The sequence below is a fragment of the Streptomyces sp. NPDC002788 genome (assembly GCF_053592115.1).
On the sequence record NZ_JBSFVB010000012.1, the window covers coordinates 109,644 to 224,986 of the forward strand.

Here is a 115,343-nt window from a genome sequence, read left to right on the forward strand (position 1 = left end):
CGTAGCGGTCGGCGGCCTCGTCGTTGGTCTCCGTCTCGTCGCGCTCGGCGTGCGCCTGGGCGGCAGCGTCCCATCTCCCGTACCAGAACGCCCAGATGAGGGGATCGAAGTCGGCGGGGTTCGCCAGCCAGGCCTCGAACGCCGCGAAGGCCTTCGGGAACCACGGCTCGTCCCGGCGCTGCCGGGCCGCCGCCAGCCGGTCCTTCGCCGTCGCCGGCAGCCCCAGCGCCCACGGGATGGCCGTGACAAGCGCCAGCCGGCCCAGCCGGTCCGGGTACCGGGCCGCGTACAGCATGGCGAGACTCCCGCCCGCCGAGTGCGCGAGCACGTCCATCCGCTCCAGGCTGAGGTGGAGCCGCAGCGCCTCGACGTCGTTCACCAGCCGGTCGCAGCGGTACGTCGCCGGGTCGGCCGGCACCTCGGACGCCCCCGTGCCGCGCAGGTCGAGGAGGACCAACTGCCGGTGGGCATCCAGCCCTCCCAGGTCCCCGAGGTACGCCGAGGCCCGCATGGGCCCGCCGGGGAGCACGACCAACGGCTCGCCCTCGCCGCGCAGGTGACAGGTGAGCGCGGTCCCGTCCGGGGCATGGAAGATCGGCATGGCCCAGATCCTCTTCCCCGGGACACGGCGGCGCAACAGGGTTCTTCAGGCGGCGTCAGCCGTCGGACGCCGCGAGTCCCGCCCTGCCCCCGAACCGCTCCCTGAGCTCCCGCTTGAGGATCTTCCCACTGGCGTTGCACGGCAGTTCCGGCACGAACACCACCCGCTTCGGTGCCTTGAAGTGGGCGAGCCGCTCCCGGACGTGAGCGACGAGTTCCGCCTCCGAGACCTCGCCGCGCGGGACGACGAAGGCCGTGACCTCCTCGATCCACCGCTCGTCGGGCAGGCCCACGACCGCGGCCTCGGCCACCTGGGGGTGGGCGTAGAGGGCGTCCTCCACCTGGCGTGAAGCCACCAGTACGCCACCGGAGTTGATGACGTCCTTCACCCGGTCGACGATCGTGTAGTAGCCGTGCGCGTCCCGTACCGCGAGGTCGCCGGAGCGGAACCAGCCGTCGCGGAAGGCCTCGGCGGTCTCCTCCGGCTTGTCCCAGTAGCCCTCGCACAGCTGCGGGGAGCGGTAGACGATCTCGCCGTGGGTGCCGTCGGGTACGTCCTCGCCGTCCTCGTCGACCACCCGTGCGTCGACGAACAGCACCGGACGGCCGCAGGAGTCCATGCGCCCTTTGTGTTCCTCGGGGGCCAGGACCGTGGCCAGCGGGCCGATCTCGCTCTGGCCGAAGCAGTTGTAGAAGGCCAGTTCCGGAAGGCGTTCCTTCAGCCGTTCCAGTACGGGGACCGGCATGATCGACGCGCCGTAGTACGCCTTGCGCAGGCCACTCAGGTCGCGGGTGGCGAAGTCGGCGCGGTTGGACAGGGCGATCCAGACGGTGGGCGGGGCGAACAGGCTGTCCACCCGGCCCGCTTCGACCAGGTCGAAGAGACGGTCGCCGTCGGGTGCGTCGAGGATGATGTTCGTCGCGCCGACGGTGAGGTAGGGCAGCAGGAAGACGTGCATCTGCGCCGAGTGGTAGAGGGGCAGTGCGTGCGCGGGGCGGTCGCCCGCACTGAGGTCGAGGGCGGCGATCGCGCTCAGGTACTCGTGCACCAGGGCCCGGTGCGTCATCATCGCGCCCTTGGGCAGGGCGGTCGTCCCGGACGTGTAGAGCAGCTGCACGAGATCCTCGGTGCGCGGCTCGGGGCCGTCGTACACGGGTGCCCCCGCCAGCCGGGCGAGCAGTGAGTCGTCGGCGTCACGCAGTGGCGAAGTCCGCACCCCGTCCGGGAGTTGTGCGGCGAGGTCGGGATCGGTGAGGACCAGGGAGCTGCCCGACTGGCCGACGACGTAGGCCAGGTCGTCACCGGTCAGGTTCTGGTTGACCGGTACGTGCACCAGGCCGGCGCGGGCGCAGGCCAGGAAGGCGATCAGGTAGGCGTCGGAGTTGCGGCCGTAGGCGCCGACCCGGTCGCCCGGGGACAGGCCCTGGTCGAGGAGGACGCTCGCCGCGCGGGAGACGGCGGTGTCGAGTTCGGCGTACGTCCAGGTGCGCTCGCCGTACTCCACCGCGACGCGTGCCGGTGTACGCCGGGCGCTGCGCCGCAGGACCGCGTCGACCGTGCTGCCATGTCCGGGCGTCGTGATCGCGGGCGTCGTCATGACGACGATCCTCGGTTCGGGTGCCGGGGGAGGTCAAGGATCCCGGACGGCGCGACCCCTGGCTCGGCGGCCGGCTCAACCCCGCTGCCTTCGACGGCGTCCGGTGTCATGAACCGACGAGCGTTCGAATCAGGTTCGTACACTCGTCACTCCTCCCCCTCGACGATGCTGGAGGGCATGATGCGCAGTCGGCTGAGACGACTCGTCCTCGGGGCCACGGCCCTGTTCACGGCCGCGTCCGCGTTACCCGCGGCCGCCGCCCCGAGCCAGCGGGCAGAGCAGCATCCTTCCCGCGACGGCCTGTCGGCCGTCATCCGCTACACCGAGTACGGCATTCCGCACATCCTCCGAAGAACTACACCGACCTGGGCTTCGGTACCGGCTGGGCGCAGGCCGCCGACGAGGTCTGCACGCTGGCCGACGGGTTCGTGACGCTGCGGGGCGAGCGGTCCCGGTACTTCGGCGCCGACGCGGCCGCCGGCGGTGACCTCTCCGGGGCCAGGACGAACCTCGCCAGTGACCTGTACTTCCGCGGAGTCCGCGAAACCCGCACGGTGGAGAAGCTGCTCGCCGAGCCCGCGCCCGTGGGCCCGAGCCGTGACGTGCGCGCCATGATGCGCGGCTGGGCGGCCGGGTACAACGCCTGGCTGGAGCAACGCGAGATCTCGGATCCCACCTGTGCGGGCGCGCCCTGGATCAGGCCCGTCACCGAGCTGGATGTGGCGGCCCGCGGTCTCGCCATCGCCTCCATATCCGGTGAGGGGCGCTTCGTGGACACGATCACTGCCGCGCAGCCGCCGGCCGGTGCCACGACGGCCTCCGGGGCCCCGTCAGCCCGCACGCCGGCCGCGAAGGCCGTGACGAAGGCGGCGGACGAGATGTGGGGCGCCCCCGGCATGGGTTCCAACGCGGTGGCCTTCCGCGGCGACACGACCGCGAACGGCCGTGGACTGCTGCTGGGCAACCCGCACTACCCGTGGGAGGGCGGGCGCCGGTTCTGGCAGTCGCAGCAGACGATCCCGGGCGAGCTGGACGTGTCCGGTGGGTCCCTCCTCGGCACTCCGGTGATCTCCATCGGGTTCAACGCACATGTGGCGTGGAGCCACACCGTCTCCACGGACATTCCGGCCAACTTCCACCGGCTGACGCTCGATCCGGCCGATCCCACGACCTACCTCGTGGACGGCGAGGCGGAGCGCATGACGAAGCGGACCGTGACGGTGGCGGTGAAGGACGGCGCGCCGGTGACCCGCACCCAGTGGTGGACCCGCTACGGCCCTGTCGTCACCTCCCTCAGCCCGCAGGTCCCGCTGCCGTGGACCAGCGGGACGGCGTACGCGCTGCACGACCCGAGCGGCGCGATCGAGGACGTGGCGGCGATGGCGGACCGGGGCCGTCTGACCGTACGCGACCTGCAGCGGCAGCAGTTCGCCAACCGGGTGCCCGCGGGTGATCTCGCCGCCGAGGACGTGGCACGGGCGTGCGCCGCGCTGCCCGGCGGCACGGCGACGGGCAGCGACGGCAAGGCCGTCGACGTGTCGGAGGCGTGCGGAGTGCTGAAGGTGTGGGACCGCAGCATGGACACCGGGAGCCGGGGGGCGCTGCTCTTCGACCGGTTCTGGCGGAAGCTGGAACAAGCGGTGCCGCAGGGCCGGTTGTGGAAGGTGCCGTTCTCGGCGGCGGACCCGGTCCGTACCCCGAACACCCTCGACACCGACGCTCCCGGATTCGCCACCGCCCTGGCCGACGCGGTGACGGAGCTTCGGGGCGCGGGCATCGCGCTCGACGCGCCGCTCGGCGCGCACCAGTTCGTCGTCCGCGACGGGAAGCGTCTGCCGGTGCCCGGCGGCGCGGGACGACTCGGCGTGTGGAACGTGATCGAGCCGACGTGGGACCCGGCTCGCGGCGGCTACGCGAAGGTGCCGTTCGGATCCAGCCACCTGCAGGCCGTGGGGTGGGACGGCAGCCGCTGCCCGGTGGCGCGCACGCTGCTGACGTACTCCCAGTCGTCGAACCCCGAGTCACCCCACTTCGCCGATCAGACACGGCTGTTCTCCGGTGAGAACTGGGTGACGTCGCGCTTCTGCGAGAAGGACATCCTGTCCTCGCCGAAGTTGAAGGTCGTGCGGGTGCACGAGCGCCGCTGACCACGGCGCCGTGGGTGCCGCTCCCAAGAGGGGGGCGGCAGCCACGGCGTTTCACCCCTCCCGGCTGGGCCCGCACTGGCTCAGCTCCGTCCGCGTGGGCGCAGGACAGGAAAGTCCCCGGAGGACCGAAGGGTCTCCTGATACTCCGTCAGGTTTCTGGACTCATCGGCTGTGTGGGGAGCCTGCTGCGGCTTGCGACCGCGCCCGCCCACGCTCGCCGCCACGGCCACCGCGGCTTTGCCCTCCGGTTCACGGGTGCGTGCGGCGGACATACTTCCGGGGACACGTGTGACGGTTGAGCCGAAGGGATGCGCGGTGACCGACCGAGCGGCGAGCGGCGAACCGACCCGACGTCAACTGGGCCGGCAGGGCCTGGCGCTGGGCGGTGCCCTCGCCCTCGCCCCGCTGCCCGCCGGACCCGCCGAAGCCGCCCCCGCGGCGAGGGGCCGCCGCCCCACCCTGCGGCACGGCTCCGCCGCACGCGCCGGGCTGCTCGCCGCCCACCTGCGCCGGCTCGTCACCGACGCCGAGGCGTTCCTCGGCCCCTCGCCCGAGCACCCCTGGTACGCGGGCGCCGTCCTGCTCGCCGGACGCGGCGGCACCGTGGCACTGCACCGGCCCATCGGCATGGCGGTGCGCTACCGGGCCTACGACGAGCAGACCGACACCGGCATCGAGTTCCCGCCGGACGAGCAGATCCCCATGGCCGAGGACACCGTCTTCGACCTGGCGTCCGTGTCGAAGCTGTTCACCTCGATCCTCGCCGTGCAGCAGATCGAGCGGGGCAGACTGGGGCTGGAGGCTGATGTCGCCTCGTACCTGCCGGACTTCGGCCGAGCGGGCAAGCAGGGCATCACGATCCGTCAGCTCCTCACGCACACCTCTGGTCTCCGCGCGTGGATCCCGCTGTACGGCGCACCGACCCACGAGGGGAAGCTCCAGCTCATCTGGAACGAGCAGCCGGTCAGCGCGCCCGGCACGGCGTACCTGTACTCGGACCTGAACCTCATCTCGCTCCAGCTCGTGCTGGAGCGGCTCACCGGACGCTCCCTGGACACCCTCCTGCGGGAGGAGGTGAGCGCACCGCTCGGCCTGCGCCGCACCCGCTACAACCCGCCCGCCTCCTGGCGTCCGAAGATCGCGGCCACGGAGGACGCGCGCACACCGTGGTCCGGGCTTGAGCGGGGTCTGGTGTGGGGCGAGGTGCACGACGAGAACGCGTTCAGCCTGGGCGGGGTCGCGGGCCACGCGGGCGTGTTCTCCGACGCGTGGGACCTCGCGGTTCTCGGCCGTACGCTGCTCAACGGCGGGGTCTACGGGCGGGCCCGGATCCTGGCGCCGGAGTCGGTGGGGCTGATGTTCACCGACTTCAACACGGCGTTCCCCGGGGACGAGCACGGCCTCGGCTTCGAGCTGTACCAGCACTGGTACATGGGTGCGATGGCCACGCCGCGCACGGCCGGGCACACCGGCTTCACCGGCACCTCGCTGGTCCTCGACCCGACGACCGACTCCTTCCTCGTGGTGCTCGGGAACTCGGTGCACCCGGTGCGGAGCTGGCGTTCCGGCTCCGCTCCCCGGGTCACCGCCGCGAACACCCTGGCGAGGGCGGTGCCGGTCCGGCCGGCGCGAGGACGCACAGCGTGGTTCTCCGGGATGGCGGTCTCCACGACGGCGACGCTCACCCTGCCGGCGCTCGACACGTCCGCCGGCGGGGCGCGGTTGCGCTGCGCTCTGTGGTGGGACACCGAGCCGAGGGCCGACGTCCTGGTCCTGGAAGCATCCACCGACGGCGGCACGAACTGGGAGCCGGTGCCGTTCACGACGTCCCGTCGGAGCCCTGACCGGCAGGAGCACCCGTCGGGCTCGGCCACGGGCTGGTCGGGCCGCGTGTGGCACCGGCTCACCGCCGCCGTCCCCGCCGCACGCCGGCTCACCCTGCGCTGGCGGTACGCGACGGACCGGCCGTACGTCGGACGCGGGTGCTATGTGGACGGGCTGCGCGTGGAGGCGGCCGACCGGGCCCTGTTCGACGAGACGCGCCCGGCGGACGCGGCGCGCCTCGAAGCGGTGGGCTGGGCGCCGTCGGCCGACTGACCCGGTCGCCGGGGCACTGGTTGAAGACGGCCTGCCGCCTGGTGCGACCGTCCGCACGGGGCGGCCGGCCGGTACGGACGCCGTCGTCCCGTCGAAGTGCCCTCGACCGGCGTGCGATTCAGCCGGTCCCGCTTCCCAGTACGGCCATCGCCGCGTTGTGCCCCGGCACCCCGCTGACCCCGCCTCCGCGCACCGCCCCCGCCCCGCACAACAGCACGTTCGCGTGCCCGGTCTCCACACCCCAGTGGCCCGTGCCGTCCTGGGCGTAGGGCCAGCTCAACTCGCGGTGGAAGATGTTGCCGCCGGGCAGGCCGAGGTCGCGCTCCAGGTCGAGCGGGGTCCTGGCCTCGATGCAGGGCCGCCCCTCCGCGTCGGTGGCCAGGCAGTCGGCGAGGGGTTCGGCCAGGTGGGCGTCAAGCTGGGCGAGTGTCGACTTCAGCAGTTCCTCGCGCACGGCGTCGTTGTCCCTCGCGAACAGCCGGGCCGGGGTGTGCAGACCGAACAGGGTGAGCGTCTGGTAGCCCTGCTCGGCGAGGTCGGGGCCGAGGATGGTCGGGTCGGTGAGCGAGTGGCAGTAGATCTCGGAGGGCGGTGCGGCGGGCAGATCACCGGCGGCGGCCTGGGCGTGGGCGGCGGCCAGTTGCTCGTAGCCCTCCGCGATGTGGAAGGTGCCGGCGAACGCCTCGCGCGGGTCGACGGAGCTGTCGCGCAGCCGTGGCAACCGCTTGAGCAGCATGTTCACCTTGAGCTGGGCGCCCTCGGCGGGGGCCGGGGGCGTGTCACCGGTGAGCTCCGCCAGAGCCCGCGGGGAGGCGTTGACCAGCACGTGCCGGGCGGCGACGGTGCCCTCGCCGTCGGCCGTGCGGTAGGAGACCTCGGCCGTACGGCCGTCCGTGGCGACGCGCAGCGCCTCGTGGCCGGTGGCGAGGACCGCGCCCGCGGCGCGGGCCGCGTCGGCGAGGGCGTCGGTGAGGGCGCCCATGCCGCCGACGGGCACGTCCCAGTCGCCGGTGCCGCCGCCGATCACGTGGTAGAGGAAGCAACGGTTCTGCTTCAGGGAGGGGTCGTGGGCATCGGCGAAGGTGCCGATGAGCGCGTCGGTGAGGACCACCCCGCGCACCAGGTCGTCCGTGAAGTGCTCCTCGACGGCGACGCCGATCGGCTCCTCGAACAGCGTCCGCCACGTCTGCTCGTCGTCCAGGCGGCGGCGGAGTTCCTCGCGGGTGGGCAGCGGCTCGGTGAGGGTGGGGAAGATCCGCTGGGCGGCGCGTCCGGTCATGCCGTAGAACTCCTGCCAGGCCCGGTACTCGCGGTCGGAGCCGGTGAGCCGGGCGAAGGCCTCCCTGGTGCGCCGTTCGCCGCCGCCGACGAGGAGGCCGGTGGGCCTGCCGTCGCGTTCGGCCGGCGTGTAGGAGGAGACGGTCCGGGCGCGGACCCGGAAGTCCAGGCCGAGGTCCCGGACGATCTTCTTCGGCACCAGGCTGACCAGGTACGAGTAGCGGGACAGCCGGGCGTCGACCCCGGCGAACGGCCGGGTGGACACGGCCGCGCCGCCCGTGTGGTCCAACCGCTCCAGGACCAGCACGGAGCGGCCGGCCCGGGCCAGGTAGGCGGCGGCGACCAGGCCGTTGTGGCCACCGCCGACGATGACGGCGTCGTAGGTCCGGTGTGCGCGGGGTCCCTCGGGTGCGGTCATGGTTCTTGGTAACACGGGGTGATCCGGGTCGGCCAGACGGACGGCGGCGCGCTCGCCCCCGGCCGGGAGGACCCCTGACCGGTCAGGCCACCGGGTTCGCCGGGTCAGCGCCCGGCCGACGCCCGCTGTTCGCGCAGAGCCGCCACCCTGCGGTACAACGCGACCGCCTCGGCGCCGCGGCCCAGTTGCTCCAGGCAGTGCGCCTCGTCGTTGCGGCTGGTGAGGGTGTCGGGGTGGTCCGCACCGAGGACGCGTTCGCGGGCGGCGGCCACGCGCCGGTACGCGGTGAGCGCGTCGGCCCAGCGGCCCAGCCAGCCCAGGCCCACGGCGACCTCGCGCTGACTGACCAGGGTGTCCGGATGGTCCGGGCCGAGGACCCGCTCGCGCAGGGCGCTCACGTCCCGGGACTCGGCGAGGGCCTCCTCCCAGCGGCCGAGCCGGCCCAGGTTGACGCAACGGCCGTGCCGGGCGCGCAGCGTCTCGGGGTGGTCGGGACCCTGGACGCGGGTGCGATCCTCGGCCAGGTCGCCGTAGAGGTCCAGGGCCTCCGCGCTGCGGCCGAGGCGGCCCAGGCTGATGCCGATCTCGTGGCGGGCGGCGAGCGTGTCGGGGTGGTCGGGGCCGAGGGCGCGGGCGCGGGCCTCGGCGACGTCGCGGTAGGTCTCCAGGGCTTCCGCCCAGCGGCCCGACTGGCCGAGGGCGTAGGCGACTTCGTACCGGGTGACGAGGGTGTCGGGGTGGTCCGGGCCGAGCACCCGGGCACGGGCGGCGGCCACCTCACGGGCCATCCGGTAGGAGTCTTCGAGCCGGCCGAGGCGGCTGAGGTTGAAGGCGAGGTTGTGGCGGCAGCGCAAGGTGTCGGGGTGGTCGGGTCCCATGACGCGCTCCCGGGCGGTGAGCACCGACGTGTAGACGCGGTGGGCGTCGAGGGGGCGTCCCAGCTGACCGAGCACGTACGCCATCTCCTGGCGGGCGGCCAGGGTGTCGGGGTGGTCGGCGCCCAGCGTGCGGATCCTTACCTCGGTGACGTGCTTGTACTCGCGCAGAGCGTCGGGGGCGCGGCCGGTGCGGCTGAGGGTGAAGGCGACCTCGTAGCGGCTGGCCAGGGTGTCGGGGTGGTCGGGGCCGAGGAGGTGCGCGCGTTCCGCGGCGACCGCCCGGTGCACCTCCCCGGCTTCCGCCCAGCGGCCGAGCCGGCCGAGGCTCAGGCCCGCGTTGTGCCTGCCCGCCAGGGCGGTCAGGGCCGCGGTGGAAGGGGCGGGCCGGTCCTCGGGGACGGGTTCGTCGACGAGGCCGGTGGCGGGCCGGGCGATCCACTCGCCGGACAGTCCGGCCACCGGGTCCGGCGGCGTGCCGCGCAGCCCGGCTCCGGCCGCCTTGTGCCCGGTGGTCATGCCGAGGGTCCAGGACGGCAGCCGGTCCACGAGCGCCGGCGTGCCGGGAGCGGGACGGGACGCCGCGACGGCCGGCACGTAGGACGGAGCGGCCCGGTGCGCGCTGATTCTCCGCGCCAGCTCCCGTGCGTCGTCCGGTCTTTCCGCGGGCTCCTTGGCCAGCAGGTCCAGGATCACCCGCTCCAGGAACCCGGGCAGTTCCGCCCGGAGCTCGCGGGGCGGGCGGGGCGCGGTGTCGCGGTGGCCGACCAGGACCGCCCAGGCGTCGTCGAGGTCGAACGGCGGTACACCGGTGACGAGTTCGTAAAGCACGCACCCGAACGAGTACAGGTCGCTGCGCTGGTCGACCTCGGTGCCGCTGATCTGCTCCGGGGACATGTAGTGCGGGGTGCCCATGGCGACGCCGGTGCCGGTCAACCGGGAGGTGAAGCCGATGTCGTGACCGAGGCGGGCGATGCCGAAGTCGCAGATCTTCACCGTGCCGTCGACGAGCCGCACGATGTTGGCGGGCTTCAGATCGCGGTGCACGATGGACTGTTCGTGGCAGTAGGCGAGGGCGGCGGCGACCTGCTCGGCGATCTCCACGACGTCGGCGACCGGCAGCGGGTGCTGCTTGTTGTCCTCCAGCAGCTGGCTGAGGTTGCGGCCGTCCAGCAGCTCCATCACGAGGTAGAGGACGCCGTCGGCCTCGCCGAAGTCGTGCACGACGGTGATGCCCCGGTGCTGGAGCGCGGCGGCCACCCGGGCCTCCCGGCGGAACCGCTCCCGAAGGACGCGAGTGAAGGTGTGATCGTGGTTCGGGCCCAGTGGTTTCAGGCACTTGACGGCGACGTGCCGGCCCAGGGACTCGTCCCGGGCCCGCCACACCTCGCCCATGCCGCCGCGCCCGATCAGATCGAGCAGCCGGTACCGGCCGTGGATGAACCTGCTGTCCCCCATCGCGCGCGACGCTCCCCCCGGTAGCCGTACGCCGCCCTCCCCCTGGCCCACCCAGTATGGCGGCCTATCGTCCGAGTTTGTACGGGGCCGGGCGCGCGTGCGGGCCGAGCCTCGCCATGGCCCGCAGGATGTGTTTGGGCGGGAGTTGCCACCGCACACGTGCGGGAACGCGGCGCAGCAGGAGACCCGTGAGGCGCAGCCGCCGGGTGACGGTGGCGGGTGCGGGGGCCGGTCTGCCGTACAGCTCGTGGGCGTACGGCGGCAGAGAGGCGTACGCCAGTTGGGCCACGCGCCGCCACAGAACCTCGCGCGCCGGTACGAGGAGCGGGTGCGTCGGCGGGCGGAGCAGGAAGTCGTCCACCTCACGTGCCTCGGGTCCGGCGGCCAGCTCCGGGCGCACCTTGTCGAAGTACTCCGTCATCTCGGCCCGGTTCGTGGGTACGGTACCGGGGTCGAGGCCCACCAGGCGTGCGCTCTCCCGGTGTTCGGCGATGTACCGGTCGGCCTCGGTGTCGGTGAGGCGGAGCCCGGACCTGCGCAGCACGTGCAGATAGGAGTCGATCTCGGCGCAGTGCACCCAGCGGAGCAGTTCGGGTTCGTCGACGCCGTAGCGCTCGCCGGTGGCCGGGTCGGTCGCCGTCAGCATGCTGTGAATCTTGCGGACCCGGGCGCCCGCCCGCTCGGCGGCCTCGGTGGTGCCGTAGGTCGTCGTACCGACGAAATGCGCGGTCCGCATCAGCCGGCCCCAGGCGTCGCGGCGGAAGTCGGAATTCTGGGTGACGCCGCGCACCGCGCGAGGGTGCAGGGCCTGGAGGTAGAGCGCCCGGATGCCGGCGATCCACATCATGGGGTCGCCGTGCAGCTGCCAGGTCACCGAATCGGGAGTGAACAATCCCGGGTCCGCGCCGGTCATGCGCCTCACCTCCACCCGGCCCACGATGGCACAGCGCGAACTGCCGGTCGACAGGGCCGGGTCGACACCCCGCCGTCCAGTCGTTGAGATTTCACCCACCCGGTTGAGGGTTTGGTAAGCCTCCCCTTATATGCTGACGGCGCCGATCAAGCCCGGACCGGGCCGCAACGGCGTGCCCGACCTCCCGCACGACAGGATCCGACATGCGCACCACCTCTCGCGGCCTCATAGCGGCACTCACTCTGACCCCTCTGCTGGCCGGCTGCTTCGCACCCAGCGACAGCGACGCCGGCACGGGCGCCGGAGCGGGATCGGGCGGACGGCTGCGGGTCGCGCTGGCCGTGCCGCCGGCGCAGGCGCTGTCCCCTTACAGCAACGACGCCACCGTGCTGAGCAAGCTGTCCGTCGCCGAGGGCCTCACCGCCCTCGACAGGAACGGCACGGCCAAGCCCGCGCTGGCGAAGTCCTGGAAGCAGACGGGCGACACCACCTGGACCTTCGAGCTGCGCAAGGCCGAGTTCCAGGACGGCACCGAACTCACCGCCCGGTCCGTCGTCAACGCGCTCGACCACGCGAGCGCGGCCAAGCCCAAGCCCCGCGTCCTGAGCGACGTGGCACTTACCGCCAAGGCCGAGGACGCCGACACCGTCACCCTCACCACCAAGTCGCCCGACCCGGTGCTGCCGCTGCGGCTGGCCAGCCCCGCGCTGGCGATCCTGTCGGCGAAGGCGTACGCGAAGGACGGCGCCGTCAGTCCCGTCGGCACCGGAACCGGTCCGTTCGAGATCACCCGCCTCAGCGGCAGGACGAAGGCGGCACTCGACCGCTTCGACGGCTACTGGGGCGGCAAGGCGAAGGCGCCCGGCATCGACGTCAGCTGGATCGCGGACGGGACCGCCCGTGCCAACGCGCTGCGTGGCGACGAGGCCGACATCGCCGAGTGGATCCCGACCGCGCAGGCGAAGCTGCTCGACAAGGAAACCCGGCACGAGGTTCCCTCGGTGCGCACGGACAGCCTGATCCTGAACACCGGAAGCGGCCTGTTCACCGACGCCGGTCTGCGCGCCGCCGCCCGCGAGGCCGTCGACGGCTCCGCGCTGGTCGACTCCGTCTTCGGCGGGTACGCCGACCCCGCGCAGGGCCTGTTCGGGCCCGCCGTACCCTGGGCCGCCGGCAAGCGCGCCGAGGTGACGGGCCGCGCCGAGGCCGCGACCGCCTCCGAGGTGAAGGCCGGGACCAAGGGCAGGACGCTGCGGCTGGCCACCTACACCAACCGGGCCGAGCTGCCCGAGGCGGCGACCGTGCTCCAGCAGCAGCTGGAGAAGGCCGGGTTCACCGTGAAGCAGGACGTGCGCGAGTACACGCAGATGGAGGCCGACCTGCTCGCCGGGAAGTACGACGCCCTCGTCTTCTCCCGGGTGACGCTCCTCGACACCGGTGACGCGGTCGACTATCTCGCCAGCGACTTCACCAGCGAGGGCGTCTACAACATCGCCGGGCTGAAGGACACCGCGGTGGACAAGGCCATCCGGGCCGCCGCCGCGGAGCGGGACACCGAGAGCCGCCAGGAGAAGATCATGCGGGCGGAGGCGGAGATCCTGCGCACCGACGCGGTGGTGCCGCTGGTCCACGAGCAGGCCGTGCAGGGCATCGCGTCCGATGTCGAAGGCGTGATCCTCGACCCGCGCGAGCGGTCCCTGATCGACACCGACACGCACCTGAAGTAGCCCGTATGAGCCTCGCGCACGCCCCCGCCGCCGTCCGCCCGTCACTCTGGCCGACGGCGGCCGGCCGTGTGCTCGCCGGAGCCGTGCTGCTCGGCGCGGTGGCCCTGCTGCCGTGGCTGTCCGGCGCGGACCCGGCCCGCACGGTGCTGCGCGCCCGTTCCGCCGACCAGAACCCCACAGCGGCGGAACTGACCGCCGTACGCGAGCAGTTGGGTCTGGACGAGGGGCCGCTCGCGCATCTCGCGCACTGGCTGGGCGGGCTGCCCCGCGGGGACGCGGGCGTCTCGTGGGTCTCCGGCGAACCGGTCATGCCGCAGGTGGGCACCGCCCTGTCGGTCTCCCTCACGCTGATGCTGGGCGCGTTCACGGTCACGGCCCTGGTGGCCGCACTGGTGTGCGCCCGTACGGTCCTCCTCGGTTCCCGGCGCCGGCTGCGGCGGGACCGGGCGGGCAGCACGGCCGCCGTGCTGGCCGCACTGCCGAAGTTCCTGCTCGCCTCGGTGCTGGCCACGGCGTGCGGGGTGTGGTGGGGCTGGTTCCCGTCCAGCGGGTGGGAGGGGCCGCAGTCGATGGTGCTGCCGTCGCTGGCCCTCGGCATCCCGTCGGGCGCGATGCTCGGCGGGCTGCTCGACCAGGCACTGCCCGCCGCCTTCCACGAACCGTGGGCGCGCACGGCGTACGCCGTCGGGCTGCCGCCCGGCCACATCGCCCGCAGCGCGCTGCGCCGCACTCTGCCCGGCATGCTGCCCCAGTTGCTGCCGACCGTCGTGGCCCTGGCCGGCGGTGCGGTCGCCGTGGAGAAGATCTTCAACATTCCCGGGCTCGGCAGGCTCGCCCTGGAGGCAGCCGTCGCGCAGGACCTGCCGGTGCTGCAGACGGCGACGCTGGCCCTGGTCCTGCTCGGTGTCGCCGCGGGCATGCTGATCCGGGCCCTGCGTCACGCCCTCCTCGGCCGGCCGCTGCGCGAGGGCGCGCTGCCGGCCCTGCGCCGTCCCCCGCTCACGGTGCCGCGCTCCCTGCGCTGGGTCACCGCGGCCTGTGCCCTGACCCTGCTCGCCCTCGTCGCAACCGGCCTCCTGCGCGACCCGCTCCAGGTGGACACGGCGGCCCGCCTGCTGCCCCCGTCCCCCGAACACCCGCTGGGCACGGACCCGCTGGGCCGTGACCTGCTGGCCAGGCTGGGCCACGGGGCGCTGCGCACGGCGGGGGTCGCCCTGGTCGTGACGGTGGTCAGTGCCGTCACCGGATTGCTGCTGGGCATGGCACCGCGGGCGAGCGCGGGCCCGACGGAGGTCGTGTCGACGCTGCCCGCCGTCCTCGCGGGCCTGCTGATCGCGGGCGTGACCGGACCGTCGGTGTGGGGCGCGGCGTTCGCGGTCTGCGTGGTCGGCTGGAGCCCGTACGCCGCCCAGACCGCCGCCCTGCTCGAACAGGAACGCGCGAGCGGCCACATCGCCGCGTCCGTCGCACTCGGCGCGGGACGGCTGCACCTGCTGCGCCGTCACCTGCTGCCCGCGGTCGTCCCGGGCCTCCTGCGCAATGCCCTGCTCCGGCTGCCCACCACCGTCCTGGTCCTGGCCTCCCTCGGCTTCCTCGGCCTGGGCGAACAGCCGCCCACCCCCGAATGGGGCCGCCTGCTGTCGGAGAACCAGCCGTACGCCGAACTGGCCCCCTGGACCGTGCTCGGCCCGGCCGCCGCGTTGGTGGTGCTGTCCGTGCTGGCGGTCACGGGCAGCGTGCCGGGACGCGAGAAGGGCGAGTAGCCGGCGCCCGTCCGCGCGGTCCACGGCCGGAGGGCCTGCTCCTCGCCGTCACAGGAGGCAAGTCTCGTGTGCGGCCCGTATCGCTCCGGCAGGTCACGCCACGAGCGATCGGTACGGATCCTGTGGACCATGCCGTTGACGACCTGCCGGTCCTCCACGCGAGGCCGGCCGGTCGCGGCCCGCGGTACGAGGGGAACGAGCAACTCCCGCTCACGATCAGTGAGTTCATGGCGGCGTCGACCAGGTCCGTCGACTCCCTCCCCACGAGGTTGCCCACCGAGCGCGGCGAGCAGCCGGGGCATACGGGCCTTGACGGTCCGTTCGGCCACCACCGGCGTCGCGGCGCTCTCCGCATTCGAAAGGCCCCGTGCGACCAGCGGCAGAACCTCCCTCTCCCATGGCGTGAGGCCGTTGGGCCGCAGGCGGGTGTTCGGAGCGCGGGAGGGCGGGCGCCGAGCCACGCCCTCGACGAGGCGACGGGTGATGGACGGGGGCGAGCGCGCATCACCTGCGGCGATCACCCGCACCGCCGGTACGAGTTCGGACCGGGGCGTCCTTGAGCATGAAGTCGCCTGCCCCGGCGCGCAAGGCGTAGACGCAGTCGTCGATCTCGAAAGCGGCCGGCATCAGCACCGCGGGGCGGTGGCTGCGGCGGTTTCGCCGTACCACCGCGGTCGGGACGGCGGCCGCCGGGCTCCGCTCTCCCCTCTCGACAGGGACCACCGTCTCGGCCGAACGGGAATCAACAACCGGCCCGCACACGCGGAATCTCGGTTGAACGGCCGACTGAGACACGGAGTTGACAGGAAGGCAGGTGTTCCTCGACCGACGGCCCGTGTCCAACGGTCCGTCACCCAGGGCGCCCTGTCGGCAGTCGGCGACGGCGCGCGGTGCCCCAAGCCGATTGAGACGCACAGGAACCAACGAGAAACGACAGAACCATTGACCCGTAGTTTGCCGCAGCCTACTTTCTGACCGATCTCCGAACGTGGTCCGGCATGTCGGACAGGCATGGCGGTGACCGCGCAGGCGTATGCCGCCAGAGCCCTCTCTCACGACGCCCCGGGCCGGCGTCTTGGCGAGATCACGTTCTTTCCCCCGCCCCTCCCCCTGGAGAGCCGCATGCCCCACACCGCTGCACGACGATGGACAAGACGCATCACCGCCCGGGTCCTCGCCGTCGGGCTCGTCGTCGCCGGTCTTGCGAGCCTCGACCGGCAGGAGCCGTCGGCGCCCCTGGCCGTCGAACCGACCGCCGTCAGCACCAGCCAGATCGATGTCACCCCGCCGCCGATGGGCTGGGCGTCCTGGAACAGCTTCGCCAGCAGCATCGACTCCGACGTCATCAAGCAGCAGGCAGACGCCCTGGTCTCCTCCGGCATGGCCGACGCCGGCTACAAGTACGTCAACCTGGATGACGGCTGGTGGCAGGGCGACCGCGACGCGAACGGCAACATCGTCGTCGACGAGACCCTGTGGCCCGGCGGCATGAAGGCCGTCGCCGACTACATCCACAGCAAGGGACTGAAGGCCGGCATCTACACCGACGCCGGCAAACAGGGCTGCGGCTACTACTACCCCACCACCCGCCCCGCCGCCCCCGACACCGGCATGGAGGGCCACTACCAGCAGGACCTGGAGACCTTCCAGCGCTGGGGCTTCGACTACGTCAAGATCGACTGGTGCGGCGGCCAGAAGGAGGGCCTGGACCCGGAGACGACGTACAAGCAGATCACCGCCGCCAACGAGGCCGCCACCGCCGTCACCGGCCGCAAGCTCGTGCTGTCCTTCTGCGAGTGGGGCACCGGACTGCCGTGGAACTGGGCCACCGGTTACGGCGACCTGTGGCGCACCAGCACCGACGTCATCTTCTGGGGCCAGACCGCCAGCACCGACAAGATGCTCGCCAACTTCGACAAGGGGCTGCACCCCGCGGCCCAGCACACCGGGTACTACAACGACCCCGACATGCTGATGGTCGGAATGAACGGCCTGAGTGCCGCTCAGAACCGGCTGCACATGGGCCTGTGGGCGATCTCCGGCGCCCCGCTGCTGGCCGGCAACAACCTGGCCACGATGAGCACCGCCACCCGCGACATCCTCACCAACTCCGAAGTCATCGCCATCGACCAGGACCCCCGGGGCCTTCAGGGCGTCAAGGTCGCCGAGGACACCCGCAACCGCCAGGTGTACGGCAAGGTCCTCTCAGGCACCGGTAAGCGCGCGGTGCTCCTGCTCAACCGCACCGGCTCCGCCGCGAACATGACCGTCCGCTGGGCCGACCTGGGCCTGACCACCGCCTCCGCGTCCGTCCGCAACGCATGGACGGGCACCAACGCCGGGTCCTACGCGACCAGCTACACCACCAGCGTCCCGGCGAACGACGCCGTGCTGCTGACGGTCTCCGGCACCGAGGCGTCCGGCTCGACGTACGAGGACACCACGACCGCCACCACACCGACCTTCACCGGCGTCACCACCGCCTCCGCCGGCACCAAGCTGGTCGACATCACGTACGCCAACGGCGGCAGCACCGCCCGCAAGGCCACCGTCCAGGTCAACGGGCAGTACAAGTACGTCGTCGCCTTCCCGCCGACCGGCTCGGCGACCACCTACCGGACCGTGTCCGTCCTCGCCCACCTGGGCAAGGGCAACAACACCGTGCGCTTCGCAGCCGTCTCCGGCAGCACCGCCCCCGACGTCGACGCCATCCGGGTCCAGGGCATCCCCGGCACCAACGGCGTCGCCCTCGTCGGCTCCGCCTCGAACCGCTGCGTCGACATCGACAAGAACACCATCACCAACGCCACCCAGGCGCAGATCTGGGACTGCGCCGGTGGGCGCAACCAGACCTTCACCCAGACGTCACGCGGCGAGCTGGTCGTCTACGGCAACAAGTGCCTGGACGCCGACAACAACGGCACCACCGACGGGACCAAGGTCATCATCTGGGACTGCACGGGCGGCACCAACCAGAAGTGGACCGCCAACTCCAACGGGACCATCACCAACAACCTGTCCGGCCTCTGCCTGGACGTGTCGAGCGCGGCGACCGCCAACGGCGGCAAGCTGCTCCTGTGGACCTGCAACGGCCAGAACAACCAGAAGTGGACCCTCGCCTGACCTGACGCCGCCACGGTGTGATGTCACCGTGCCGACCACGAACCCGATCCCGGCACCCGACCCTCCGGTTGCCGGGATCCGTCGTTCCGAAGCCACGGCCGTGGGGAGAACCATCGGTGTTAAATCGTTTCACATTCGCGGTGGGTCCCTTTTCGGCAAAACCATTGACCGGTCCGATGCGGAACCCTAACCTCCGGGCAATCGCATTGAAACCATTCACGAACCGAGGTCGCCCCATGTCCTGGGACCTGTCGCGTCGAAGACTTCTCCAACTCGGTGGCGCCGCGGCCGCCTCGGTCGTGTTGACCGGGCCCCGGGCACTCGCGGCCGAAGGCCCGGGCTTCACCACGCCGCCCGGCAAGCCGCCCGCGCCGACCGGGACGCTGGCCGATCTGCTCCCGCAGGCGCTCGGGACGAGCGCCGGGCAGCACCCCCGGTTCAGCTGGCAGGTGCCCGACTTCGGCGCCGGTACCCTCCAGCGTGCCTACCAGCTGCAACTGGCCACGGCCCCGGACGGTTTCGATGACGAACGGCTCGTCTGGGACTCCGGGAAGCGCAAGTCCGCCGACTCCACCGCCGTGCCGTACGCCGGGCCGCCCCTGCAGCCCCGTACCGCCTACTGGTGGCGGGTCGCCAGCTGGGGCGAGAGACGCTCCGCCTGGTCGGAGCCCGCCCTGCTGGCCACCTCGGTCGAGGACGAGTGGGAGGCCGAGCCCATCTGGGTGCCGGCCGGGCCGGTCATGACCGACGGCACCCTCGCCGCCCGGCTGCGGATCACCGCCGTGGCCGCCGGGCTGTGGTTCCGCGCCGCGAACACCTCCGACAACTACATGTGGCAGCTGCGTGCCGGCACTCCCGGCGTCCTGCGCAAGCACGTCTGCGTGAACGGCACGTACACCGTCCTCGGCGAGGTCCGGCTGCCGTTCGCCGTGGCCACCGGGGAGTGGCTGGACTTCACCGTCACCCTGGCGGGCGCCACCTTCACGACCGCGGTCGACGGCACCACCGTCGACACCACCACCGACAGCCGTTACACCTCCGGCAACATCGGCCTGCGCAACGGCCTCACCGAGTCCCAGGTCTACGACCGGGTCACCTTCACCGCCGCCGACGGGACCGTCCTCCTCGACGACGACTTCGCCTCCGGCAAGGGCACCTTCACCGCCGGCACGGTCTCCGGCGGCACGCTCACCTTGCCCACCGGCGCCTCCTCGCTCTCCTCCTACGGAGCCGACGACACGTGGGCGCTGCTGCGCCATGAGTACGACACGGACGCGGGCAAGGAGACAGCCGCCGCCGTCCTCTACGTCGCGGCCGCCTCGCCCGACACGGCACGGCAGTACGCGGCGAAGGTGTGGAGCAACGGCACGGTGGTCGGGCACGCCTCCGTGCGGTCCGGAACGGGCACGGCGTACCAGGCGTTCGACATCACCTCGACGCTGCGCGACGGCGGCGGCACGAACGCGCTCGCCGCGCTGTGCTGGACCACCTCCGAGCAGAAGTTCCTCGCCCAACTGGAGATCACGTACACCGACGGCAGCCGCACCACCGTCGCCTCGGGGAACCGCTGGAAGGCGCGCCGCCAGGCAGGGCTGCTGCCCGCGAAGGGCAGCGCGGGCAGCAGCTACTTCACCGTTCCGCAGGAGTACTGGGACCTGCGCCGGGAGCCCGTCGCCTGGACCCGGCCCGGCTTCGACGACAGCGGCTGGCACACCCCGGTCGTCCGCACCGCGATCGCCGGACTGGTGCCGGCTGCGATCGAGCCCGTACGGCTCCACGACGTCGTCCCCGCCTCCGTCACCGAGGTCGCCGACGGCCGCTGGCTGGTGGACCTCGGCCGGGAGATCGTCGGCGGGCTGACCCTGGAGGTCACCGGGAGCGCCGGCGACACCGTCGAGGTGCGGCTCGGCGAGGAGCTCAACGGCGACGGCACGGTCAGGTACCAACTGCGCGCAACCAACACCTACCGCGAGGTGTGGACCCTGCGCGACGGCAGCCAGCGCTTCGAGCACTGGGGCTACCGCGGCTTCCGCTGGGCCGAACTGCGCACCGGGCTCGACCTGTCGAAGGCCGTCGTCACCGGGCACGCCTGGCGACTGGACTGGGACGACTCGCACGCCTCCTTCCACAGCTCAGACCCCGCTCTGGGCCGCGTCTGGGAGCTGTGCCGGTACTCCATCGAGGCCACCCGCGGCGACCTCTACACCGACACCCCGACCCGGGAACGCGGCCCCTACGAGGGCGACGCGCTGATCAACCAGCTCTCCGAGTACGGCGTCCAGCGCTCCTACGCCCTGGCCCGCTGGTCGAACGACTACCTGGTCCGCAAGGGCACCTGGCCCACCGAGTACCGGCTGATGTGCGCGCTCTCCGCCTGGGAGGACTACCTCGCCACCGGCGACGACCGGCAGCTCGCCAAGGACTACGACCTGCTCGCCGCGAAGAACCTCACCGCCTACCTGGACTCCCGTGGCCTGGTCCGCAAGCCGCCCGGCAGCAGCAGCCAGGACCTGGGCGACCTCGTCGACTGGCCGGCCGCCAGCCGGGACGGATATGTCTTCACCAACGTCAACACCGTCGTCAACGCCTTCCAGTACGCGGCCTTCGACGCCCTCGCCCACTGCGCCGAGGCGCTCGGCAAGGACGACGACGCGCGAGTCCTGCGCTCACGCGCCGACACACTCGCCAGCGCCATGCGCACCGCCCTGCTCGACAGCGCGGCCGGCCGGTTCCTCGACGGGATCGGCACCACGCACAGCGCCCAGCACGCCACCGCCTTCCCGGTCGCGCTCGGTGTCGCGGACACCCTGGACGACGAGGTGCGGGCCAGGCTCGGGGACACGCTCGCCGCGGGCGGCATGCGGATGAGCGTGTACGGGGCGCAGTTCCTTCTCGACGCCCTCTTCCGCCTCGGCCGCGCCGACGCCGCGCTCGCGCTGCTCACCTCCACGGCCACCAACTCCTGGCTGCACATGCTGGACGCGCTGAAGGCCACCATCGTCACCGAGGCCTGGGATCCCGCGCTGAAGTCCAACATGACGTTCTCCCACGCCTGGGCCTCAGCTCCGGCCAACGCCATCGCCCGGCACGTCCTCGGCGTCCGCGTCACCGCCCCCGGCGCGGCGGAGTTCCTCATCCGCCCCAGGACCGGCGCCCTGACCGACGTGACGGGGAGAGTGCCGTCGGTGCGCGGCCCGGTCGAGGTCGCCGTGCACCACTCGGCCGACGCCCATACGACACGCGTGACGGTGCCACCCAGCTGTCGCGCGGTACTGGAGGTCGAGATCGGCGACGCCGACCCGGCTCAGTACAAGGTGACGGCCACGGCACCCGGCGGACGGCAACGGGTGGAGGTCGGAACGCTCACCGACCTCGCCGGCACGGTGCTGCGGATCGGGCCCGTCGGCTCCGGCACGACGAAGGTCGAACGCGCACGCTCCTGACGACATGGGCCCCGTGAGTCGCGGCCCCGGGGGCCGCCCTTCGCGCGTCCCGCCCGTGCCCGTTCTCATGTCCTGCCATCGAGGTGTCACCTCCGTGTCGGCACCTCGGTGTCGTGACGGGGTGGTGCCGGGTCAGTTCAGCGTGGCGAGGAAGTCCGTGCACGCCCGCGCGCATGCGCGGCAGGCCGCCGCAGAGTCCTCCGCTCCCGCCTGTCCGTCGAAGACCTGGGCGGCCTCGAGACACACGGTCCGGCACCACTCCACCTGTACACGGATCGTGGTCTCGTCCACCTGGTTCTGCTCGGACAGCACACGGCAGGTCGCGTCGCAGACTTCCGCGCACACGATGCCCTTACGTCGTACGAGTTCCTGGTTCTCGGTACCGTCGGGATCCACCAGGCTCGCGCGCAGCGCACACGCCCGCGCGCACTCGGTGCACGCCTGCGCACAGGCGAAGCGGTCCTCCAGGAACCGGAACAGCTCCTGCTGGGATGTCGTCGAAGTCACACCGCGCGGGTAGCCCCGCCGGCTGCCGGTCAAACCGTTGTTCCGTGGGGAGAACCGCTCGAGGACCAGGCTCTGACCGAGGAGGTGAGCCGGGCCCTGACCGAGGAGGCGAGCCGGTTCACGGAGAGGACCAGGGGTACTCGCGTGCCATGAACACCGCATGGATGGAGATGGCCGCGGGCCGTGGCGCCCTCGGTATCGGGCTGGTCGTGGCGGGTGTGGCGGTCGTGGCCCTGCTGCTGGGGGCCTTCGTCCTCGGCTTTCGCAACAAGCGCAGGGAACTGCCCACACCGCGCCCGGAGGAGCAGCCCAGGCTGCCCGAGGGCGGCCCGGTCCGCGAGACGAGCGAGCGCAGGGAGCCCAACGAGATGCCGAGAAGCGAGGAGCGTCTGACGCCGCACGAGCTGAACACGCATGGCAACCAGGGCGACCGGACGAGCGCCTCGCAGGAGCGTCCCCGCTGGAACGAGGGCGGCAGCGGCGGGTTCGGCAGCGGCGGCCCGGGCGCCCGCTGAGCCACAGACCTGGGCGCCGCACCGCGGAACCGCCGGTTCATCCCCCCTCCGGCCGACCGCCCCGGTCCTGGTCACGTCGTACACAAGGAAGTGACCGCACCTGAGAGGGTGCAAGGGCCCGTGCCGGTGCACGGGCCCTCTTTCCTGCCCTGTTCGCCACCGGGCCGGTCCAATCGCGGCCGGACTGCGGGCGGTGCTGCCCTGCTCGGCTCGGGCACGGCATGGCCGGGCCACCCGGGAGCTCCGCACACGGGCCTCGCCGCACGGGCCGGCTACGCCGTCATGCCCCCGCCGGCTCACCGCCGGCCTGCCGTCCCCCGCGGCGGGGCCCTGCCGGCCGACAGCCGCCGCGTCGGTCGCCCCTCTCGCCGTCATCGCCGCGCCGGTCGTTCCCTCGCCGTCACAAGGACGCGCCGCTCGCCCCTTCGCCGTCACAGCCGCGCCGGTCACCCCCTCGCCGTCGTCGCCGCGCTGTCCTGCGCCGCGAGAAACGAGATCCGCCGCCGCTGGCCGCCGCCGCGATCGCCCCGCTGGGCCTGTTCGACTGCCTCGTCCGGGTCGACCACCGCCTGGACGACCTCAGCGGCTGCCCCACACTCCGGAACGGCGCCGACGGGCCCCCAAGCGACTCGGGCGCCCTTCTCCGGCCACGGTGCACGGCACGGCCGCACCGGCCTCCGGCTCGCACGCGAATTACGGACTGTTCGGGTCGGGCGTGCTCCAAACGGCCGCCGGTGGTGAGATGCCTCCGAAACATTCCCTTCACGCAGGAAGTATTTAGGGGTAACGACCACTGCCTACCGTGCCTGCCTTGTCAGTCCCCAAACCCGCAGCAAGGAGGCGTGGCATGAGCACCGAGCCACGACTGGCCGAAGTAGCCGATCCGGAACCCGCGCAGAAGGCAGCACCGGGCACCGACCAGGCAGTCAAGGAGACCCTCGAGGACTACACGCTGCGCTTCGCGCCGCGCAGTTACCGCCGCTGGACCCCGATGGTGGTGGCGACGACCGCGCTCGGCGGCATCGCCTACATGGCCGACTTCTCCATCGGGGCCGGCATCGGTCTGGCCCACGGCACCGGCAACGCGCTGCTGGCGATCGCCGTCGCCGCGGTCGTCATCTTCGTGACCGGTTTCCCGCTCGCCTACTACGGGGCCCGCTACAACATCGACCTGGACCTGATCACCCGCGGTTCCGGCTTCGGCTACTTCGGCTCGGTGCTCACGAGTGTCATCTTCGCCAGCTTCACCTTCATCTTCTTCGCCCTCGAAGGCTCGATCATGGCGCAGGGCCTGAAGCTGGGCCTCGGACTGCCGCTCTGGCTCGGCTACTTGGTGTCCACGCTCATGGTGATCCCGCTGGTCATCTACGGCATGACGGCGCTCAGCAAGCTCCAGGTGTGGACGACGCCGATCTGGCTGCTGCTCATGGTCGGCCCGCTGGTCTATCTGGTCTCCACCGACCCGGGCACCGTCGACCGCTTCCTCGCCTACGCGGGCACCGACGGCGACGGCGGCGTCAACACCGCCTCCGTGCTGCTGGGCGCGGGCGTGTGCCTGTCGCTGATCGCGCAGATCGGGGAGCAGATCGACTACCTGCGCTTCATGCCGCCCAAGACGGAGGCCAACAAGCGCAGTTGGTGGACGGCCGTGGTGATGGCCGGCCCGGGCTGGGTGGTGCTGGGCGCGCTGAAGCAGGCCATCGGCGTGTTCCTCGCGGTGTACATCATCGCCGAGGTAGGAGCCTCCGCCGCGCCCGAGCCGATCCAGCAGTTCAAGGGCGCCTTCGACGCGATGATGCCGTCCTGGCTCGTCGTCCCGCTGGCCGTGGTGCTCGTCGTCATCAGCCAGATCAAAATCAACGTGACGAACGCGTACTCCGGCTCCCTCGCCTGGACCAACTCCTTCACCCGCATCACGAGGCGCTACCCGGGCCGGATGGTCTTCGTCCTGGTCAACCTGGGCTTCGCGCTCGCCCTGATGGAGGCCGACATGTTCAGCTTCCTCAACGGCATCCTGGGCTTCTACTCGAACTGCGCGATCGCCTGGGTGGTCACCGTGGCCACCGACATCGGCATCAACAAGTACGTGCTGAAGCTGTCCCCGCACGCGCCCGAGTTCCGCCGCGGCATGCTCTACGCCGTCAACCCGGTCGGTGTCGTGGCCTTCGTCGCCGCGTCGGGACTGTCCATCGCCATGTACTTCCACGCGCTCGGCGACATGCTCCAGCCGTACTCCCCCGTCGCCGCCGCCGTCATCGCCTTCGTCCTCACCCCGCTGATGGCCGTGGTCACCAAGGGCAGGTACTATCTGCGCCGCACCGACGACGGCATCGTCGAGCCGATGCTGGACGAGGACGGCAACCCCAGCGCCGTCACCTACGAATGCCATGTGTGCCTGCAGCAGTTCGAGCGGCCGGACGTGGCCGCCTGCCGGACGCACGACGCGGTCGTCTGCTCGCTCTGCCTGAGCACCGACAAGGTCGGCGACCACGTCCTGCCGGCCGCGCCGGCCGGCGTCTGACAGCCGGGGGCGGGAGTACGGCGAAGCACTCCCGCCCCGCAGCACCCTCGAACGGCGGCTGCTGAGCACCCCCGGCACCGAAACGGTCTCGAACGCGCTGCGCGGGGACGAGCGCGGGCGCGACTCCGCGGCCGGGCGGCATACTGATCTCTCGCTGCCCAAGTGATCAGGCCGACGGTCGGAGAGGGGATGACGGGACGTGACCACCGAAGGGACGGACGGGCGGGGAACGCCCGACGAGCCGGACGGCGCCCCCTCGCTCCCGGACGAGGTGTGGCTGAGGTTCCTCACGGACAGCGAGTCCGCCATACGCGCCTCCGCCCCGAGGGAGCCCTCCGCCCGGGAGCGGGAGGCGGGACGGCAGCTCCAACCCCCGCACACCGTCGGCGACCTGTGGCATCCGGAGGATCTTTGGGTCCGGGTGGCCTGGCGGGACCTGGACCGCCGTGCCAAGGTCCGGCGCGTGGGACGCGTCGTCGCGACCGCGGCCGCCGTCGCCCTGGCCCTCGGGGCCTGGTCCCAACTGTCCACCGGCGCGGGCACGGGCAGCAGGCCGGGGGAGGGCACGGTGCGGCAGGTGGAGGGCGCGACCGCGCGGCTCTCCACGGCCACTCCCCTCCCGTCCGGCTCCCCCTTCCCGCAGGTACCCCGGTAGCACGCACAGGACGGGTACGGTCCGGCCCGGCCGCCTAGGATGACCTCACAGGCCGGATCTGGGCGCTCGTCCGGGCGGCCCCCGCGGGCGAGTCAACCGAACGCGCACGCCGACCGAAGGGGGACAGCCATGAGTGCGCCGCGCCTCAGCAGTACGCCGTTGCCGGGCATCGGCGTCCGCTACGACCTGACGACGCGGGAGAGCCGCCGGCTGTCGGTGGTCGCCCACCGCGACGGCCACCGCACCATCAGCGCCTACCGCGAGGACGACCCGGACGCCTGCGACCTCTCGGTGCGGCTGACGGCGGACGAGGCGGCCACGCTCATTGATGCGCTGATGCCGGCCCACCACACACCGAACCTGCTGTCCACCACCGACCTGGGACTCGTGGCGGAACGGATCGAACTGCCCGGCTCCTCGCACTGGAACGGGCGGCTGCTGGGCGAGTCCCGGATCCGCACCGACACCGGCGCGTCCGTCGTGGCGGTACTGCGCCGGGCGGACGCGATCCCCTCCCCCACCCCGGACTTCCGGCTGGCCGGCGGCGACACCCTCATCGTCATCGGGACCCGCGAGGGCGTGGAGGCGGCCGCCGCGATTCTCGGGCGGGAGTGACCCGCCATGCACTCCTCCGCTCTCTTCCTGATCGAGTTCGGCTGCCTCATCCTCGGGCTCGGGCTGCTCGGCCGCCTCGCCGGGCGCTTCCGCTTCTCGCCGATCCCGCTCTACCTGCTGGCCGGGCTCGCCTTCGGCGAGGGCGGGCTGTTGCCGCTCGGTGCCAGCGAGGATTTCGTCGCCATCGGCGCCGAGATCGGCGTCATCCTGCTGCTGCTCATGCTGGGCCTGGAGTACACGGCCACCGACCTCGTCTCCAACCTCCGCACCCACTACCCCGCCGGCCTCGTCGACGCCGTCCTCAACGCCCTGCCGGGCGCGGTGCTGGCGCTGCTGCTCGGCTGGGGGCCGGTCGCCGCCGTCGTACTGGCCGGTGTCACCTGGGTGTCGTCCTCCGGCGTCATCGCCAAAGTCCTCGGCGATCTGGGGCGGCTCGGCAACCGCGAGACCCCGGCCATTCTGAGCATCCTGGTCCTCGAAGACCTCTCCATGGCGATCTACCTGCCCATCGTCACGGCCCTGCTGGCCGGCGTGGGTCTGGCCGCGGGGGGCGTCACGCTGGCCATCGCCCTGGGCGTGGCCGGCCTCGTGCTCGTCCTCGCGGTGCGCTTCGGCCGCCACGTCTCCCGCTTCGTCTCCAGCGACGATCCGGAGAAGCTGCTTCTGGTCGTCCTGGGGGTGACGCTCGTCGTCGCCGGGGTGGCCCAGCAGTTGCAGGTGTCCGCGGCGGTGGGTGCCTTCCTGGTGGGCATCGCGCTGTCCGGTGAGGTCGCCGAGGGTGCGACGAGCCTGCTCGCGCCGTTGCGGGACCTGTTCGCCGCGGTGTTCTTCGTCTTCTTCGGCCTGCACACCGACCCGGCCAGCATCCCGCCCGTCCTGCTGCCCGCCCTCGCCCTGGCGGCCGTCACCACCGCGACGAAGATCGCCACGGGCTACTGGGCCGCGCGGCGGGCCGGGGCCGGGCGCAGGGGCCGCTGGCGGGCCGGCGGCACACTGGTCGCCCGCGGCGAGTTCTCCATCGTCATCGCCGGTCTCGCCGTCACGTCCGGTATCGAGCCCGCCCTCGGCCCCCTGGCCACGGCGTACGTTCTCATCATGGTCCTCCTCGGCCCCGTGACCGCCCGCTGGACCGAGCCCCTGGCCATCCGCCTGACCGACCGGCGGGGCCGCGGCCGGCGGACCGGGCGGACGTCAGCCGTCCCGCCCGGGGACCACGAGACGATCGAGGGACAGGACGCGGTGGGGCGGGCGTGATCGCCGGGCCGGCGTGATCGGCGTTCCGGCGGGGACGGGTAGGGACGGCGGCTTGGTGCGCCCGGGCTTCCACGGCGACTCATCGGGGTTGACGCCCGACTCGGACCGGCGCTGACGGCGCCGCCGCCCGGTTCAGCCCGTCTTCCATCCGCGTCGCGTGTCGATGCGCTCCCACTCCGCGTCCCACATCGCCATGCGGCGCCGGTCCAGCGCCAGCCGGGTCAGCCACGCCGTTCCCAGTACCGCGCCGCCCGCGAAGGCCCCTGCCAGTGCGCCGCCCATGGCCGTGTGAAGCCACGCTTCGCCGTTGGACACCGGTGGGGTCGTGATGTCGCCGGTGCGGTCCACCCACAGGGGGATCGTGCTCCCGGCGGGAGCCCGGGGCGGCACGCGTGCCTCTTCCTTGTGGGTCGAGCCGTCCGGCGCGGTCCACCGCACCTTGCCCCACACCCGGTGGTCATTCGCCGCGCGGGCCGGTGAGGGGCCCGGCGCGTCCTCGACGAGCACGGCAGTGACCTGACGGCTCTCCACCCGCTGCCGTTCGACGGCCCGCTCGACCGCGCCGGCCGCCATCAGGCCCACGACCAGCCCGCCCAGCAGGGCGAGCACCCACCCGGCGAGCACGACCCAGGCCTCGACGACGTCGACGCGCCGCTTGAGCGCGTTGTGTCGCCACCGCCACCACCGCACGGTCGTACGTTTCGACGCTTCCATCGGCCGACACCCCCTCGTGAGCACCGGCAGCACCCTTCCAGTGTGCTCCCGACTCCGCCGGACAGCTCTGTCAGGCGACGGGTTTCCGTCCCGCCTGCCCCGCGGGGCGTCACGTGAACCACCGGTGGCTCGCCCGGCCCGCGCAGTCGGTCCGCCATGCCGGCTCCTTTTCCTGCTTCGTGCGGACGCGGTGGCGTCGCGTCCGCGGCGCACCTCTGGGTACCCGCGCGGAATGGGTCCGTATCAGCGGGTGACCGGCATCGGTGTCAGCCGGCGGAGGCGGCGACCCGCACCCGGCGGCTCTCGCCGCCGGAGAGGAGGGACGCCAGGAGACGTCCCTCCTCGGCGACGGCTGCGCGGTCGGCGCGGGAGAGGCGGCGCAGCCGGGTGACCAGGACGGTGTCCGACTCGGCGGTCCAGGTCGCGGCGACCCGGCCGTCGACCAGGACGGCGCGGGCGCCCGCGACGGACAGGTTGCGGTGGTCGTCGTCGATGATGCGGCTGCGGTCGTCGTAGCCGAGGATCGCGTTGTCGAACGCCGCCAGGAACCGCACCGGAGCGGGGGTGCCGGGGTCGGGGCGTGGGGCGTCGGGGAGGTCGAGGAGTTCCCGGCCCCGCTCGTCGCGGAAGGAGATCAGTTCCTCGCGCACGGCGGAGACCGCGGCGGGCAGTCCGGTCAGGCCGCACCAGGCGCGCAGGTCGGCCGAGGCGGCGGGCCCGTACGCGGCCAGGTACCTGCGAACCAGCTCCCGCCCCACGGGGTCGGAGCCGTCCGGGGCCGGCGGTTCGATCTCGCGTCCCAGCCAGGAGGACATCAGCGTGTAGCGTGCGCCCCCCGTCGCCCGCCACAGGCCGCGCGGCGGCAGTTGCACCGTCGGCAGGAGGCCGGCGACCAGCATCTCGCCCAGGGGCCGCGGGCTCGCATCCGGCCAGCGGCCCGCGACGGCTCGCGCCAGCTCGGGCATCGAACGGGGTTCGCCGTCGGCCATGACCTGCCCGCCCGCCGCCGCGAGTTCGCCGAGATCAACGGCGTCGAGTTCGCGGCGGTAGACCCCGAGCACGCGCCGGCGCAGCATGCCGTCGGGGCGGGCCCGCCAGGCCAGGGCGTCGTCGGCGGTGACGAGATGGACGGTACGGCGCATCAGGTGGGTCCGCACCACCCGCCGCCCGGTCAGCAGCTCCGACAGCACCGCCGGGTCGAACCCCCGCAGCCGCGACCAGAGGCCGATGAACGGCTCCTGCGGTTCCTGCGCCTGGAGTCCGCACAGGCGCGTGACGGCGTCGAGCGTCGGCAGGTCGGCCCGTTCGAGGAGCAACTGGCGTGCGAGGGTGGCGCGGTTGAGCGCCCGGGCGTCGAGAACGGTCATCGGAGCACCTCGGCCTTCGAGTCGTGTGCCGACCCGTCGTCCAAGTCTCCGGGCGGCTTGCCCGGAGACCGTGGCACGCGAAGCGGTCAGGTTCTGACCGCATGCGGCGTCAGCGCTGCCACGCAGTGGTCCGACCGCTGTCGCCGCAGGTACGCCGCGGCGGCCTGAGCGGAAGGTCCCCGCTCACGGCATCGTGCTCTGGGCACTGATCAGCTCGGTGACGGCGCGAAGACCGCCGTGCGCGAGCGCGGCGCGTTGCCGGTCCGCGCCGGTTCCGTCCTGCAGGAGACGGTGGATCAAGGACGTGACCTGCCGGGCGTCGCCGGAGGCATCGAGTGCCGGAGCCACGTGCCGCAGGAGCTCGTAGAGCACGTCACCGGCGCGGTGCCGTGTGCCGCCGGGGTCGACCAGGGTGTCGCCGAGACCATGGCGGGCGGCATGCCACATGGCGGCCTGGAGCAGTTCCGGCGCGCAGTCGGGGGCGGGAGTGCCTGCGGCCGTCTCCGCCAGGGCGGTCTCCACCAGAGCCCGGGTGATCGCGGCGAGCATGACCGCCTCGTCCGCGCGCAGCTGGACGTCCGGGCACCGTACTTCGACCGTCGGGTAGTGGGAGGAGAGGCGGGCCTGCCAGTAGAGCTGACCGGTGTCGGAGATCAGACCGGCTTCCAGCAGCCGCTCCACGCGCCGGTCGTAGTCCGCGGCGTCGAGGAAGTGCGGGGGCATCCCGCTGACCGGCCACCGGCTGAAGATCACCGTGCGCCAGCTCGCGAAGCCGGTGTCGTGGCCGTCCCACAGCGGGGAGTTCGCCGCCATGGCCGTGAGCGTCGGCAGCCAGACCCGGATCCGGTTCAGGACCTGCACGCCCGCTTCCCGGTCGGGCACGGCGACGTGCACGTGCGTGCCGTTGACCAGCTGCTCCGCCACCAGTTGCGGCGCCTGCGTGACCATGGCGCGGTAGCGGGCCTGGTCGGTGACGGCGATGGGGCGGCCGTGCCGCACCGGCGGGGTCCCGCACACCGCGATCCGGCATCCGTGCTCCTCGGCGGCCGCTCCGACGGCGTGCCGCAGCCGCAGCAGATGGCCTCCGACCTCCTCCAGGGTGCGGCACACCGGGGTGGCCACCTCGACCTGCGCCTGGAGCAGCTCGTACTGCACCTCCTGGTCGGCCACCAGGCGGCCCACGCCCGCCGCGGCGCGCACCTTGTCCGCCTGAGGCACCGGCAGGCCGGTGACCGGGTCGAGCAGCAGGTATTCCTCTTCCACGCCGATCGTTGTCATCGACCACCCTCTGTTCCGCCCGGCTGCCGGGCCGGATCACCGTGCGCCCGGACCGGCGCACGCACGCACGCAGCGAGGGGCACGCTCGCGGTTATCCGAGTGCCGCGGACCGCTTCGGAACAAACTTTGACACAGAGGGGTAAACCGGTTCCTCAGGAGAAGACCGTGCTGTGACCGGCCGAGGAGATAGACCGCTCCCGCCGTCGCGTCCGCGGCGTGCAGGCGAGGGCCCCGACGCGGACGAGGGCCGTGGCGGCAAGGGGGACGCGACGGACGGACGTCGAGGTGGACATGAGGCCCACCTTCCCACGAACCGGGTCCGGCGGCGGTCGACCCGTCCGGTGTCGCTCGGCTGACGTCCCCGGGTGTACCGCGGTCCGGCCGGCTCTTGCCCCGGGCCTGCCCTACGGAGTTGTCCCCGGGCCCGGGGCGGAGACGGCGGTGAAGGCCGTTGCCAGCCGGTCGGTCAGAGGTGCCGCGGAGGGATGCGGGTCCCGGTGGGGTGTGAGCGCGTAGATGCCGCGGGTCGGGGGGTCGACGAGGGGCACCGTGGTGACGTCGGTCCGCAGCGCGCCCGTGAGGACTCCGGGTGTCAGCGCGATGGCGTGGCCAGCCGCGACCAGGGCGAGTTTGCCGAACAGGTCGGCCGCGGCGAGGTCGATACGGGCGGTGACGCCGGCGCGGGCGGCGTGCTGGCGCAGCAGCGTCGCCGAGCCGTCGTTGTCCTCCACCCAGATCTCGTCGGCCAGCTCCTGAATGCGCACCGGCCCCCGGCCCGCGTGCGGATGGCCGGCGGGCAGCACGACCACCATCTCGTCCAGGCCGAGGAACCGGCGTTCGACGCGTGGGTCACCGGTCAGCCCCGGTGGCGCGTCGGTGACGACTGCCACGTCGAGCGTGCCGGCGATCAGGCGCTCGTGCAGCTCCTGGCTCAGAGCGGGCAGCAGACTCCAGCTCAGGGGGCCCTCCGTCTCCAGCAGGCGGCGGATCGCCACGGGCACGATCCCGGCGGCCAGGGACGGCGTCGCGCCGACGGCCAGGGGCCGGCTGGGCGCCCCGTGGCGGACGTCCCGTACGGCACGGACGGCACGGTCGGCCTCGTTGAGCGTGGCCAGGGCGTGGTGGCGGAACACCTCCCCGGCAGGCGTCGGGCGCACCCCGCGCACATGCCGCTGCACCAGGGGCACCCCCAACTCGCGCTCCAGCCCGGCGATCTGCCGGGAGACGGCCGACTGTGTGTAGCCGAGCTCCGCGGCCGCCGCCGAGAGCGACCCGAGCCGGCACACCGTCACGAACGTCCGCCAAGCAGTCAACGCCATGGCAGGAGTATGCCTGTTCACTCTGCTGATACCGCATGGCTGTTCTGCGAGATCTGCGCTTGTGGCAGATCCGGCGGGGCCGCACGCTGGGACGCATGACACCGCACTCGATCGCCGTTCTCGGCCTGGGCCGCATGGGCTCCGCCCTCGCGGCACGACTCACCGACCACGCCCGGGACGTCATCGGCTGGACACGCTCGGGCCGCTCGGCGGGCGCCATCCGCAGGACCGACGACCCGAACGACGCCGTGGCCAAAGCCGACATCGCCCTCCTGGCGCTGCTCGACGGCCGGGCCTGCCGGGAGGTCATCGACCAGGTCCGCGACTCGCTGCGCCCGGACACGGTCGTGGTCAACACCAGCACCATCGCCCCCGCCGAGGCGGCGGCTCTGGCCCGGCGGCTCGGCATCCGCTACGTCCACGCGCCCGTGCTCGGCTCCGTGCCTGCGGTCGCCGCAGGGGCCCTGCGGATGCTCGTCGCCGCCGACGAGGACGCCTTCGACCGAGTCCGCCCGGTCCTGGACGTGCTCGGCACCGTACGGCGGGTCGACGACGCCCCGACTGCCGCCGCGCTCAAGCTGATCGCCAACAGCAGCCTCGCCGGCGCCGTCCTCACACTGCGCGACGCGCTGCGGCAGGCCGACGCCCTGGGCCTGCCCCGTGCCCAGGTGCTGGATGTCCTCGAACTGGGCCAGCTGGGCGGGCTGGTGGCACGCAAACGGCCCTTCCTCACCGGTGCGCGGAGCCCCGCATCCGCTGCCACGGCCCAGTTCACGATCGGCGCGCTGGCCAAGGACATGGCGCTGCTCGCCGCCGCGTCGGACACCCCCTTGCGCAGTGCGGCCGACCTGGCCGGCACACCCGCCGACCCCGAGGGCGACATCGCCGTCGCCGCCACGACGCCCGCCGTCGATGCCGCCGTCCTCGAACCCCTGCGTGCCTACATGCGCGGACACGCCACCGGCGACCCCGGCCACTTCCGCGACGCCTTCCTGCCCACGGCCCACATCGAGGGGATCCGGGACGGCGACTTCGTCTCGTGGGGCCTGGAGGAGTACTGCGCTCTCTTCCCCGGCCGGCCGGCCCCGGACGAGCCGGCCCGGTCGCGCCGCATCGACACCGTCGACGTCCACGGCACCGTGGCCACCGCGTCCATGACGCTCCGGCACGGCGCGGACGCCTTCACCGACATCTTCCTGCTGGTCCAGGTCGACGCGGGCTGGCGCATCGCCAACAAGGCCTACCACCGGCACTCCTGAGTGCATGATCCCGTACTGGGTCCAGCCTCGCGTCGCGACCCCCATGGACGCAGTCGCCCTCGTTCAGGATGCGGACGTTGACCCCATTCGCCACACGCCGTACCAGCCCTTGCCGTGCCCGTCGGCGGCCGCGCTTTCCCCGCACCGCAGGCAAGCCCGAAAAACCCTGGTTCCTGACACCTGTCAGGGACCAGGGCCTTGAATCAGGCGCGGCGCTCGGCCACTTGGAGGCGGCACAAGAGACGGCCGTCCACGTCCGGTCCGCCGCGCTCGGGGGCGGCCTGCCTCTCCTCCCGTGCGCGCCGGACCCCGACCCGAACCGAACTGCGGATCGTCAGGCTGCACCATGGAGGGAAGCCTCCGTGATGGTCAATCGCACGGACGCCAGACAGGACGGTCGCCGTCCTGGTGAACGGTTCCGAACACGACGTCGGCGAAGTGGATGCCGAATCCGATCGTGCCGGGCTCCTGGAGCTCGGCGACGAGGCGACGGCGGAAGTCGGCGGACTGCGCGGAGTCGTGGTCGGAGGCCGCGGACCACTCGGGGTGGGTCACCTGGATCGGCGAGTGCAGGGCGTCTCCGAACGCGATCAGCCGCCGGCCGCCCGAGGCGATGACATAAGCGACGTGCCCCGGGGTGTGGCCGGGGATCAAGCGGGCACGGCGCGAGCGGCTTGGCCTGGTACCCAGGCTCGGACCTGGCCGGGACGTAGAGCACGTTCGGGTTATGACTGTGCGGCCCATAGCCGCTGGAGGCGTTCACGAGCAGGTACGCGCCTGCGGGAACGTGCCAGTTCCAGAACCAGGCGTCCTGCTGCCGCCCGGTGTCGCACCAGGTCACGACAGCTTTGGAGCCACGGCGGCCGTGCTGGTAGACCCGCGTCACCTGGAGGGGTTGCCCATGCCCGGAGCTTCGGTGCTGCTGAAATGCCTGCCACTGCGCCGCGAGGGCAGCCGTGCGCTTGCGGCGTGAACGGACCGTCAACGCGCTCGTCACGGCGACGATGAGAGCGATGACCATTAAGACGCCGGGGCTGGGGTGCATTGCCGCATCCTGCATCGTTCCATCAACAGGCGGCAATTCTTCCTGGGCATCGAAGACCGGGCCACTTCACCCGCGAAGCAAGAAAGTCCGGCACCCCCCAACTGGGAGGGTGCCGGACTGCGATCGTCGATAGTGGTGCGCGGGACGTTAGATGACCGGCGCGCGCAGGAGGCGCTCCTGGGTGGCCTCGGGCAGTACCCGCCGCAGGACCGGTGCGGTCGAGCTGAGGGAGGCGGCGAAGGCGGCGACGAGATCGTGCGGGACGCTGGCGGCGAACGATGCCGCCCACAGACACGGTGCGCCGAGCGCGGGCTCGGCCCACGCCTGCCATCCGGCCAGTCCCGTCTCGTCGTCCTCGGCGGACAGGGCCCGCGGGTCGGCATCCTGGATGAGGGGCGGGACCTCGCCGAGGCTGATGTGTGAGGTGAACGTCGGGTCCGTCGCCGCCGCCTGGGGTTGGTCGATGTCGCGGAACCATCCGTGGGCGGCGACTGCGTCAAGGACCAGCTCGGATCCGGCGAGCGGCACAGCAGGCTGGTCGCTTGCGTCGAGCGCGACGAGGAAGTCGACCACCGCCTCGCCGGGGACGTCACGGGTGAAGTAGGCCGACCACTGGGCGAGCGGGCTGCTCGCCTCGGCTCGGGCGGAGATCTGCCAGGCGATCGGCAGCTCGCCCAGGTGGAACGGCTCGTCCGCCACGCCCCACTGAGCCCAGCGCAAGGCGTCGGGACTGACGTGCAGGACGGTGCTGCGCAGGACCTGGCGGTCCTCCGGGGTCTCGTCCAGCTCGTGCCTTCCGCGGACGATCGTCAGGCTCGTCCAACCCAGGCCGGCGAGCGCGTCGGCGACGACGTCGTAGAGGCGTCCATCGTCACCGGCCATGTGCCGGGGGCCGACCCAGAACGCGGGCTGGCCGCCGCGCGGGGTGGACGAGTCGGGCGGGAAGTCGGGGTACAGGGGCGCCTCCAAGGGCTCGGTGCGGGTCTAGTTGCCGCCGGCGCGGCGACGGGGGCGGCGCGGGGGCGCCTGGACGGGGCCCTGCCACGTCAGCGCGATGGCGACCTCCGGCGGAAGGTGGCCGAGCTGGGCGTCCGGGTCCGGTCCTTCCGCGAGGTAGACGACGGTCTGGCCGGTCTCGTCGACCGACTGCAGGACCTGCGCCAAGCGGTGCGCCATCGGGGCGAAGGGGTTCATGGCCTGGCGGACCGGAGCACTCCGGTCGCAGCCGGACAACAGGTCGATGAGATCGCCGACGGTCATCTCCGGGGACGTCACGGACAGCCTCCTGGGGTTCGAGGGAGACGGGGGCAGTAGAACGGGCCGGCATTCGGTACGGCCAGCACTCACAGGGCGGGCACTACGTTTCGGTGTCCGCGCTGTCAGAGGCGGCGTGAGGTCTCCAGCACACTCGCTACGGTGGCGGCGACGATGTTGGCCGGCGTCTCGGTATCGAACGACAGGTGGTAGCCGCGGACTTTGGCGGTTCCGGTGACAGCGATCTTCCATCCCTCGCCATCCGTGCCGGGGCGGCCGAGCGGAAACCAGCCGAGGTAGAACCGGCCGTCCTTGGAGCTGACGTGCACGTCCGCGCGATCATCGACGATCAGGTGGAAGTCCTCGGCGGAGAACTGGTCCATGACCAGGGTCGGCTGACCGGGGCCGGGCTGCCACTCCCGCGGTCGCAGGGCTTCGACGGTGGTGGAGAAACCGGGGCCCGCAGGGGCTACGGTCACGGGCAATCACCTCTCTGACCTGGGGTTTCTTGCAAGGTCGTCTACGTTGACATGCCCTCGCGCCCGTTGGCCAGTCTTTCCACGATCTTTCCCGTCTGCCCCCGGCGAACTTGTCCTGTCTCACTTTGTAGGGTCTCAAATTTCGTGTCGGAATCTCACTGTCGATGTCGGATGGAAGTCGGATCCGACACCGAGATGAGATTCGCAGGTCGCTGCATGCACCTCATTCGAGTGGAAGCGTTGCGGGTGTGCTCCCGTCGGCGTCTTGGGCGGGAGCATCGTGCTGCCGGGGGGCAACTCCAACTCGAGAGTGGGGATGGAGTCGGAACTCACCGTCGATGGTGCGCCGACACCGGAGAGGCGCCTGCCGGTGAGACGACCGTAGCCTCGCGCTGACGCCGAGGCTCTGGCCAAGTACTCGATAGATCAGGCGTGACCAGCGGTACCGCGCATCTGTACACCTTCGGTGAGATGGGTCGGCTGCTCACCTATGACGAGGGGATCAACTGCGGACCGGTCATCACTCCTGGGCGGAGGTGGTCAACTCCATCATCGCCTGGGCGTAGGTTGCGCCGTCAATCTCCTCCTCGTCGTACTGGCGCATCAGCTCGTCGATCTTGGCCTTTAGCTCTGTCCGGTCCATCGTCATCTCCCAACATGTCAGTGGGGCAAGGTGGGGACAGTAGCGCGACACGTATCGCACGGACGGCGCTTTCCCCAGACGAGGGCACTCTGGCCCTTCCACTTTCGAGCCGGTCGCGCGCCTGCTGTCCACCTTCGGTGAGACGGACCAGCCTCCGTCCATCTTCAGTGAGACACGGCCCAACTCCGGTCAGACAGGTCACGAATCGTCAACTCTGCTTCCCGGAAAGACCCCGAAAGCGTCGAACCAGTCGACATGTCGAATCGCTCGACATACCGTGAGGGGCATAGACTCCACTGTCGACCCACTCGACACCGAACCGACAGACGTGCGCGGCGCGGCGCTGGCCGCTCTGCGCGGCTGGGCCACCCGCCGCGACCGCCTCGCCGACAACCGCGCCGACTTGATGGCCGCCGCCTGGTGGGCGGGCACCCGCACCGTCGCCGAACTCGCCCGCGCCGCCGACGTCTCCCGCGACACCGTCTACGATGACCTGCGCGCCCGCGGCGTCGAACCCACCGACAAGACAGCCGTAGGCGTCGGCATCCTTCCGCCCTACGCACCGCTCACCGCCGAGCCCGTGCGGGAACTCGCCCAGCACGCATGGTCCCTAGTCCGGCCCGCGATGCTCACCTGCCGGCCCGACTGGGCGACTTGGGCCGCCTGGCACCTGAGCATCGCCCTGGACCGCATCGGCATCCTGCTGGAGGACTCCACCAACTCCGACCGGAAGGTGGACGCGGGCGAGAGCCTTCTCGCGCTACTGGCTGCGGCCCAGGAGGCCGCGCAGAAGCACTGGGCGGAACTGGACACCCCCCGCAAAGAGCATCTGACGGCGTTTCGGACCGCCGTCCCCGTCGGGGGCGAGGGCCAGGCCGTGATCCACGGCGTCGAGCTGACCCTCGGCCTGTCAGGCTCCCGAGAGACCTTCAGCGTCAGGTTCGACCCCGATCCCTTCGAGCCCGCCGGATGGACCGCCGTGAGCAGCGACCACCCGCAGCTGGGCCCCCAGCTCACGGCCGCCGACCGCCTGGCGATCCAGACCGCCGTGCACACGCTCGGCCGCCTCCTCAACCGCCGCCTGTACCCGGACGACACCGACGGCAGTGACTCGGCGATGTCCGAGCCCGGCCCTACTGTTCCTCCCGTGCGGCCCTGGCCCGCTACGGACACCCGCGGGTGACTCGGCGGTCGGACTCGAAGGGGCCTGAGCTGATCCCGATCACAGCTGCCTCCCTCGCCGAGTGGCAGCGGGCCCGCGACGCAGGCCGCCTCGGTGAGTACGACAGCAGGTTCGGCAGCACAGCCGAGCTGCCCGTTTCGGTATGGGAAGGCCACGACCCCGAACAACTCGCCTCCGAGGAGTTCGAGGAAGTCTGGGCTTCTGCCCGTCCGCAGATCGCGTCCCGGCCAATCTGACCTCTCGGCGCCGCGGAGGCTTCTTGGGATCATCTCGGCGGCCCCGACCCTTCCCCGCACCGTCCGAGCCGTCGACACCGCTCAGCTCTGGGACCTGGCCCAGGAGGCCGCCATGCACGGCTTCAGCCAGCGGCTCCCGGTCGACTGGCTTCGAGAGCACCTCGCCGCAGATGCGACGCACTACCTGTTCCCGACACTCGTGCAGTGGCTCACGCACCGGCCCGAGACGCCGCTGCAGTGGAGGTGCCAGCAACTGCTGACCGTCAGCACCGGCGAACAGATCTGGGGTCTCCTCAACGTTCTTCCCGACACCTTCGACAAGATCCCGGAGACCTTGGGACACGGCGTCCAAGAAGGACATCCTCAGCCGCATCGAGCGAGCAGTGAAGGTGCATGAGTGGGTGGAACGGATGGTTGCCGATGCAGGTTCGTGACGCCCTGGAGAGTGGTGGAGGCAGCTGGAGAGCCCGAGGAAATGACACCGCTCTGAGACAGCCGCCTGCCGACATGTCGTGAGACTGAGGGGGGGAACGTCCAGGTCGCAGCGTCGGCACATGACGTCGAAAGTGAGAACCTACACACTTCTGGGATCTCGGATTCCCTAGCCGAATCTCATGACCGATGGCCAAGTGGTGGCCACCCGCGAGACTCGGCACCGGAGTCGTAGCCCGGACACCAAAGGACGAGTGACCCGTCAGTAGGTTCCGAGGTTCGCTTCTCTGCCGTTTCCTGGCGCTGAGGCGCCTCTCATTGCGCGGTAGGCCAGCCTCGCTCACCTATTCTTCGAGCATGTCTGCTGACTCGTACCAGACGGCTGGCCGTAATCGAGGCGGCGGCACGCGCGCCATGGTGCGCCCGCGTGCTGCCTGTTCGTTGGCTGGAGAATTTTTTGCAGAACGTGAGATCAACTCACAGATTGGACTGAATGACACGCCAGAAAGCCTGTGGGAATGGCTCAGGGAAGGAGCAGAAAGTAGTCACACGGCGGGCTGTCCCGTGCTGCCTCACTCGTCGGCCGAGAACATCTTCTATCGGGGGCAGTCCAATGCTGATCACGGTCTCTCCTCTAGCCTCTTCCGAGTCCTTAGCGCCTCAGTGTCAAGAGTCACCGAATACAGGATGGCCAAGGTGGAGGAACACATACTGCAAGTCATGAGACGACAAGGGCTTGGACGGCTGATGACGGACGGACAACTCCTGGGCCTCTTGCAGCATCATGGCATCCCGACCCGGCTCATCGACGTGTCGAAGTCCCCGCTGGAATCCCTTTTCTTCGCCGTGGATCAGGACCATGATCTGGACGGCCGACTGTTTATGATCCAGCTCCACCCAAGCGGAAGCGGTGAGATAGACACCATCGACCTTTCCGACCAACACCAGTTGGAATGGGCAGACGCTGCACGCGGCGAGCAGTACGCCAAATCGAGCTGGACGGGCCGAGTGGCAGTCATTGATCCACAGGACCTCGACCCCCGAATGCGCGCCCAGCGGGGATGCTTCCTCGTAGGCGGCCTCATCGCCAGCTACTCCCGGCGGCAGATGCAGTTTCGTGGCCGTGTATTGGCAGCAGATGACCTGGCCAAGATCACGACTCTCAGTATTCGGTTCCCGCAACGCAACGCACCAGGGAAAGCGTGGCCCGCTACAGCCTGGACGGTCCGCATTCCCGCGCATTGGAAGCGCCCCCTAAGCGATCTACTCAAGAGAGAAAAGGACCCGATCACCAAGGACACCATGTATCCGCCGCTACTGAAGTTGAATGCGTGATGTCGGTGCCCATCGCTGGCGCTGTTGGTGTCAGGCACGGTGGAAGCCGGCGAGGCCAGCGTCGGGTCAGTAGATGATGGACACGATCTGGCACGCGGCTTCGGCGAGCCGACGATCTCCTTGCACATGGGCGCGGGACAAGGCATCCGCAGGATCGATGTTCCGCGTAGACAATCGCCAGACAGTCTCTGTATCCAGCAATACGACTGCGGTTGGTCGGCCGCTCGGCGCTTCGGACAACGACCATCGGTCCGCAGTGGCAGTCGCCGTCCAGCCGCCGCCGGCAGGGCCCTCGGCGATCACCTGGACCTGCGCCCCGATTGGTGCTGACGTGCGGCGGAGCGTGTGGGGCAGGGCCCGCATGAAGGTATCGAGGACCATGGCCAGGGCACGCGGCTCCGGGTCGGTGTCGCGGCCGATGGCGTGGCGGATTTGCTGCCGGTGAGTCCAGTGCTCGGTGAACTCCCGGGCGATGTCCAGCCACGCCGGCGCGGGGTCGACGCCTGCCCACGACACGCCCAGGGCGGGAGCGTCAAGGTTGGCTGTGGCGAATCGCTGGGCGAGCTGGATGCCTGCCGCTGCCAGGGCGTCGATGAGCGAAGCAGGGCTGTCATCGGCGTGCAGCTCGACCCATTCCTGATTCGTGCGGTGGATGAACGCCTCGAGCGTCTCGCCATCGGCGAAGCCGTTCCGGTAGCCGTGGCCGAGGCGGCCGTAGTAGTCACCGAGGAGATGGGCGGCAACATCGTGCACCGTCCAGCGCCCGGCTGCCGTCCTGCTCCAGTCGGAGGGTCTCAGACCACGCAGAGTATCGAGCAGCGACCTGAGCTCCTGACCGAATAGCGCACGCGCGTCTATCGGGTTACCCAGCCAAGAAATGCCAGACACGCCGTTGGACTCGGGACTCATGGCCACAGCCTGTCAGCCAGGAGCCGTGGCCTGCCATCGAATACTCCCGCCTGCGAGCGTCCGGGTGACCCACTGCGTCACCCGTCCGCGATCAGTCCGGTGGCGGCGAGGCAGGCGTCTACCAGATCGGGGCGGTACTGGATCTGCTTGAGCCGGCGCTTGACGGCTCTAGTGATCTGGGCGAGGTCAGCGGCGGCGAGGTTGCCGATCTCACGCTTGACCAGTGCCCAGATACCTTCCTGCGGGTTGATGTCCGGCGCGTAGGCGGGCAACTGGAAGACGGTGAGCCAATGTGCGTTCGCGGCGATGAACTCCCGCATGCCGACAGTCAGGTGCAGGCGTACGTTGTCCCACACCAGCACGATCGGCCCGCCGAGCTGGATGCGGGCGCGCACCAGCAGGTTGCGCAGATCCTTCCAGCCGAAGCCCTTCGGCTCGTCCTTGCGGCCGTGGTACTCGCGCACGGCGTAGATCAGCCTTGAACGCTGGCCGGGTTTGTAGCAGACCATCCCGGCCATCGACACCCGACCGGAGCCCCGGCCGCGCACCCGCACCACCGGTGTGCGGCCGATACGTCCCCAGGTCCTGGCGCGCGGCGGCGTCATCGACTGCCCGGCCTCGTCCTGGAAGACGATCCAGGCGCCGAGTGCCGCCGCGGTGCTCTTACCCGCGACCAGACCTCCTTCTTCCACAGCTCTACCGCTCCATCGTCGCGCTCGATCGCCCGCCGCGCAGGCTGCTGCCACGACCAGCCGTGCCGCTTCAGCAGCCCCCAGGTGCCCTCCACCGTGTAGGAGACGTGGAACAGCCGACCGATCAGCGTCTTCACCCGCGCCAGCGTCCACCGCTGATCCGCCCACCCGTGCACCAACGGGCCGCGCTCCAACTCCCGCTCCAACCGCGCGACCTGGGCATCGCTGAGCTTGGACCGACCAGGCGAGCCCCTGGACAGCACTCCCCTCTCGCCCTGCTCACGCCATCCCCGACGCCACCGCTCGATCGACCGCTCGCTCACCCGCAGCGCGACGGCTATCTCCCGGTTCTTCTCCCCACGCTCAAAGCGTTCCACGGCCTGTAGCCGCACCCGCTCTCGCGCTGCCCTCTCGGCCTCGGTCAACCCGCCGCCCTGCGCGTACCTCACGGACCCCAGAGCTACCGGCACCGCCCGGCCGCCGTCAGGCGAACCGCCCCGACATCACCCAATCAAGTTCAGTAGCTGAGGTGAAACGTCTAGCGATCAGCAAGGCGGACGAGTTGTCCAGGACCACATGGGTGACCAAGAAGCGCCCGCGCTCGCCCTCGTGACAAGCCAGCGTCACCGCTTGAGCCAGGTGGGTTCACATCCGACCACGTGGGGATGCGGTGAGATGCGCAGGTGCAGCTCGGAGGGGTCGCCGGAGAGCGAAGAGGGATCGATCACTGCGGCAGCGTAATGAGGCCCGCGCGCGCTCGAGGATGACAGAGCCCCCGGATTCCAGGCTGGGGAATCCGGGGGCTCGGAGTCGTGGAGAGGTGTGGAGGGCGGGTCAGCTCTCGGTGGAGTCGTCGGTGGGACTGTCCGTGCGGCTGCGGCGTGCCAGAAGGAGAACGCCTCCCCCCGCTGCGATTAGCACGGCCGCGCCGCCGATCAGCCACGGTGTGGCGTCGGCTCCGGTGTGGGCGAGGGAGCCCGTCGGCGCCTTCGGCATGGAGTCCCTGACCGGGGTCGCGGCCACGGGCGAGGAGACGGGATCCGGTGTGTCGCTGCCCGAGGCGGAGGGCGTGGCCCCTCCGGTACCGCTGCTCGGCTTGCCCGGACTGGACGGGGAGTCGCTGGGCTTGTGCGTCGGCTTGTCTGAGGGGTCGGGCTTCGGGTCGGTGGCTGTCTTGGCGTTGGTGACGGTCACGGTCACCGGGGCGCCGGGGCCCGCGGTGAACGTCTTCGTCGGCTTGTAGAGGCCGTAGCCGGCGAGGGCCTTGATTTCCTTGACCAGAACTGAGTCCTGCGGCTCGACACGGGCAGTTCTCCGGAGGCCGTGCCCTTGGCGCCCGTGGTCAGGGTGAGCAGCGTCGACGTGCCGGTGCCGATGTTCACGGTCGCGCCGGGCAGGAGCTTGCCGGTCTTGTCGTCTTTGGCCTGCAGGAGGACCTTGGCGGCCTTGAACGGGTCGGTGATCGTCAGCCGGGTGGCGGTGCCGGGGGTCACGATGACGTCCTGGTCGGCGACGACCTCGTGTAGCGGGCTGCCGGAGGCCGTCTGCTTGAGCCGGTAGACGCCCGGCGCGAGGGCGGGGAAGGTCAGCTTTCCTTGGGCATCGGTCTTCCCGCGTCCGGTTTCCTGGCCGGTGGAGTCGAGCAGTAGGAACACGGCGCCGGGCAGGGGATCTCCGGCCGCATCCTTCGCAGTCATCTCGACGCTGCCCGCGTCCGGGGCCGGTGTCTCGGCAGAGGCGGCCGATGCCGAGGGGGTCGGTTCGGAGGGCTCGGCGCTCGCGGCCCGCGCCCAGGTCAGGGTGCCGGCCGCCATGACGGCGACAGCAGCAGCGGATCGGACCAACCGTGCATGCACGAGAAGGAGGACTCCTTGGGACAGGGGACGGGGAAGGTCATCGGCTGCGGCCAGAGACCGGGGCGGGAGGTGTCGGGGGGACGGGCGTGCTGCCGTGCTGTTGCTTGCCTGTCGGTGTGGCGACGTAGAGGGCGCGGCGGGTCTGGACGGGGACGTCTTGGACGGTGCGCTGCAGCGGTTCGGTGGAGATGAGCGAGGCGGTGAAGGCGGCGACGAGCGTGGTGGGCGTACCGAACGAGAAACGCGCCGTCCAGTGCGGCTCGCTGGGGTACCCACCCCAAGCCCGCCAGGCCAGCTCGCTGGAACCGACGGTGGCGTAGCGGTGGCGTACACCGCCGAGTCCCTCCGGGGTGAGGAAGGTCTGGGTGCCGTCGGTCTTGACGGCGTGGCTCCAGCCGCGGGTGAGTAGCGGCGCGTACGCCTCGTACGGTGCCGTCTCGTCCGGGAGCAGCCGGTCCTGGTCGCTGTGCCTGTCTTCGAGATAGAGGTCGAGCAGCTCGCTGTGGACGTCGTGCAGCATTTCGGCGGGGGTGGTGGCGTCGAAGGTGATCCGCCAGGCCGGCGAGGTGAACGGGGCCCGGTGTGCGTTGATGGTCCACGTGCCCTTGCCGGGCTTGTCGGGCTGGGGGTCGAAGGTGGTCTGCAGGCGTAGGCACGGGCTGAACGCGACGGCCGTGCCTGCTTCGGTCTGGGCGAACGGCCAGCCCTCCTCGAAGGGGAAGGCCCACGCGGCGCGAGGGTCAACGGCGCCGGGGCCAGCGAGGTGACGAGGCAGGACCTGCACGCTCTGGGCCGGGTCGAGGTTCTCAAGGGGGTGGGTGAGCATGGGCAGGGCTCCTGCGGAGAAAGTACGGACTGCCGGGTTGGAAGGGCGCGGCTCAGCGAGCGCGAGCGCCGCCGCGCGCGGTCGGCGGGGCGGGAGCCGTGTGCGTGCTCCTGCTGGCGGCGCGGTTCGGCGCGGACGCCGCCCATGCCCCCGGGAACCAGACAGCGGTGTATTGCTCGATGGCGTCCCGAAGCCCGGTGAACTCGGCTCCCTCCCACGGTGGTTGACCGGCGCGGTGGTACTTGTTGAAGGTGCCGTGAGTGGAATTGTTCAGGGGCCTGTTGCTGGCCACGTCTCGGCGGTGGAAGGTGCCGTGGTCCAGGAAGCTGAGGCTGACCGCATCGATCTCGCCGCGGTCCGGGTGGACGACCGCAAGGCGTAGACCGCCGAAAGTGTCCGCATAGATGGTGCGGGTGAAGTCGATTCGGAACCGAAGGTGCGTGCCTGGAGTCGGCACGGCGAGGTAGGTGTTGCCCACGACGGTGCTGTCGTGAAAGGGGATGCGGAGTTCGGCGAAGAACTCAGGGGCTTGCAGGGACAAGGAGGATCTCCGGTCGGGTCAGGAGCTACCGGCGGCCGGGCAGGGCCGGTCGGCTGGTGGTGCTCCAGCGCGGGACGCTGGCCGCGGGCAGCGCAGCCGGACGGCGGGAGGAGACGGCCCGCTGCACGTCGAGCGGAGTGGGAGCCGGCGGGCCCGGCGGGAGGATCGGGGTGAGCTGGGCCATCCCCTTGATGTAGCTGGAGGTCGCCTCGCGCCACCGGGGCAGGGGAGCCGGATCGGCGATGCACTCGGTGACGGCGGTGAGCAGGGCGACCGGGGTGTCGGTGCTGGCCGTGGCGTACCAGACGGGCCGGTCGACGGACTTGCCCGCCCACAGCTGCCAGCGCGCGTCGCGCGTGGTCAGTTCGGTTTCCGGATCGAGGTCGCCGGTGGTGAACTCCATGCCGGCGAGCCCGTCCGGGGCCCGGACCGCGAAGACGCCCCAGCGCGGTCGGTCGATCTCCCAGCCCTGCTTCAGAAGCGGCACGACCGCGAGGAAAGGATCGTGCTCGTCGATGCCGGAGATCGGCCGGGCCAGGTAAGCATCCGGCCCCTGCTCGTACGCCGTGGCCAGGATGGTGGTGAACGCCTGGACAAACTCTTCTCTGAACTACCGAGGGTGCCCCGTGCTCAGGTGAGGGGACGATCAGTCCTGAGAGGAGGGACCGGAGAGCGGCTGCGAACTGCCAGGGTGTTAGTTTCCTTCCCGTGTTAAGACACCAGGACGAGACCAGGGCGGCCTATGACGGGGTCGTCGACCTGTATGCGTCGATGTTCGCTAATCGGCTGGAGACGCAGCCATTCGCGCGGAACATGATCGGCACCTTCGCCGAGCTCGTTCGTGCCTCGGGGAACCTGCGGGCAGCCGACGTCGGGTGCGGCCCCGGTCATCTGACGGCCATGCTGCACGACTTGGGGCTGGACGTCTTCGGACTCGACCTCTCCCCGGCGATGGTCGCCCACGCCCGGCGAGCCCATCCGGCGCTGCGATTCGACGAAGCGCGAATGGAAGCCCTGCCCTCCGAGGACGGCGCACTCGGCGGAGTGCTGGCCCACTACTCGATGATCCATACCCCACCTGGAGAATTGCCCGCGCTACTCGCCGAACAGGTGCGTGTCCTGGCACCAGGGGGCCTGCTCCTGGTGTCCTTCTTCGGGACCGAGGGACCGGAGCCGGTCCGCTTCGACCACAAGGTGACGCCCGCCTATAGCTGGCCGGCGGACCGGTTCGCCGAGCTGCTCGCCGAGGCCGGACTCGTCACGTTCGCCCGGCTGCTCCACGACCCAGCGTCCGAGCGGGGCTTCCTCGACACCCATTTGCTGGCCCGCCGCCCGTAGGGCGTGGCTCGTGGCCTGGATCGGGGTGGTGTAGATCATTCGCGTGGATGAGGCTCGACTAACTTGAAGGTCCTCTTGCCGTACTGATTCGTGTCGCGATCTGGCTGAAGCGCGGCATGCCGAGATCGATCACTTGGCGTTGACGGACTTGCTCTGCATCGAGCTGGGTGATCTTCTCCTCTGCGCTGGCGAGGCTGACTTGGAGTCCTTCGATCTCACCGAGCCATCCCTCCTGTTCTGCTTCGGTGATTCGGGCGATCAGGTTGTCGCGGATCTCGACGAGGCGGTGTCTCTGAGCTGGATCCGGTCGGAGCATGGAGCATCGAATGCACGCGTGTTCGTGGATGCAGGGAGTTCCGAATGCGCGAGCGCAGATCCCGATGGACAGTTTGCGTCGCTCGAAGTGTCCGAGGAAGGCATCCCATTCTTCGTTGGTTGGGGTTCGGTACTCCTCGCTGGGTCGGAGTGCTCGGCGCCGGGCAATGAACGCGCGATGGGCCTCGATGGCCTCGCTGGGGTAGATGGCGTTGTATCCCATGGTCGTGTTGATGTTGGTGTGCCCGGCGATGACCTGCGCGATGTGCGGGGGAAGGCCGCTGCGGATGGCGTCGGTGATGAAGAGCCAGGTGAAGAGAGTCGATTCCCGGATGATGCTGTTCCAGGTCGCCCCAGAAGTTGCTGGCCAGGTGCCGGGATAAATTGTTCAGGGACGTGTAGTCGAGACCGGGCTGCCGCTCTTTGAGGTAGTCCACCAAGAGATCTCTGATGGGGCGGCAGCGGACGCCGAACCGGTCGATGAGCTGTTCCATCGATACCTGCCCGCTGGTGTTGGCCAGGTAGCGCAGTGAGCTGGGTGCTTCTGCGGGGAGGGTGCCCAACTCCCGCAGCCAGGCGTAGAAGAGGGTGTAGCCGCGGGATTTGTCGTTCGCTGCTTTGAGCGCGGCGAGATACTCCACGGCGTCGCCGACGGTGATGTCGGCCAAGGTGCCGCCCTTGGCGGCAACGATCTTGACCAGCGCGTGCAGGGCAGGGCGCCCGACGTTGGAGGACCATGTGGCAGGTTCGATCATCGCTTCGAGCCGGGCGAATCCTTCCGGGTCACGGGTAGGGATGAGCCCGATCCGCAGGCTGGTCATGTTGGCCGAGGTTCGCGAGAGCAGCCAGGGGAGGGCTGGCCTGATGACGTCTGCACAGATCAGACTCAGTAGTCCGCCGGACAAGGTCTGCCGTTGCGAGGGGCCCGCGGCGGTCCCGATCCAACTGGGTGCCAACCGCGCCCAGTCGTTGCCAGGACGTGTGCTGGCGGGGCTGGCGTTCCACCGCTGCTGCCAGGTGGCCCCCGGGAAGGTGTCCAGCCACTGCAGGATCTGGCGAGCTCCGCGGATCCGGGCTCGGTGGTGCCTCACGTCCGCCGGCCGCAAGGGAGGCTGGTGCAGACGAGCCAGGATGTCGGCCTGCGTGCCTGCCGTGGCCGCCCAGTCGTCCTCGGCAGGTCTGGGCGGGAAGCGCAGGGCGACGGCCCTCAATGCTTCTCCGGCCAGGCTCAGGGACGTGGGAGGTGCGACATGCGTCGCGACGGACATCGTCTCCGCAGGTGTCACCAGGCAGTCCCGAAGAGGTTGTTGAGGGATTCAGCGTTGTAACCGGCCGCCGGTGGCGGTGGAACCCGCTCGGCGGACTTGGCCCGTCGGGCATGGTGTGCCCGAACGTGTTCGATCACCTCGTCCCGGTCGGCCGGAAGATAGAGCTGTGTCGTCGACAGGTGTGCATGGCCGAGCACCCACTGCACGTCGGTCAGCGGCATCTTCGGATCCCTCGCCAGCCGATAGGCGGCGGTGTGTCGAAGATCGTGGAGAGTCCAGTTTGTACCGAGCAAGTTGTTGGCCCGGTTGAACATCGCACGGGCCGCCGGATAGTTCAGGGGACGCCACGGGCGGCGTAACGTCCACCACAGCCCCTCGTTCTGTCCGCGGGGGACCCCAGCCCGCCAGGCGCTCTCCTGATAGAGCCGTAGCCAGACGAAAGCGTCCGCTGAGCAGGGGAGTTGTTGATAGGCCCGGCTCCCCTTGCGGACCACCCCCAGGACCTGTTGGCCGGGCAGCGCGTCGCGTTGCCGACTGGTGAGCAGTTCCTCAGCACGAGCCCCGTTGGAAACCCAGAAGGCCAGCAGAGCTCGATCACGGTCGTGCTTCAGCGCGGCGAAGAGCGCGTTGAACATCGCGTCGGGGATCCGCCGAGGCGCTCGCTTGGGGATGGCCGGCCGGTAGCGGCCCTGTCGTTCGTGGCGAAACCGCTCGTCAGGGTTGTGGTGAGCGTGTGCCCTGCCATGGCGCCGGGAGCGATCCAGTGGAAACGGGTTCAGGATCGGGCCGGTTCCCTCGGAGAGGTGGAAGTCGTAGAAGGCCCGCAGGACGGTCTCGCAGTGCGCTCGCGTTGTCGGCGCGTATCTCGGCCCTGGGGACGACTTTCCTGTGATCGGATTGGGGGCTCCGGGCGGCAGCTGCTCTCGGGCTGGCTTTGGTGTTGTCTCCGTCTGGATGGCCCGTCGGTGGCGCCAGTGCAGCGGTGCGGACTTGTTCGCGATCTGCATCCAGCGGGCGAAGTTCCGAGCGTCCGACCGGGCTGCACGATCCCAGGCAATCCCCCAGCCCCACAGGAAGCGCCACCAACGCAGCAGATCCATTCCGTATGACCGGATCGTGGCTGCTGACTTGTCACAAGCCAGCAGCTCCGCGAAGAAGGCGGCCACGGGTTCGATCTCGACACCGTCCGCGTCCAAGAGGACAAACGGTCTCCATCGATCTCCTGTCTCCGCCAGCTGTCCGGCCTCGGGCAGCACGAAGCTTGCTAACTCCCTCTCGGGTTCACGTCCAAGCATCCACGGAAGCTAGCAGAAAGGCTATCTGACCTGCGAAAATGTTGGAGTTAGTTCAGTCAACGGTTCGGTGGGAACGCGGTCGTTAAAGCAGACGCCCCACGCCGGCGGTCCGAAGGAGTCCTTGTAGGCGTTGATGCGCCAGAGCCCGTCGTCCTCGCCTTCGGGCAGGTAGCCCAGGCGCACGCGCCGGTCGGGGGCGGTCACGTGCACGTTGCCGAGGTCGTCGTGCTGGAAATCCCAGCCGAGGTCGAGCAGCGGGGCGAGGGCGGGGTCGCCGGTTCCGGTGGTGGAGGCGAGGTGGCGCGGGGAGACGTAGACGTCGCCGTCGATCTCGTGGTGCGAATCGGGCTGTGGGTTCATCGGTCTGCCCTCGTGGTGACGGTGATCTCGTCGGCGGCGGTGTCGAGGCGTTCGGTGACCTCGGCGGTGGTGCGGCCGGTGACGATGTAGAACCCGGCCCGGGCGGTGAACAGGTCGCCGTCGGGCGACACGACGAGCTCGTCGCGGATCTCGCGGATCCACTGCACTTGGCGCAGCCAGGGGGTGTGGGCGGCGAAAGGCTGGTTGATGTGCCGGGCGGTCAGGGTGCCGGAGGTATCCGGATAGAGCATGCGGATGCCCGCGGCCCCGCTGCGGGTCGAGGTGAGGTCCGGCGCTCGGCCGCAGGCGAGGTCGGCGGCGGCCCGGGGCAGGTCGATGCCGGTGGCCAGTCGGACAAGGTGGCCGATCATGTCGCCGCCGATCCTGGCATTGACCTCGATCAACCGCGGCCGACCGTCCACCAGGCGCAGCTCGACGTGCTGCACACCGTCGGTGATCCCGAGGGCCTTGACCGCAGCAGCGGCGGCCGGGGCGACCTGGGCCAGGAGCGGGTCGGCGGCATCGACGGTGTGCCCGGCCTCGTCGAAGTACGGCGCGGGGCCCAGGTGCTTGCGGGTCACGGCGACCGCCGTGGTCGCTCCGCGGTGGGTGACGCATTCGACCGAGAATTCCGGCCCGTCGAGGTACTCCTCGACCAGGACGTCGGTGTCCTCGCGACTGCGGCTCGCACCGGCCGAGGCGAACGCGAACGCGGCGGGCAGTTCTTCGGGCCGGTCGACGCGGATCACGCCGATGCTGCCCGCGAAGGCCGCGGGCTTGATGACCGCCGGCAGGCCGAGGGTCATCGTCGCCAGGCCAGCCTCCAGTAGAGTCCGCGCCCTCATCGAGGCGGCCGAGGGCACGCCATGGCGGGCGAACAGAGCCCGGGCGATGGCCTTGTTGCGACAGGCCCGCATCACCTCGATGGACGTCGAGGACAGCCCGAGCGCGCGGGCGAGGCGGGCGGTGGGGACGAGGTGCCACTCGTCCCAGGTGACCACGCCGGCAAGGTCATGGTGCTCGGCCAGCGCCCGGCCTCCGGCGAGCAGCGCTGCGGGGTCGCTCAGATCGACCACGGTGTGGTCGACGATGAACGGCTTCTCCCACGACGGCTCGGTGCCGGTGAGCAGGACGACGTCGTACGCGGCGGCCACCTGCTCCAGGCAGTAGCCACGGTAGGTCTCGTCGCCGGCAGAAACGACGAGCACGAGAGGACGAGCGGACAAGAAGGGGTTCTCCGTATCGGTGGACGGCGGGACGAGGGAAGAGAGGGGTGTCTCAGGCGGCACGGCGGCGGCGCAGCTCGAACGCCGCAGCCCAGTGAGGGTGTTCGCTGATCAGGCGGCGGGCGTAGAGGGCGGTGTAGTTGTTGTTCAGCCCGGCGACCCCATGAGGGAGCTGGCGGCGCAGGTCCTCGAACAGGTCCTTCAAGCTGACCCGGGTTGCGCCGGCGGCCAGGCGGCGAGCGGCCATGCGTTCCAGGGCCCGGTAGACGTGCGGGTTGTGGGCGTCGAAGGCGTGGAACTGCTCGCAGGCTGCCGTATTGCATCGAATGCAACACATCTCGCGCTGCGCCAACTCGCTGAGCTGCAGTTGGTAAGCAGGTTAGCGCCGGGTCGGTGGCTGGTCGGGATGCGCTGACCTGGCACCCGTTACCGACTCAACGATGATGCGTTAGATGCATCGTGAGTGCTGTCGTTGATATGCCTGGAGCCGCGCGCCTGGTCCTCGCCGCCGGAGTCGTGCACCTGGACCCCGAACCCGTCGTCCTAGAAGCGATGTTGGAAGGCTGGGCACTGCAGCAGCGCACGCGCTTCTTGAGGGAGTCGACAATCAACCCCCGGATCGCGCTGGTCCGTCGACTGGCCCGATTTACCAATGAGTACCCGTGGCAATGGGACCCCGCCGAGGTGGAGGCATTCTTCGACGATCTTCGTACCCGGCGGCCTGGCAGGCCGCTGGCGGTGTCGACCGCACGGAACTACCAGAACGACCTTCGGCTGTTCTTCGACTACATCACCGACACCCGCTACGGCTGGCCGTCCACGTGCAACGAACGATTCGGTCGGGCTCCGGTCCAGCTTCTGCACGAGTGGAACACGATCACCCACACCAGCGAGTACGAAGGAGCCGCCGAACGCCGCCCGCTCACATACGACGAAGTCCAGACCCTTTTCGACGCCGCCGACGGCCGTGTTGAAGAGATCCGCGCACGACGACGCAAGGGCTCACTCGCGGCCCTTCGCGACGCCATGGCCTTGAAAACGGTCTATGCCTTCGGCCTGCGGCGCCAGGAAGCCTGCGGCCTGGACCTGTGCGACCTGCGCCGGAATCCCAAGGTCGCCGACTACGGCCGTTTCGGAGCGATCTTCGTCCGTCACGGCAAGGCTTCCAAGGGCGGACCCTCCAAGCGCCGCAGCGTCTTGACCGTCCCGGAGATGGACTGGATCGTCGACGTTCTCGACCAGTACGTCAGCGAGGTCCGCCCCGCTTTCGTGCCGGGCAAGCACCCGGCGTTCTGGATCACCGAGCGCCGCGACCGGATGTCCCTACGGCGGTTAAACGACGCCTTCGAGACAGCACGCCGGGCCGCCGACCTGCCCGCTGAGCTGGACCTGCACTCGCTGCGGCACAGCTACGTGACCCATCTGATCGAGTTCGGTTATCCAGAGAAGTTCGTCCAGGACCAGGTCGGCCACGCCTACGCCAGCACCACGGCCATCTACAGCCACGTCTCAGACGAGTTCCGAAACCGGCTGCTGCGACGCTCACTGCAAGCCCGGCACGGCGATCTATGGGGGCAGGAAACATGATCAGGAAGATGGGCATCGACTGGCAACTACGGATCCGGATGGCGGAGAAGGGCATGTTCCAGACCACGGAACTCGTCCCGCTGCTGGCCGAACGCGGCGTGCATCTGTCACGCGAGCAGGTGTTTCGTCTCGTGACCCAAACACCGCAACGGCTGTCCATGGACACGCTCGCCGCGCTGTGCGACATCCTCGCGTGTGAGCCCAACGACCTGATCCGGGTGGAGGTCGCCAACGCTGAGGTGCGCAAGACCGCCGGCGAGCAGCCGGTACCCCGGCCGCGGGCGCGTCGAACGACGATCCGGCGTCCAGGCCCAGAATGACCGCTCCTCTCCGCCTCGACGAGGCCCACCGACAGGTCGTCGCCCACCTGGCCGCTCGGCTCACGGGGGTGACCGGTGAACAGGCAGCGCAGGCACTGGAGCGAGGGAAGATCACAGCACGTTCCTGCGTCGCCCTTGCCCGCCATTTCCAGGATCACCCAGACGCCCTGACGAATCCGGGCCCGACACCTCCGCAGAATCTGGTGCGGCTCGCCCATGCCCTGGCGGACGCCGGACACGGCCCGGTCACCCTGCCGACCTGCGCCGGCTGCGGAAAGACCTCGCGCCAACTCACACATCGCCTCCCGGCCGGACACTGCTGTTCGGCCTGTGCTCGTCGGGTACGGCCGCCGAAAACCTGCTCAGGCTGCGACCGACAGATGAAGATCAACGCCCGGGGCCCCAACGGGCCGCTCTGCGGCACCTGCTACGGCAAGCACGTTGCCACCACATGCGGGCAGTGCGGGCGCGTACGCCGCGCGACCTACCGCATGCCCGACGGCAGCGTCCGCTGTCAGGGGTGCCACCCACGCCCCGAGCGCACCTGCGTCGGGTGCGGAGATCAAGCCCCAGTCCAAGCGATCTTGGCGGACGGTCCGGTCTGCCGGCGCTGCTACCGACAACCCCGGCGCCCCTGCGGCAGCTGCGGAGAAGTGCGCACGGTCGACCGGCGCGGTGGCGACGGCAGGCCCGATCTGTGCTCCCGCTGCTATCAAGCACCGCCGGTCGCCTGCTCCTCCTGCGGCCGGCTCCGGACCTGCGCGCGCAGGGTGGCGGGCAAGCCGTTCTGCCAGAGCTGCTGTCCCCGCCCTACGGGCCCATGCGCACGCTGTCTCCACGACCGTCCTGTCCATGCCTACTGGCCGATGGGCCCGGTCTGCAAGCACTGCTACGCGGCAGTGCGCGCACGCCCCGGCGCCTGTGCTCAGTGCGAAGAGCGACGTCCGCTGATCGGTTTCACCGATGCGGGGAACGGCATCTGCGGACCCTGCGCCGGAGTCGATCTCACCTATGCGTGCCAGCGCTGCGGCACGAGCGAAAGGATCTTCCGCGAGCAGTTGTGCACCCGTTGCTTCGCCACGAAACAACTGGCCGAAGCTCTCCGTGGACAAGACACAACGGTCCCTGCGCAGCGGCAGAACTTCCACTCGGCTCTCGCCGCCGCAGGACATCCCCGCAGAGTGGCGCATTGGCTGACCCGCGCCGGAGTGCCCGCCCTCCTGTCCCAGCTAGCCGTTTCCGATGAGGAGATCACCCACCAACAGCTCGACGATCTCCCCAACACGCCGACCACTCGCTACATTCGCGACGTCCTCGTCGTCGCCGCGGTGCTGCCGCCGCGGGACGAACGATTGGAGGCCCTGCCCCGCTGGGCGGACGCCCTCTTGGCCCAGGCACCGCTCCCCCAGCGCCAGCTCGTCACCCCCTTCACTCATTGGTATCTGCTCCACCGCATCCGCCGGGTCCACCGGCACCGCCCGCTACGCGCCAGCACACAGCACCAGATGCGATCGCGACTGCGCCGGGCCCTGGAACTGCTCGACTGGCTCGACGAGCACGGCACCACTCTCGGGGAACTCACGCAGCCAGAACTCGAGATGTGGCTGGACGAAGGGGCTGTAGAACGTCGTGAGGTGCGTGCCTTCGTCACCTGGGCGCGAGGTCGGGGCCTTGTCGGCGAGCTCGTAGTTCCCCGGGCACGCATTGCCGCACCCAGCGTCTTCATGACGGACGAGGAGCAGGCCGAGCAGCTGCACCGATGTCTCGGCGACGATTCTCTGCCTCTCGATGTTCGTACGGCTGGTGCCCTGACGCTCCTCTTCGGGCTGCAGCACACCAAACTGCTCGAACTCACCGTGCGCGACGTCATAGACGACAACGAGATGGTGGCGCTCAACCTCGCAGGTCATCGTCTTCCGCTGCCGCCCGAGGTCGCCCGGTTGGTCCGTGCGCAACGCGACCAGTGCCAGGCACGTTGGCAGCTCGATCAGACAGCCAGCACAACACCGTGGCTGTTCCCCGGCCAGGAGCCCGCCCGCCCTCTCGGAGCCACCTACCTCAATTTGAAGCTCCGCCGACACGGCATAGCGCCCCGCGCTGGCCGTAACAACGCTCGTCTCGCGCTCGCCACCGACCTGCCGGCATCTGTCCTCGCCGACTTCACTGGCACCAGCATCAGCAACGCGACCCGTTGGACCGGATACGCCAGACGCGACTGGCTCGACTACATCGCGTCCCGCACACAGATCTGACCACTCCCAGAGCGGCGGGTCATGGCCCAGAGAGACCACCACGAGATGGGGGCGGTCATAGCGCCTCGGCGCATTCGTCGACGAACGCGCAAAGCCGACGAATGAGGCTCAAGAAGAAGGGAGTGGGGTCCGAGTCGCCCTGCATGTGAGGTGCGTCCTGGAGCCACTGCTGCCACAGGCCACCCGGTTCCCGGAAGCGGTCGGCTTGACCACCTCCAAGGTTCAGGTCGATGAACTGGAGAGCGCCCATGACGACGGTTTGGTCGTACGCGAGGTCAGGGCGGCGGAGGTAGCGATCAAGGTAGGCGGCGAGCAGATCAGCGTCGCGCGCCGTTCCGAAACTGGCCAGGGCCACGCTATAGGCCAGCCCAACACAGCAGACCTCGCTGGCCAGCAGGAGTTCCCCGAGGCGCTCACGGAACTCGGTCCGGCGGGAGACAGCTACGAGCCACGCTGCGGTTCTCCGTTCTCGCCAGCCGCCCTCAAGGAGAGTGGCGATCTCATCTGCGGTGATGAGTCCCGCGTCCTCGCAGAGATCTCGCATGAATCGGTCGCACTCAGGACTTTGCATGCGCAGCATGCTGTCGCCGAGCTTCAGGTAGCGCTGCTCGGGCGTAACATAGCGGCGAACCAGGGCCCGCAGCTCGGCATCTTCGTGGGGATGGCGTATCACACGGCCGATGTTGCCGTGCTGGTGCAAAACGAGGCCATACCATTTTGCGCTGCTCGTTCGCCGCCTCACCGGGACCAGCGCGACGGACTGGACGAACTTCATCAAGCGCGACTGGACCGGCTACGTCAGCAGCCGGCGAAGTGATAGCTGCGAAGTCGGTTTCTCTCGTGGGTGATCCCCGGCATCATGGTCGTCGGTAAGTTTGTACGCGAGAGGGACGAGTGCGGCGGGTGCCTGGGGACGAGCAGGCTGATTTGACGGAGCTGTGGCAGCAGCGTTGGCTCAGTTGCCCTCCGGTTGGGTACAGGCTCCGTGACCCGTATCGGGATGTCTGGGTACGTTTTCACAGCCTGCCGGAGTCGAAGCGGTATCCCGAGGACGAGAGCGAGTACACCGTAGTCCTGGAGCGTTACAACACCGTCCTTGATGAGTTGTTCGCTGGTGCGGACGTGTACGTCATCACTCCGCTCTGGACGACCGAAGCTGAGGTTCCGTCAGTGAAACCCGGAACGGGGTATTGGCAGAGCTTGCTGGTGGAGGACGATCCCGACCCTGAGTTCCGCACGTACTGCCACCTCTTTGCCGCCCACCGGCCCTGGCAGCGCGGCTGCGTCGACGACTTGCTCCGAGATACCGCCGACGACAAGGTGGCGGGAATCCTCATCACCGACACCCGCATGCAGCGCATCCACCACCCCTACGACGGTGGCGCCGACGTCTTCCTCACCACATCCGACGAGCGGGACCAGATGCGCGATCGGCATGTCGACTGGCTTTCCAGTCATCCCTCGGGTCTCTGACCGGCTCGGATCGCCGCCCCGCTCAGAACGGTCTTCACCGCAAGTACTGGGTTGAGAGGCTCCACGAGTTCCCTGGTGGCGACGGCCACGAGGCGGGCGGGTGCATCACCCTTCAGCAACCCGCTCACGTACTCGATGGCCTCCGCGGGCGAGAGCACAGGCAGCCTCTGGCGCAATGTCCGCACAGCATGCATGCGTCCGCGTGTAGGCGCGATTTCGCGGAGCACATCGTGTAGATCGTCCACCGCGGTGCGCACCGGGAGCCCACGTATCCGGGCTCGGTAGTCGTCCTCCCATGCCCCGGTCACCGCGGAGACGACGCCCATCTGATGCAGTCCCCCGTCGACACGGTCGACCAGGTACGGCCCGTTGCCTGCGAGCATGAACTCCGGATTCCGAGTGCGCACGAACTCCTCGGACGTCCAGGAGACGATCCACACCAGTTCGTGCTCCTCGACGTCCACCACAGCCATGCGCAGTGCCTCCGCACCCGCAGCCCGCCACCTTTGATAGTCGCGTTCCAGTTGTTCCTCAACGGCCCGAACGGCGGCTTCTCGCTCGATCACGCCTGCAGCATTCCGCACGGGCCCGGGCCCGGCCAGTGATTTCCCGCGGCCTGTAGGGCCACGTAGGGACAGTTGCCTGAGCTCCTTGCCCAGGAATACGGCAGCCGCGGAACAAGTGCTCTGCGCCAGTAGTGATGGTGCAACCAGTCACGCGGTGCGATCCAAGGGCGGCAATGGACATGAAGTTCTCCACAGGCTGGGGACGCAGCAGGGTCAGGTGCGCAGGGCGGGATCGGTTCGCAGGCGGGCGAAGGCGCAGAACAGACCGAGGGCCTGCAGCGCGGCACAGACGGTGATGACGTGGCCCAGCGCGTCGGGCGGAGTGAGCGCGGTGAGCACGCCGGCGACGGGGAAGGGCAGCAGGAGGATGAGGATGGTCGCCGACAGGGTGCTGCCGAACTTCTCCATAGGGATCAGGCGGGAGCGCAGGGTGCGCAGGACGACCGTCATGCCGCCTTCGCCCGCCATGAGGACCGCGACCAGGACCAGGTAGGACCGGTAGTCGGGAGCCTGGGCAGCGGCGAGACAGCCGAGCGAGACGAGGGCGGCGCAGGCGGCGCCGACCGGCCACAGGCCGAGGCGGTCGAGCGCAAACCTGCAGAGCGTGACGCTGAGGAGTGTCGCTGCGGCAGCGGCGGACCAGACGAGGCCGACTGCGGTGGTGGACTGCCCGAAGTGCTTGACAACGATCACGGGACCGGCCGCTTGAAGAAGGCCGGTGGCCAGGTTGGACAGGGTCAGCCCGGTCACGAGCCAGCCGAGCGCGGGAAGCGAGCGGATGGTGCGCCACCCGGTGAGCAGTCCGGCCCCGGACCTCCCCTTCGGCGCACGGGCCGGTGCCACGGGCGAGTGCGGAGTGCGCAGGGCAAGCAGCGCGGCAAGCAAGGAGAGCACGGTGATCACCGCGAGCATCAACGGCGGACCGGCAAGCAGGAGCACCCCGGCGAGCGCCGGACCGGCCAGGGTCGCCGTCTGGTCGATGCCGAGCAGGACGGCCTGGACACGGTGGGCCCGCCGTCCTGCTCGGTGGCCTGCGGCAGCGCCCGCGGTCTCGGCCGCGATATAGCTGAACTCGGTGAGCACGCCGGTCGTTGCCGACAGCACCATCACGGTCGCGCTCGCGACGGTGCCGGATGGGTGGAGGTGGAGCAGGACCGCGCCGGCGGCGAGGGCCAGCGCCCGGCCCAGGGAGGCCAGGTGGAAGACCACCGCAGCACCGCGCCGGTCGACAACCGATCCGGCCCACCCGAACGCAGCCAGCCGCGGGATCCACTCCAGGGCGAAGGCTGCGCCCGTCAGCGCGGCGGAGCGCGTCGTGGCCAGGACGAGCAGCGGGATGCCGTAGGTGGACATCGCGAACGCCAACGCGTCCGTCGTGCGGGGCAGGTAGATGCTGCGCATCAGCCCGCCGGTGTGGCGTGCGTGCCGGGGTGTGACCGCTTCGCTCACGCGACCGGCTCAGGTTCGGACTCCCTGGCCACCTGGAGGTTGTCGGCCAGCCACTGGATCAGGAGCGTGCGGAGACGGGCCAGGCCCGCCTCCGCTGGGTCGGCGCGCTCGGTGATGAGCGATCGTGCCAACAGGGCAAGGACGTGCCGAATGCGGCTGCTGAACTCGCAGACAGGGGCCGGGACGGCGTGACGCCGGGCCCAGCGGGCCATCGCGTCGTACAGGTCGGCCAACTCCATCCCAGCTTCGGTCAGTTCCAGACCGGTGCCGGGCGCGATCCGGATGAGACCGTGGGCGCGGGCCGTGTCGGATGCGCTGCGCAGTTGGTGCGTGGAGAGGTCGGGCAGGGTGCCGGCCAGCCGTCGCGGTGGTATGGCGCCGTTGTCGTCGATCTCGGTGACCAAACGGACCAAGGGCCGCGAGGCAAGCAGTTCGACAGCGCGCTGCGCTTCGGCAGACGTAAAGGGGGTGCTCATCGGCGCGGGCCTCCCGCCGGGACGGCTGCCTTCGGGCGGGCGGTCGCAGCGTGCGAGAAAAGATCCCCGTTGTGCCAGGCCGGAGGGGAGTGGGGTGTCCGAGCGGGTGGGAACGCCGTGGGGGCGAGCCGAGACTGGCTGCTGATCCACGACCTCGGCGCGGGCTTCGCCTGCGGGTGCCCCCAGACTGGGTGCTGGGCCGCCTGGTCGAGGGGCTGCCCGGCGGCCCACGCGGACAGGGTGCCGAGCACGGGGCCCAGGCCATCGCCGGCCGCGGACAGCCGGTAGGGCCGGCCCATGCCGTCGGTGTCAACCAGGCCGTCGGCGACGAGCTGCCGCAGGGGCGGATAGATATTGGTCCAGTCGCTGCTGGGCATCACGATTCGGGCCAGAGCCCGGCCGCTGACTTCCTCACGGGACTTCAGCACCCACAGGATGGCGGCGGCATGGCGCCGGGTGAGCAGGGTGAGGCTGTCCTCGATCTGCTCGATCGCGGCCAGCGGGCGGTCCGCCTTCTCCAGGTGTTCCTCGGCCCAGGTAACAATCATCGGCAGGACCGGCAGCAGGGCAACGCCACGTTCGGTATAGCCGTAGGTCACGTGCCGTGCGGTGTGTTCGGTGCGTTCGACGAGTCCGGCGTCGCACAGCGCCTTGAGTTTGGGGTGGAGCTGGCCGTTCTGCAGCCAGGACACCTTGGCCGCCAGCTCGCTGTAGCGCAGCGGCGGGCCGGAGAGGGCCAAGAGGATCCTCACGCTCCAGCGCGGGGTGATCATGGCGAGGGCCTCGGTGACCCGGGCGATGTCGGCGTCGGTGTCAGGGGGCAGAGCGGTGATGGCCAAGGGAGGAACTCCTGGGTGAATGAAAGGGGGATCGCCTGCGGGTCAGCGGCCGTGCGCCGGACTCGGCGCCGCAAGAGGCGGAACCGGAGCAGGCGGCGAGGGAGCTGGCGGGACAGGCGTCGGAGCCGGGACGCGGGCCAGGCTCTGCAGGACGGCGGCGACCGATTTGGCCTGGACCTCGCGGACGGCGACGGCTTCGACGAGCCGGCGGGTGCCGTCGAGAAGGTGGGAGACCTCGTGCGGGCCGATCTGCCGTTCGGGGTGGATGAGCCGGGCGAGGTGGTCGCGGTGGAAGTCGATGCTGCGCTCGGCGAGGGCAAGGTCGTCATGCATGCCGAGCAGGGCGCAGAGCATGCCGCGCGGCTGGTCCTGGGCGTGGGCTTCGAGGTCGGCGAACGGTGCGCCGTACAGGTCCTCGATCCGTCCAGCTATGTCGGTGGACGTGGGGTGGGGCAATCGGGGGCTTTCACGGTCGGCGGGCCCGGGCCGCCCCGGCACGCTGGGGTGCCGGGGCGGCAGACGGGGGCAGGGTTGCGGTGGCCCTGAGCTGAGCCGTTCGTACGGGCCGGGCCTGCTGTGCGGGCGGGGGCATGGTGCGCAGCAGCTCGCCGAGGGCGGCGCGGTAGGCGTCGCGGGCCTCCAGTGCCGCGTCCAGCCACTGCGCGTCGAAGCGGAGCTTGTCCGCCGACAGTTCGCCTAGGTTGCGGTCCGGATCCATGTCGGCGTGGACGCGGTCGCGGACGCGGGCGACCTGCTCCTCGGTGAGCGCCAGGAAGGACCGCAGTTCCAGGGCCCGGGCGAGCGCGGGCGAGGCATCGTGGTCGGCAGCCGCCTCGTACAGCTCGAGGACCGGCTTACCGAAGACCTTCTGAAGGTCGGCGTCCATGGTGGTGGCCTTGTCCCGGCTCATCGGGCGGCCCTTGCCGACCGCCACGCCGTCGCCGGTGCGGTTGAACCCGCGGGCCGGTTGGGGGCGCTGGTCTGCACCGCAGGCCCGGTGCGGGGCCGAAGGCGGGCGAGGCGCTCTGCGGCGAGGTCCTTCTTCCCCGGGGCGTTCGGGTCGAGGAGCCATCGCACCACCATGGCCCGGCCGTCGCGGGCAGTGACGGCCGCGTTCACCCTGTGGGCGAGGCCCATCGTCGGGTCGTCGACCTCGCTGGGCTGGGTCTGCAGTGCGGCGAGGAGGTCGTCCTCCGCGCGCTCCAGCACGGACTGAGCCTCGACGAGAAGGTTGTGCCACTTGACGACGTCGGTGGCGTCGGGATTCGCGGTCGGCGCGGCGGCGACCGCGGCCTTCAACTGGTCCATGCCCATGCCGAAGCGTGCTTCGATCCGTTCGGTGAGCACGCCCACGGCATCCGCATAATCCTCGGACATGCCGTCGGACAATGGGGACCTCCTGTTCTGGATAGGCCGATGCGTAGGGAATATGGGGGGTCCCGTGCTCGGCGATGAGCCGCTTGCCGGGACGTGCTGAAGTGCGTTTAGTCCAGGCACATGCGGACGTCGCGGTAGACGTACGTGCCGGAGACCCAGCCCTTGACGCCGGTCGTCTTGTCCGTGATGTAGACCCAGTTGCCGCTCTTCTTGTGAACGGTGAACTTGTGGCTCTTGTAGAGCACGCCGAGCGCCGTGGACTTCGAGCTGGCCTTGGACCGGATGGTCACGGCCATGGCGTGCACCGTGTACGGGAGCGGCGGCAGGTTGTGGCAGCTGACGGCGGGGGCGGCGGTTGCTGCGGTGGGTACGGTCGCGGCGCTGGCGGTGGTGGCGGACAGCACCGGCAGCGCGAGTGCGCCGAGCATCGCCGCGGATATGGCAACTCGGGTGGAGCGCATGCGGAAGAAGCCTCCGTGAAGGCGTGGGGAATGTGTGGAAGGGCGCCGCGGGGGTTGTCCCGGCGGCTGCATAAGAGTCCGGAGAATCGCCGGTTTGGCTAACCGGCGATCGTCGGCTATATTGCGCCGCCCGCGTCGGGCTGAGCGCTCAGCGCGAACGGCCTGGCGGGCGCGGGGCAGGGGCCTTCGCCACACCGGACGGGCGGCTGGCGGCGGCTGCCGGGCGGACCGGCGGGAGAGGGCCGGCCACGCCGGTGAGCCGGTCGTCGCACCACTGCAGGGCGTCGTCGACCTTGTCGAAGCCGCCCTCGCGCAGGGTGTGCGTCCAGGTGTAGGAGTAGCCCATGGCGTAGTGGTCGCCGTCGCCGGCGAGGCGTCGCTCCAGTGCTCGCGTGGCCTCGTCAGTCGGCGGCGGGCCCAGCTCGGATCGAGGCCGGTGGCATCGTGCGGGCAGCCGCGGTGGATGAGCCAGGACTGCGCCATCGCGGGCAGCGGTGACCGCTGCTGCAAGCTCCCGCCGCACCAGCGTGCGCTCGTCGGCCTGACATACCTGCGCAAGCACGACACCCTTGCGCAGATCGCCAACGGCTTCGGTATCTCGGTAGGCACCGCCCACGCCTACGCCACTGCGGTGATCAGTCTGCTCGCCAACCGTGCACCGGGACTGCTCAAGGTGCTGCGTGAGACCGATCCTGCGGCCGCGCCTACGATCTGACCGCAGCCCGCGACCACCGCATCATCCGGATCTGCGAACGCCAAGGCGTCCCCGTCCTCGCCGACCGTGCCTACATGGAGCCGGCCCGTGGGTGACGACGCATCTGAGACGTCCACCGGGCGGCGACCGACCCAGCAGACCGTCAACTATCCGCTACCCGCTGCACGCGCACCGGTCGAGCGCGGCGTGGCCGCTGCGGTGACGGCTGGGTCCGTCCGTCGGTACGGGGAAAGAAGTCACGGGCCGGCTGCCGAAATACACCTGCCGTCGCATCCCCGGCGACCGCCAGGGGGAAGGCTCCAGCTTCGCCCGTCCGGGAGACATACATCCCACAACACGACGTATGGACGGGTCTACCACGGGCTCCGTATCATCGTCGGGCGTCGGCAGCGCAAGGAACGGTTGGTGCGGCGGCAAGAGCACGGGGGGGCGATCTTGCAGGGGATACGTGTGTCCCATCCCGGCACCCTGACGGCACTCCGGTCACGGAGTCGTTCGGGCTCACCAAGGGTGCTCCGTACGTGGTTAGCCTGAGGCGCGCGTCCACCCTGACCCTGTGTGTGGGGACGGCCGCTACCGGTTCTGTCCTGGCAGGGCTGGAGAACCACTCCTGGTGGGGCTTGGCGGCGGCGGGCGTCGCCGGCGCGCTCGCCGAATTGTTGGCCGCGCCAGCCGGGGCCGGTCCGTCCGCTTCGTCTGACTCCCCGCCAGGTGCGCCCGTCCCGCATCAGCTCCCGGCCGGCTTACCCGACTTCGTGGGCCGTGCCGACGAGATCGCCCTACTCAGCGCACCGGCCAGGCGGCGTGGCGGGCCCACGGCCGACATACGGGTGATCTGCGGGCCGGGCGGGATCGGCAAGACCTCGCTCATCATCCACGCCGTCGAACAGGTCATCGCAAGGTTCCCGGACGGCCAGCTCTACGTAGATCTCCAGGGCTACGGACCTCACCCCCTCACTGCACGGCACGTTCTCGGCGGCTGGCTGCGTGACCTAGGGATGGACGAACGCCGTATCCCGGCTGGCCTGATGGAACGCAGCCGCGAGTTCCGCTCAATCATGTCCGGCCGGCGTTCCGCGATCATCCTCGACAACGCGAACGGCGAGGAGCAGATCCGGCCCTTGCTGGTGGCCAGCGGACGGTGCGTCACCTTCATCTCCAGCCGCGACCCGCTGGGCGGGCTGGCCGCGAGCCTGCGCCTGCGACTGGACGGGCTGTCCGTGACGGAGTCGCTGGACCTGCTCTCCCGGGTCCTAGGCCGGGAGCGGATCGAGGAGGAGGCCGAGGCCGCCCGCCAGCTCTCCGACGTCGCCGGTGGTCTCCCGCTGGCACTGCGCGTGCTGAGCGGCCGGCTGGTGGACGGCTCCCAGCCCATCACCTCGTTCCTCGGGCGGCTTGCCCGGCAGCGCGCCGAGAACCGGCTGCTGTCCGAGTTGACGTTCGGCGATCTGAGTGTCGAGCAGAGTGTCGCGCTCAGCCGGGAGCATCTGACCGAACCCGCCCGCCATGCCTTCGACCTGCTGGGGCTGCATCCTGCAGACGAGTGGTCCAACTGGTCGGTGGCTGCACTGTGCGGCTGCTCCCTGATGGAGGCGCAGGAGCTGATGGGTGTCCTCAGCCGGGCCCAGCTGGTGCGGACGAGAGGGCTCCAGCCGTCCCGGTTCTATCTGCACGACCTGGTGCGGGAGTTCGCCCGGGAACAGGCCAAGCGGCAGTTGACCCGCAAGGACCGTGACGCAGCCATCGTCCGGCTCGCCTCGGCCTACCTGGCGATGGCGGACCTCGCTGACCGGGCCATTCATCCCTCTGGTGTGCGCCACCAGGGCCGGACCGACGCCCCTCGCCATCCGCTTGACGCGGAGAGCGAGCAGCTCGCGATCACCGACCCCTTCGGCTGGTTCCGGCTGGAGAGCGAGCCGCTGGCTGCGGTCGTCTCCCGATGCCGGGACATCGGGGCGTGGGAGCTGTGCTGGGAGTTGTCCGACGCGTGCAGCGTCGCCCTGGAGAACCTGCGTCTGTGGGACGTCGGCGCGCGCTGCGCGGAGACCGGTCTCGAAGCCGCCGAGCGGCTGGATGCCGACCGGGCGCGCGCCGCGGTGCTGCGCAACCTGGGGGAGATTGACCGTGAACTCGGGGCGAAGGACACCGCCGTCGAGCGGCTGGAACAGTCGGTGGACCTGTTCAAATCGCTGGACGACCCGTTCGGTGTCATCGACGCGAGCAGCAACCTGGGCCTGGTGCAGATGCGTTGGGGGGATCCGCAGGCCGCCCAGGAACGACTGCGGGAGGCACTGGACACGGCCCGGGGCATCGCGGACGCCCGGGGCGTGTCGTGGACGCTGGAGATCCTCGGTGAATGCGCTGCACTGCGCGGCGACACGGACACCGGAGTGCAGTGCCTGCGTGAGGCCACCGCGCTGTTCGAGGCCGCGGGCGAGCAGCGGGGGCAGGCGTTCGCCCTGTCGAACGAGGCGCTGCTCGCGCTGGACGACGCTGGCTGGACCCCCGGACCGTGCGTGGGCCCCGGCAGCGGCCGGACGCGGGACGCGTTGGAGGCGGAGGAGGCGGCCCGGGTAAGGGCGCTCCTAGACCGTGCGGACGGCGTCTTCCGCGAACTCGGTGATGTCCGCAACAGCGCGCTGGTGGCGGTGGCCCGGATCAGGGAGCGGATCGTCGCAGGCCGGGACCGCGAGGCGCGGGCGCTGTCGCGGACGGCCAAGCCGATGGAGGGCTTCGAACTGGACTGGCGGCTGCGCGGGCTCCTGGTGCACTGCGACGCGGTCCTCGACCACCGGCGCGGCGCGCGGATGTCCGCCGTACGCGGGTGTGAGCGCGCCCTCGTGCTGGTACAGCCGTTCGGCGACCGACTGTCGACGGCCGGTATCCGGCTGCACCTGGGCGTACTGGCCCAGGACGGCAGACGTCCCGCGGAGGCGAGCGGGCACTACCGAGCGGCCCGTGAGTTGTACCGCTCCCTGAGGAGGGAGGACGGCCTGCGGGTGTGCGCGCAGCGTCTCGCCCAAGTGGAGCCCTGAACTCTGACCGGACCGAGTCCCGTTCGCGAGTGAGCAGGAGAGTAACCATGCGCAGTTCCCCTTTCACGCCGGTGGCGAGCCGTGACCTGGTCGCCTCCGACACCGTCCGGCGCTACCTCTTCGTCGAACACCGACTGCGGCCGGACGGCGCCCTGACGTCGCGCCCCCCGTTCGCCGGATACCGCACGTTCCTCGTCTTCGCAGGGTCGGTCCGGCTGGTCCAGGGTGGAGGGGACCACGACCGGGTCCTCACCCCGTTGGAGGGCTGGCACGCCCCACCGGGCAGCGTCTTCGCATGCGCCGCAGCGGGCCCCGGGGACGCGCTGCTGCTGGAGGCCGGGTGCCTGCCGGAGAGGGCACGCCCAGTATGGCCGGACGCACCTGAGCCGTGTCACGATCTGAGCGACTACACCGTGACCAAGCCCTGGGGGTCCGAGGTCTGGTACACGCAGAACGCGCCAGACTGTGGCTACGTGGTGAAGCGCATCCGTATGGAGGCGGGGCACCGCTCCTCGCTCCAGTCGCACCGGCGCAAGACGGAGACGAACTACGTGGTGGACGGGGTGGCCGAGGTACTCAACGGGGTCCCTGCACCGGACGGCCCAGGCACCCCGGTCGCCGTACCGTCAGCCGCCTGGACCCGCCACACGGCGGGCACGTTCTGGACGTCACCGCCGGACACACTGCACCGGGTCGTCGCGGAGCAGGCGTACACGTCCGTGGAGGTCTCCACGACCGAACTCGACGACGTCGTGCGTTGGGCCGACGACACTGGACGAGCCGACGGGCGGATCACTGCGGAGCACCCGGGAGGGCGGGCATGACGGCGGACCGGGACATGGCCGCGGCCGTCCGGCTCTACCTGGACGAACAGCGCTGCGTCCTGGATCGGTTCCCGGCGCAGGACGTGGTTCGCACTGCGGAGGAACTGTTCCGCACCTACCGTGCGGGCGGGACGGTCTACGCCCTGGGTAACGGGGGCAACGCTGGCACGCTCGATCACGCGTATGCCGACTTCCGGGTACACCCCTTCGTCTCCGAGGACAAGTCGCGCCCAGTCTCCCCCGGGGTCCCGCGGCTGGACTTCGTGAACCTGTGCGGCTCCGCGGCGGAACTGACCGCGCTGGTGAATGACGTGGGGTCCGACCTCATGTTCGCCTCTCAGCTCGCGGGCCGTGCGGGACTCGACGACTTCGTCATGGCCTATTCCGGCAGCGGGAACTCCCCGAACGTGCTTCGAGCGCTGGAGGTGGCGCGGTCGGCCGGTGCCCAAACCTTCGCTATGACCAAGGGCTCGGGTGGACGCTGCCGGGAGTTGGCGGACATCTGCCTGGTGGTGCCTGGCACCTCGCGCTTCCCTGGGCAGACCGGGGCAAATGACAATAACTTCCACTTCGAGGACGCAATCTTGTCGGTGAACCACATGCTGGTCGGTCTCCTCAAGGAGCGGGTGCAGGAGGCGGCCGGGTGAGCGCCGTGGCCGAGGGCGGGCTGACGCTCCAGCCGACGCCGCTGCCGTTCGACCTCGCCGGCTTCGAGGCACTCATTGGCCCTGAGCGCACGGCGCGGCTGCACACCGCTGCGGCGGCGCTCCGTGAATCCTTGGGCGGCGGAACCCTGTGGCACGTCAACTCCACCGGCGCGGGCGGCGGCGTCGCGGAGATGCTGCACACGCTGCTGCCCCTGTACCGGATGCTGGGGCTGCGGGCACGGTGGGCGGTCGTCGGCGGCGACACCGGTTTCTTCACGCTAACCAAGCGGCTCGGGCTCGCACTGTACGGCAGTACGGGCGACGGCGGTCAGCTGGGACCGGCCGAACGCGATGCCTATCTCGCCGCCCTGGGCGGGCCGGGCGAGAGGCTTGCCAGCCTCGTCCGGCCCGGGGACGTCGTTTTGCTGCACGACCACCAGACGGCGGGACTGGTGCCCCGGCTGACCCGGCGGGGAGTACGGGTGTACTGGCGGTGTCATGTCGGCGTCGACCGGCCGAGCGAGGTGTCCGACCGGGCCTGGAACCTGCTCGCCCCACTCCTGGACGGCGCGCACGGCACCCTCTTCTCGGTGCCGTGGCACATCCCAGACCGGCTGCAGAACGGACGCGCGGCGGTCCTGGCGCCGTTCATCGCGCCGTTCTCCGCTAAGAATCGCCCACTGGACCAGGCCACGGTCCGGCGTGCCCTGGTCCGCTGCGGTCTGCGGCTGGCTGGCGGCACCCCAGCGGGCCCGGACGGCGGCAGCCCGCCCGCCCAGGTGACCGGCGAAGCGCCGCCCGACCCCGAAGAGCCTCTGATCACCCAGGTCTCCCGCTGGGACCGGCTCAAGGACATGCACGGGGTGCTGGCCGCGGTGACAGACCATGTGGCGGACGGCCACCTCGCGTTAGTCGGTCCCGACCCGCTGGGCGTGCCCGACGACACCGAGCAGGCCCTGTGGTTCGAGCGCTGCCGCACCGCGTGGCTGCGGCTTGCACCCGCCCAGCGCAGGAGGGTCACGCTGGTCTGTCTGCCGATGGATGATCTGGTATACAACGCGCTGCTGGTCAACGCAGTCCAGCGGGCTTCCACGGTGGTCCTGCAGAAGAGCCTCGCCGAAGGGTTCGGGCTTACCGTCACGGAGGCGATGTGGAAGGCACGGACGGTCGTGGCCGCGGGTGTCGGCGGCATCCGGGCCCAGGTCACCCACGGACGGACCGGGCTACTCGTAGACGACCCCCACGACCTGCCGGGTTTCGCGGACCTGGTGATCTCGGCTCTGCACGGCGGCATGGACACCGACGCCCTGGGTGAGCGGGCCCGGCAGCGGGTACGCGCGGATTTCCTACCCGACACCGAGATCCACACTATGGCCCGGCTCCTCAAGGGGGGTGCTCACGAGAGGGGGTGACGCACGGCGCCGTTGAACGGCGGCCGCCGCCCTCTGTCGATGCCGTGCCCGGTGGCGGCTTCAAGGCGATGGTCGAGCGGGGAGACCGCACGCCGGGAGGGTGTCGGCGCGGGTTCAGGGGGCATAGGCGACGCTCCGTGCGTTCAACGGGTGGGATAGTGCGCGGGGTTCGGTGCTGGACGGGGCAGACCCGGCGTAGCGGTGGGCTGCGGACCGGGCGGGAGCGCGGGCGCGCGGGCGGCCAGTTGCGGGGAACGGGAGCGTGCCGCGTGGGTGCGGGCGCTCAGCGGCCGGCGAGTCATGCCCAGACGGCGGCCGACCTCGTCGTAGACGTCGTTGCCCGCGCGCGGCCGGATCGCGACGACGTGGATCTCCTTGCGGTGGGCGGACTCCGCGGGCGCCGGCCGGACGGCGTAGACGACGCGCCAGTCCTTGCGGGAGTCCACGAACAGCTTTCGACAGCCCTCCAGGTCACCGTCGAGGCGCAGCCCGAAGCGCTGCGCGTTCACGACTTCCTGCAGGTAGGCAAGGGTGAGGTCGCGTATGTCGCTGGGGGCCTGGAGGAGATCGGTCAGCGCGCGCGGATCGAAGCTCAGTCCGAAGGCGGGCTGTCCCTGTCCCGCGGTCATGACGCAGGCTCGTCCTGGTCAGCGGCTTCCGCCGTGGCCGCCGTCTCCGTCCGTACGGACGGCGGCGGACCGGGCAGGAGACGGTGTGCGGGCCGGTCGGGAGAGGTCATGCAGGCCGACAGCGGGCCGCCGGGTGCGCGGATCGCCGCGACGGCGTGGGTGAGGAAGTCCCGGTGCCACACGAACAGACCGGAGAGCCCGGCTTCGGGGTCCTTGTGCTGCTGGTAGGCGAGCCACAAGGCATGGAGCCAGGCCACGACGTCGTCGTGCTCCTGCCACTGCAGGCACCAGGGCGCCGCGGTGGTGACCTCCGCCCCGTAGACCGGGAGGAAGAAGTCGTCGACCCAGTCGGACAGGGCGTCGAGTTCGTCCTCGCGTTCCTCTCCGTCCAGTTCCAGGATCGGGCGGGGCTCCGGTGGAGCGGCGGCCGGCGGGCCGCCGAGTCCCGACATGCCGAACGCGGCGAACGGTGATCCACTCGGCGACGGGGCGGACGCCAGGTGGTCGAGCTGCTGAGCCTGTTGCGCCGACTGCTCCATGAGCCGCCGCACGCTCGCCTCGATTCCCTCCAGCTGTGGATCCGGAATACGAATCGACTCCAACTCCCCCTCAATGGCAGGTTTTGCGGATTCGGGCATTGAGAAGTTCGGCCTCCTACGAGACGCGGAATGAGGGAAGTGCGGGGGCGCCCTCGCGCGGCGCCGCCAACCGATTGCACGTTCCTCCGGCGGTATTTCGCCAACGGCTGCGGTGGGAGCCGGTCGCCTTGGCGACGGGCAAGGACGCGGCTCAGGCGGTGAGAACCACGTCGTCCTGCGTGAGGGTTGCGCGGATCGTCTCGGTGAGCCGGTCGGCCGCGATCGACGCGTAGTGCTCGGTCTTCTCCACGCCGATGAAGTCCCGGCCTTCCAACAGGGCGGCCACCCCCGTGGAGCCGGAGCCGGCGCAGAAGTCGAGGACCGTGCCGCCCTCGGGGCTGATCTTGACCAGCTCGCGCATCACCTCGACCGGCTTCTGCGTAATGTGCTGGCGCTTCGCGCCAGAGGGCTGCGAAGCCGAGTACATGCCAGGCAGATAGACGGGGTTGCGGGAGCCATCGATCGGCCCCTTGCTGGCCCAGACGATGAACTCGCAGTTCTGGGTGAACCGGCCCTTCTGGGGCCTGGCCTGCGGCTTGTGCCAGGCCAGGACACCGCGCCACAGCCATCCGGCCGCCTGGATCGCGTCCGTCGTCGTCGGGAGCTGGCGCCAGTCGGTGAACAACAGGGCCGTCCCGCCGGTCTTGGTGAGGCGGTGAGCCTCGGTCATGATCTGCGTCAGCCAGAACGAGTAGGACCTCTGGTCCATGTTCTCGCCGGTGAAGTCGGCGAGGTCGTTCTTGGCGTCGGCCGAGGTGTACTTCTGCTTCGCGGAGCGCGTGGTGCGCTCCTTCGCGGTCCGCCCTCCGCTGTTGTACGGCGGGTCGGTGATGACAGAGTCGACGCAGCCGTCCGGAAGGCCGGAGAGAACGGCCAGAGCGTCGCCCTGGTGAAGGGAAAAAGGCAAAGAGGAACCCCGATTCGGGTGCGGAAACGCGGAGGGAAATAGCCCCCTCGCGCAGGAGTCCTCGCGGGCCGGAAGTGGGCATGCAGAAGCCCAGGGCCGCAGACCGAGGAGGGCGAGGGGGAGTCCAAAAACTGTAGATGCGAAACCGCCGACGACCAAGAAGTGCCCTGCCGAGATATCGGTTTCCGGCACCTCACGCCGACTTTTTGGTCAACCGCCGATCCGCGCCTACTGTTTTTGAACCGCCCGGCGCACACCGCCGCTGGCCACTCCCCTGCCACACCTCACGGAGGTACCCCTTGCCCCGGCACACCTAGCTCACGGCCCGGCCACACGGAGCGAGCGGCAACTCGCCCCGCACCGGCCCGTCCCGATCGCCCACCCCGGCTGCCGCGCCCTTCCGAGACGCCTCGCGCACGCAGTACGCCGGACACCTCACCCCCAAGGACACGTTCATGACGTCTCGCTACCCACCCATGCCCGAAACCGCTGACCGGCGAGCGGTCCGCTCGGATTGAAGGGGCTCGCCGCCGGCATCGGCGTCGTCTTCCTCTCCCCGATCCTGATCGCTGGCACCGGCATGATGCTGGCCTCCTCGGCCGACGCCGTGCAGCGCAGCAGCTCCTTCAGCAGCTGCCTGAGCGACATCGACAGCGACAAGGTCGCCGAACAGGTCGCCAAGATCCTCGACGGCGCCTCCGGCAAGGACGTGCACGTCGATGGCCTGGACCTGCCCGCCGAGCAGGTCCCCAACGCCCAGACGATCGTGGCCGCCGGCCTCTCCCTCGACGTCCCCAAGAAGGGACAGATCATCGCGCTCGCCACGGCGATGCAGGAGAGCCGACTGCGCAACCTCGCCTACGGCGACCGCGACTCCCTCGGCCTCTTCCAGCAGCGCCCTTCCCAGGGCTGGGGCAGCGCCGAGCAGATCCGCGACCCCACCTACGCGAGCGAGCAGTTCTACAAGCACTTGCTCAAAGTGAGCGGGTGGCAGCAGATGACCGTCACTCGGGCCGCCCAAGCCGTGCAGAAGTCCGGCCTGCCAGACGCGTACGCGCAGTGGGAAGAGCTCGCCACCGCGCTGCAGGCCGCCATCGCCAAGACCTTCCCCGGCGGCGGTGACGCGGAGGGCAAGGGCACAGACCAGGACAAGAAGCCGTCGACCAGTACGACCGGCTGCGCGCCGAGCGAGGACGGTTCCGGCTTCGGCCGCATCCCCGAGGGGAGCATCCCGAAGGGCTACTCGGTCCCCAAGGACGCCCATCCGAGGGCCCGTAAGGCCATCACGTGGGCGATGCAGCAGCTCGGCACGCTCTACCAGTGGGGCGGCTCCTGTACGAACTCGCACGGCCCCGACCCCATGGGCCGCTGCGACTGCTCCAGCCTGATGCAGCAGGCGTACGCGCATGCCGGCGTCACGCTCACCCGCACCACGTACACGCAGGTCAACGAGGGCAAGGCGGTTTCGCCCTCCCAACTTGAGCCCGGGGACCTGATCTTCAGCCGGGGCACCGCCGCACGGCCCGAGCATGTCGGCATGTACATGGGCGAGGGCCTCGTGATCGAGGCGCCACGCACCACCAAGCCGGTCCGGATCACCCCGATCAAGGACTGGACGATCCTCGCCGTCCGCCGCGTCATCTGATCCCGTCAGCCCGCAGGCCCGTGAGCCGCCGTCACGAGGACCTCCCCGGTGGTCTGCCCGATTAGCTGGGCTCGGTGGCCAGCTTCCCATCTCTCTCGATCGCTTCGCCCGACGGCCGCCCAGCAGGACGAGCCGACGGCCCACTCCCTATCCCCCAACCCCCCGGAGCATCCACGTGACAATCCACTCACGCGTCCGGCGCGCCCTCGCGGCCAGCTCGATCGGCCTCGCAGTTGCGGCCGGCGGCCTAGCCAGCGCCTCCACAGCCCAGGCGTACGACACCGGCCACACGACGGTCTCGTGCAAGGCGGTCAAGGTCCGCAAGGATCCTTCGAAGAACTCCACCGTCGTGGGCATCGCCTATCGGCACGACAAGGTCGCCTATAACCAGTTCGCGTACAAGCGCGCAGAGAAGACCTGGTACACCCGCGGCGCGGTGACCCGGAAGTCCGACGGCAAGAAGATCCGCGGATACATGATCTACAACTGCGCCAACCCGTACGAGTCGAACCCGGCGCCGAAGCGGTCGATCCCGAAGTAGCACGCCCCGACAGCCCTCCCTGGCCCCGAGCCTAAAAAGCGGTCTCGAAGCCGCGCCCCGGCCCGAGGAGTGGCCTCTCCCCGCCTCTGCCCGAGGTCGGTCCGGGCAGGGCACCGCCGGGGCCACTTCTGCGCTCCGAGCGCACCTCCCCCTCCGATTTCCCCCTTCCCGCCGGCCTTCGCCTGGCCCGCGTATGCAAGGAGCCCTGCCACACCTATGTCCGTCCCTCTCGCAGACCGCCTCATCCAGCTTGCCTACGACCCAGGAATCTCACCCAAAGGCGGCGGACTGCCCGGGCTGAGTGTGCTGAAGAACGTCGTCAACAGCATCAACATGTTCGGGATCATCGCCGTCGTCGGTGCCCTCGCTGTCTCGCTCGGCGTATGGGCCTGGGGTCACCACACCGGTGGTCACCAGGCCGAGGCCAACGGTAAGAAGGGCGCGGTCGTGGCCGCCGGCGCTGCCCTCGGGTTGGGCGCCGCGAACGGAATCGTGGCCTTCTTCTCCGGCCTGGGGTCGCAGGTCCATTGATGCGGAAACGATCCCCCTCCCTTTCGCTGTCCTCGTACGGCTCGGGCTGGTCGGCCAACCGGCGCATCGCGATCGTCACCTGCGTAGTCGCAGTCCTGCTCGCCATCGCCGGGATCGTCGCCCTGCTGACCGGCGGTGGGAACAGCCACCAGGCCCCGGACGAGGCCCGGCCTGCCCCGGCTGACAGCCCGTCCTCCACCGAGGCCGCCCCGAAGCCGTCCTCCGGATCCGGGTCAGTTCCCAATCCCCCGCAGATCGCCGAACCGGTCGCCTACGCCAAGGCGGCGGCCCGGATGCTGTGGTCCTACGACACCCGCGACACCAGCCGCGACCAGCAGCTCGCCGGCATGCGCGCCTGGATGACCACCGAGCCCAAGTACGCCGACTGGGCCTCGGTCTCCGGCCAGGTTCCCGATCCAGTGCTGTGGTCGCGGATGGCCGACCAGGACCAGCACGCCACCGCCAGCGTCACCGAGGGCCACTACCCGTCCGCCTTCAAGGCGGCCCTGGCCGACGACCCGTCCGCGATCACCGAGGCGTACATCTACGTCGTCACCGTCAACGGCAAGCAGACGCTCAGCTGGAAGAAGGGCGGCGGAGGGGCCGAGGAACGTGCCGTGACCCTCGCCGTCCAGTGCCGCCCGAACCACGACTGCACCCTGGCCGCCATCGCACCGAGCGTCACGCAGTGACCCGCGCCTGACACAAGAATGGAGGAGTAACTCCCCGTGGGTTTCTGTGATTTCCCCCTGGCAGACAAGCTGTGCGCCGTCGGTGACGCGGTCGACTTCGCCTCGGACCCCGCCAAGGCCATGGGCGACTGGATGGCGAAGTCCGCCGGTGAACTGGCAGCCGCCGCAGCCGACCTGGCGGCCGAGGCAGTCAACACCACGACCAAGGTCGACCTGAACGCCGGGTGGTTCCGGGACAACTACGAGATGTTGCTGCCGCTTGGCCTGGTTCTGCTGGTCGCGACGTTCTGCGCGCAGCTGGTCCGAGCCGCCGTCAGGCGCGACGGACAAGCCCTGACACAAGCGTTCACCGGCACCATGTCGGGCGTCCTGTTCGCCTTCTGCGCCATCGCCCTGACCACGGTCGCCGTCGAAGTGGTCGACGCCCTGTCTGCCGGCCTGTTCAAGACAGCGAACCTGAACATCGAGTCGGCTGTGCGCCGCATCGTGAAGGTCGGCCAGATCCCGGGCCTGTCCGCACTGGGCTGGCTCGTGGCGGCAGTCGCCGGTCTCGGCGCCGCCATCGGCGCGTTCCTCTACTGGTGCGTGATGATGGTCCGCAAGGTCGGCATCCTCGTCATGGTCACCCTGGCCGTCTTCGCCTCCGCCGGCGGTGGCTGGGAGGTCGCGCGCCGCTGGCGCAGGGGCTGGATCGAAGCCACCGCCACCCTCGTAGTCTCCAAGCTGCTGATGACCGTGATCTTCGTGCTCGGTATCGCCGCCATGGGCAAGACCGAGACCAGCGATGGTATCGCCGCTTTGGCCGACGTGATGTCCGGCATCGTGATCATGATTCTGGTGTTGCTGTGCCCGTACGCCGTCTTCAAATTCGTGCACTGGGCAGCCGAAGGCACCGACGGCGAGTCCATCCACCGGGCCGGTGGCGCTGGGGCCCAGATGGCCAAGGCTCACGCCGAGAAGGCCGCCCGTAAGACCGCCGCCGCTGCGGCCACCGCCGGAACCGGTGGCGCTGCCGCCGGAGCAGGCGCCGCAGCGCTGGGCAGTGAGGCTGCTGCCGGAGGCGGTTTCCCTGGCGACATCGCCGCCAACCCGACCGGCGGAGGCGGAGAGGGCAAGGAGGGATCGCAGAGCGGCGGAACGGGTTCCTCGCCCGGCGGCGACGCGGTCAAGTCCGGCTTGGAGAAGGCCGTCCAGCCCGCGCCGACGAGCGTGTCCGACGACACCAGCGGCCAGGTGGGCGGCAGTCCGGGGCCTGGCGGATCCGGCGCGAGCGCCGCGTCTGGGCAAAGCGGCGGATGGCAGTCCACTCCGCCGACCACAACCCCGCCGCCGCAGGGCGCACCCCCGCCCTCCGGCGCGCAGAATGCCCCGTCCAGCGGGGCCAGCGGACCCCCGCCGCCTCCGACCGGCCTCTGATTCCCTGACCAACCCCCGGGGGCGGGATGTGCACGCGCCCTCCCGCCCCCGGGTTCCACCCGCGCCTCCAGGACCCGCCCCTTGACTGATCTCTCCGTCGCCCCGGTCACGGTGAAGTTCCCGCACCGGAGCCGCCGCGGCATCCTCCTCGGCCTCTCCCTGCCCCAACTCGTACTCGTCTCCTGCATGCTGGCCCTGCTGCTGATGACGGTGATCTCCACCGGGCTGCTCGGCGCCGTCGCCCTGGCACCGCTGTGGGCGGCATCCGGGGCACTCGTCGCGATCCGCCGGCACGGCCGCTCCCTGATCGACTGGGCGCCGATCGTCACCCGGTATGCGCACCGTCGCCGCACCGGCCAGACCCTCTGGCTCGCTCGGCCCGTCACCCGGCCCCGGCAGGACGGCGTCCTCCATCTGCCCGGAACCGCCGCCTCCCTCAAGGTGGTCACCCCCGGCGACTCCGCCAACGGTGCCGCAGCCGTCCACGACCCGCACCAGCAGACCCTGACCGCCATCGCCCGCGTCACCAGCCGCGCCTTCGCCCTCCTCGACCCCGCCACCCAGAACCACAACGTGAACAGCTGGGGACGCGCACTCGCGGGCATCGCCCGCACCGGGCACATCGCCACCGTGCAGGTGCTGGAACGCACCGTCCCCGACTCGGGCGACACCCTCACCCGCCACTGGACCCACAACGGGCAGCCCCAGACCCCCGTCGCCGGACAGCTCTACTCCGAGCTGGTCTCCTCTGCCGGCCCCGCCGCCGCCCCGCACGAGACCTACCTCGCCATCTCACTCGACCTCAAGGCCGCCCGGCGCCTGATCAACCAGGCCGGCGGAGGGCTGCCCGGGGCGTTCACCGTCATGGAGCAGACCACCGCGTCCATCGCGCAGGCCGCCCGCAACGCAGGTCTCCAGGTCACCGGCTGGCTGAGCGCACGGGAAATCGCCGCCGTCATTCGCACCGCCTACGACCCCAAGGCCCTCGCCGCGCTCCAGCAATGGTCCGAGACCGGCCGCGCCGAAGCCGACCCCGCAGCCGCCGGTCCCGTCGTCCAGTTCGAGGAGTACGACCGCCTCGCCACCGACAGCGCACGGCACGCGACGTACTGGGTGGAGAACTGGCCGAGGACCGAGATGGGGGCCGGGTTCCTGCACGGGCTGATGTTCACGGCCGGCGTGCGCCGCAGCCTCTCCCTCATATACGTGCCGCAGGGGCTCGAGTCGGCACTGCGGGACGTCCAGCGCAAGAAGGCCGCGATCATCGCCGACGCCAACGAACGCGCCCGCCGCGGGCAGGTCGATTCCGAAGAGGACTCCGTCGAGTACGCCGACGTCAAAACCCGCGAACGCCAGCTCATCGCCGGACACGCGGACGTCGCACTGACCGGCCTGGTCACCGTCACCGCCGAGACCGACGCCCTCCTGGACGCCGCCTGCGCACAGATCGAGACCCACGCCGTCACCTCCGGCGTCGACCTCCGACGGCTCAACTACCAGCAGCCCGACGCCTTCGCCCTCACCGCGCTCCCGCTTGCCCGCACCGCCTTGTGAACCAGCCGCGCCCGTGCGCACCCCGACCCACCGCACTCCGGATCACCCGCGACGGGACGCCCCTCACTGCCCTGCCTACCGGCAGGAAGGACCACCACCTTTGACCTCTCCTACGCCCCCCGACGACGCGCACCCCTACCTCCGCGCCGCGAGCTCCGGCATCCGCCACCACGCACGGACCCTAGCGCCGTCGGACGCGGACCCGCCCAAGCCCGGAAATCGTCTGCACCTTGACGCGCTGCACGCCCACCTCACCGCTCTGCTCCAGCTTCTGGACCGGCTCGCCGACAACACCCGGCCCCCGCACCCAACAGCCGGACGTCACCTGGCCACCGCCCACACCAGGCTCTGGCAGGCCACCAGCGAAGTCCACGCCGCCTTCCACCTGCTGCCCGGCACACCCCAGGCCGACGCCGAGACAAGCACCTGCTATCCAGAACGGCTCCCCGAGGGCCCGCCCGTGCTGACGATCTGCCAACGCCACCTCACCGCCGGACACGTAGTCCGCCGCAAAACCACCCCCACCGACCTCCGCCCGCACACCACGGCCTGCATGCGATGAGCACCACCCGCAGAATCGAGGGCCCCCGATGAGCCACCGGCCCGCCCGTCGCGCCCGCCGCGCGTCCGCCAGCCCGCTGTTCACCCCCCACGGCACCGACCGCGCCAGCCGCAAGGCCGCCCGCCGCCAGCTCGCCGAGTATCGTGCAGCACCTCCTGCACAGCCACGAACTGGCGCTCTTCGACACCGACGCCCGCATGCACTGAAAGCAGGAGCCCATGAGTTCCAACCCACGTCGCGAGCTGATACCCCGCAACGCCACTCTCCACCTGACCGACTCTCTCGACGCCCTGCAGTCCAGACTCCGCTCCGCCGCCGAACAGACACACCTGCTGGACGACGAGGCCGAGTGCCCGCCACGCCGCCCTACGCCGAACTGCTGCAGCACGCCGCCGAGGCACAGGCCCTCTCCCGCGACATCCTCCACCTGACAGCCGACTTCGCCCGCCGCAGCCACAGCACCACCCGCGCCGGCACCGTCGTCCTCGCCCACCTCGCGACGGCCGCCATATCGAGCCACGCCGTACCCGCCTTCGCCGAGACAGCGGAGATCGCCCTCTCCCTGCCCCGCTCCGCAGGCCCGACCGACCGGCAGCACTCGGAGAACCGGATGGTCATCGACCACGCCACAGCACGCGCCTACCTGCGCCGCTCCTCGGACTCACTCCGCCGCGCAGCCAAGAACTCAACGACCACCTCGACATCCACCGCTTCTTCCGCCCATCTCCCCCGCAGCAAAGCCCGACGCCTCCACCACCCGGGCCGAGCGGTCGCCACCGATAGCCCCGAGCCCGATCATGACCGCAAGGAGCCCCCTGAACCGCCCCGCACACTTCAGCGACGCCGACTGGGCCGACTACCAGCAGTGTCAGGCCGATCACGACGACCTCATGGCGCAGACCGTCGACCGCGAAGCCCAGTCGGAACATGACCTGATCGCCGTCTACGACGAGTACGCAGTCGACCTCACTCCGGGTCCGAAGCCGGAAGCCGACCTCGCTCGCCGGGCGCCTCCGCCCCGTCGGACATCAGCGTCCCGCAGGAGAAGCCGTGGCCGCTGACGAAGCGAACACCTCAGATGCCCGCACAGCTCCCCTCGCGCCGATTCCCGACCACCGCAACGTGCCCACACCGTGGTGGCAGGAGCTGTGGCGTCGCCACGCACACGTCATCACGCCGCTGCGGGCACGCGGACTGCAGTGCGACATCGAGTTCGGCCTCAGCACCTACAACGTGCGCGTCTCGCTCCCCGACGGCAGCTACCTGGTCATCAGTCCGCCGCAGGAACCGTCCTCCGAGCGACCGCCCGGAGACCCGGAGGGCTGGATCGCGACTCACGAGCACCCCGACGACCAGACGCTGTTCGAGGTCCTCTACGACTCAGCTCCCTCCGACGACCCCGGTGCTCCCCAGCGGCCCGAAGCCCGCCACGGCGGCAGCGCCCAACCCCTGATCGAGGCGATCGACCACCGCCTCGCCCAGCTCGGGCTGCTACCACACCCCGTCTTGCCCCACGAAAGCCCACACGTGCACCCACCCCAACCGGCACCCCCGCCCGAGCCCCGGGATGTCCCTGGCACACCACACCGCGGCCCCGTCTACGTCTACGGCGACGCGCTGCGCGATCTGACCGACCGGCTCAACGGAGCCGAGTCACATGCGGATGCCGCTGCCCTGCTGCACCAGATCCTGGAACCCTCCGACGGCCTGCTGACGCAGCTCGGCGAGTTCTTCGAAGCAGCCGGGGAGAAGGCCAAGGAAGCCGAGGAGGACGACGGCTTCGACCTGTCCTACGACCTCGCCGACGCCGCCGCCGAGATCCGCAACCTCGCAGAGGTCCTGCATGTGGCCGAGGACCGCATGCGGGCCCTCACTCCGCTCGCGCTGGCACCGCGACTGCCCTCTATCCCGGCCAATGCGTCGTCCCTTCCCCCACGGGCCCTCCCGCCGGCATCGCCGAAAGCCGCCCCAACCGCCAGACGCACGCCCTGATTCCTTCCCCCCTGCGAACCCTTGGAGCCTCCATCCGCACTGCCCGCCGTACCCTGCCGCTGTTCGTCGGCGCCGCCTGCCTCGCCTTGGCCCTCACCGGCTGCTCCGGCGAAGACGGCCCCGCCCAGGCCCGGCAGACGCCCAGCACCAGCACCGCCCCGAAGCCCGTGCCCGCTCTCAGCGCCGCCCAGGCCCGTGACGTCATCACCCGCTATTCCGAGATCAACAACGAGGCCAACGCCGAACGGGACCGGCGCCTGCTCGACACGGTCGAGGACGGGCCGCTGTACGCAATGTCCCTCTCGGACTACACCGAGACCGAAGGGCTTCCCGCCAAGGACCGCAAGCCGTACAAGGCGTGGTCCTACGACATCACCAGCGCCAAGCTGTACATCCCGCGCCTGGCCGACGGGCAGGAAGGCTGGTTCGCTGCCGCGCTCTCCAGCGAGAAGGGCAAGGCCCCCTCGCGACTGGCCGTGTTCGCCGAACGGCCCCAGCACGAGCGCTGGGAGATGGTGTCCGTCGTTGACCTCGACAGCCAGAAGCTGCCCGATGTCGCCCTCGACCGTGAGGGATACGCGACGGCCGTCGCCGCCAACGACAACAAGCACCTAGCCGCCGACGCCGACGTTCTGCGTACTGCCGTGCTGGACAACTTCGCCACCGGAGGCACGAACAGCGGAAGCAAGGTCTTCGCGCCGACCAAGGCCAGCAAGCAGCAGATCAAGGTCCACGACGAGACCGGCACCCGCTTCGGTAACCAGGGCACCACCGTCTTCGACGGAGCCGACAACCGCTACAACGACGCCTACGCCCTCAAGACGGCAGACGGCGGCGCGCTGATCCTTTTCTCCCACACGCACACCCAGACCGACTCCGTCGCGCACTCCGGCCTGCAGATCAACCCCGGCAAGGACGACCGGGCCTGGCTTCACGACGTGCCCCGCACCTCCATCCGCTACACATTCGTGTGCAACGACGCCGCCACCGTCCCCGCGAAGGCCGAGCCCTCCCGCCTGATCGGCTACACCTGCGCGCGTACCGACGCCTCCGGCCCTCCGGTCCCGTCCTGGTCCGACCGCGCGTAGACGCACCCGCGCGCCACCGTGACGGCCGCCGAACCTCCCCCGCACCCCGCTCGCTCCGGAGCATCCCCTGTCCACACGCTCCTTCATCGCCCGCCCCACCCGCGGTACGGGGTACACGGGCATCCACATCCACCTCGACGGCGTACCCAGCCACCACCTCCCCTTGCTCCTGGCCGCCTACCAGTACAAGTTCGGACGCAACATCGAGGCCATGTCACGGCACCTCATCGACGACGTCGCCGTCGGCTGGGACGAACTCGGCACCGATCTCCTCGACGACGCCCCGCCCGCACTCGTGACCGCGCTGACCGGCGGCGAACACAGGCTCAGCCGAACCTCGACCACCTGATCGCCCCGGACGGCTCACCCCCGGTACGCATGTCGGTCACCGACACGACCGCCGACGAGCAGGACATGCAGTGGGGGTACGTCCTGCACAAGGAGGGCGTCGAGGTGATCAGCTTCCTGCGCGAGGACATCGGCCCGATCGTGAGCTGGTCCATCGACCCGCGCACCGCCTTCAACGACCACCCGGCGGCCTGGTCCTCCCTCGACTCCCCGCCCGCCATCCGGGCATCGCGCGGCAGGCAGCCCCAGAGCGCTCCTGCCGCAGCCCTGGCGAAGGCCGGCACCCGGCGCCCCGCCGCCCGACGCTAGTTCCCCCTCGTCTTCCCGGAGCCTTCTCTGCCCCCGTACAACACGCCCCTGATCAGCGTCGTCATCGCAAGCCGCCTGCGCGAAGACCGGCTGGACTACCTGACCGCCATGCACGCCAGCCTCACCCGGCAGTCCGTGCCGTGGGAGGCCGTGACCGCGCTCGACGGTGCTTCGCCCGACCGTCTGCCGGCCCCGCTCGCGCAGGACCCGCGCGTTCGCACGCTGGCGCTGCCCCGTCCAGTCGGCGCCGCCTGCGCCAGGAACCTGGCCCTCGCTCACGTACGCACCCCGTACACCAACTGGGCCGACGACGATGACCTGTTCACCGACGATGCTATGGCCGTACGGCTGAACACCCTGGAGTCGACGAGAGTCGGCTGGTGCGCCGGCTGGAGCGAGGACCAGCACCCGGACGGTTCGACCACTCTGTGGCGCTGCCCCACGCCGCCCGGCCGGCACGAGGCCGGTGACGTGTGGACGTACTGGAAGTCGCCGACGGACACCATCCCCATCGGGCCGACCACCATCCTCGCCCGCACCGACCTCGTGCGCGCCGCGCCGATGGGCGGCCTCGTCCAGGGCGAGGACTACTGCGCGGCCCTCGGCGTCACCGCTCTCGCCCCCGGCATCCTGCTGCCAGTACCCGTGTACAGGTACCGCAAGTGGGACGGGCAGATGACGGCCCAGGTCGGATACGACCGGCTGGAGGCAGCTGCCCGGGAGCACGCCTGGGCGTACGGCCGCAGCCTGCGCGCCGTCCTGCGCGGTGGCGAAAACCTGGTCCGTGGCTGAGGCGCAGATCGTCCTGTTGCACAGCCGGGAGTCCGGGATCGTCACGATCGCCTCGGGCGAGCAGTACTGGTGGGCGCATACGGCCCTTCCGCGCCGGAGCAGGAGCGCCGAGCACGCGCATGGCCAGCCATCGACAAGTGGCTCGCCGACGACGAAACGTTCTTTCGTCAGGCCCGCATCAACGCACCCCATCGTCGCCCGGCCCTGGCCGTCACCGCGCCAGCCCGCCCCCTCACCGCGGCCCGGCCCGCGCACCGCGGCCCCTGACCCTTCCGCCCACGCCCCGAGGAGAACCCCGCCCCCTTGCGACCCGGCACCCACTTCGCCTTCGGCGACCACGAGGAACACGGCTTCGTGGCCTCCTTCACCGCCGCCCTGCCCGCGCACCTCGCCCACTGGTACCTGGAGCGCGAGCAGTTCGAGCCCGTTCCCGGAGAACCGGGCCTGTACCGGCTCATCGAGCCCGAGCGCGACGGAGTCCGCCGCACCCGCCAGGCCGTCCACGACCTGCGCCGCCACGGCTACACCGTGCAGGCCGACATCCGCCTCGAGCCGTCCCTCTCGGCCGACCCGCCGCGCCCCGTCCGGCCCAACGGACTCCAGGAGCGCCGCAGCCGGCTCACCCAGGCCGCCGCCGGCCGGACGACGCAGCGCTCCGCATCGCCCACCACCTCCCCGCCAGCGGCCCGGCCGATCCCGCCGAAGCCCACGTACGCTCCGACCGTCCATTTGACGGCCGCGACCGGCGGGCGGTCACGATGACACCCGCGAGCAGCCCGGCCCCCGACGACCCCTTGCCGACAGCTCCCGAACTGGCAAACCGGGCACGCGACTTCCGCTTGCGAATGGCGGTCATCGACAGCGAGACCGAGGCCGCGCTCGACATGACACGCGACCGCTACGGCCGTACCGTCCACGTGGGCGCCGCCGCAGCCGCACGAGCCCACCGTGACAAGGCGGCGGTGGAGGCGTACGCCACCCACCTCGCCCCGCACGCCGAGGCTCTCCTCGATGCCGCCCGACTCGTGCTCGACGAGCTGCCACCCGCCCGGCACCTGACCGGGTGGCCGTCCTGGACGGCCTGGCTGCCTCCGCCGCCGAACTCCGCCGAGCCCTCGACTGGCCGGCCGCGCCCGGCTCCCCCGCCGAACGCACTCAGCACGCGGCCTTGTGGCCGCACTTCACGGCTTGGGCGGACCACAGCTCTATCGCCAGCAACCTCGCCGACCAGCGCGCTGGCCAGCACCACAAGGCTCCGCTGACCGACGAAGAGCAGCAGATGTGGACCGAGAGGGCCCAGGCCGCGCAGCGGCGCGGCGAGCTGGAGCTGACCGAGTCGTGGTATACCGCCGACGGACAGCCGATCACCCTCGCTTACCTGGTCGAGGACAACAACTCGACGGTGGTCGCGCTGCGCGGCGACCCGGGCGTACCGGGCTGGCAGGTGATCGGGCACTACGCCCACGAGCATGAGGCGGGCAAGTCCCTGCCCGCTCCGGTCCCGCCCGGCATCCTGCGCGCGGACGTCTCCCGGTTCAACCGCCCGGCACCGGCCCCGGATGTGTCCCTGCAGGAACTCATCCGCGACGTCGTCGAAGGCCACAGTGCCGGTGACGCCTCGAATGCTCTCCTCGGAACCGTCCAGCGCGGCTACGCCGCCGGCCCGATGGTCCGCCTGCAGGAACTTCTGGAGACGAGCAGCCAGTTCGCCAGCGCCCTGGAGACCGTGCAGGGCCGCCAGATCGCCGCCCGCCTCTCAGCGTTTGGACGGCAGATCGAGTTCCTCACCCGTGAAGTCGAAGAGGCAGCCGAAGACCTCGGCGCGACCGTCGCCGTCCTGCCCCCGCACCGCACCCCGTGCTACGCGCCTGCCCGCGCCCGGCCGTGGACACCACCCCGCCCACGCCGCCACCCCGCGCCAGCACGACCGCCCGCCACCGCTAGACCCCGAGAAAGCACCCGTTGTCCCCGACCGCACCCCCGGCCCCGGCACCGCGCATCACCTACGGCGCGGTGCTGGGCAGCCCGTACGTCGCCCGCCTCCTCGGCGGCACCCTCACCGGCCGACTCCCCAACGGCATGGCGCCCGCCGCCATCCTCCTGTGGGCCACCACGAGCGGCAGCAGCATCGCCTTCGGCGGACTGCTCAGCGCCCTGTACGGGCTGTCCTCCTCGGTGGTGCAGCCCGTCAAGGGACGCCTCATGGACCGCCACGGCCAGATGGCGGTGCATCTTCCGGCCGCCGTGCTCAACTCGGCTCTCCTGGTGACCCTTCCGCTGACGGGACCGTACGGCGGACCGGGCCTCGCCACGGCCCTCGTCGTCGCCGCCGGCCTGACCACCCCGTCCCTGGAGGCCGGGCTGCGGGCCCTGTGGCCCAGCGTGCTGCCCGACGTCCGCCTTCGACACGCCGCGCTCGCCCTCGACACCGGTACGCAGGGCCTCCTGTACATCGTCGGCCCCCTGCTCGTCGCCGCCCTCGCCTCCGCGTACAACCCCAGCGTCGCGCTCACCGTCACCGCCGTCCTCGGCCTGGTCGGCACCATCGTGGTCGTCCTCGCTCCGCCATCGCGACGCTGGCGATCGACACCGGCAGTCGGCACCCGGCACGGTCCCGTTGGACGGCTGAACAGCCCCGGCCTGCTGCTCCTGCTCGTCTCGCTCACCGGCATCGGGTTCGCGATCGGGGCCATGAACGTGTGGTCGATCGCCATAGCCGAGCACCACGAACAGGACATGCTCTCGGGCATCATCCCCGCCGCGTTCTCCACCGGCAGCTTCCTGGGCGGCCTCGTCTACGGGCGCCGCACCTGGAGTCGGACCACCGCCGACCGGCTGATCATCGCCAGCGCCGCGTTCCTCGCCGGATGGCTCCCTCTCGCGGCCCTGCCTGCGCCCTTCGCGGCCACCGCCGCGGTCGCCGTGCCTGGTGCGTTCCTGACCATCGTGGTCGCCTGCGCCTACGTGACCACCGATGCCCTCGCCCCTGCGGGCCGGACCAGCGAGGCGTATGCGTGGCTGATCCTCTCGATCGGCGTCGGGCAGTCCGCCGGTACCGCCCTGGCCGGACGCCTCGCCGAGCAGACGCTCGCCAGCGCGGCGCTCCCCGCCGCCGGTGCGGCCTTCGCCCTCGCCGTCCTTCTCGCCGCGCGCCGACAGCTCCGCCCCGCCGGGCACCGGCCGCGCGGCCGACACCGCCGCCCACTCCGAGGCCGGCACAAGACGTCCTGATCAGGGCACGCCCCCACCTTTCCAACCCCTTTGAGGAGATCGAATTATGGCCGTGCGTACGCACTGGACCGTGGAGCACGCCTGCTCCCACAGCGTGGATCATGATCTGTCCAATCGTCCTGCCGACAAGCGGGCGGGCTTTGCCCGTTGGCTCGCGTCAAAGGACTGCACCGACTGCTGGAAGGCGGCGCGCGACGCCGACTCCGAGTCCAAGGAGGAATGGCTCGCGACCAAGCGGGCCGAGGAGCAGGAGGCAGCCGTCGCGTGGGCCAAGCAGTTCTACATGCCGCAGTTGGAGGGCCCGGAGAAGGCCCTGGGCTGGGGCGAGCGCTCCCGCCACCAGCTGATGACGGCCGCGCACACCGCGCTCGTCATCGAGGGCACTTGGGACGAGGCGGACTGGGCGGAGCTGGAGGAGAAGGCCCGCTCCGTCACCCGTGCCGGATGGTGGATCGACCAGCGGGACGCCGAAGGCACTGACCTGCACGAACTCCTCGACGCGGCCAGTGAGGCGGACCGCGGGACGGAGAACCCGTTCCGCTGACGGCGGGGCAACATAGCCGGGAAACGCCGGTTAGCCAAACCGGCGTTCCTCCGGACTATTGATGCTCCCACCCCGCCAGCCATCGCGTGGAAGGAACTCATGTCCCAGCCCCCGTCCGTCTCGGCGTTCGCACCGACGCCCGACCCGCTCACCCCCGACCGGGACATCACCTACGCCCATTTCCAGGCCGGTGACACCATCGTCGTCCTGAAGGGGGTGGCCGGCGGAGAACTGTGGGGCGACGCGATGCGCGTCGTGGCCCCTTCCTGGCACACCCCGACCGACGAGGACGGGTGGCGGCTGCGGGATGCGACCGGCGGCGCCCAGTCCTACGTCACCGCCCACCCTCGCTACCTCGTGCACCTCTCACGCCGCTGCCCTGACTGCCTGATCTATCTACGGGCCATGGAGGACTCCCTCCTCGCACGGTTCGCTGACCGCGACGAGCTGATCGACTGCGGCTGGTATACCACCACCGCCCTGGGCCAGCTCGTGCACATCGCCGACATCCGGGGCGGCCGGTGATCCCCCGCCTGCACGAGCGGACCCACCGGCCCCACGACCCGCTCGAAGAGGCGCTGGGGCGGCCGGTCTCACCGAACGAGGGCCTGACGGAGCACACGATCATCGCCCACTGGCCCGGCCGGGATTACTTCACCCTGGACGACGAGCAGAGGATCTGGACGTCCGTCCAGTGGGCCGAGCACCTCGAAGGCCCCTACCTGGAGCATCCGTTCGCCGCCAGCCCCGACGACGACCGGCGGGCGATCCTCCACCTCGACATCCGCCTTCACCCGGATGACCGGGAACTGACAGGACCGGAGTGGGCCGAGGTCGCTCAACGGCTCGCACGAGCCGCCGGCATCGAGATCCCCGGCAAGGAACATGGCTGCCGGTGGATCGCCGTTCAGGCCCAGCCCGGCCGCCTCGACCTGATCGCCAACCTGATCCACCTCGACGGCGCGTGGCACGCTCTTCCCGCGGACAATCTGCGGCGCCTGGCACAGGAGGCGCGTCGCATCGAACAGGACCTCCACCTGGTCCCTGTCCGATCCGACCCCCCTTCGCGGCCTGCTGTCCGCGCGGCGCTCACGGCGTCGGCCCAGCTCGCGACCATCCTCACGCAGCTCGCCGACGAACAGGCCGGCCCGCTGGCCGCGGTACGCGGACTCGTCGAGCACACCTCGCACCGGATCGCCCGCCAGCCGGGAGCAGCCAGCGCCGATACGGCACACCGCCTGGAGCTGATTGCCCGCCGCCTCTACGCCATCCAGCAGGACCTGGACACCACCGCAGACCGCCTGGTCCAGCCCCGCGCCGTCCCGGCCCCGGATGCCGTCCGGCACAACGCCCACCGATCGCCGTAGGAGAAACGTCTCCTTGCCCCGCACCGACCGCTTCCTGGACATCCGCCGCGACCCGCACTCCGACGAACTCCTCGCCCGCGGCGGCGACTCCGAGGCGCACAGCATCCTAATCCGGAGTTAAGAGCGGTCCGGAGGGGACATGAGCCCAGCCGACTGTTCGAGTGGTGGTGGTCGTGCGGGCGCCGGGATGATGCCTACTCACACCCCGTTCCCGCTGAGGACTGCTGTGAGACCGAGCGCGCCCTGGCGCCTCCCCGGCCACCACCACGCTGCCCTTACGGGTGGCGGCGCTCACGGGTGCCGGACGGACACCCAACAGCATCCTGGCCGCGATGCCTCGCTGGAGACTGGTGGCGTCCGGCGCCTCCGTGGCAGCCGTCGCTGGACCGCGCGAGGGCACGGTGGTGGCGGTCCTGTGGGTACCGGACGGATGCCTGCTTCCCGCCGGGCGCTCGACGCCTTCCGTCAGACAGTGCGGCGTCCGGGGCCTTCACGGCCGTCACCACCAGCGGTAATGCAGGTGTTGGCGCCCGTCGGCGCTGGACGGACGCTTGACGTCCCTCCGGGCACGCGATGCCTACCGAAAGATCGGCGGCGTCCAGCGTCGCCGGGCGTCAACACCCCTCGAAAGATCACTCGTTGGTGTTGGTGGTGCGAGCCCGCTCCACGGTGACCTCTTGTGAAGCCCGAGCCGTTCGAGCTCCGGCATAGACCGGGGCCCGTGGGACGAGCTGGCGCCACGAACGGCTACTGAGGTGGCGGACCGGCCATGAGGCTGAGTCCTGGGATTAGGTCGCCGCGTGGTTCCGCACGAGCTCGCGACCAGCAAGAACAGTACGACGGAGGGGAAAGAGTTGATCTACTGCGGCATCGACTGGGCCGAGCGGACGCACGACGTCGCCCTGGTCGACGACAGTGGCCAGTTACTGGCCAAGCGGCACATCATCGACGACGCGGCCGGCTACAAGATCCTGCTGGATCTGCTCGCCGAGTACGGCGACACCGAGGAGAACCCGATCCCCGTCGCGATCGAGACCTCCCGCGGACTGCTGGTCGCGGTGCTGCGGACCGGCAAACGGCAGGTGTTCGCGATCAACCCGATGGCCGCCGCCCGCTACCGGGACCGCCACAGCGTCTCCCGCAAGAAGTCCGACCCTGGCGACGCCCTGGTCCTGGCCAACATTCTGCGCACCGACATGCACGCCCACCGGCCGTTGCCGCAGGACAGCGACCTGGCCCGCGTGGTCGCCGTGCTCGCCCGAGCCCAGCAGGACGCCACCTGGAACCGGCAGCAGATCTCCAACCAGCTGCGCTCGCTGCTGCGGGAGTACTACCCCTCCGCGCTGGCCGCCTTCGAGTCCTGGCGCAACGGTCTGTGCCGGCCGGAGGCCCACGAACTCCTCAGGGCGGCTCCGACACCGACGCGAGCCGCGCAGCTGACGCGCACGCAGCTGCAGGCGGCTCTGAGGCGAGCCGGCCGCCAACGCGGCATTACAGCCGAGGCCGACCGGCTCCGGGCGGTTTTCCGTGCCGACTGGGCACACCAGCCGTCGCTGGTCGAGGACGCGCTCGGCAAGCAGATGCTCGCGCTCCTGGTCCAGCTCCAGGCAGCCTGCACCGCCGCCGACGACCTGGCCAAGGCGGTCGAAGAGGCTTTCCCTCAGCATCCGGACGCTGAAATCATCCTCAGCTTTCCCGGCCTCGGCGTCCAGATCGGTGCCCGGGTGCTCGCCGAGATCGGAGACGACCGCACCCGGTTCGCCGACGCCCGCGGCCTGAAGGCGTACGCCGGTGCCTCACCCATCACCAGGGCTTCAGGCAAGAAGTCGAGCATCACCCGCCGGTGGGTGAAGAACGACCGCCTCAACCACGCCGGTTACTTATGGGCCTTCTCCGCCATCACCGCCTCACCAGGCGCCAAAGCCCACTACCGCAGGCGCCGCGACAACCACGGAGACTGGCACGCTGCCGCGCAGAGGAACCTCTTCAACCGCATGCTCGGACAGCTCTACCACTGTCTCCAGCACGGACAGGTCTTCGACGAGGCCGTCGCCTTCCCCACCGCAACCGAGGCTCTCGCGGCATGAGATCCCTCAGCCACCGATTGCGAGAGACCAGCGCTCTTGGATGACGGCCTGCTTCCGCTCGAGCTCCGTATCCATCATCCGGTTGGTGAAGGTCCCCGGAATCGTGAGCGAGCGGCCATGGACCCGTACGACCCGAAGGTCCCACCAGATTCCGCTCCGTGACACCCGCTGCCGCTTCTCAATGCGGGCGACCTCGCTCCAGGGAACCACTCGCCTGCTGACGAGGGTGCGGAACTCCAACCCCGTCGCGGTCAGGAGGACCCGGCCGTAGATCGAGTTGATCGTGCTGAAGACCGCGACCACGGAGAAGACGCCTACGCCACCGACCCACCACCATTTTCCCGGTTCATGCGTGGTCAAGCTCATCGCCACCATCACACCAGCGAGCGCCAGCATCAGGATGCCGGTCCGCCACCAGTACCTCTGCCGATCACGAGAGTTGAAGCCGATCCACACATCGGGCATGTCCATAACACTACCGACGCACACACGAACAACGACCACCCTGGCTTGACGAGCTACGTGCCTGAGGTGTCTCCAGCGCGCGGGCTTCGTCGCCGTCGTCCGCGTCCATGAGACGTACCACCGCACCCCGACCGGCCTAGCGGAGGACGACGAGTCCCGTCTGGCCACCGACGCCGTGGCCCGCCTGCGGGCGGCCGGATACCACGTCGACTGCGACGCGGACTTCGACACCGACTCGCGTCCGTCCAGCTACCTGCCGCTGGGCTCCTCCGTCGTCCACGTCGCCGAGCGCCTTCGCGAGGCCGCCACTACGGACGAGGCGGCCGATGCGCTGACTGAGCTGACCGCCGCCCACGACGGCGTCCTCGCCGCGCTGGAGGAAGTCCTCACCGCCACCGCCGACTTCCACGACGGGCTCGGCCAGGCGGCCGACCCCTACATCGCGCGGCGGCTGCGCTACCTCGCCGACGAGCACCTTCGCGTCATCCGTACCGACCTCTCCGAGACCCGCAACCAGCTCGCCGACCGGCATGCCCCGCACCCCGGCCGCAGCACCTGCACCGGGGAAGTCCCGCCAACCGAGCAAGAGCGCTCTGCCGTGTGCGCCTGCCCGCCACCGCCGCGCACCCTCCCGGCCCCGCCGCCCCCGATGGCCGCCGGACTGCGCCGCTGACTCCCACCTCGCCCAAGGACACCATGCACGACCACGACACCTCCGAGCGCCTCGCCTCGTACGCCGACGTTCTCGCCGGCGAACTCCCCAACAGTTGGACCAGCTCCCACCTGCCAGCCGACGCCAAGGACGACCTCGCCGAACTCGCCGACCGCATCTGGGACCTGGACCTGGTCGCCGCCTCTCTCGCCGAGCACCCCCTGCAGCAGGCCGCCGTCCTGAGCCGACAGGACGGTGCGCAGCTCGTCCTTCTGGACCGGCACGACGAGCGCGACGGCTTCCTCATCGCCGCCGTCGCCCCGCACGCCCTGCCCGATGAGGCGTTCCGCGGCGTTCCCGAGCCCAACGGCATCGCCCTGGCCGATGACCCGTTCCTGAGCGCCGAGCAGGTCACCGGCGACCTGCTCGCCCGATACGACGCCGCCCTCGCCCACGTCCGCCACAACGCCCTGGGCGGCGGCATCCAGCCCTCCCAGCCGGACCGGGTCGTCCTAACCTGGCAGCCGGACGGCAGCATCGCCACCGCCCCCGCCGACGACCGCGCCACCGCTGTCCTCATGGCCCACGGCTTCGTCCAGGACCCGCATAGTGGCATCTACCGCCTGAGTGGTGACGACACTCAGGCCCAGGCCCGCGCCCTGCGCGAGATCGGCCCGCGCCTCGACGCGCTCGGCATCGGCACCGCTCTGCAGCATCCCGCAGGCCGGACCGCGCCCACCGCCGCCCCCGCTTCCGTGCCGCCGGTCCCTACCAGCACCCATACGCCAGCCACCAGGGCTCGATGAAGCAGTCGGAGCCCGACTTCTGCGTACTGGAGTACGTCACCATCACCAAGGATTCCCGCACCGACCTGGTCGTGGCCATCGGCGGCACCGACAAGGCTGCGGACATCCTCCAGCGAACCGGCGGCTTCCTCTCCGCTCCCGGACCGCGCGGGGACTATCACCGGCTTCCACACGGCCTACCCGTCGAGCAGCAGCGCCGGAAGGCGACCGCAGCCTCGCACGCCCTGCTCGCCGCCGGTCACAGCGTCCGCCTCGACCCCACGCTGAACATGCTGGTCGCACCGGACGGTGAACGTGGGGCCGCCCTGCGCTACCTGGCGGGGCTCGCTGAGCGAGCCGCAGCCGCCACAACCAGCAGCGAGGTAGCCGAGGTCCTGACCGAGGTCGCTGCCCCCGTCCACGGGCTGCTGCCCCTCGCCAGAGAGGTCGTCGTCCGCGCCTGGATCACCGCCAGCGACTTCCAAGGTCCCGCGCCCGCCGGGGAACCCGATCCCATCGCACGGCTCGGAAGCACCGCCACCTCCATGAGTGAGGCCGCGCGCGCCATCCTCCACGCCCGCAACCACGTCGCACACCCTGCGCAGCGGCCGGCCACTACCTCACCACCGCCGGGCCACGCCCAGCCCGCGAAATCCCGCCGCCGCTGACCCCGGAGAGAACCACATGGCCAACCTGGCCGACGAATACGGCACGGACGTCGAGATCTACATCAAGGCCCTGACGACCACCATCCACGCCGACACCCCGACGGGCGCCCCCGCCCAGCTCCACGACCTGCTGGAACACCTCGGCCTGGAACGCCACGAGTACCCCGCCGACACGCCCATCTACATCTGGCACACCGTGCCCGAACACCTCGACGCCGGCGAGCAGAAGCGGCTGGCAACCCGCGCCATCCCCGTCCTGCTCCTGGCCGGGTACGAGGTCAACTGCACGCCCGAAGTCTTCGACGAATCCGCCTACCGGCAGGCCGTGCAGGACCTGCGCACCCGAGCGGGCCGCCCTGCCGTGCGGCAACAGGCACCGATCGGCTCCCCCTCGCCTGCAGCTCCGGCCCGCCGCACCCCGTAAGGCGCCTGGGCGGTCCCGGCACCGCGCCGGGACCGCCCGCCTCACCACCCGAGACCCGGAGATACCCGTAGCAATCCGCACACCCCCACCGATCAGCAACCGGCTCAAGCCCCGACTCGCCACGGCCTTCTTCCGCTGCTATCTGCGCGCCTGTATTCCGACCGGCCCCGACCACGCCTCCCCGCTGGCCGGCGGCCGCCCGGAGGCCGCCCTCGCCGAGACGCAGCGCGTCGGGCATCGCCACCACCACTGACCGTCCACCGCCCGGAGGAGCATGTCCCACCCCACCCCCTACCCGGTGAGACTGGCCGACGAGATCACCCGCCAGCTCGGACAGCTCGCCGACCACCTATCTCACCTGCCCCCGCCCCAGGCCGCTCAGGTCATCGCCCGCGTGCTCGACCCGGACACCGGAGTCCTCGGCGGCGTCACCCACCTCGTCGCCACCGGCAGCGTGTTCGCCAAGGACCAGGCAGAGCGAGGCGCGCTCCTCGCGGAGGTGTGGCTCGCCCTGGGCCGTGCCTCGAACGAACTCGGCGACATCACCCTCGACCTGGACGAACACAAAGACGCTCTTCAGCGCGTCGGCGCCCAGCCCGCCACTACGGCGGCGAAGCCCCCGGCACCCGCACCGCTCGTCGTCCGGCGCCGCCGGTGAAGAAGAAGCAGTGGCAGGGCTGGGGACCTGACGAGCAGGCCGAGCAGCACTACCTCGTCCAGCCGCGCGCCCTGGCCGGCGGCGGCGACGTCCGGCACGTCTCGGAGTTCCTGCGCGCCTCCGGCTGGAGGGACAAGTCCAAGACGGGCGGCCCCCTGCGTATGGAGAGCCCGGACCGCACCGTCCACGTCGCCTACGACCCCTACGTCCTCCCCGGCGGATGGACCATCCACGGCCACGCAGACGGAGCGAACGGTGAGTGGTCTGCCCACCTGGGCCGGCAGACGCCGGCGGAGATCGTCGCCGGCCTGACCGACGCCCTCACCCGCCCCCGCTCCGCCCACGCCCCCAGCGTCTGGGCCCCTCTGCAGGAACAGAACTGGCACACGCGCTTCGAGGACCAGGACTACATGGCGACGAGCCCCGACGGCACCGCGTGGATGCAGTACCGGCAAAGCCCCGACGGGGCGGTGATGTGGTGGACCGGAGCGCAGGACAAGCAGGGCAACGGCTGGACGGCCAACTTCACGCCGAACACCCCGATGCACCTGGTGCAAGCCTTCTCCACCGAACTCGCCAGCCCGGACCCCGTGATGCGCCCGCGCGGACGCGTGCCGCACAGCGCGCAGATCCGTACCTGGTCGGTGTCCGTGAAGCCCTCCCAGCTCAGCGCGTGGCAGCAGGCCCGCATCACGGCCGCCCACGCCGCCACCTGGGCCCGCAACAGCGCCCGTAGCACCAGGCCGCGCACCAGCGCCCGTCCCTACACCCCGGCCGGCGGCGCACGCACCCGCCGCTGACCGCAATAGCCCCGCCCCGAGGAGCCCGATGCCCGCACTCACCCCGGACACCATCCGCACCCTGACCGAAACGCTCGCGGACCTCACCGACTACCTGCGCGAGAACCCCGACTCCGCAGAAGCCCTCGCCCTCGTCGAGCCCCTCCTCGACGAGTACACGGGCCTACCCGTCCAGTTCGCCGACACGCTGCGCGCCCTCGCCCGCGCCGTTCAGGAGAGCCCTGACACGCCGCGCACGGCGCAGGGCGACCTGCTGATCACCGAGCTGCGCACGGCCGCGTGGGAACTGGCCGACCAGCACACCCTCCACTACGTGCTGGACGATCTCCGTGACCTGTACGGCAGTTCGCCGACGAGCGAGCAGGTGTGCTGCTGGTGCCGCTGAGCGAACGGCAGCTCGCCGCCTTCGCCGACAAGCACGCCGTGCAGGTCCCGTACGACACCAGCCCCCGCCACCTCGCCGGCCCCGGAGACGCCCGCCACGTCGCCCACGGCCTGGCCGCCGCCGGATGGAACGCCGTCTCCGACCCCCTGAGCGCCGAGATCATCCTGGCAAGCCCTGACCTTCGCCACCGGCTCCAGTTCGACCCGCAGTCCCGCACCTCGGCGTGGTGGCGGCTACGGGCGGAGCCTGTCGGCACCGAGCCGGGCTGGTACGCCGAGTTCGGCGAACTCGTGCCCGCCGAGGTCCTCGCGGCCTTCACCGACGCCCTCACCGCCCCGCCGCCACAGCAGCCGGACCCGTGGCAGCAGGTGACCTCGGCAGGATGGCACCACGAGCCAGACGGCGCGCGCTCGCCGGACTCCATGTGTCACATCGAACTGCGGCCGTTGAGCGAATTCCACGACCGGTCGTCCTGGCACATCGAGACCCGCGAGCCCGGCCACGGGGAGTTTTCCGGCCCGCGCATCTGGCACGCCTACCTCGACGAGCACACCCCCGCTCACCTGGTCAGCGCGTTCCTCACCGCGCTGACCGACCGCAGCCCGCTCCAGCGCGGCATGTTCGAACGCACCGGCCACTACAGCGCCGTACAGGAGCCCAGCCCGCTGCGCCCGCAGCAGGTGGTCGACGCCCACGCCACGCGCATCAAGCATCTGCGCGCCCAGGCACGCTCAGCCCGCCGCCAGCAGACGAAACCCGCGACGATCCCGGCGCACGCCAGTACCGCGCAGCCGGCCGCTCGCCGCTGACCTGACAGGATCCCTCCTCATCTCCCGAGACCACCACGCACACCGCGACTTCCTGCGCCACCTCGACCACTACGTGCGGGACAGCCAGAAGATCCTCGACGCCTGGGACGCCTACTCCGACGAGCACACCGGCCTCGACGGCTGGCCCTACGACGACCACGCCTACGGCATGCGCAAGAGCCAGCGCGATGCCGACACCGCCGAGGCGTTCGAGCCGCTCCGCTACGGCGCCCGGCACCTGCTGGCTACCGCCGAGACACAGCTGGCCCAGCTGCCGGAGAACACGGTGCAGAGCCGCTGGGTATACCAGCTGGGCGTCCTGCACACGGCCCTCGACCGTCTCGACGAACTGCACGAGCAATGGCTGCTCACCCACGACGCCCTGCCCGCCACCGCCAAGCCCGGCACCGCCGAATTCGACGATGCCCTCGCCGAACATCACGCCGAATCCTGGAGTTACCTCGACGACTGGGCCACCCACGGCAAAGCGCTCCGGGAAATCAACACCACAGCCCGTCAAGGCCCCCTCATCCCTTGTTCCCATGCCTGCCCTCGCACCCGTGCGACGAACCGCGGCACGGAAGTGACTAGGGCCCCGACTCCCGAGACCGTCGAGGTCGACTTCATCACGCCGCGCCGCCTCGCCGACGGCGGTAACCCCGCCTGGATCACCGTTCCCCTCCACCGTGCCTGCGGATGGAGCCACGGCAACGACCCCCTGATGCCACGCGTCCTGCTCTCCAGCCCCGACCAGAAGGCCCTCCTGCGCCTGGAGCCCGACCCCGACGACCAGTGGTGACCCTGCACCACGTCGCCGAGCCGGACCGGCCCGCCTGGCACGCCAGCTTCGTGCCCGCACGGCCGTCGAACTGATCGCCGCCTTCACCGACGCCCTCACCGACCCGGCCCCAGCTGCTGACGCGACCCGTACGGAGCGCTCCGGCAGGCCCAGTTCGGTGCGCACACTCCGCCACACCTTGTCGCCGCGTTCACCGCCGCGCTCGGCGATCCGAAGCCCGTGCATCGCACCGACAGCGGGCGCAGTCTGCCGACCCTCGACCCGAACGTCGCATCCGCCGGACGACCGACGTGCTCGCCGTGTACCTCGCCGGCGCGCTGGAAGACCGCGTTCACTCCCTCGCTGCCCGGCACACCACCACGCCGACGGCCTCCATCCCCTCACGGCCAGCGCCGCCCAGGCACGGCCGCAGCCGCTAACCCTCCCTCCCCGCCCGGAAGCACGTAGCCCTTGCCCCCTTCCTCCTCCAGCAGCAACACCGACGGATACGACCTCGTCCTGTGCCTCCTCTTCGGCGTGCTCGCCGTCGTCGTCCCCCTGTCCCACCTGGCCTGGCTGTCCGGCAACATCACCGCCTACCTCACCGGCACCAGCTGGGCCCCCTACCAGCCGACCAACGCCCTGCTCCACCCCGAGCAGGTCTGGCCCGACGCAGGAGAAACGTCCCTGCTGATCGGTGCCCGCATCGTCCCCGTTCTCCTGCTCCTCGCTCTCGGGGCAGGGGCTGGCGTCCTGTGGGCCCGGCACAAGAACAGAAGCGGCGGCCGGAAGAAGATCAACGACATGGCCAAGGCCCGGGACATTGAGCCGCTGATGGCCAAAGCGATCACCGACAAAGCCCGCTCCCTGCGCCCCAGCTTGAAGGACAGCAAGCACATCGACGCGAAGGACACCGGCATCCTTCTCGGCAACCTGCAGGGCAGCCGACACGAGGTACGGATGGGGTTCGAGGACGTCGCCGTCGCGATCATGGCGCCCCGGTCCGGCAAGACCACCTCGCTCGCCATCCCGTCCATGCTCGGCGCACCCGGCCCGGTCCTGCTGACGTCGAACAAGGCCGCCGGCGACGCCTTCACCACCGCCTACGAGGCAAGGGCCCGGGTGGGGGCGGTGTGGACCATGGATCCACAGCAGATCGCACATGCCACCCGCGAGATGTGGTGGAACCCTCTCGCCAGCGCGACCACCTTGGACGGGGCGAACCGTCTGGCCGGACACTTCCTCGCGGCCTCGGTGGACGCCTCCCAGCAGGGCGACTTCTGGTCGAAGGCCGGCAGCAACATCTTGTCCCAGCTGCTCTTGGCCGCGGCGCTCGACGAGCGGCCCATCACCGACATCATGCAGTGGCTCGCCTTCCCCGCCGACCGCACTCCGCTGGACATCCTGCGCGACCACGACTTCGCCGCCGTCGCCGCTCAGCTCAAGGGCACCGTCGAAGGCCCCCCGGAAACGAGGGACGGTATCTACGAGACAGCCCGGCAGTACGCCTCCGCGCTCCTGAACGCGGAAATCGCCGCGTGGGTGACGCCGCAGAAGGACGTCCCGGAATTCCGGCCGGAGCAGTTCGTCACGTCCACCGACACGCTGTTCCTACTCAGCAAGGACGGTGGCGGCGGAGCCTCGGCGCTGATCGCCGCGTGCGCGGACTCCGTGATGCGGGCGGCGACCGCGCAGGCCGAACGTGCCGGCGGGCGCCTGGATCCGCCCATGCTGGCGATCCTCGACGAGGCCGCCAACGTGTGCAAGATCAGCGACTTGCCGGACCTGTACTCCCACCTCGGCAGCCGCGGGATCATCCCGATCACGATCCTCCAGTCCTACCGCCAAGGCCAGAAGGTCTGGGGAGACGCGGGCATGGACGCCATGTGGTCCGCCTCGACTGTCAAGGTGATCGGCAGCGGTATTGACGACCCGGACTTCGCGGACAAGCTCAGCCGCCTGATCGGCGACCACGACGTGAAGACCACGTCCACCTCGCACTCAGAGTCCGGCAAGAGCACGTCAGTGTCGATGCGGCAGGAACGGATCCTGCCCGCCGACGCGATCCGCGCCCTGCCCAAGGGCACCGCGCTCTGCTTCGCCACCGGCATGCGCGCCGCCATGCTCGACCTCCGGCCGTGGTACCGGGAGCCCGGCGCGGAGGAACTGTCCGCGGCGTCCGCCCGCGCATCGCAAGCGATCACCGCCCGCGCCGTCGCGAAGCACGCGCCGACACAGTCCGACTTCGGGCTGGCCACGTGATACTCGACCTCTTCGCGGGGCCGGGCGGCTGGAGCAGGGCGCTGCACGTCTTCGGCGTGCGCGACATCGGGCTGGAATGGGACGAGTGGGCGTGCAAGACCCGGGCCGCGGCTGGGCAGCCGACCATTCGCACCGACGTGGCAAGGTATCCGACCTGGCCCTTCATCGGCCGCACACGCGGAATGATCGCTTCCCCTCCGTGCCAGGCGTGGAGCATGGCCGGCAAACGCCTCGGCCTGCTCGACCAGCCGCTGGTGCACGCGGCGGTCGCGGACCTGGCCGCCGGACGCGACTCCCGCGAACGCCTCCTCGCCGCATGCCGTGACGAGCGCTCCCTGCTCGCAGCCGAGCCGATGCGCTATCTGTACGCCCTGAACACGGTCGGCGAGCCCGACTGGGTCGCCATGGAGGAAGTGCCTCACGTCCTGCCCTTGTGGAAGCAGTACGCGGCCGTCCTGCGCGAGTGGGGGTTCTCCGTCTGGTACGGGATCCTCAACGCGGCCGACTTCGGCGTCCCGCAGACCAGGAAGCGGGCGATACTCCTGGCCTCCCGCGTCCGTACGGCGCAGCCTCCTACCCCCACGCACTCCCAACTGGCCGAACCGGAGTCGCTGTTCGGTCCCGGCCGCGCCCGCTGGGTCAGCATGGCCGAGGCTCTGGGATGGGGCGCGACCGACCGGCCCGTCCCCACCGTCTGCGCGGGCGGTGGACCCGGCGGCGGACCCGAACCGTTCCCGTCGGGCTCCCGCAAGACACTGTCCGACGCCCGCGAGCGCGGCACCTGGATGCCCCGGCCGGACCGAGTGGTCCTGCAGTCCCGCCGCGAAGGCGCCGGATGGGCGGCCCGGCACGGCACACGCGAGAACCGAGCCGCCGACGCTCCGGCGCCGACGTTCACCGCCGAGGCGCACCGCTGGTCCTGGTCCCTGCGCAGCAACAACCAGGCAAACGCCACTGTCCGTCCACTGTCCGAGCCGGCTGGCACGCTGTTCTTCGGGCACCGCGCGAACGAGTGCACTTGGATCGCCGAGCCCGCCTCACCGTCGGCCATGGATGTCGACGCGCCAGCGGTTCCCGAGCCGATCCGAATCACCGCCCACGAGGCGGGCATCCTGCAGACCTTCCCCGCCGACTACCCCTGGGCCGGCAACAAGGGCCAGCAGTTCTCCCAGATCGGCAACGCCGTGCCCCCGCTGCTCGCCGGCCACCTCCTCGCTCCACACCTCGGCGTCCCCCTCAACCCCGACGACTTCACCCTCGCCGCCTGATGCCCCACACCCCCGCTCCCGCCCCCGACGAAGATGACCTCGACGCCGTCCCACCGCCCCAGCCGGTGTTCCACGTCGAGCAGGCCCTCCTGGGGGCCCTCCTCCTCGAACCGCACCGCCTGGACGACGTGAGCGGCATCGCCGCCGACTCGTTCTCCACCGCCGCGCACGCCGCCCTGTACACCGCGATCACCACCCTGCCGCGGCCCGACCCCGCCGAGCACGCGAAGAACACCAAGTGGCTCGACCGCGTGCTCGCCACCAGCCGGGAGCAGGCGCGCGGGCTGACCGCCCCCTACCTGCACGCCCTCGCCCAGGTCTGTCCCTGGCCCAGCCACGCCCCCGCCTACGCCCGGATGGTCGAGGCCGAGCACGCCCGCCGCCGCCTGCTGACGGCCGCCGAACGCCTCGTCCACACCGCCCACGACGCCTCCCTCCCGCACCCCGTCCAGACGGTGCTCGCCGAGGCCGACGCGCTCGCCGCGGTCGTGGACGACATCGCGAACCGCTTCCCCCCGCGCTCCGGCGTCCTCCCCCGCACCCCGGCACCGCCCCCCGCTCTCGCCCCCGACCACACCGAGGCGGTCGAGGAGGAGCAACTCCTGCTCGCCACCGCCACCGCCCGCCCTGACGACATCGAAGCGGTCCGGTGGCTGGTCCCCGACGACCTCACCCTGCCGCTGCACGCCGGCCTGTGGCAGTGCCTGACCGCCCTCGCCCACCGCAACGAGCCCGTCGACCCCGTCACCGTCCTGTGGGAAGCCCAGCAGCGCGGCCTGCTGGACAACGGCAGTGACCCAGGCGAGGTCCTGCGCATGCTGGCCGAACCGGCCGGATCCGTCGAGCACTGGGGCGAACGCGCCCTGCAGCGCTCCCTCCTGGCCACGGCCGAGCACACCGGCCGACGCATCGAGGCATACGCCGACGACCCGGCGAACACCCCCTTCCAGCTCGTCGTCGGCGCCCGCAGAGCCCTCGCCGACATCGCCGCCGTCCGCACCCGCTGGCAGCACGCCACCGGAACCACCCCGCCACAGCAGCGGCGACCGGCGCCCGCCACCCGCGCCGGGCCGCCGACCACCACGGCCGCACACGCCGCCCGGTCCACACGAGCAACCCGATAACCCCGCACGTACACCGGTGGCCGGCGCCCAAGGCCCGGCCACCGGTGCAGGAGACGAGACCCCCTGTGACTCCCGCCATCGACGCCCATGTCCGCCTCGACACCCACCCCACCCACCCGAGCGCCGTGCAGGCCCACCTCACCGGCAGCCAGGCCCACGTCGCTCTCACGGCTCTGGAGGCTGCCGACTGGAGCGTCGCCGCCACCAACGTCCTAATCCTGGCCCGCATCGATCACGAGGAGCCCTACTGGGCCGCCGACGCCGCCAAGCACCTGATCGCCGAAGGCATCACCGTCGAGATCACCCCTCGGCTCCAGGAGGCCATCGACGAGGAATGGACCTGGGCGAACTACCCGATGCCCTGGTGCACCCGCAGCGAAATCCGCGAGGTCTCCAACCAGGCGCAGAAGATCCACGACGACATCCGCAACGGCCAACTCCTCATCCACGCCCACGACCACGACGGCCACACCACCGTCGCGGTCGGCACATACCTCCACCCGGGCGGCAAGTCCGTCTACCTGCACGGCGAGGACCACCTGCGCCAGGTCGCCGACACCTTCGACTCACCCGCAAGCGCCCTGCTCGCCTTCGAGAAGGCTCACGCGGACGGGATGCGCCCTGGGCCGGCGCCCCTGACCGATACCGAACGCGCCGCCATCGAAGCACGCTCCGTCTTCGACGTCACCACGGCCAAGCCCGAACCCCGTCCGGAGCCGGAGACCGTCCCCGTCTACCTGGCCGATGCCGGCGACCACGACGCGCTCCTCGACACCTTCCTCGACGCGCACGGCGAGTTCGAGAAGTGGCGGACCTGGTCGGATGACACGACGCACGCCATCCACGAGTCGCAGACCCTGCGTATCGAGCGCGTCCACGAAACCCCCGCCCATGAGACGGCCTGGACCGTGGCCGCCTACGAGACACCGGTCTCCGACCGCATGTGGGTCCTCACCGCGACCGGCGCCACTCCCGCCCCGGTGCTGCAGAGTCTGCTGATCCACCTGGCCGACGGCGACGGCTGGGACACGGCCATTGGCGCCCCGGTGGACGAGAAGATGGTCACCGCGGCCACCCGCCGCTCTCCGACGCCGGATGGAAGCACACCGTGGACGGGCGATGGATCCGCTGGACCTCCCCCGGCGGGGACGCGGGCGTCCAGTTCGACGCCTTCGCCGCACAACACGCGAGTCAGAACCTGGCCACCTGGACCATCTGGGCCGGGCCCGACCCGGACCGCCCCACCTGGGCCATCACCGCGTCCCCCCACACCCCGAGTCCGCTGCTGGCCGACCTCTCCGAAACTCTCGCCCACGAGACCGGCACGCGCCAGACGCAGCCGGGCCGTGAACACAGGACCCGCCTAGCCACCAGCGTGTCGGCGGCTCCGGCGGTCACGGCCGGCCGGCCCGCCAGTCGTTCACGCTGATCATCGGCCCGCACGAGCGGGGCAACATAGCGCGGGATCGCCGGTTGGCCAAACCGGCGATCCCGCGCACCATAGATAGTCCACCGCCACGCCCTGCCCGCACGTCGAGAGGCTCCTCCCACGACCGCAGACACGACACGTAGCGCAGCCCGCCACAAGGCCGGCAGCGGCAGGCGATCACGCCGCCGCGTAGCTTGCCCGGAACAGTTCCTGCGCCCGTTCCACGTCCCTCGGCGTACGCAGCTGCACCTCCAGATCACCCGTCCCGTGGTGACCGAGACCGGACACGTCCCGGGTGAAGCCCGGAACAAGGTCGACGTCCCTCGGGTCGACCTTCAGGTACACCAGCAGCTTGCTGCGCTGCGGCGGGCACAGGCAGGCGAAGTTCCGCAGCCGCTGATACGCCCGGTAGGTCTTGCGCTCCACCCGGTTCACGCCGTCCCCGAGCCCAAGCAGGACCTCGTCGACCGCACCCGCCAACTCGCGCATCGACGCGCCCTGGACATCAGCCGCCGCCCGGGCAACCGCCCCGCGCCGTGACCGGCGGGCCACCTGCATGCCGCCGCTCACGGAGGCCACGGTCTCAAGCCCGAGCAGGTCCCTGCCGAAGAGTCGGTAGCGGACCAGGTCGATCGACCTCCGGTGCTCGCGCACGGCATGCACGTCGTAGCGGGTGAAGTCGCCGGCGATGCAGATCAGGCGCGGTCCGCTCCACAGGACCTGGGACGCGGCCGTCACCCCGAGCCGGTCGCGGACCAGGTGCTCGAACTCCGCCCGGTGGTCCATCAGCCACGAGAGATAGAACAGACCCTGGTTGATGACGCCGGCGTCCGTGCCGCGCTTGTACTCGACGATGACCGGCGATCCGTTCTCGTCCAGCCCGAGCGAATCGATCCGGCCCCCGTGGACGGGCCCAGTGCTGTACTCGCTCACCAGGAACCGGACGCCCAGCAGCGTCTCCATGTGCGCCTCGACGAGACTCTGCACATCGGCCTCGATCTCAGCAAGACGCGGCATGACCTCCGTCATGCCGCTATTCGTCGTGTCCGTGCGGAACAGCTTCAGGCCCGACACCTTCCCCTCCTCGGCTCGAAGACCACCAACGCCGATGAGGTGCGGGATTGTTTCCGCGAGAGACTTCGGGGGCGTGAAGATAATGTGAGACCCTACGTACGGCCCGATCAGGGAGCGCTCGCGTCCCCCGGCACCGGGAATCCGCGATTCCCCCATGCGTCCCCCGCGACCTGGGGGACAGCGCCCGGAAGCTGCGTTTACGCAGGTCAGCCCCCGTAGCTCAGTGGATAGAGCACGTGCCTTCTAAACGCCTGCTCTATCCGAGGGCTACTGGGAGTGTCCGTAGGCCAGCACCACGGCGACGCCATGTAGGTCAAGCGCAGCCTGGCCAACTTCGCCGTAGTCGCCCTGGACCGGCTCGAAGCCCTCGCACGCAACCGGCTCAAGCGCTTTCGGTACCGGCCAGACACCCTCGACGGCTTCATAGCCGGCACCGGCCTGGCCCTGGACGATCCAGAGTTACCCTGACGAGCCGAAGTCAGTAACCACCACGACAGCAGTAGTTCAGCCCCCTGCCATCAGCGTTCCGTTCAGGCCACCTCCAGAACCCTCGGAACGCCCCGCGTCGGCGGGGAGGACCGGCTCTGAAGGTGATCAAGGGCCTGGGGCTCGGAACACTCCCACATCGGCGGGGAGGACGTCGGGCTGGCCGCGTTGAGATCGGTGGTCCACGGAACACCCCCGCGTCGGCGGGGAGGACGGTGACCTGTCCGCCGATCTGAAGTTCTGGCACGGAACACCCCCGCGTCGGCGGGGAGTCGTGACGTCCGCGCCACCGCCCAGGTACAGCGTCGGAACACCCCCGCGTCGGCGGGGAGGACAGGATCTGCCGGAGCAGCCCCTTGTTGAGTCCCGGAACATCCCCGCGTCGGCGGGGAGGACGTCGAGATGCGCTGTGACGCGGTCGGCGTGTGCGGAACACCCCCGCGTCGGCGGGGAGGACCCCCAGGCTCCGCTCGCCATGAACAAGACCAACGGAACACCCCCGCGTCGGCGGGGAGGACACTTTCTGACCTGCACATTAAGAAGGGGTTTGCATTTCTTTTACTTTTGGTGCAGCAATCATACGGATCAGGGTGAGGCCATCGAAGTCAACGGGAACCCGGCGACGGGTGCCTGCGGTACGGATGGCGTAGCCCTGTTCCGTGGCCGCGGGGTGGATGAGGATGGCAGCGCCGTTACCCACGACTTCGGTGACGGCGTGCCAGAGTTTGTCGCGGACGCGGGCGGAGACGCTGCCGACAAAGATGCCGGGTACTACTTCGCTGGTCCATCGACTGAGGGCGCCGCGCAGGTGGTCGGGGACCGCGGTGGTGGCGATGACGATCATGGAGGGCATCAGTGGTTCCCTTCGGCGTAGTTGACGCCAGCGGGTAGGACTCCGGCTTTGGGGTCCCAGAGGTGGACCATCTGCACGTCGCGCCGTTCGGAGGGTTCCTCATCGGTGTCGTCGTCGGCTGCGGTCGTTTGGATGTGTGGCGAGGTGAGCAGGGACTGGGCGTCCTGGACGATGCGGGGCAGGAGGCGTAGGAGCCGGAGGTTTTCACGGAAGCGGCGGCGTACTTCTTGTTCAGGGTTGTCGGAGTTATGAAGGGCGAAGGCGAGAGGGAGTGTGACCACGGCTTTGTACAGGTCGGCGATGTCGTAGACGAAGGCGTGCTGGGTGCCGGTGTGGACGTAGCCGAGGGCGGGAGAGAGTCCGAGGGCGAGCAGGGCGGCGTGGACGATGCCGTACAGGCAGGTGTTAGCGGCAGACAGGGCGAGATTGACGGGGTCTTGAGTGTCCCATTGGTCGGGCCTGTAGTTGCGGCGGAAGCGGCCGATCCCGTGCTGCTGCGCGAGGATCTTGTAGAAGGTTTTCATGCGCTCGCCTTCCATCCCACGGAGCTGTTCCAGGGTGACGGATGCGGGTACGTCGGCGTCTTTGAAGCGCATCCGGTACATCTGGACGGCGACCTCGAGGCGCTGCACAGGGTTGGCCCATGTGGTGGCCTGTTGTTGGAGCCAGTGGGTGGTGAGGGAGTCCGGGAGGATGCCGGCGTAGGCACGGACGCCGCCCGCTCCGACGCAGACGACGCTGGTGCCGTGGCGGGCGAGGGTGGTCAAGGCCGGGGTGGTGATGGAGACGCCTGGGCCCAGGAGCAGGCAGGACAGGGCTGCGGTGGGGATGTAGACGAGGTCGGTGCGGTCGTCGTCGGTCGGGATCTGCGCACACTCCGGTGTCGTCCTGTACCACGCGGACCATGTCCAGGTAGAGGAAGGACAGGGAGTCCGCCACGCCGGGGAGCATGGCCAGGGTGGGCGCGGCGAGGCGTCTGCGCGCGTCGCCGCCCCGGCGTGGCGGGCTCACGCGGTTGTTGCGGGCGCGAGGCTGAGCAGTCCCGCGCCGTACGGTTTGCCCCGTCCGATGCCGTGGATGACGGCGTCTTCAAGGGCATCGGGGTCGGTGACGGTGGCGGTGCCGTCGTAGCGGAGCAGGCTGTGCCGCATACGGGTGGCGTCTCGGCTGCGGGGGCGGGCCGGCTCCATGCTGGTGGGGGTCAGGACGTGGAGGTCGAGGCCGGCTTCGGTGGCTCGGCGAAGCCACCACTGGTCGGCGTCAGCGCCGGAGAACGGCACGATCCGTCCCCGCTTGCCCTTGTCCTCCAAAGTGAGTCGCTCGCGTTTGGCGGGGTTAAGGACGATGCGGTAGCGGACGCCGAGCCCCCTTGCGCAGTGCGGTGAACATCGGGGCGGGACTCTTGACGTCGGCTTGGCCGTATCCGGTGGGCAGGCGTGCCGGGTCGAGCGTGGTGGCTTGGACGAGGAGAGTGCTGGAGGTGTCGGTCCCCTCCAGGCGGTACAGCAGCCCGGCCTGCTGTCGGGGGGCGTCGCCGAGGTTGTCGGGGACCATCCGCATGACGGTGCGGTGCATCTGGGTAGCGTCGCGCAGGTCCCGCTGCACGTCGCAGCTGTGCGGGTTGAGGCGGATGCGTGCGATCACCAGGTGGTTCATGCGCTTTCCTCGAGGTGGGCGTAGGCGATCAGGCTCAGGGTCTGTGGGGGGCCTGCGAGGGAGCGGGGCACTGGTACCCGGGTGCGGTGCAGGCGCCAGCCGGTGTGGCTGCGTCAGGCGCAGGCGAGGATCGCGGAAACTGACGTCCTCCCCGCTGACGCGGGGGTGCTCCGTGGGTGGTCCCCGAGTCACCGTGTGCCCGTGCGTCCTCCCTGCCGCCGTGGGGGTGTGCCGTCGTTCTGCTCGTCCGTGAGCTGGAGGGCCGAGTCCTCCCCCACCACTGGGGTGCTCTGCCGACCAGCGACGCCGTCCCACTCGTACGCGTTCGCGCCGTGGGGTCCTCCTCACCGACGTGGGGGTGCCTCTTTCCCACGGGTCGCCCCCGATATCAGCGGGGAGGACGGGGGGCCGGCTGAGCGATCCACACGCGGGGTCCGAACATCCTCCCTCGGCGAGGAGGACGTCGAGGTACAAGAAGTACAGGAAGTCGGCGACGCCGGGGAGAGCAAGGCCAGGGCGGTCGCGGCCAGGCGCTTATGGGCCTGGCCGCCGTCGAACGTGGGCTCATGCGGCCGCGCGGGCAAGGCTGAGCAGCCCAGCGCCGTAAGACTTGGCCCGTCCGATGCCGACCAGTACGGCCTCGGCCAGGGCGTCAGGGTCAGTGACAGTGGCGGTGCCGTCGTAGCGCACCAGGTGATGCCGCACCGCGGCGGCGCTGTCGCCGCGGCCGTGCACGGCAGCGACCAGGGTGGGCAGCGCTGTGGTCAGGTGCAGTCCTGCCTCGTGGGCGCGGCGTGCCCACCACTGGTCGGCGTCCGGCCCGGTGAGCGCGATGCGTTTACCACGTTGGCCCTTGTTCTCCAGTGGCAGGCGTTCGGTTTTGACCGGGTTAACGACGATCCGGTAGCGGACAACGAGGCCCTTCTGAAGGGCGTTGAACACCGGGGTGAGGTCTTTGACGTCGGCGTGGCCGTAGTCATCTGGCAGGCGTGTCGGGTCGAGGGTGGCGGCCTGGACCAGGAGGGTGCTGAAGGTGTCGGTTACGTCGAGGCGGTACAGGAGCCCGGCCGCCTGCCGGGGACTGCCGCCCAAGCCGTCGGGTACCAGACGCATAAGGGTGCGGTGCATGTCGGTAGCGTTGCGCAGGTCGCGCTGGACGGCGCGGCTGTGGGGATTGAGGCGGATGCGGGCGAGGGCCGCGCGGGGGCTCATGCGGCGGCCTCCTTCATGGCGTAGTGGACCAGCTTCGTTGGGAGGTGTGGGGCCGGTGACCAGGTGCCGGGAGCACCGTTCCCTGGTGCGGTGGAGCTGGCGTCGTGCGTAGTTGCGGCCGTGCAGGGCGAAGCAGAGGGGAATGTCGTACACGGTGTGCACGTCTGCTTCGCCGGCCGCCGGGCCGGTCCACCCGGACGGTGAACCTCAGAGCCTCGTACCGTTCGAGTGCGCCTGTGTCCTGGCGGGTGATGCCCTGCGCCGCGGCAAGCGCGCCGCGTAGCGCGGAGCGCCTGGGGAGCGGGGCGGTGTCCCCGTCGGGGGTGAACGCCTTGCGTTCGCCCGGGGGCTGCATCGGGCCGGCCAGCCGGAGTATGAGCCTGTTCGCGCCCGCGCTTTGGTGGAGCAGGCAGCGTCGATGAGGGTGTAGGAGGAGTCGTACGCCGCTTGGAGCGTGTCGGGGAACATCTGCACCATGCGCTGGCGCAGTCGGGTGCCTTGCACATTGCCGCTCAGTTCGGCGGGCCTCGCGATAGTAGGGCACGATGGGGTCCGGCCATGCAGTCACCGGGTGCTCCTTTCCGCCGTCGCGAAGTGGGTGTCGATGTAGCTTTGGAGCGTCTCCAGGTAGCGGGTGCCGAAGCCTTTGTAGGCGGCGTCCGGTAGGTGCACGGCACGCCGGTACAGCGGCCGAGGCCGGTACTGGCGTGCCAGTGGTGCGAATGACATGGGCTCGTCGGTGACCTCGCCGCTGTGGTGATCCCCGTCGCCCTTGTCCGGGGCGTCGGAGTTCACGGGGAGCGCACCGAGCGGTCTGTCGCCGTAGAACTCAACCGGCTGCCGACCGGTGCGCGGCCTTTTGGCAGCTAAGGGCAGCTGTACCAGGTGGCGCAGCGGATCTTCCCCGCAGCCCAGGAGGATCGGGCCTTCCGGCGGGCATGACCGGCGGCCGAGGAAGAGCGGCCAGTACGGGTCACGCAGGGCAGCGGCGCAGGCGTGTAGCAGCGCTTCATCATCGGACGTCAGCGCGAGGGTGAAAGCAGCGTCGGCTAGGTACTGGCGCCTGGATACCAGAGTGCCCTTACCCTCGGGGCGGTGTTTTCCGTCGACGGTGATTACTGTCTCATCGGCGGGCAGCCCACCGCCGACGGTGTGGAAGTCGGACAGTACGACACCGGGTCGGTCGACACGTACGGTCATCGACAGCTTCGTGAGGTCGTCCAAGGACGCCTGGCGCCCTCGTCCGAGACCTGCGGCTAGCATGCCCACGATGCCCGACCGGGTGGGGAATCGGGCTGTGTCACGTCGCGCGTACTTGCTGTGCGTGCCCCAGGACTGGAGTGGGCCTGCCAGACGCAACAGCAGCCCTCGGGAGGGGCGGTCGGTCACTGCGGGGCCTCGGCGAGAGCGAAGTCGACGGTTGCGGTGACGAGAGCCTTGAAGGACGAGTGGCGCTCGCCGAGATGCTCGAGCTTGTCGAACTGGAGGGAAGCATGTGCCGCGTGCAGAACTCGGTCGGGGCCGAGGAGAGTGTTCGCGGCCTTGGCGTACGCATCGATGCTTCCTACGGAGCGCGCGACGAAGCCGCCGTGTCCGGCTGATCGTACGGGTTCTTCGAAGGCTGCGGCGAACGACAGCGGCCGGTCGGAGCGGACCGCCACGTGGACCAGATGCGGGATGGTGTGCGGGGCGGTGGAGTTCTTTTTCGCCTGCGGCAGGGACTCGATGAAGGAGAGCAGGAACTGGCCGGCGAGCTCGCGGGCGGCATCGAGTGCGATGTCGCTGTCATCGCTCAGATTCTTGATGAGTTCGTTGAGATCGACGGTGGCGAACCGGTAGAAGGTGCCGGTGCTGAACTCGGCAGTGCCCATGTGGCCACTGCCCGTTTCATCATCCTTCGCTTCGGTGACGTCGTCGACAGCTGCGAAGTAGTCGAGTTCGACCTCAGTGGTGTGTGTGGTGAAGGCGTGCGCGACCTGGACGGCACCGTCGACATTGGCCTGGTCGACCTCGGTGAGCATGCGTCCGAAGAGGTTGATGACCCCGTTCCTTTTAACGAGGATTTGGTCGATCTTCCCCTTCAGGGCGCTTTCGGGCTTGTTCTTTCCTTTGCCGGTGAAGTCGGTCGTGAGCGCGTCCTTGTTGGCTTCGGCGATGTCGGCCAAGTCCTCGACAGCGTCTTCGGGAAGATAGATGAGCGCGTTGGTCAGGACCTTGTTCGTGATGGGTTGCTTGTCCTTCCCCTTGGCCACCTCCCACTTGATGCTGCTCCCCGCCGCAACATGCGCGCCCGCGCGCTGGGCAAGCGCCTTGTCCCACCCACGCTCGCGAAGCACCTCGGCGACTCGCTCGCCGATACGGCGTGTGCGCAGCGCGTTCTCGCCGAGCGTGTCCTGGAAGTGCTTGCGGGTGGCCCGCTTCCAGGACTGGCTGGAGATGCGGGTACGCAGGGCGTCGCCGTAGAGCATGCTTTTCACCGAATTGGTGTCGTCCCGATTCAGGTTCGCGTAGGGGACTGGTTGGACGACGTGGATGTCGATGAAACGTGGCTTGAGGTTCATTGGGGATCTCCTGTGGGTGAGGGTCAGTCCTGGTCGGCGCCGGCCGTGATCCGGTAGAAGTCCTGCAGCCAGCGGCGGCTGATACGCCCCGACTGGTACGGCCAGTCGACGAGGTCTGCCAGCAACTGTTCCCAGTCGATGGAGGCGTCGGTGGTGCGTACCTGATTCACCGCCGCAGGGAGGTGCAGGTGGATACCGCGCAGGCTCTGCCGCGTCAGGAGGTTGATACGGCTTTCTGCGGCGCTCATCCGCATTGAGGTGCCCTTTGCGGTGACGGCTCGGCCCAGGGTGGCACCGAACGAGGAGCCATACGGGGTCGGTCCGGGCGGAGTTCCCGTCTCGTCCGGTTCTTCTTCCTCCCGAGGAGCCTGCTCCTTTGCCGCCTCGTGTTCGTCTGCGGTGTCTTCGTCGTCTCCCGGGGCGGGTAAGAAGGCGTGTCGGGGCTGAGCCGCGATCAGCGAGGCTACTGTGTAGTGAGCCTGCGCTGTCTTGTCGTCGCACCCTTCCGGCAGTCGCGGCGTCAGCAGCCGGTGCATAGGGCGTGTGCCCGGGTGGTCCAGGTCGCGGCGCAGGCCCGCGCGCAGCGCCGCACGGGCACCGGGGTCTGTGCGGCACAGATGTTCAATGTGTGCGGTGAAAGCGGCGTACGTGGCGCGATTCCTCTGCCGCTTGCTCGCTTCAGAAGCTTGGAAGGTCACAGCTTGTCCTCGGGTCGGCGGGCGACGGTCACGACTTCTTGGCCGCACTTTTCATCGCCGGTTGTTCCATCGCTTTGTGCGGGTCTTTCAGGGCGGCGAGAATGATGGCCTTCGCCCTGGTGACGGCCTTGGCGCCTCGTGGTGTGCGCGTCACGGAGCCGGTCACTGCCTCGTAGGCGTCGAGCGCGTGCCGTCCAAAGGCTCGGCATGCGGTCTCGAAGTCGAAGCCGGTGGCCATGGGGCCGCCAGAGCGTGTCAACTGCCGGAACCGCGACCAGAACTCGTCCTCCGCCAACGGCCAGTACCGTGCCGCGACCGCGTCCAGCCAGGCCCCCGGATCGTTCTTCTTGTCATCCGTGTACTTCAGCCAAGCTTCCTTGGTGGCCTGCTCCAGCCGGTGCCCGAAGAGCTCGCCGAGTTCGCGGAGCTGGCGTACGGGCCGCTCGGTGCTCGCCGCATCCTCTTCCACTCGGGATAGGAGCACCGGGGTCACGGAGTCGACGTACTGGTGGTTGGCTGCCTGGCTGGCGTCCTGTTCGAAGCCGAGGGCGCGTACCCGTAAGTACTCGCTGACGTCGAAGGCATGGTCCATGACCTTCGGCTGGATGGGGTTTGCGTCGTCCAGTTGCTTGAGCAGGAGGGCGTCGATGTCGCGCCACAGAGAACGGGAGGAGCATGCCAGCCGGGGGAATGTCTTCCCGTCCTTGGCGATGTCCCAGATCAAGTAGTCGTCTTCCGGCCGGATCCGCTCGGCGTCATAAGCCCAGGTGATGTACGCGTCGGCCGTATGCTCGCCGTCCGGGGCGGGGATGAGACAGAGTGCGTGCTGTGAACAGGCGGTGAGCCGTGAGCAGGGGCCCTGCGGCTCGGGCATCGGCTTGAGCGGGTCTGGGAGGTCTTCGCGCTCCCATGGGCACAGGTCCGTGTGCCGGCTGACGTCGCCGTCCGGCGGTGTGAGACCGGCCAGCAGCGTCAGGAGCAGGTTGTCGCACTGCGGGTGGTACGACAGCGCGGCTCGCAGTGGTGAAGCTTTCGCATAGTGGCTCCTCACGTGCCCGACCGCACGTCTCGAAAGGGCGCCGGGGTCTCCCCAGTAATGCCAGGTCAGCAGCGATAATGCCGTCTGCGAAAGATTGAGAGGCACGGGAGTGTCGTGGCTCCAGTGCTCGAACCATGAGTGGTTGTTGCCCGCTGCCCGGCTCATGACCAGCTTGTGGACGCCGGCAGTGTTGTTCCTGTCGCACTGCTCAGGGAGGCGGGGGTCCTGGAGCCACGGACGATCGCCGTCGAACAGGTTGAAGCGGTAACTCCACTGACCGAAGTAGCCTTCGATGCCGGCTTTGCGGCCGTCAGCCAGGTCGATGCTCTGCTCAGGAAACCCTTGTTCGAGGACCTGTTCCCGCCGGTCGCCCCAGCTTCCGGGACCTGCCTCGTCCAGAGCGGTGATCCGGGCGGTCAGCGCGTACAGCAAGCGCAGCAGCGCCGAGTGAGCCGGAGCTTCCGGGATCAGCAGAGTGCGGATTTTTCGGGCGTGCACAAACAGATCCCTGAGCCCCACTTCAGGTGGGCCCGACTGCCCCTTCACCCACGCGACCGGGATCCATGGCTGGTCGATCAGATTCGACGCAGACGTGTTCACGCCCCTCCCCCCATCGTTGCGCGTCACCAGATACTAGAAGGACAAGCGGGAAGGATGTGGGCCGTTACGGCAACCGGTCGACCGTCAGGCCCAGTTCGTCTACGTGGAACCGGTGCCCCTCGCCGGTTCGCACCCACGTACCGTCTTCCCAGGTCATGTTCAGCCGGAGAACAGTCTTGAGGGCGGCCATGTCGCGCCAGACGCTGTTTGCATCGCCCGCCACGCCGTCGACGAGTCGCTGCGGTACTGGGATCAGGTAGGGGACAAGCTGGCCCGGCTTCGGTCTGCGCTTGGAATCGCGTGCAAGCTTCTCCGTGAGGACCCCGTCCTCCAACAGAGACCCCGGGTACAGGCACACCACATGCACCATCTCCTCGCCGAGCACGGAGGAGAGCAGTTCGGGCTCCATACCGGGCTGGTCGCGGCTCAGCAGGCCGAGATCGCCATCAAGCTCCCGCGGCCCCGGCACCTGCAGCCAACCTGCAGTACCGCTGGCCCTTCGTTCTCGGACCGTCCGCCGGTTGTCCAGCTGCTGAAGCTCACGCGCCGCAGCCTCCCCCAGCCTGTCGACGAGTTCGTCGGCGTAAACCTCATCCAACAGCAGGGGCACTTCCTCCGGCATCGAAATCGTCCTGCCGGCCCCCAGAACTGTGTCAGTACGCCGCACCAGGGCGACGTCGTCCAGTTCAGATTTGTTGTCCGCTCGGAGCACCACGAGCCGCGGCTGGACACCCACGCCCTGTGCCGCACGGGCCAGCAGGTCCGCGAGCGGCGCCGGCCCCGATACGACGAGGTCGAATCGCAGACCTCTGACGTGTTGCAGCATCGGCGTCGTCACCAGCGCGGAAGGGCCGCTGATGCCGCCGTCGGGAGAGAAGGTTTTCCGGCAGGCCGCGAGACGCCGCCATCGGTCCTTGTTGCGCATCTGTTCATGAAGCAGGGTTACTCCGAGGCCGGGCAGGTCCTGCGAGAGCTGACGGAACGTACGGATGGCTTCCGCAGGCGTTGACCGGTAGACGACGGCCCTGCCGTTGCCGGCCTCGACCAGAGGCCCAAGAGCCGCCTGGATCTCGTCGTACGGTGCACCATCAAGGACCTTGATTTCGAGCGTGCCGGCGCGAACGGCTTGCGCAGGCTGCCGAGGCAGGTGCCCGCCTGCGGAGTGGGCATCCACGAACGACCACGCCGGCAGCCGGCGAGGCTGCACCATGGGCTCATTGCCCCCTCCAGCGCCACGGCGATAGGCCGCCAGCATCGCATCAATCGACTTGTCCGCCGACATCGCGGCCAGGACAACTGGAATCCGCAGCGCAGCGGCCCACTCCAGAAACCGGAGCATCAGCTTCTGCCCCCAGGCACCGCGGGCATGGGCCTCGTCCACCACGACGACCTTGCCGGAGAAGGCAAAAAGTCGCATCACGTTGAACCTCACCGGCAAGACCGCCTGGAGAAGTTCGTCCACCGTCCCCGTGCCCAGCGCAGCAAGCAGTGCGCGGTGATGGGAGTTGAGCCAGCTGTTCGCTGCCAGGACCCACTCCTCACCAGGCTCCGCGCTGACATCACCGGCCGCATGGGCCTGCGCCCACTGCTTCGCGGCTTCCGCCGGCTTCAACCGCGAAGAGCTGTGAAGCAGAAGCGACCGCCAGGGTCCCGTCAGGGCCCGCTCAGCGAAAGCATGCACCTGCGCCATGTGGCTGTCGGCCGATGAACCGGTCGGCAGCGCATAGAAAAGACCGCGCGCGCCCGCTGCATGCCCGAGGACCGCCGCTGCGCGAAGAGCCGCTTCCGTACGCTCCTCCGACGGCGAAGACGTCACCACCACCAAGCCCGGACCGTGTTCGGTCACCAAATTAGGCAACTGGCCCTCCATGCTGGCCAAAAGGCTGGTCTCACCCGCACACTGAACCGGATTCGGCCGGGCGAAACCCGTCCCGAGCAGGTCGGTCTTGTGCACCAGACGCAAAGCCGCTTCGCGGGCGATCTGCCAGTAAGCGTCCAGATCTTCAGGAGCCCCAGCCCATCCCTCCTCCCTGAGCCTGGCCCGGATCTCCACTTCGATGCTGGCCAGCCAGTCCGACAGGGTCACCAACCCCGTCAGAACGACAGCCGCTCCCGGCGTCATCCGCCCTTGCGGAACCGAGGTCGCCCCTGTCACTCTGCGCACCTCATCGAAGTGGACCCGCCGCTGCTCCTCCCAACTACCCGTGCCCAGACCGGGGTGACGGGCGACAGGGCACCTGTAATCCTTGCCGTAGACGGCCGGGTGGTAGCGACCGCCGTGCCCACCGAGCATTTGGGCCACCGCGTGACTGAGCTGGGACTGCGGACGCCGCTTCGACGACGGATAGCCGATCTCCTCGAAAATCCCCGTCAGCCACCAGTGCGCCGCCGCCTCATGCGACAGCCTGTCCTGCGCGGCGTCAGCCGCGAATCCGTACCCCTGCTCACCACCCAACTCCTGCGCCAGCAGCACTCCATCCGCGCTCTTCGGGCCGCTGCGGTGCAGTTGGAACGGCACACTGATCTTGCCGATGTCGTGCAGACCCGACCAGAACACCGCGAGCGCCCGCACCTCCTCGTCCGGAACCTGCAGCGCCTCGACCACCATGCTCCGCTGGTGCGAGGTCAGCAGTTCATCCCAGACGACCTCTGCGACGGCTGCCGTATCCAGCAGATGACAGATCAAAGGGTGCATGCGGTGAGCCCCGCGGGCGTTCTTGCCCAGCCCGGCAGCCTTGCCCCACAGGCGGGAGTCCAGGGACATGGGGGTGCTCCTTGTCGCGGATGCAGTGCAGGCGTCCTCAAAAGGTCGCGGCAAAACGACTTGACCACAACTCCCCCCTCATCCTGCTGCACCTCTATGAAGACCAGAGAGGGGAAATTCCTCAAGCACCGCCACACCAACGTGTATCCGCCGTAGAGTACATACCGCTGCACGCCTCCCTGGGAGGTGCGCGGAACCTCATTGACTCTTCAGGCGACGACAACGCCGAGACGAACGCACGACCCTCTCGAGGGATGTGGCGCAACCTCGGCCCAGTCTGCGCTCTGGAGATGCAATGTCCCGGTTCCTGCACAAGTTCGTCCTGCGCCGTGAGGCACTTCTCGGTACCTCACGCGTAGTGGTCAGCGCGGTGATCCGTGCTCTGATCAACGAACTCGTCAGCTGGCTCTTCTGAGCCAACGGTGACGGACCCCAGGGGTCCGTCACCCCCTATGCGTCTAGGCGGTTTCGTTTGGATCAGGGGACTGTAAGACGTTCGGTGTAACTCCCGATCATGGAAGATGCATCGATGACCAGTGAGAACGTGACCGATCCCAAGTCTGTCGAGTCGGCAGAGGCGGTGTCGGCGAAGGCCGTGGACGACCAGTTGATCGACGAGCTGGTGCACCGGGCCCAGGCCGAGGGCCTGCAGCTGACAGGCGAGGGCGGGCTGCTGCAGCAACTGACCAAGCGGCTGCTGGAGTCCGCCCTGGAGGGCGAGATCACCGACCACCTCGGCTATGACAAGCACGATGCGGCCGGCAAGAACGGCGGCAACTCCCGCAACGGCAAACGCTCCAAGACCGTGCTGACCGACGTGGGCCCGGTGGAGATAACCGTGCCCCGCGACCGCGACGGCTCCTTCGAACCGAAGATCGTCAAGAAGCGGCAGAAGCGCCTGACCGGCGTC

The 115,343-nt window shown here is 70.2% G+C and carries 102 protein-coding genes, 14 pseudogenes and 1 CRISPR repeat array (2 of these 117 cut by a window edge); of the genes and pseudogenes, 62 read left to right on the forward strand and 54 right to left on the reverse strand.

What is annotated here, in order from left to right:
* Both ACWD1U_RS22805 and ACWD1U_RS22810 read right to left on the reverse strand, forming a co-directional pair.
* On the reverse strand, positions 1-601 hold the 5' portion of the coding sequence (locus ACWD1U_RS22805) for an alpha/beta fold hydrolase (protein WP_451110007.1). The gene continues 233 nt to the left of window position 1, outside the view; 601 of the gene's 834 nt are visible here — the first part of the coding sequence; the start codon lies at positions 599-601; its stop codon lies beyond the left edge, outside the window.
* A gap of 55 nt (positions 602-656) precedes the next feature.
* On the reverse strand, positions 657-2,198 hold the full coding sequence (locus tag ACWD1U_RS22810) for an acyl-CoA synthetase (RefSeq protein WP_451110009.1): 1,542 nt from the start codon (positions 2,196-2,198) through the stop codon (positions 657-659).
* Positions 2,199-2,378: 180 nt separating this feature from the next.
* Between ACWD1U_RS22810 and ACWD1U_RS22815 the strand changes: the two are divergent.
* Together ACWD1U_RS22815 and ACWD1U_RS22820 are read left to right on the forward strand one after the other, a co-directional pair.
* Positions 2,379-4,345 (forward strand): annotated as a pseudogene (locus ACWD1U_RS22815) (penicillin acylase family protein).
* Between the two features lie 315 nt (positions 4,346-4,660).
* Complete coding sequence (locus ACWD1U_RS22820) at positions 4,661-6,442, forward strand: serine hydrolase (protein ID WP_451110010.1); 1,782 nt, start codon at positions 4,661-4,663, stop codon at positions 6,440-6,442.
* A 118-nt stretch (positions 6,443-6,560) separates the two neighbouring features.
* On the opposite strand, the gene ACWD1U_RS22825 is transcribed toward ACWD1U_RS22820, so the two are convergent.
* The 3 genes from ACWD1U_RS22825 to ACWD1U_RS22835 all read right to left on the reverse strand — a co-directional run bounded on the left by ACWD1U_RS22825 (position 6,561) and on the right by ACWD1U_RS22835 (position 11,384).
* A complete protein-coding gene (locus ACWD1U_RS22825) occupies positions 6,561-8,138 on the reverse strand; it encodes a phytoene desaturase family protein (protein ID WP_451110012.1) in 1,578 nt (525 codons plus the stop codon).
* A gap of 104 nt (positions 8,139-8,242) precedes the next feature.
* The gene (locus ACWD1U_RS22830; protein ID WP_451110014.1) at positions 8,243-10,471 is read right to left on the reverse strand and encodes a tetratricopeptide repeat protein; all 2,229 of its coding nucleotides are present in this window, start codon (positions 10,469-10,471) and stop codon (positions 8,243-8,245) included.
* Positions 10,472-10,535: 64 nt separating this feature from the next.
* Complete coding sequence (locus tag ACWD1U_RS22835) at positions 10,536-11,384, reverse strand: oxygenase MpaB family protein (protein ID WP_451110016.1); 849 nt, start codon at positions 11,382-11,384, stop codon at positions 10,536-10,538.
* 203 nt (positions 11,385-11,587) lie between these two features.
* Here ACWD1U_RS22835 and ACWD1U_RS22840 point away from each other — a divergent pair, with 203 nt between their 5' ends.
* Both ACWD1U_RS22840 and ACWD1U_RS22845 read left to right on the forward strand, forming a co-directional pair.
* On the forward strand, positions 11,588-13,111 hold the full coding sequence (locus tag ACWD1U_RS22840) for an ABC transporter substrate-binding protein (RefSeq protein ID WP_451110017.1): 1,524 nt from the start codon (positions 11,588-11,590) through the stop codon (positions 13,109-13,111).
* 5 nt (positions 13,112-13,116) lie between these two features.
* A complete protein-coding gene (locus ACWD1U_RS22845; protein ID WP_451110019.1) occupies positions 13,117-14,874 on the forward strand; it encodes an ABC transporter permease subunit in 1,758 nt (585 codons plus the stop codon).
* 77 nt (positions 14,875-14,951) lie between these two features.
* On the opposite strand, the pseudogene ACWD1U_RS22850 reads toward ACWD1U_RS22845, so the two are convergent.
* A pseudogene (locus ACWD1U_RS22850) lies at positions 14,952-15,176 on the reverse strand (transposase); the annotation flags it as partial.
* Between the two features lie 820 nt (positions 15,177-15,996).
* Here ACWD1U_RS22850 and ACWD1U_RS22855 point away from each other — a divergent pair.
* Both ACWD1U_RS22855 and ACWD1U_RS22860 read left to right on the forward strand, forming a co-directional pair.
* Positions 15,997-17,997, forward strand: a complete 2,001-nt coding sequence (locus ACWD1U_RS22855; protein WP_451110020.1) for an RICIN domain-containing protein — start codon at positions 15,997-15,999, stop codon at positions 17,995-17,997.
* A gap of 236 nt (positions 17,998-18,233) precedes the next feature.
* Positions 18,234-21,440: a family 78 glycoside hydrolase catalytic domain gene (locus ACWD1U_RS22860; RefSeq protein ID WP_451110022.1), complete on the forward strand. Its 3,207-nt coding sequence runs from the start codon at positions 18,234-18,236 to the stop codon at positions 21,438-21,440.
* Between the two features lie 132 nt (positions 21,441-21,572).
* Here ACWD1U_RS22860 and ACWD1U_RS22865 read toward each other — a convergent pair whose 3' ends face one another.
* Positions 21,573-21,947 carry a ferredoxin gene (locus tag ACWD1U_RS22865; protein WP_451110023.1) on the reverse strand — a complete coding sequence of 125 codons (375 nt, stop codon included), beginning with the start codon at positions 21,945-21,947 and terminating at the stop codon, positions 21,573-21,575.
* 149 nt (positions 21,948-22,096) lie between these two features.
* Here ACWD1U_RS22865 and ACWD1U_RS22870 point away from each other — a divergent pair, with 149 nt between their 5' ends.
* The 5 genes from ACWD1U_RS22870 to ACWD1U_RS22890 all read left to right on the forward strand — a co-directional run bounded on the left by ACWD1U_RS22870 (position 22,097) and on the right by ACWD1U_RS22890 (position 27,507).
* Positions 22,097-22,462, forward strand: coding sequence for a DUF6479 family protein (locus tag ACWD1U_RS22870; protein WP_451110025.1), 366 nt, complete (start codon positions 22,097-22,099; stop codon positions 22,460-22,462).
* 847 nt (positions 22,463-23,309) lie between these two features.
* Positions 23,310-24,983: a purine-cytosine permease family protein gene (locus tag ACWD1U_RS22875; RefSeq protein WP_451110026.1), complete on the forward strand. Its 1,674-nt coding sequence runs from the start codon at positions 23,310-23,312 to the stop codon at positions 24,981-24,983.
* A 199-nt stretch (positions 24,984-25,182) separates the two neighbouring features.
* On the forward strand, positions 25,183-25,638 hold the full coding sequence (locus tag ACWD1U_RS22880; RefSeq protein ID WP_451110028.1) for a hypothetical protein: 456 nt from the start codon (positions 25,183-25,185) through the stop codon (positions 25,636-25,638).
* A gap of 129 nt (positions 25,639-25,767) precedes the next feature.
* A complete protein-coding gene (locus ACWD1U_RS22885) occupies positions 25,768-26,253 on the forward strand; it encodes a cation:proton antiporter regulatory subunit (protein WP_451110029.1) in 486 nt (161 codons plus the stop codon).
* Between the two features lie 6 nt (positions 26,254-26,259).
* The gene (locus tag ACWD1U_RS22890) at positions 26,260-27,507 is read left to right on the forward strand and encodes a cation:proton antiporter (protein WP_451110031.1); all 1,248 of its coding nucleotides are present in this window, start codon (positions 26,260-26,262) and stop codon (positions 27,505-27,507) included.
* 132 nt (positions 27,508-27,639) lie between these two features.
* Here the strand turns inward: ACWD1U_RS22890 and ACWD1U_RS22895 are convergent, their stop codons facing one another.
* The 5 genes from ACWD1U_RS22895 to ACWD1U_RS22915 all read right to left on the reverse strand — a co-directional run bounded on the left by ACWD1U_RS22895 (position 27,640) and on the right by ACWD1U_RS22915 (position 32,185).
* A complete protein-coding gene (locus ACWD1U_RS22895) occupies positions 27,640-28,221 on the reverse strand; it encodes an Rv1733c family protein (protein ID WP_451110033.1) in 582 nt (193 codons plus the stop codon).
* Between the two features lie 266 nt (positions 28,222-28,487).
* A complete protein-coding gene (locus ACWD1U_RS22900; RefSeq protein WP_451110034.1) occupies positions 28,488-29,588 on the reverse strand; it encodes a winged helix DNA-binding domain-containing protein in 1,101 nt (366 codons plus the stop codon).
* Between the two features lie 183 nt (positions 29,589-29,771).
* Positions 29,772-30,866, reverse strand: coding sequence for a carboxylate-amine ligase (locus tag ACWD1U_RS22905; RefSeq protein WP_451110036.1), 1,095 nt, complete (start codon positions 30,864-30,866; stop codon positions 29,772-29,774).
* Positions 30,867-31,018: 152 nt separating this feature from the next.
* Positions 31,019-31,159 (reverse strand): hypothetical protein, encoded by a 141-nt coding sequence (locus ACWD1U_RS22910; RefSeq protein ID WP_451110038.1) that lies wholly within the window; start codon positions 31,157-31,159, stop codon positions 31,019-31,021.
* A gap of 111 nt (positions 31,160-31,270) precedes the next feature.
* On the reverse strand, positions 31,271-32,185 hold the full coding sequence (locus ACWD1U_RS22915; RefSeq protein ID WP_451110040.1) for a LysR family transcriptional regulator: 915 nt from the start codon (positions 32,183-32,185) through the stop codon (positions 31,271-31,273).
* Between the two features lie 95 nt (positions 32,186-32,280).
* On the opposite strand from ACWD1U_RS22915, the gene ACWD1U_RS22920 reads away from it, so the two are divergent.
* Complete coding sequence (locus ACWD1U_RS22920) at positions 32,281-33,444, forward strand: nuclear transport factor 2 family protein (RefSeq protein WP_451110042.1); 1,164 nt, start codon at positions 32,281-32,283, stop codon at positions 33,442-33,444.
* 369 nt (positions 33,445-33,813) lie between these two features.
* Here ACWD1U_RS22920 and ACWD1U_RS22925 read toward each other — a convergent pair whose 3' ends face one another.
* From ACWD1U_RS22925 to ACWD1U_RS22945, 5 genes are all read right to left on the reverse strand, one after another.
* Positions 33,814-34,098, reverse strand: coding sequence for a hypothetical protein (locus ACWD1U_RS22925; protein WP_451110044.1), 285 nt, complete (start codon positions 34,096-34,098; stop codon positions 33,814-33,816).
* 538 nt (positions 34,099-34,636) lie between these two features.
* Complete coding sequence (locus ACWD1U_RS22930; protein WP_451110046.1) at positions 34,637-35,458, reverse strand: DUF317 domain-containing protein; 822 nt, start codon at positions 35,456-35,458, stop codon at positions 34,637-34,639.
* A 15-nt stretch (positions 35,459-35,473) separates the two neighbouring features.
* Positions 35,474-35,764 carry a hypothetical protein gene (locus ACWD1U_RS22935; protein ID WP_185015125.1) on the reverse strand — a complete coding sequence of 97 codons (291 nt, stop codon included), beginning with the start codon at positions 35,762-35,764 and terminating at the stop codon, positions 35,474-35,476.
* A gap of 104 nt (positions 35,765-35,868) precedes the next feature.
* A complete protein-coding gene (locus tag ACWD1U_RS22940) occupies positions 35,869-36,222 on the reverse strand; it encodes a DUF317 domain-containing protein (RefSeq protein ID WP_451110048.1) in 354 nt (117 codons plus the stop codon).
* 520 nt (positions 36,223-36,742) lie between these two features.
* Entirely contained in the window at positions 36,743-36,865 is a 123-nt protein-coding gene (locus ACWD1U_RS22945; RefSeq protein WP_261679182.1) for a hypothetical protein, read from the reverse strand.
* Positions 36,866-37,142: 277 nt separating this feature from the next.
* Between ACWD1U_RS22945 and ACWD1U_RS22950 the strand changes: the two genes are divergently transcribed.
* From ACWD1U_RS22950 to ACWD1U_RS22965, 4 genes and pseudogenes are all read left to right on the forward strand, one after another.
* A complete protein-coding gene (locus tag ACWD1U_RS22950; protein WP_451110050.1) occupies positions 37,143-38,048 on the forward strand; it encodes a hypothetical protein in 906 nt (301 codons plus the stop codon).
* A 17-nt stretch (positions 38,049-38,065) separates the two neighbouring features.
* Positions 38,066-38,284 (forward strand): annotated as a pseudogene (locus ACWD1U_RS22955) (hypothetical protein); the annotation flags it as partial.
* 112 nt (positions 38,285-38,396) lie between these two features.
* Positions 38,397-38,718 (forward strand): annotated as a pseudogene (locus ACWD1U_RS22960) (hypothetical protein).
* 355 nt (positions 38,719-39,073) lie between these two features.
* Positions 39,074-40,051, forward strand: coding sequence for an FRG domain-containing protein (locus ACWD1U_RS22965; protein WP_451110052.1), 978 nt, complete (start codon positions 39,074-39,076; stop codon positions 40,049-40,051).
* A gap of 66 nt (positions 40,052-40,117) precedes the next feature.
* Here the strand turns inward: ACWD1U_RS22965 and ACWD1U_RS22970 are convergent, their stop codons facing one another.
* The 6 genes and pseudogenes from ACWD1U_RS22970 to ACWD1U_RS22995 form a co-directional block, all read right to left on the reverse strand.
* Complete coding sequence (locus ACWD1U_RS22970) at positions 40,118-40,960, reverse strand: maleylpyruvate isomerase family mycothiol-dependent enzyme (RefSeq protein ID WP_451110053.1); 843 nt, start codon at positions 40,958-40,960, stop codon at positions 40,118-40,120.
* 77 nt (positions 40,961-41,037) lie between these two features.
* Positions 41,038-42,101, reverse strand: a protein-coding gene (locus tag ACWD1U_RS22975; protein WP_451110055.1) for an IS630 family transposase whose coding sequence is annotated in 2 segments (ribosomal slippage) — positions 41,038-41,654 and positions 41,654-42,101 — 1,065 coding nt in all. Because the reading frame shifts where the segments join, the coding sequence is not laid out codon by codon here.
* A gap of 385 nt (positions 42,102-42,486) precedes the next feature.
* Positions 42,487-43,508 (reverse strand): annotated as a pseudogene (locus ACWD1U_RS22980) (SpaA isopeptide-forming pilin-related protein).
* Positions 43,509-43,545: 37 nt separating this feature from the next.
* Entirely contained in the window at positions 43,546-44,334 is a 789-nt protein-coding gene (locus tag ACWD1U_RS22985; RefSeq protein ID WP_451110057.1) for a DUF317 domain-containing protein, read from the reverse strand.
* A 52-nt stretch (positions 44,335-44,386) separates the two neighbouring features.
* A complete protein-coding gene (locus ACWD1U_RS22990; protein WP_451110059.1) occupies positions 44,387-44,875 on the reverse strand; it encodes a hypothetical protein in 489 nt (162 codons plus the stop codon).
* 25 nt (positions 44,876-44,900) lie between these two features.
* Positions 44,901-45,476, reverse strand: a pseudogene (locus ACWD1U_RS22995) (DUF317 domain-containing protein); the annotation flags it as partial.
* A gap of 107 nt (positions 45,477-45,583) precedes the next feature.
* Between ACWD1U_RS22995 and ACWD1U_RS23000 the strand changes: the two are divergent.
* Positions 45,584-46,213, forward strand: coding sequence for a class I SAM-dependent methyltransferase (locus tag ACWD1U_RS23000; protein WP_451110060.1), 630 nt, complete (start codon positions 45,584-45,586; stop codon positions 46,211-46,213).
* Positions 46,214-46,271: 58 nt separating this feature from the next.
* Here ACWD1U_RS23000 and ACWD1U_RS23005 read toward each other — a convergent pair whose 3' ends face one another.
* The 5 genes and pseudogenes from ACWD1U_RS23005 to ACWD1U_RS23025 all read right to left on the reverse strand — a co-directional run bounded on the left by ACWD1U_RS23005 (position 46,272) and on the right by ACWD1U_RS23025 (position 51,014).
* Positions 46,272-46,751 (reverse strand): integrase, encoded by a 480-nt coding sequence (locus tag ACWD1U_RS23005; protein WP_451110062.1) that lies wholly within the window; start codon positions 46,749-46,751, stop codon positions 46,272-46,274.
* A gap of 1,059 nt (positions 46,752-47,810) precedes the next feature.
* Positions 47,811-48,992 carry a tyrosine-type recombinase/integrase gene (locus ACWD1U_RS23010; protein WP_451110064.1) on the reverse strand — a complete coding sequence of 394 codons (1,182 nt, stop codon included), beginning with the start codon at positions 48,990-48,992 and terminating at the stop codon, positions 47,811-47,813.
* Between the two features lie 144 nt (positions 48,993-49,136).
* Positions 49,137-49,451, reverse strand: a pseudogene (locus ACWD1U_RS23015) (DUF317 domain-containing protein); the annotation flags it as partial.
* Complete coding sequence (locus ACWD1U_RS23020) at positions 49,448-50,677, reverse strand: ATP-grasp domain-containing protein (protein WP_451110065.1); 1,230 nt, start codon at positions 50,675-50,677, stop codon at positions 49,448-49,450. The gene ACWD1U_RS23020 and the pseudogene ACWD1U_RS23015, both read right to left, overlap by 4 nt.
* A gap of 52 nt (positions 50,678-50,729) precedes the next feature.
* Positions 50,730-51,014 (reverse strand): hypothetical protein, encoded by a 285-nt coding sequence (locus ACWD1U_RS23025; protein WP_451110066.1) that lies wholly within the window; start codon positions 51,012-51,014, stop codon positions 50,730-50,732.
* Positions 51,015-51,136: 122 nt separating this feature from the next.
* On the opposite strand from ACWD1U_RS23025, the gene ACWD1U_RS23030 reads away from it, so the two are divergent.
* The 3 genes from ACWD1U_RS23030 (at position 51,137) to ACWD1U_RS23040 (ending at position 54,836) form a co-directional block, all read left to right on the forward strand.
* A complete protein-coding gene (locus ACWD1U_RS23030; protein WP_451110068.1) occupies positions 51,137-52,264 on the forward strand; it encodes a tyrosine-type recombinase/integrase in 1,128 nt (375 codons plus the stop codon).
* Positions 52,261-52,584, forward strand: coding sequence for a helix-turn-helix domain-containing protein (locus ACWD1U_RS23035; protein ID WP_451110070.1), 324 nt, complete (start codon positions 52,261-52,263; stop codon positions 52,582-52,584). The genes ACWD1U_RS23030 and ACWD1U_RS23035 overlap by 4 nt, the downstream gene beginning before the upstream one ends.
* 1,181 nt (positions 52,585-53,765) lie before the next feature.
* Positions 53,766-54,836: a hypothetical protein gene (locus tag ACWD1U_RS23040; RefSeq protein WP_451110071.1), complete on the forward strand. Its 1,071-nt coding sequence runs from the start codon at positions 53,766-53,768 to the stop codon at positions 54,834-54,836.
* Between the two features lie 55 nt (positions 54,837-54,891).
* Here the strand turns inward: ACWD1U_RS23040 and ACWD1U_RS23045 are convergent, their stop codons facing one another.
* Positions 54,892-55,509, reverse strand: a complete 618-nt coding sequence (locus ACWD1U_RS23045) for a DUF6000 family protein (RefSeq protein ID WP_451110218.1) — start codon at positions 55,507-55,509, stop codon at positions 54,892-54,894.
* A 230-nt stretch (positions 55,510-55,739) separates the two neighbouring features.
* Between ACWD1U_RS23045 and ACWD1U_RS23050 the strand changes: the two genes are divergently transcribed.
* Positions 55,740-56,309 (forward strand): DUF3885 domain-containing protein, encoded by a 570-nt coding sequence (locus ACWD1U_RS23050; RefSeq protein WP_451110072.1) that lies wholly within the window; start codon positions 55,740-55,742, stop codon positions 56,307-56,309.
* Here the strand turns inward: ACWD1U_RS23050 and ACWD1U_RS23055 are convergent.
* The 9 genes and pseudogenes from ACWD1U_RS23055 to ACWD1U_RS23095 all read right to left on the reverse strand — a co-directional run.
* Positions 56,291-56,875 (reverse strand): YrhB domain-containing protein, encoded by a 585-nt coding sequence (locus tag ACWD1U_RS23055; protein WP_451110074.1) that lies wholly within the window; start codon positions 56,873-56,875, stop codon positions 56,291-56,293. The genes ACWD1U_RS23050 and ACWD1U_RS23055 overlap by 19 nt on opposite strands.
* A gap of 213 nt (positions 56,876-57,088) precedes the next feature.
* The gene (locus ACWD1U_RS23060; RefSeq protein WP_451110076.1) at positions 57,089-58,324 is read right to left on the reverse strand and encodes an MFS transporter; all 1,236 of its coding nucleotides are present in this window, start codon (positions 58,322-58,324) and stop codon (positions 57,089-57,091) included.
* Positions 58,321-58,800: a regulator gene (locus ACWD1U_RS23065; protein WP_451110078.1), complete on the reverse strand. Its 480-nt coding sequence runs from the start codon at positions 58,798-58,800 to the stop codon at positions 58,321-58,323. The genes ACWD1U_RS23060 and ACWD1U_RS23065 overlap by 4 nt, the downstream gene beginning before the upstream one ends.
* Entirely contained in the window at positions 58,797-59,639 is an 843-nt protein-coding gene (locus ACWD1U_RS23070) for a winged helix-turn-helix transcriptional regulator (protein ID WP_451110080.1), read from the reverse strand. The genes ACWD1U_RS23065 and ACWD1U_RS23070 overlap by 4 nt, the downstream gene beginning before the upstream one ends.
* 42 nt (positions 59,640-59,681) lie before the next feature.
* Positions 59,682-60,095, reverse strand: coding sequence for a hypothetical protein (locus tag ACWD1U_RS23075; RefSeq protein WP_355727832.1), 414 nt, complete (start codon positions 60,093-60,095; stop codon positions 59,682-59,684).
* 10 nt (positions 60,096-60,105) lie between these two features.
* On the reverse strand, positions 60,106-60,549 hold the full coding sequence (locus tag ACWD1U_RS23080) for a hypothetical protein (RefSeq protein ID WP_355821297.1): 444 nt from the start codon (positions 60,547-60,549) through the stop codon (positions 60,106-60,108).
* Positions 60,546-61,028, reverse strand: a complete 483-nt coding sequence (locus ACWD1U_RS23085) for a hypothetical protein (RefSeq protein WP_451110082.1) — start codon at positions 61,026-61,028, stop codon at positions 60,546-60,548. Before ACWD1U_RS23085 ends, ACWD1U_RS23080 begins: the two co-directional genes overlap by 4 nt.
* 95 nt (positions 61,029-61,123) lie before the next feature.
* Positions 61,124-61,444 carry an SH3 domain-containing protein gene (locus ACWD1U_RS23090; RefSeq protein WP_451110219.1) on the reverse strand — a complete coding sequence of 107 codons (321 nt, stop codon included), beginning with the start codon at positions 61,442-61,444 and terminating at the stop codon, positions 61,124-61,126.
* 181 nt (positions 61,445-61,625) lie between these two features.
* Positions 61,626-61,972, reverse strand: a pseudogene (locus ACWD1U_RS23095) (hypothetical protein); the annotation flags it as partial.
* Between ACWD1U_RS23095 and ACWD1U_RS23100 the strand changes: the two are divergent.
* From ACWD1U_RS23100 to ACWD1U_RS23120, 5 genes and pseudogenes are all read left to right on the forward strand, one after another.
* A pseudogene (locus ACWD1U_RS23100) lies at positions 61,959-62,384 on the forward strand (helix-turn-helix domain-containing protein); the annotation flags it as partial. The pseudogenes ACWD1U_RS23095 and ACWD1U_RS23100 overlap by 14 nt on opposite strands.
* A gap of 563 nt (positions 62,385-62,947) precedes the next feature.
* Complete coding sequence (locus ACWD1U_RS23105) at positions 62,948-65,227, forward strand: NB-ARC domain-containing protein (protein WP_451110083.1); 2,280 nt, start codon at positions 62,948-62,950, stop codon at positions 65,225-65,227.
* 47 nt (positions 65,228-65,274) lie between these two features.
* Complete coding sequence (locus ACWD1U_RS23110; protein WP_451110085.1) at positions 65,275-66,051, forward strand: cupin domain-containing protein; 777 nt, start codon at positions 65,275-65,277, stop codon at positions 66,049-66,051.
* Complete coding sequence (locus ACWD1U_RS23115) at positions 66,048-66,698, forward strand: D-sedoheptulose-7-phosphate isomerase (RefSeq protein ID WP_451110087.1); 651 nt, start codon at positions 66,048-66,050, stop codon at positions 66,696-66,698. Before ACWD1U_RS23110 ends, ACWD1U_RS23115 begins: the two co-directional genes overlap by 4 nt.
* The gene (locus ACWD1U_RS23120; protein ID WP_451110088.1) at positions 66,695-68,110 is read left to right on the forward strand and encodes a glycosyltransferase; all 1,416 of its coding nucleotides are present in this window, start codon (positions 66,695-66,697) and stop codon (positions 68,108-68,110) included. The genes ACWD1U_RS23115 and ACWD1U_RS23120 overlap by 4 nt, the downstream gene beginning before the upstream one ends.
* A gap of 143 nt (positions 68,111-68,253) precedes the next feature.
* Here the strand turns inward: ACWD1U_RS23120 and ACWD1U_RS23125 are convergent, their stop codons facing one another.
* The 3 genes from ACWD1U_RS23125 to ACWD1U_RS23135 all read right to left on the reverse strand — a co-directional run bounded on the left by ACWD1U_RS23125 (position 68,254) and on the right by ACWD1U_RS23135 (position 70,284).
* Positions 68,254-68,739, reverse strand: coding sequence for a hypothetical protein (locus ACWD1U_RS23125; RefSeq protein WP_451110090.1), 486 nt, complete (start codon positions 68,737-68,739; stop codon positions 68,254-68,256).
* Positions 68,736-69,278 carry a DUF4913 domain-containing protein gene (locus tag ACWD1U_RS23130; protein ID WP_451110221.1) on the reverse strand — a complete coding sequence of 181 codons (543 nt, stop codon included), beginning with the start codon at positions 69,276-69,278 and terminating at the stop codon, positions 68,736-68,738. The genes ACWD1U_RS23125 and ACWD1U_RS23130 overlap by 4 nt, the downstream gene beginning before the upstream one ends.
* A 250-nt stretch (positions 69,279-69,528) precedes the next feature.
* Positions 69,529-70,284, reverse strand: a complete 756-nt coding sequence (locus ACWD1U_RS23135; RefSeq protein ID WP_112438327.1) for a DNA-methyltransferase — start codon at positions 70,282-70,284, stop codon at positions 69,529-69,531.
* Positions 70,285-70,798: 514 nt separating this feature from the next.
* Between ACWD1U_RS23135 and ACWD1U_RS23140 the strand changes: the two genes are divergently transcribed.
* The 20 genes and pseudogenes from ACWD1U_RS23140 to ACWD1U_RS23235 all read left to right on the forward strand — a co-directional run bounded on the left by ACWD1U_RS23140 (position 70,799) and on the right by ACWD1U_RS23235 (position 88,983).
* Positions 70,799-71,929: a C40 family peptidase gene (locus ACWD1U_RS23140; RefSeq protein WP_451110092.1), complete on the forward strand. Its 1,131-nt coding sequence runs from the start codon at positions 70,799-70,801 to the stop codon at positions 71,927-71,929.
* Positions 71,930-72,104: 175 nt separating this feature from the next.
* Positions 72,105-72,470: a hypothetical protein gene (locus tag ACWD1U_RS23145; RefSeq protein WP_451110093.1), complete on the forward strand. Its 366-nt coding sequence runs from the start codon at positions 72,105-72,107 to the stop codon at positions 72,468-72,470.
* Positions 72,471-72,686: 216 nt separating this feature from the next.
* Complete coding sequence (locus tag ACWD1U_RS23150; RefSeq protein WP_451110094.1) at positions 72,687-73,001, forward strand: DUF6112 family protein; 315 nt, start codon at positions 72,687-72,689, stop codon at positions 72,999-73,001.
* Positions 73,001-73,693, forward strand: a complete 693-nt coding sequence (locus tag ACWD1U_RS23155; RefSeq protein WP_451110096.1) for a hypothetical protein — start codon at positions 73,001-73,003, stop codon at positions 73,691-73,693. Before ACWD1U_RS23150 ends, ACWD1U_RS23155 begins: the two co-directional genes overlap by 1 nt.
* A gap of 36 nt (positions 73,694-73,729) precedes the next feature.
* Positions 73,730-75,109 carry an SCO6881 family protein gene (locus ACWD1U_RS23160; RefSeq protein WP_107454315.1) on the forward strand — a complete coding sequence of 460 codons (1,380 nt, stop codon included), beginning with the start codon at positions 73,730-73,732 and terminating at the stop codon, positions 75,107-75,109.
* Positions 75,110-75,190: 81 nt separating this feature from the next.
* Entirely contained in the window at positions 75,191-76,663 is a 1,473-nt protein-coding gene (locus ACWD1U_RS23165) for an SCO6880 family protein (RefSeq protein WP_451110097.1), read from the forward strand.
* 100 nt (positions 76,664-76,763) lie between these two features.
* On the forward strand, positions 76,764-77,225 hold the full coding sequence (locus ACWD1U_RS23170; protein WP_451110099.1) for a DUF6238 family protein: 462 nt from the start codon (positions 76,764-76,766) through the stop codon (positions 77,223-77,225).
* 797 nt (positions 77,226-78,022) lie between these two features.
* Entirely contained in the window at positions 78,023-78,286 is a 264-nt protein-coding gene (locus tag ACWD1U_RS23175; protein WP_451110101.1) for a hypothetical protein, read from the forward strand.
* Positions 78,276-79,217, forward strand: coding sequence for a hypothetical protein (locus ACWD1U_RS23180; protein ID WP_451110103.1), 942 nt, complete (start codon positions 78,276-78,278; stop codon positions 79,215-79,217). Before ACWD1U_RS23175 ends, ACWD1U_RS23180 begins: the two co-directional genes overlap by 11 nt.
* Before the next feature lie 86 nt (positions 79,218-79,303).
* Positions 79,304-80,305, forward strand: coding sequence for a hypothetical protein (locus ACWD1U_RS23185; protein WP_451110105.1), 1,002 nt, complete (start codon positions 79,304-79,306; stop codon positions 80,303-80,305).
* Between the two features lie 163 nt (positions 80,306-80,468).
* Positions 80,469-80,654: a hypothetical protein gene (locus ACWD1U_RS23190; protein WP_451110107.1), complete on the forward strand. Its 186-nt coding sequence runs from the start codon at positions 80,469-80,471 to the stop codon at positions 80,652-80,654.
* A 29-nt stretch (positions 80,655-80,683) separates the two neighbouring features.
* Positions 80,684-80,962 (forward strand): hypothetical protein, encoded by a 279-nt coding sequence (locus tag ACWD1U_RS23195; RefSeq protein WP_451110108.1) that lies wholly within the window; start codon positions 80,684-80,686, stop codon positions 80,960-80,962.
* 48 nt (positions 80,963-81,010) lie between these two features.
* Positions 81,011-81,754, forward strand: a complete 744-nt coding sequence (locus ACWD1U_RS23200; RefSeq protein ID WP_451110223.1) for a glycosyltransferase family 2 protein — start codon at positions 81,011-81,013, stop codon at positions 81,752-81,754.
* Positions 81,755-82,057: 303 nt separating this feature from the next.
* Complete coding sequence (locus tag ACWD1U_RS23205; protein ID WP_451110110.1) at positions 82,058-82,516, forward strand: hypothetical protein; 459 nt, start codon at positions 82,058-82,060, stop codon at positions 82,514-82,516.
* A pseudogene (locus ACWD1U_RS23210) lies at positions 82,513-83,698 on the forward strand (hypothetical protein). Before ACWD1U_RS23205 ends, ACWD1U_RS23210 begins: the two are co-directional and overlap by 4 nt.
* A gap of 18 nt (positions 83,699-83,716) precedes the next feature.
* A complete protein-coding gene (locus ACWD1U_RS23215; protein ID WP_451110112.1) occupies positions 83,717-84,985 on the forward strand; it encodes an MFS transporter in 1,269 nt (422 codons plus the stop codon).
* A 46-nt stretch (positions 84,986-85,031) separates the two neighbouring features.
* Entirely contained in the window at positions 85,032-85,529 is a 498-nt protein-coding gene (locus tag ACWD1U_RS23220; RefSeq protein WP_451110114.1) for a hypothetical protein, read from the forward strand.
* Between the two features lie 99 nt (positions 85,530-85,628).
* Positions 85,629-86,054 carry a hypothetical protein gene (locus tag ACWD1U_RS23225; protein ID WP_451110115.1) on the forward strand — a complete coding sequence of 142 codons (426 nt, stop codon included), beginning with the start codon at positions 85,629-85,631 and terminating at the stop codon, positions 86,052-86,054.
* Positions 86,051-86,896 (forward strand): relaxase/mobilization nuclease, encoded by an 846-nt coding sequence (locus ACWD1U_RS23230; RefSeq protein ID WP_451110116.1) that lies wholly within the window; start codon positions 86,051-86,053, stop codon positions 86,894-86,896. The genes ACWD1U_RS23225 and ACWD1U_RS23230 overlap by 4 nt, the downstream gene beginning before the upstream one ends.
* 854 nt (positions 86,897-87,750) lie before the next feature.
* Positions 87,751-88,983 carry an IS110 family transposase gene (locus ACWD1U_RS23235; protein ID WP_451110225.1) on the forward strand — a complete coding sequence of 411 codons (1,233 nt, stop codon included), beginning with the start codon at positions 87,751-87,753 and terminating at the stop codon, positions 88,981-88,983.
* A 6-nt stretch (positions 88,984-88,989) separates the two neighbouring features.
* Here the strand turns inward: ACWD1U_RS23235 and ACWD1U_RS23240 are convergent, their stop codons facing one another.
* Positions 88,990-89,448: a hypothetical protein gene (locus ACWD1U_RS23240; RefSeq protein WP_451110118.1), complete on the reverse strand. Its 459-nt coding sequence runs from the start codon at positions 89,446-89,448 to the stop codon at positions 88,990-88,992.
* A 175-nt stretch (positions 89,449-89,623) separates the two neighbouring features.
* On the opposite strand from ACWD1U_RS23240, the gene ACWD1U_RS23245 reads away from it, so the two are divergent.
* The 14 genes and pseudogenes from ACWD1U_RS23245 to ACWD1U_RS23310 all read left to right on the forward strand — a co-directional run bounded on the left by ACWD1U_RS23245 (position 89,624) and on the right by ACWD1U_RS23310 (position 101,490).
* On the forward strand, positions 89,624-90,121 hold the full coding sequence (locus ACWD1U_RS23245) for a hypothetical protein (protein WP_451110120.1): 498 nt from the start codon (positions 89,624-89,626) through the stop codon (positions 90,119-90,121).
* Between the two features lie 23 nt (positions 90,122-90,144).
* Positions 90,145-90,906 (forward strand): hypothetical protein, encoded by a 762-nt coding sequence (locus ACWD1U_RS23250; protein WP_451110122.1) that lies wholly within the window; start codon positions 90,145-90,147, stop codon positions 90,904-90,906.
* Positions 90,903-91,553: a hypothetical protein gene (locus ACWD1U_RS23255; RefSeq protein WP_451110124.1), complete on the forward strand. Its 651-nt coding sequence runs from the start codon at positions 90,903-90,905 to the stop codon at positions 91,551-91,553. Before ACWD1U_RS23250 ends, ACWD1U_RS23255 begins: the two co-directional genes overlap by 4 nt.
* A 16-nt stretch (positions 91,554-91,569) precedes the next feature.
* Positions 91,570-91,977, forward strand: coding sequence for a hypothetical protein (locus tag ACWD1U_RS23260; RefSeq protein WP_383502334.1), 408 nt, complete (start codon positions 91,570-91,572; stop codon positions 91,975-91,977).
* A gap of 274 nt (positions 91,978-92,251) precedes the next feature.
* Entirely contained in the window at positions 92,252-92,635 is a 384-nt protein-coding gene (locus tag ACWD1U_RS23265; RefSeq protein WP_451110126.1) for a hypothetical protein, read from the forward strand.
* Complete coding sequence (locus ACWD1U_RS23270; RefSeq protein WP_451110128.1) at positions 92,632-93,435, forward strand: DUF317 domain-containing protein; 804 nt, start codon at positions 92,632-92,634, stop codon at positions 93,433-93,435. Before ACWD1U_RS23265 ends, ACWD1U_RS23270 begins: the two co-directional genes overlap by 4 nt.
* Before the next feature lie 28 nt (positions 93,436-93,463).
* Positions 93,464-93,820: a hypothetical protein gene (locus ACWD1U_RS23275; RefSeq protein WP_451110130.1), complete on the forward strand. Its 357-nt coding sequence runs from the start codon at positions 93,464-93,466 to the stop codon at positions 93,818-93,820.
* A complete protein-coding gene (locus ACWD1U_RS23280) occupies positions 93,811-94,629 on the forward strand; it encodes a DUF317 domain-containing protein (protein ID WP_451110132.1) in 819 nt (272 codons plus the stop codon). Before ACWD1U_RS23275 ends, ACWD1U_RS23280 begins: the two co-directional genes overlap by 10 nt.
* 73 nt (positions 94,630-94,702) lie before the next feature.
* The gene (locus tag ACWD1U_RS23285; RefSeq protein ID WP_451110133.1) at positions 94,703-95,428 is read left to right on the forward strand and encodes a hypothetical protein; all 726 of its coding nucleotides are present in this window, start codon (positions 94,703-94,705) and stop codon (positions 95,426-95,428) included.
* A gap of 180 nt (positions 95,429-95,608) precedes the next feature.
* Positions 95,609-95,875, forward strand: a pseudogene (locus ACWD1U_RS23290) (hypothetical protein); the annotation flags it as partial.
* A gap of 3 nt (positions 95,876-95,878) precedes the next feature.
* On the forward strand, positions 95,879-97,669 hold the full coding sequence (locus ACWD1U_RS23295) for a type IV secretory system conjugative DNA transfer family protein (protein ID WP_451110134.1): 1,791 nt from the start codon (positions 95,879-95,881) through the stop codon (positions 97,667-97,669).
* Positions 97,666-98,937: a DNA cytosine methyltransferase gene (locus tag ACWD1U_RS23300; RefSeq protein WP_451110136.1), complete on the forward strand. Its 1,272-nt coding sequence runs from the start codon at positions 97,666-97,668 to the stop codon at positions 98,935-98,937. Before ACWD1U_RS23295 ends, ACWD1U_RS23300 begins: the two co-directional genes overlap by 4 nt.
* The gene (locus tag ACWD1U_RS23305; protein WP_451110137.1) at positions 98,937-100,061 is read left to right on the forward strand and encodes a DnaB-like helicase N-terminal domain-containing protein; all 1,125 of its coding nucleotides are present in this window, start codon (positions 98,937-98,939) and stop codon (positions 100,059-100,061) included. The genes ACWD1U_RS23300 and ACWD1U_RS23305 overlap by 1 nt, the downstream gene beginning before the upstream one ends.
* A gap of 65 nt (positions 100,062-100,126) precedes the next feature.
* Positions 100,127-101,490, forward strand: a pseudogene (locus ACWD1U_RS23310) (DUF317 domain-containing protein).
* Between the two features lie 177 nt (positions 101,491-101,667).
* On the opposite strand, the gene ACWD1U_RS23315 reads toward ACWD1U_RS23310, so the two are convergent.
* Positions 101,668-102,564 carry a DUF5655 domain-containing protein gene (locus ACWD1U_RS23315; RefSeq protein WP_451110139.1) on the reverse strand — a complete coding sequence of 299 codons (897 nt, stop codon included), beginning with the start codon at positions 102,562-102,564 and terminating at the stop codon, positions 101,668-101,670.
* 312 nt (positions 102,565-102,876) lie between these two features.
* Here ACWD1U_RS23315 and ACWD1U_RS23320 point away from each other — a divergent pair.
* A pseudogene (locus tag ACWD1U_RS23320) lies at positions 102,877-103,032 on the forward strand (IS630 family transposase); the annotation flags it as partial.
* 142 nt (positions 103,033-103,174) lie between these two features.
* Positions 103,175-103,568: a CRISPR direct-repeat array (repeat unit 29 nt; unit sequence CGGAACACCCCCGCGTCGGCGGGGAGGAC).
* A gap of 17 nt (positions 103,569-103,585) precedes the next feature.
* On the opposite strand, the gene cas2e reads toward ACWD1U_RS23320, so the two are convergent.
* From cas2e to ACWD1U_RS23375, 11 genes and pseudogenes are all read right to left on the reverse strand, one after another.
* Complete coding sequence (cas2e, locus tag ACWD1U_RS23325) at positions 103,586-103,903, reverse strand: type I-E CRISPR-associated endoribonuclease Cas2e (protein ID WP_451110141.1); 318 nt, start codon at positions 103,901-103,903, stop codon at positions 103,586-103,588.
* A pseudogene (cas1e, locus tag ACWD1U_RS23330) lies at positions 103,903-104,854 on the reverse strand (type I-E CRISPR-associated endonuclease Cas1e). Before cas1e ends, cas2e begins: the two are co-directional and overlap by 1 nt.
* A 56-nt stretch (positions 104,855-104,910) precedes the next feature.
* On the reverse strand, positions 104,911-105,213 hold the full coding sequence (locus ACWD1U_RS23335; protein ID WP_451110142.1) for a type I-E CRISPR-associated protein Cas6/Cse3/CasE: 303 nt from the start codon (positions 105,211-105,213) through the stop codon (positions 104,911-104,913).
* A 25-nt stretch (positions 105,214-105,238) separates the two neighbouring features.
* Complete coding sequence (locus tag ACWD1U_RS23340) at positions 105,239-105,559, reverse strand: type I-E CRISPR-associated protein Cas6/Cse3/CasE (protein WP_451110144.1); 321 nt, start codon at positions 105,557-105,559, stop codon at positions 105,239-105,241.
* A gap of 564 nt (positions 105,560-106,123) precedes the next feature.
* Positions 106,124-106,771 carry a type I-E CRISPR-associated protein Cas6/Cse3/CasE gene (gene cas6e, locus ACWD1U_RS23345; protein WP_451110145.1) on the reverse strand — a complete coding sequence of 216 codons (648 nt, stop codon included), beginning with the start codon at positions 106,769-106,771 and terminating at the stop codon, positions 106,124-106,126.
* A 13-nt stretch (positions 106,772-106,784) separates the two neighbouring features.
* Positions 106,785-107,339, reverse strand: coding sequence for a CRISPR-associated protein Cas5 (gene cas5, locus ACWD1U_RS23350; protein WP_451110147.1), 555 nt, complete (start codon positions 107,337-107,339; stop codon positions 106,785-106,787).
* The gene (gene cas5e, locus ACWD1U_RS23355) at positions 107,336-108,160 is read right to left on the reverse strand and encodes a type I-E CRISPR-associated protein Cas5/CasD (protein WP_451110149.1); all 825 of its coding nucleotides are present in this window, start codon (positions 108,158-108,160) and stop codon (positions 107,336-107,338) included. The genes cas5 and cas5e overlap by 4 nt, the downstream gene beginning before the upstream one ends.
* Positions 108,157-109,332: a type I-E CRISPR-associated protein Cas7/Cse4/CasC gene (gene cas7e / locus ACWD1U_RS23360; protein ID WP_451110150.1), complete on the reverse strand. Its 1,176-nt coding sequence runs from the start codon at positions 109,330-109,332 to the stop codon at positions 108,157-108,159. The genes cas5e and cas7e overlap by 4 nt, the downstream gene beginning before the upstream one ends.
* A gap of 23 nt (positions 109,333-109,355) precedes the next feature.
* Positions 109,356-110,030: a type I-E CRISPR-associated protein Cse2/CasB gene (gene casB / locus ACWD1U_RS23365; protein ID WP_451110152.1), complete on the reverse strand. Its 675-nt coding sequence runs from the start codon at positions 110,028-110,030 to the stop codon at positions 109,356-109,358.
* A 28-nt stretch (positions 110,031-110,058) separates the two neighbouring features.
* Positions 110,059-111,669 carry a type I-E CRISPR-associated protein Cse1/CasA gene (casA, locus tag ACWD1U_RS23370; protein ID WP_451110154.1) on the reverse strand — a complete coding sequence of 537 codons (1,611 nt, stop codon included), beginning with the start codon at positions 111,667-111,669 and terminating at the stop codon, positions 110,059-110,061.
* A gap of 64 nt (positions 111,670-111,733) precedes the next feature.
* A complete protein-coding gene (locus tag ACWD1U_RS23375; RefSeq protein WP_451110155.1) occupies positions 111,734-114,433 on the reverse strand; it encodes a CRISPR-associated endonuclease Cas3'' in 2,700 nt (899 codons plus the stop codon).
* A 529-nt stretch (positions 114,434-114,962) separates the two neighbouring features.
* Here ACWD1U_RS23375 and ACWD1U_RS23380 point away from each other — a divergent pair.
* Positions 114,963-115,343, forward strand: partial view of an IS256 family transposase gene (locus tag ACWD1U_RS23380; protein WP_451110157.1) — the start only. Its footprint extends 912 nt past the window's final position; only the first 381 of its 1,293 coding nucleotides appear in the window; its start codon is at positions 114,963-114,965; its stop codon lies beyond the right edge, outside the window.

Bases quoted from the DNA above. Each gene is read 5' to 3' on its own strand.
- ACWD1U_RS23375 (WP_451110155.1), bottom strand. From the start codon at position 114,433: ATGTCCCTGGACTCCCGCCTGTGGGGCAAGGCTGCCGGGCTGGGCAAG.
- ACWD1U_RS22870 (WP_451110025.1), top strand. From the start codon at position 22,097: ATGAACACCGCATGGATGGAGATGGCCGCGGGCCGTGGCGCCCTCGGT.
- ACWD1U_RS22900 (WP_451110034.1), bottom strand. From the start codon at position 29,588: ATGACCGTTCTCGACGCCCGGGCGCTCAACCGCGCCACCCTCGCACGC.
- ACWD1U_RS22825 (WP_451110012.1), bottom strand. From the start codon at position 8,138: ATGACCGCACCCGAGGGACCCCGCGCACACCGGACCTACGACGCCGTC.
- cas7e (WP_451110150.1), bottom strand. From the start codon at position 109,332: ATGAACCTCAAGCCACGTTTCATCGACATCCACGTCGTCCAACCAGTC.
- ACWD1U_RS23275 (WP_451110130.1), top strand. From the start codon at position 93,464: ATGCCCGCACTCACCCCGGACACCATCCGCACCCTGACCGAAACGCTC.
- ACWD1U_RS22970 (WP_451110053.1), bottom strand. From the start codon at position 40,960: ATGAGTCCCGAGTCCAACGGCGTGTCTGGCATTTCTTGGCTGGGTAAC.
- ACWD1U_RS22860 (WP_451110022.1), top strand. From the start codon at position 18,234: ATGTCCTGGGACCTGTCGCGTCGAAGACTTCTCCAACTCGGTGGCGCC.
- ACWD1U_RS22890 (WP_451110031.1), top strand. From the start codon at position 26,260: ATGCACTCCTCCGCTCTCTTCCTGATCGAGTTCGGCTGCCTCATCCTC.
- ACWD1U_RS23225 (WP_451110115.1), top strand. From the start codon at position 85,629: ATGTCCCAGCCCCCGTCCGTCTCGGCGTTCGCACCGACGCCCGACCCG.
- ACWD1U_RS22915 (WP_451110040.1), bottom strand. From the start codon at position 32,185: ATGGCGTTGACTGCTTGGCGGACGTTCGTGACGGTGTGCCGGCTCGGG.
- ACWD1U_RS23130 (WP_451110221.1), bottom strand. From the start codon at position 69,278: ATGGAGCAGTCGGCGCAACAGGCTCAGCAGCTCGACCACCTGGCGTCC.
- ACWD1U_RS22945 (WP_261679182.1), bottom strand. From the start codon at position 36,865: ATGGACCGGACAGAGCTAAAGGCCAAGATCGACGAGCTGATGCGCCAG.
- ACWD1U_RS23090 (WP_451110219.1), bottom strand. From the start codon at position 61,444: ATGCTCGGCGCACTCGCGCTGCCGGTGCTGTCCGCCACCACCGCCAGC.
- ACWD1U_RS22985 (WP_451110057.1), bottom strand. From the start codon at position 44,334: ATGCTCACCCACCCCCTTGAGAACCTCGACCCGGCCCAGAGCGTGCAG.
- ACWD1U_RS23195 (WP_451110108.1), top strand. From the start codon at position 80,684: ATGTCGGTCACCGACACGACCGCCGACGAGCAGGACATGCAGTGGGGG.
- ACWD1U_RS22905 (WP_451110036.1), bottom strand. From the start codon at position 30,866: ATGACAACGATCGGCGTGGAAGAGGAATACCTGCTGCTCGACCCGGTC.
- ACWD1U_RS23265 (WP_451110126.1), top strand. From the start codon at position 92,252: ATGTCCCACCCCACCCCCTACCCGGTGAGACTGGCCGACGAGATCACC.
- ACWD1U_RS22885 (WP_451110029.1), top strand. From the start codon at position 25,768: ATGAGTGCGCCGCGCCTCAGCAGTACGCCGTTGCCGGGCATCGGCGTC.
- ACWD1U_RS22810 (WP_451110009.1), bottom strand. From the start codon at position 2,198: ATGACGACGCCCGCGATCACGACGCCCGGACATGGCAGCACGGTCGAC.
- ACWD1U_RS23110 (WP_451110085.1), top strand. From the start codon at position 65,275: ATGCGCAGTTCCCCTTTCACGCCGGTGGCGAGCCGTGACCTGGTCGCC.
- ACWD1U_RS23065 (WP_451110078.1), bottom strand. From the start codon at position 58,800: ATGAGCACCCCCTTTACGTCTGCCGAAGCGCAGCGCGCTGTCGAACTG.
- ACWD1U_RS23240 (WP_451110118.1), bottom strand. From the start codon at position 89,448: ATGCCCGATGTGTGGATCGGCTTCAACTCTCGTGATCGGCAGAGGTAC.
- ACWD1U_RS22910 (WP_451110038.1), bottom strand. From the start codon at position 31,159: ATGTCCACCTCGACGTCCGTCCGTCGCGTCCCCCTTGCCGCCACGGCC.
- cas6e (WP_451110145.1), bottom strand. From the start codon at position 106,771: ATGAGCCCCCGCGCGGCCCTCGCCCGCATCCGCCTCAATCCCCACAGC.
- ACWD1U_RS23035 (WP_451110070.1), top strand. From the start codon at position 52,261: ATGATCAGGAAGATGGGCATCGACTGGCAACTACGGATCCGGATGGCG.
- ACWD1U_RS23080 (WP_355821297.1), bottom strand. From the start codon at position 60,549: ATGAGCCGGGACAAGGCCACCACCATGGACGCCGACCTTCAGAAGGTC.
- ACWD1U_RS22875 (WP_451110026.1), top strand. From the start codon at position 23,310: ATGAGCACCGAGCCACGACTGGCCGAAGTAGCCGATCCGGAACCCGCG.
- ACWD1U_RS23125 (WP_451110090.1), bottom strand. From the start codon at position 68,739: ATGACCGCGGGACAGGGACAGCCCGCCTTCGGACTGAGCTTCGATCCG.
- ACWD1U_RS23150 (WP_451110094.1), top strand. From the start codon at position 72,687: ATGTCCGTCCCTCTCGCAGACCGCCTCATCCAGCTTGCCTACGACCCA.
- ACWD1U_RS23175 (WP_451110101.1), top strand. From the start codon at position 78,023: ATGACCGCAAGGAGCCCCCTGAACCGCCCCGCACACTTCAGCGACGCC.
- ACWD1U_RS22830 (WP_451110014.1), bottom strand. From the start codon at position 10,471: ATGGGGGACAGCAGGTTCATCCACGGCCGGTACCGGCTGCTCGATCTG.
- ACWD1U_RS23155 (WP_451110096.1), top strand. From the start codon at position 73,001: ATGCGGAAACGATCCCCCTCCCTTTCGCTGTCCTCGTACGGCTCGGGC.
- ACWD1U_RS22845 (WP_451110019.1), top strand. From the start codon at position 13,117: ATGAGCCTCGCGCACGCCCCCGCCGCCGTCCGCCCGTCACTCTGGCCG.
- ACWD1U_RS23340 (WP_451110144.1), bottom strand. From the start codon at position 105,559: ATGAACCACCTGGTGATCGCACGCATCCGCCTCAACCCGCACAGCTGC.
- ACWD1U_RS23025 (WP_451110066.1), bottom strand. From the start codon at position 51,014: ATGTGTTGCATTCGATGCAATACGGCAGCCTGCGAGCAGTTCCACGCC.
- ACWD1U_RS22895 (WP_451110033.1), bottom strand. From the start codon at position 28,221: ATGGAAGCGTCGAAACGTACGACCGTGCGGTGGTGGCGGTGGCGACAC.
- ACWD1U_RS23220 (WP_451110114.1), top strand. From the start codon at position 85,032: ATGGCCGTGCGTACGCACTGGACCGTGGAGCACGCCTGCTCCCACAGC.
- ACWD1U_RS23115 (WP_451110087.1), top strand. From the start codon at position 66,048: ATGACGGCGGACCGGGACATGGCCGCGGCCGTCCGGCTCTACCTGGAC.
- ACWD1U_RS23250 (WP_451110122.1), top strand. From the start codon at position 90,145: ATGCACGACCACGACACCTCCGAGCGCCTCGCCTCGTACGCCGACGTT.
- ACWD1U_RS23255 (WP_451110124.1), top strand. From the start codon at position 90,903: ATGAAGCAGTCGGAGCCCGACTTCTGCGTACTGGAGTACGTCACCATC.
- ACWD1U_RS22965 (WP_451110052.1), top strand. From the start codon at position 39,074: ATGTCTGCTGACTCGTACCAGACGGCTGGCCGTAATCGAGGCGGCGGC.
- ACWD1U_RS23005 (WP_451110062.1), bottom strand. From the start codon at position 46,751: ATGGGATACAACGCCATCTACCCCAGCGAGGCCATCGAGGCCCATCGC.
- ACWD1U_RS22840 (WP_451110017.1), top strand. From the start codon at position 11,588: ATGCGCACCACCTCTCGCGGCCTCATAGCGGCACTCACTCTGACCCCT.
- ACWD1U_RS22920 (WP_451110042.1), top strand. From the start codon at position 32,281: ATGACACCGCACTCGATCGCCGTTCTCGGCCTGGGCCGCATGGGCTCC.
- ACWD1U_RS23260 (WP_383502334.1), top strand. From the start codon at position 91,570: ATGGCCAACCTGGCCGACGAATACGGCACGGACGTCGAGATCTACATC.
- ACWD1U_RS22835 (WP_451110016.1), bottom strand. From the start codon at position 11,384: ATGACCGGCGCGGACCCGGGATTGTTCACTCCCGATTCGGTGACCTGG.
- ACWD1U_RS22855 (WP_451110020.1), top strand. From the start codon at position 15,997: ATGCCCCACACCGCTGCACGACGATGGACAAGACGCATCACCGCCCGG.
- ACWD1U_RS23305 (WP_451110137.1), top strand. From the start codon at position 98,937: ATGCCCCACACCCCCGCTCCCGCCCCCGACGAAGATGACCTCGACGCC.
- cas2e (WP_451110141.1), bottom strand. From the start codon at position 103,903: ATGCCCTCCATGATCGTCATCGCCACCACCGCGGTCCCCGACCACCTG.